The organism is Paracidovorax sp. (assembly GCF_057642795.1).
In genome coordinates, this window is the sequence record NZ_JBXYZY010000001.1 from 111,889 (window position 1) to 223,491 (window position 111,603).

A 111,603-nucleotide genomic window follows, 5' to 3' on the forward strand; every position below is an offset into this window, starting at 1 on the left:
GGCGGCCAGCCCGAGGCCGCTCTGCGTGCCGCCTGCGCCATCGAACTCATCCACGCCTATTCGCTGGTGCATGACGACATGCCCTGCATGGACAACGATGTGCTGCGCCGGGGCAAGCCCACCGTGCACGTGCAGTTCGGCGAAGCCCAGGCGCTGCTGGCCGGCGACGCGCTGCAGGCGCTGGCCTTCGAGCTGCTCACGCCCGAGGGTGATGAGGTGCCGCCCGCCGTGCAGGCGCAACTGTGCCGCCTGCTGGCCCGCGCTGCGGGCTACGAAGGCATGGCTGGCGGCCAGGCCATCGACCTGGCCAGCGTCGGCGTGGATCTGGACGAGTCCCGGCTGCGCCGCATGCACCGCCTGAAGACCGGCGCGCTGCTGCAGGCCAGCGTGGCCATGGGCGCCGCCTGCGCTAGCGCTCCTGCCCCCGTGCTGCAGGCGCTCATGCGCTACGGTGCGGCACTGGGGCTGGCCTTCCAGGTGGTGGACGACATCCTCGACGTGACGGCCGACTCCGCCACGCTGGGCAAGACGGCCGGTAAGGACGCGGCGAGCGACAAGCCCACTTACGTCTCGTTGATGGGCCTGGAGCGCGCCCGCGCCCACGCCGCCGAGCTGCTGGCCGAAGCGCGCAGCGCGCTGCAAGATAGCGGCCTGCCCGATACCCGTGCGCTGACGGCGCTCGCCGACATGGTGGTCCACCGCTCGCACTGACGGGCCGCGTGCGCTGCGGGTCTTGAACCCTCGGAGCCGGTCCTGCGAATTTGAATCGAATCGGCTGCCAGCGCAGGCAATTTCTGCACTGATAGCTATAGAAAAAGTAGCATATGTCCACGAATTCCTATCCCCTGCTGCAGACGGTGAACGACCCCGCGGACCTGCGCCGCCTGTCGCGTGCAGAGCTCAAGGACTTGGCGGCCGAGCTGCGCGAGTTCGTGCTGCACAGCGTTTCGCAGACCGGCGGGCACCTCAGCTCCAACCTGGGCACGGTGGAGCTCACCATCGCACTGCACGCGGTGTTCGACACGCCGCGCGACCGTCTGGTGTGGGACGTGGGCCATCAGACCTATCCGCACAAGATCCTCACCGGCCGACGCGACCGCATGGGCACGCTGCGCCAGATGGGCGGCCTCTCGGGCTTTCCCCAGCGCGCCGAAAGCGAATACGACACCTTCGGCACCGCGCATTCCAGCACCAGCATCTCGGCCGCGCTCGGTATGGCGCTGGCCGCCCGCCAGCGCGGCGAGGACCGCCGCGCGATCGCCATCATCGGCGACGGCGCCATGACGGCCGGCATGGCCTTCGAAGCGCTCAACAACGCGGGGGTGGCCGACGCCAACCTGCTGGTGGTGCTCAACGACAACGACATGAGCATCAGCCCGCCGGTGGGCGCGCTCAACCGCTATCTGGCCCAGCTCATGAGCGGGCAGTTCTACGCCAAGGCCCGCGACGTGGGCAAGACCGTGCTGAAGAACGCGCCGCCGTTGCTGGAGCTGGCCAAGCGCCTGGAGCAGCAGGCCAAGGGCATGGTCGTGCCGGCCACGCTGTTCGAGAAGTTCGGCTTCAACTACATCGGCCCCATCGACGGACACGACCTCGACTCGCTCATCCCCACGCTGGAGAACATCAAGGGCCTGAAGGGCCCGCAGTTCCTGCACGTGGTCACCAAGAAGGGCCAGGGCTACAAGCTGGCCGAGGCCGACCCCGTGGCCTACCACGGCCCCGGCAAGTTCGACCCGAGCGTGGGCATCGTCAAGCCCGCCACGCCGCCCAAGCAGACTTTCACGCACGTGTTCGGCCAGTGGCTGTGCGACATGGCCGAGCGCGACGAGCGCCTGGTGGGCATCACGCCCGCGATGCGCGAAGGCTCCGGCATGGTGGAGTTCGAGCGGCGCTTTCCCGGCCGCTACTACGACGTGGGCATCGCCGAGCAGCATGCCGTCACCTTCGCCGCCGGCATGGCCTGCGAGGGCGTCAAGCCCGTGGTCGCCATCTATTCCACCTTCCTGCAGCGCGGCTACGACCAGCTCATCCACGATGTGGCGCTGCAGAACCTGCCGGTGGTCTTCGCGCTCGACCGCGCGGGCCTGGTCGGCGCCGACGGCGCCACGCATGCGGGCGCCTATGACATTCCCTTCGTGCGCTGCATCCCCAACATGAGCATGGCCTGCCCGGCCGATGAGCGCGAATGCCGCCAGCTGCTCACCACCGCCTTCGAGCAGGACCACCCCGTCGCCGTGCGCTACCCGCGCGGCAGCGGCGCAGGCGTGGCGCCGCTCGCCAGCCTGGAGGGCCTGCCCTTCGGCAAGGGCGAGGTGCGCCGCACGGCCGGCGGCAGCGCGCCGCGCCGCATCGCCATCCTGGCCTTCGGCACGCTGCTCTATACCGCGCTGCAGGCAGGCGATGCGCTGGACGCCACGGTGGCCAACATGCGCTGGGCCAAGCCGCTGGACACGGCCTTGCTGCAGGCACTGGCCGCCAGCCACGATGCGCTGGTGACGGTGGAAGAGGGCGCCGTCATGGGCGGTGCCGGCAGCGCCGTGGGCGAGGCGCTGGCCGCTGCCGGCATTGCGCTGCCGCTGCTGCACCTGGGGCTGCCCGACGTGTTCATCGAGCATGGCGACCCGGCCCGCCTGCTGGCCCTGCAGGGGCTGGACGCGGCGGGCATCGAAGCCTCCATTCGCGCGCGCTTCCTGGCCGGCTGACCGCACGGCCGGCGCGGCCACTACCAGCGCCGGCTTTGGCTTGTTCGCTTGCGGCGCCGCTGCGCCGCACGGCATCGTTCCTGCCCGCATCCCGCGTGCGTCTTGGCGCGCTCCGGCTTCGACGGTGGACGTGTGCATGTGTGCATGGGCGCGTGCAGGTCTGCATTCCCAAGGCTTGCAAAAGCCTGAACCCCAGCGCCTCGTGGGCCGCCGTCGCGGGAAAACCCCCAACGGGCCGTGCAAGGGCGCTTCCTACAATCGTTTCCGGCTGATACGGCCAACGGGTTCGCAGCGCACACCATGCGCTCGCCGCGCCCGGGTTTCGCACAATCACATCGGAGATCATCCATGGACCGTCGTTCCATCCTCAAGCACGCTGGCGTTGCCGGCGTGCTCGCCGCCGGGGCCGCCCCCGCCGTGCATGCGCAGGCCACCATCCGCTGGCGCCTGGCATCGAGCTTTCCCAAGTCGCTGGACACCATCTACGGCACGGCCGAAGTGTTCTCCAAGAAGGTGAGCGAAGCCACGGGTGGCAAGTTCCAGATCTCCGTGCATGCGGGCGGCGAACTGATGCCCGCCTTCGGCGTGGTGGACGGCGTGCAAAGCGCCTCGGTGGAGATGGCACACACGGCGCCCTATTACTTCTACGGCAAGGACCCGACCTTCTGCCTGGGCTGCGCCGTGCCCTTCGGTCTCAATGCCCGGCAGATGAACGCATGGATGTACGAAGGCAACGGCCTGAAGCTCATGCGCGAGTTCTACGCCAAGTACAACATCATCAACTTCCCCGGCGGCAACACGGGCGCGCAGATGGGCGGCTGGTTCCGCAAGGAGATCAAGTCCGTCGCCGACCTGAAGGGCCTGAAGTTCCGCACCAACCCCTTTGCGGGCAAGGTGCTGGAACCCTTCGGCGTGATCCCGCAGTCCATCCCCGGTGCCGACCTGTACCCCGCGCTGGAAAAGGGCACCATCGACGCGCTGGAGTGGGTCGGTCCCTACGATGACCAGAAGCTGGGCTTCAACAAGGTCGCGCCGTTCTACTACTACCCCGGCTGGTGGGAAGGCGGCCCGCAGCTGGACTTCTACATCAACACCAAGGCCTGGGAAGGCCTGCCGGCCGAATACAAGGCCGTGGTGGAAGCCGCAGCCTCGCACGCCCACGTCACGATGCTCGCCAAGTACGACGCGCGCAATCCCGTGGCCATCAAGCAGCTCGTGGGTTCCGGCACCAAGCTGCGGCCCTTCACGCAGGACGTGATGAACGCCGCGTTCAAGTCGGCCCAGCAGATCTATGCCGACCTGAACAACAGCAACCCGGAGTGGAAGAAGATCTACACCGACTACGCGAAATTCCTGGCCGACGAGAATGCCTGGTTCCGCTTCACCGAAGGCACCTTCGACCGCTTCATGCAGGCGCAGAAGCTGTAAGAACCGGGCCAGGGGCTGAAGGCGCCTTTACGGCGCCCCTCGGCTTCCATCGGCCGCAACAGAAAACCCCGCCAAGGCGGGGTTTTTTCATGGGCGGCGCCGTTTCGCTTCAGCCCTCAGCGGGCGGCGGGACAGGCTGGGCCATGCCCTGGCGGATCACGGCCTGGCCGAAGGCCACCAGCAGCGCCGGGTCGGCTGCATGCACCCAGGTGATGCCCCCCCCGCGCCGACGCACCAGCATGCGCGGCGCCACGATGGCCTGCAGCCAGGGCCAGTGCACGATCTTGAAGGTGGCCACGTCCTCGACACGCACACGCTTGTCCCAGAGCCAGGTCTGCACCACCGCATCGCCGCAAAAGCGGGTGCGGCTGAACACCATCCACCAGCCCACCCAGCCGATGAGCACGGCCGCGAGCGCGAAGGTGGACAGGGCGGTGAAATTCCATTCGGCCGCGCGCAGCGCCGGCAGCGACCAGAGCGCGAAGGCCGCGAGGCCGGCGACGATCAGCACCGCGAGGGCGCGCACCAGCGGCGGAAAGGCGGCGCTTTCGATGTCGGCGGCGGCTCTCCCGACGTCATCGCTGCGCCCATCCCCCGGGCTGCCCGAGCCATCCGCGCTCGCGGACGTGGCGGCCGGGACGGTCATTGCGCGCTGCTGGCTGCCGCGCCCTGGGGCTCGGGCGCTACGGCCGGGGCCTCGGCATCAGGGGCAGGCGCGTTGCCGAAGGGGTTTTCCATGTCCACCGGGTTGTCCTGGGGCTGCTGCATGTCGGCCGGCATTTCCAGCTTCACCTTGTCCAGGTCCACCACTACTTCCTTGTCGAGGAAGACGGTCACGGTCTGCGGGAAGAAGATCACGATGGCCACCAGGATCACCTGCATCACCACCCAGGGGATGGAGCCCATGTAGATGTCGCTGGACTTGACGGGCCGGTCGATGCGCTTTTCCTTGAACAGGGTGTCCGAGATGCCGCGCAGGTAGAAGAGCGCAAAGCCGAAGGGCGGGTGCATGAAGCTGGTCTGCATGTTCACGCACAGCAGCACGCCGAACCACACCAGGTCGATACCCAGCTTGTGCGCCACGGGGCCCAGCAGGGGCAGGATGATGAAGGCGATCTCGAAGAAGTCGAGGAAGAACGCCAGGAAGAAGATAAACACGTTCACCACGATCAGGAAGCCGATCTGGCCGCCCGGCAAGTCGCTGAGCATGTGCTCGATCCAGATGGCGCCATCGACGCCCTGGAACACCAGCGAGAAGACGCGCGAGCCGATCAGGATGAAGACCACCATGGCAGTCAGGCGCATGGTGCCGTCCATGGCTTCCTTGATCAGCTGCCAGGTCAGCCGCTTGTGGATGGCTGCGAGGATCAGCGAGCCCACGGCGCCCATGGCGCCGGCTTCGGTGGGTGTGGCGATGGCGTGGTCCATGAAGGGCAGGCCGCCCATGGAGCCCAGCACCGCGAAGATCAGGATGGCCGAGGGAATGATGCCGCGCAGGCACTTGCCCCACAGCGCCCAGCCGTGCAGCGTGCGCGCGGTGCGCGGCAGGCCGGGCACGTATTCGGGTCGGAAGCGGCCCAGGATGAACGTATAGATCGCGAAGATCAGCACCTGCAGGATGGCCGGCCCCCAGGCGCCCTTGTACATGTCGCCGACGGAGCGGCCGAGCTGGTCGGCCATGACGATCAGCACCAGCGAGGGCGGCACCAGCTGCGTGATGGTGCCCGAGGCGGCCAGCACGCCCGTGGCGTAGCGCATGTTGTAGCCGTAGCGCATCATCACCGGCAGCGAGATCATGGCCATGGCGATCACCTGGCCGGCCACGGTGCCGGTGATGGCACCGAGAATGAAGCCCACGATGATGACCGAGTAGCCGAGGCCACCGCGCACCGGGCCGAAAAGCTGGCCCATGGAGTCGAGCATGTCCTCGGCCAGGCCGCACTTTTCCAGCACCGCGCCCATCAGCGTGAAGAACGGAATGGCCAGCAGCAGGTCGTTCGACAGGATGCCGAACATGTTGATGGGCAGGTTGGCCATGAAGTTGGCCGGAAACCAGCCCATCTCGATGGCGAAGAAGCCGCTGAACAGGCCCAGCGCCGCGAGCGAGAACGCCACGGGGAAGCCGATCAGCATGATCGCGATAAGGCCCGCGAACATGATCGGGGCGAAGTTTTCCATGTGCATGCTAGGTGTTCCTTGCGCTGAGGAATCGGGTGGGCGTCGTCGTGCGGGCCGCGTTCACTGCAGCGGCTTTTCGTAGTGGGTGTTCATCGTCAGGTGCCCCGTCAGCACCGCCACGCGCTTGATGATTTCCGCCACGCCCTGCAGGAACATGGCGCCGAAGCCCAGCGGCAGCAGCAGCCCGGCGGGCCAGCGGATCAGGCCGCCGATGTTGCCGGACATCTCCTGCGTGACGTACATGTTCCAGAAGAAGGGCACGGTCAGCCAGGTCAGCAGGCCCATCACCGGCAGCAGGAAAAAGAGCAGGCCGAACAGGTCGATGAGCACCTGGCCGCGCGCCTTGAGCCGGCCGTAGATGATGTCCACGCGCACGTGCTCGTTGAGCTTGAGCACTAACGGCGCGCCCAGCATCACGGTGGTGCCGAAGAGATACCACTGGATCTCCAGCCACGCGTTGGAGCTCATGTCGAGGCCGTAGCGCACCAGCGCATTGCCTGCGGAAATAAGGGCGGCGGCCAGCACCGCCCAACCGGCGACCTTGCTGAGCTTGGTGGAAATCCAGTCCATGCCCATGGCCAGCCTGAGGAGTCCTGACATGGCTTGTCTCCTGTCTCGTAATCAGAGTGAACGCAGAGTGATCGGGCCCGCTTGAGGGCCCGTGAATCGGGGTCGGGCGATTACAGCGCATCCTAGGCCCGGCCGCTGAGAAAAGGCTGACGCGCAGGGTTGGGGTTTTCCTTGAAGCGCGGGCCCGTTCAGGGGCTGTGGCAGGACCCGATCACTCGCCCGTGGCCGTCGGGCTCCGGCGCCGGCGTGCTGCCGGAAAGCTCCACCAGGGCAGCACGCGGCTCATGGCCAGTACCTCGCCGCAGCGCATGGGTGCGTAGCCGGGCATGGCTGCCATGCGTTGCTGCCAGGCGGCGGTCTGCAGCAGCTCGCGCAGCGCGCGCGTCGCGGGCTGTTCCAGAGAGGACTTGAGGCAGGCCAGGTGGTAGCGTTCGTGCGCCAGCGGCACGAAGTCCAGCCCACGCGCTCGGGCGGCCAGCTCGATGCCCATGCCCACGTCGGCTGCGCCCGAGGCAATCGCCTGCGCCAGCGCGCCGTGCGAGGGTTCGACATGCAACTCGCCGTCCGGGCCGCCGGCGCCAATGTCGCCCGGCTGCAGGCCGGCCTGGGCCAGCAGGTCACCCAGCAGCACACGGGTGCCCGAGCCCAGTGGCCGGTGGATGAAGCGCGCGCCGGTGCGCGCCACGTCGGCCAGCGACTGCAGTCCCAGCGGATTGCCCTGCGCCACGATCAGGCCCTGCGTGCGCCGCGCGAAGCCGATGATCTTGTGCAGGCCCGGCTGCAGCAGCGGCTGATAGGTCTGCGCGGCGAGCGAATCCGGCGCCGGCTGCTCCAGCGTGTGAAAGCCGGCGATGGTGCAGCGGCCTTCGTTCAGCGCGCGGATCGCGTCCACGCTGCCGGTGAAGCGGATGTCCAGGTGCAGCGCCCCGGCGGCCGCGCCGGCCGCGTTCGATGCTGCATGGGCGCGCAGTACCGACAGCGCATCGTCGTGGCTGGCGTAAAGCGTCAGCACGTGGCTGTGATCGTCGAAGGCGACGGCGAAGGCGCGCTCCAGGTCGGCGCGCAGCGCCTCGATCTGCGGCGCCAGGCGCGCCTGGGCCTGGCGCTCGGCCCACAGCAGCTTGGTGCCGAAGTCGCTGAGCTGCGCCGATTGCCCCTTGCCCCACACGATGAGCTCGCCGCCCAGCTCATCTTCCCAGCGCTTGAGAGCGCCCCAGACATGCCGGTAAGAAAGGTCCAGCGAGCGTGCTGCTGCCGAGATGGAGCCTTGCTGCGCGACGGCCTGCAGGGTGTCGAGCAGGGGGTTGCGGATGAGTGCGTCGCCCGCGTCGCGGCTGAGCGTGTAGTGGAGCTGGACCCTATGCACGGAATTTCATATCGCTGGACATTGCAGAGCTTCATACGATAGCCCACAACCCATGTCCACCATCACCCAAAGCGCGACCACTGCGCTCGACCTCCTCACGTCCCTCGATCCCGCGCTGTGGACAATTGTCGGCCGCTCCTTGTCCGTCAGCGCCACCGCCTGCGTGCTGGCCTGCGGCATCGGTTTGGTGCTGGGCGCATGGCTGGGCGTGGCGCGCTTTGCAGGGCGCGGCGCGGTGCTCGCGGTGCTCAACACGCTGCTGGCCGTGCCGTCGGTGGTGGTGGGCCTGGGCGTCTATCTGCTGCTCTCGCGCAGCGGACCGCTGGGCGCATGGGGCTGGCTTTTTTCCTTCAAGGCCATGGTGCTGGCGCAGGCCCTGCTGGTGCTGCCCGTGGTCACCGCGCTCACCCGCCAGGTGGTCGATGATGCAGACCGCGCCCACGGCGAGCAGCTGCAGTCGCTGGGCGCCGGGCCGCTGCTGCGCAGCCTGCTGCTGGCCTGGGACGAGCGCTATGCGCTGCTCACCGTGCTGCTCGCTGCGTTCGGTCGCGCCATTTCCGAAGTGGGTGCGGTGATGATCGTGGGCGGCAATATCGACGGCTTCACCCGGGTGATGACGACGGCGATCGCGTTGGAGACCAGCAAGGGCGACCTGCCCCTGGCCCTGGCGCTGGGCCTGGTGCTGCTGGCCGTGGTGCTGGCGCTGAACGTGGGCATCGCCGGGCTGCGCCGCTGGCGCGAGCGCACCGATGGCGCCGCCGTCGCCGGTGCGGCGGCCGTGGCTGCATGAGCGCCGTGCCGGGCGCAGCGGCGGTGCCGCTCTATGACCTGAAGGGCGTGGGGCTGCGCCACGGCAGGGTGCAGGCGCTGGCCGGCATCGACCTGCGTGTGTGGCCGGGTGAGCGGCTGGCCCTGGTCGGTGCCAACGGCAGCGGCAAGAGCAGCTTGCTGCGTGTGCTGCACGGCCTGGTGCGCCCCACTTCAGGGCAGTTGCTTTGCGATGCCGGCTGCCGCCAGGCCATGCTGTTCCAGCGCCCCTTCATGCTGCGCGCCAGCGCGCTGCACAACGTGGCGCTGGGGCTGTGGCTTGGTGGCAACCCCTGGGCCGAGGCGCGCGACCTGGCGCTGCAGGCCCTCGGCCGCGTGGGCCTGGCCGATGCCGCCGCGCAGAGCGCGCGTACGCTCTCGGGCGGCCAGCAGCAACGCCTCGCGCTGGCGCGCGCCTGGGCCCGCCGGCCCGACCTGCTGTTGCTGGACGAGCCCACGGCCAGCCTGGACCCGCACGCCAAGCGCGAGGTGGAGGCGCTGATGGCCGAGTTCGCCTCAGGCAGCGCCTGTGCTGGTGCGGCGCAGCCGGTCACCATGGTGTTCAGCAGCCACAACCTGGGGCAGGTCAAGCGCCTGGCCAGCCGCGTGGTGTACCTGGAACACGGCCGCATCATGGCGGACCTGCCGGTGCACGCGTTCTTCCACGGGCCGCTGCCGGAAGCGGCCCGTCTGTTCGTCAAAGGAGAGATGGTATGAAGCGTCGGAACGATTTCAAGGGCTTTGGGCCACTGGCCCGCTGGGGTAAAGCGCTGGCTGCTATGTTTTTGGTAGCGTCCGTGGGTGTGGCGTCGGCGCAGTCGATCACCATGGCCTCCACCACGTCCACCGAGCAGTCGGGGCTTTTCAGCCATCTGCTGCCGGCCTTCAAGCAGGCCAGCGGCCTGGACGTGAAAGTGGTCGCCGTGGGCACGGGGCAGGCGCTGGACATGGCGCGCCGGGGCGACGCCGACGTGCTCTTCGTCCACGACCCGGCGGCGGAGGAGAAGTTCGTCGCCGACGGCTGGGCGGTCAAGCGTTACCCAGTCATGTACAACGACTTCGTGCTGATCGGCCCGCTCGCGGACCCCGCCGGCACGCGCGGCCAGGATATCGTCGCCGCGCTGGGCAAGATCGCTGCGGCCAACGCCGAGTTCATCTCGCGCGGCGATAAGAGCGGCACGCATGCGGCCGAGCTGCGCTACTGGAAGCTCGCGATGGGCGAGGGCAGCAAGGGCCGCGGCTACAAGGAATGCGGCTGCGGCATGGGGCCGGCGCTGAACATCGCCGCCTCCAGTGGCGCCTATGTGCTGGCCGACCGCGGCACCTGGCTGAACTTCAAGAACCGCGCGGGGCTCGCGGTGCTGGTCCAGGGCGATCGCCGGCTTTTCAACCAGTACGGCGTGATGGTAGTGAACCCGGCGCGGTATCCGCATGTGAAGGCGGCCGATGCGCAGAAGTTCGTGGATTGGGTGGTTTCACCTGCCGGGCAGGCTTCGATTGCCGCTTACAAGGTGGGAAACGAGCAGCTGTTCTTCCCGAACGCCCAGCCTTGAGCACGATGCGGCGCATGCCACCGCCGCCATGACCTGCCAGGCCCGGCTCCCAGTGTGCCGCCTCGGTGGCGGCGGGGGCCGTCTTGTGCGGCCCATGGACGATGTCCGCCGCGCGCTAGTGGGAAAGCGCCACGCACACCCGGCCCTGCTGCACACGCACCGCATGGGCCTGCACGGAGTTTTGCGGCGCCTCCAGGCATTCGCCCGTGCGCAGGTCGAAGTGGTTCTTGTAGAGCGGCGAGGCCACCACGACGCGATCGCCCAGGCTGCCGATGAGCCCGCGCGAGAGCACGCTGGCGCCGGATTGCGGATCGACGTTGTCGATGGCGTGGAACTGGTCGGGGCCGACGCGGAAGATGGCGACGTGGCGGCCTTGCACCAGCGCGCAGACGCCGGTGCCGGGCACGATGTCGTCTGCGGCGCAGACGTCGGTGAGTTGCAGGGTCTCGGTGTTCATGGGGCGGTTTCTGATGTCGGGGTCCAAGGGCGGGCGGCGCGCCGTCAGGCCGGGGCGCCTTCGGCGGCCGTTGCAGGCGCGCGTTCCTCGCTGCGGGCCGGTCGGATCTGGCCTCGCTCGTTCACGAAGACGATGCGTTCGTCGGGCTGGTCGCTGTTGACGAAGGTGCGGAAGCGCTGGCGCACGGCCGGGTCGGTCACGGCGGTCTTCCATTCGCATTGGTAGGTGTCCACCACGTGCTGCATCTGCGCTTCCAGCTCGGCGTTCAGGCCCAGCGTGTCGTTCAGCAGCACGCCCTTGAGGTAGTCCAGCCCGCCTTCGAGGTTGTCGCGCCAGGTGCTGGTGCGCTGCAGGCGGTCGGCCGTGCGCACGTAGAACATCAGGAAGCGATCCACCAGCCGCACCAGCTCTTCCTTCGACAGATCCGAAGCCAGCAGCTCCGCGTGCCGCGGCTTCATGCCGCCGTTGCCGCAGACGTAGAGGTTCCAGCCCTTCTCGGTGGCGATGATGCCCACGTCCTTGCCCTGCGCTTCGGCGCATTCGCGGGTGCAGCCCGAGACGCCGAACTTGATCTTGTGCGGCGCACGCAGCCCCTTGTAGCGGTTCTCCAGTTCCACGGCCAGGCCCACGCTGTCGCCCACGCCGTAGCGGCACCAGGTCGATCCCACGCAGCTCTTCACCGTGCGCAGCGACTTGCCGTAGGCGTGGCCCGATTCGAAGCCGGCGGCGATCAGCTCTTCCCAGATCAGTGGGAGCTGTTCCACGCGGGCGCCGAACAGGTCGATGCGCTGGCCGCCCGTGACCTTGGTGTAGAGGCCGTATTTCTTGGCCACCTGTCCCACGGCGATCAGCCCGTCGGGCGTGACCTCGCCACCGGCCATGCGCGGCACGACCGAATAGGTGCCGTCCTTCTGGATGTTGCCGAGGAAATAGTCGTTGCTGTCCTGCAGGCTCGCCAACTGGGGCTTGAGCACGAATTCGTTCCAGCACGAGGCGAAGATGCTCGCCGCCACCGGCTTGCACACGTCGCAGCCCAGGCCCTTGCCGTGCCGGGCGAGCAGGTCTTCGAAGGTCTTGATCTCGCCCACCCGGATCAGGTGGAAGAGTTCCTGGCGCGAATACGGGAAGTGCTCGCAGAGGTGGTTGTTCACCGCCATGCCACGCTTGGCCATCTCGGCCTTCATCACCTGGGTGACCAGCGGCACGCAGCCGCCGCAGGTGGCGCCCGCCTTGGTGCACGACTTCATCTCCGCGATGGTGCAGGCGCCTTCGCCCACGGCGGCGCAGATCTGCCCCTTGCTGACGTTGTTGCACGAGCAGATCTGAGCGCTGTCGGGCAGAGCCTCCACGCCCAGGCCGGGCTTGGCCTTGCCGTCGCTCGAGGGCAGGATCAGGAATTCCGGCTCTTCAGGCAGGTCGATGCCGTTGAGCGCCATCTGGAGCAGCGTTCCGTATTCGTCGGCATTGCCCACCAGCACGGCGCCCAGCAGCTTTTTGCCGTCGTCGCTCACCACGATCTTCTTGTAGATCTGCTTGCGCTCGTCGATGAACTGGTAGCTGCGGCAGTGGGGCGTCTTGCCCTGCGCGTCGCCGATGCTGGCCACGTCCACGCCCATCAGCTTGAGCTTGGTGCTCATGTCGGCACCCGCGAACGCCGCGCCGGCCTGGCCGGCGATGTGGCGCGCCGCTACGCGGGCCATGTCGTAGCCGGGGGCGACCAGGCCGAAGAGCTGCTCGTTCCACGAGGCGCATTCGCCGATGGCATAGACGCTGCGGTCGCTCGCGCGGCAGTGCTCGTCCACCGCCACGCCGCCGCGCGGCCCCAGGGCCAGAGCGCACTGGCGCGCCAGCTCGTCGCGCGGGCGGATGCCGGCGGAGAACACGATCATGTCGGTCTCCAGATGCGTGCCGTCGGCGAAGACCATGCGGTGCCGTGCCGTGGCCCCGTCGGTGATCTCCACCGTGTTGCGGCTGGTGTGGACCTGAACGCCCAGCGCCTCGATCTTGCTGCGCAGCACGCGGCCACCGCCTTCGTCCACCTGCACCGCCATGAGGCGCGGCGCGAACTCGACCACGTGCGTCTCCAGGCCCAGGTCGCGCAGCGCCTTGGCGCATTCCAGGCCCAGCAGGCCGCCGCCCACCACTACGCCGGTCTTTGAATGCGCGCCGCTGGCCTTCATGCCCTCCAGATCCTCGATGGTGCGGTAGACGAAGCAGTGCGGCCGGTCGCGGCCGGGCACCTGCGGCACGAAGGGCACCGAGCCCGTCGCCAGCACCAGCTTGTCGTAGTGCAGCACTTCGCCGTCCATCGTGGTCACGGTGTTGTTGCGGCGTTCGATGGAGGCCGCCCGCGCCGCCAGCCGCAGCGTGAAGCCGCTGCGCTCGAAGAAGCCGGGTTCCACCACCGACAGCTCCTCGGCCGTCTTGCCCGCGAAGAATTCCGAGAGGTGGACCCGGTCGTAGGCCGGGCGCGGTTCCTCGCACAGCACGGTCACCTCGGCGGCGACCTGCAGTTGCTCCAGCTCTTCCAGAAACTTGTGGCCGACCATGCCGTGGCCTACAACGATGATTTTCATGGGGTCTTTCCTGCATTTCCGGTGCGGGCCGGGGCTCTGGCAGGCGGCGGGCACTCTTGGCTGAAACAAGGCGCGTCGCACGACAGGAGCCCCCGCGCGAACGCGGATGAAGTCGGTTGGGAACGGCCGATGCAGGCCGCCGCCCCTCACAGAAGGGGCCGCTCTGGCATGCATCGGGTTCCGCCGTCGTTGGCGGAGGCTGTGAAAAACCGCAGCGGCACTGCCACGGGCTTCAGGCTGGGTCGCAGCAGGATTCGTGCCCGGCCTCAATTCGCCTGGGGGCCGCCGCTATCGGGGCGGGGCGGAGCGTTTTGCACCAGTCTGGGGTGCCGCGCCGGCCCGATTCGGGGCGGGGGCACCGCCGTGCTGCGTTGACTCAGTCCAGCACGGCCACGCCCTTGACCTGTGCCAGCAGCGCCTGCCCCACCGCCAGCCCCAGGTGGTGGGCCGAGCGCTGTGTGATGCGCGCCAGCAGCGGCGTGCCGGCGGCCTCCAGGGCCACCATGACCTGGCCCGGGCCGTCGGGCTGCAGGGCGGTGATGCGCACGGCCACCGCGTTCAGGATGCTGCTGCCCTGTGGCGCCGAAAGAGCCAGGCTCACGTCCCGGGCCTGCACGCGCAGACGGATCGGCTGGCCCGGCGCCCGGGCGCGGGCCGAGGCGAAGTGCAGGCGCCCTCCCGCGAAAGCCATGGTGGTGAGATGGTCGTGCCCATCGTGCGATTCCACGGTGCCGGCCACCACCGTGGCGGCGCCGTCGCCGTGGGCGAGCGGCAGATCCAGCCGCGCCAGCAACTCGGCGGTGGGGCCGGCGGCCTCGACCCGGCCTTCACGCAGCAGCACCAGGTGCGCAGCCAGCCGGGCCACCTCGTCCTGCGCATGGCTCACATAGATGACGGGAATGTCCAGCCCGCGCTGCAGGCCTTCCAGATAGGGCATGACCTCGGCCTTGCGCGCGGCATCCAGCGCGGCGAGCGGCTCGTCCATGAACAGCACGGCGGGGCTGGCCGCCAGGGCGCGGGCGATGGCCACGCGCTGGCGCTCGCCGCCCGAGAGCGTGGCGGGGTCGCGCGCCATCAGGCCGGCCAGGCCCAGCAGTTCCACCGCCTGCTCCAGCGCCACGCGCCGCCGCGCGGCGGGCAGGCGGCGCAGGCCGTATTCGATGTTGCCGCGCACGCTCAGGTGCGCGAACAGGCTGGATTCCTGGAACACATAGCCCAGGCCGCGCCGGTGTGTAGGCAGCCACAGGCGGCGGGCATCGTCCTGCCAGGGCTGGCCGTTCACCACGACACGGCCCCGGGCCCGCTCCAGCCCGGCCATGGCGCGCAGGCAGCTGGTCTTGCCGCAACCTGAGGGGCCGAAGAGCGCCGTGATGCCGCGCCCGGGCAGCGCCAGGTCCACATCCAGCGTGAAGGCGGCGCGCTCCAGCCGCAGCTGCGCCTCGATGGCGTCGGCCGGTCGCTGCTGCGGCGGCTCGTGCGTCATGGCGCGCGGCGCTCCGGCTGCCACCACTGCAACGCCAGCAGCACGATGAACGAGAACGCCACCATGCCGCCCGCGAGCCAGTGGGCCTGCGTGTACTGCAGCGCTTCGACGTGGTCGTAGATCTGCACCGACACCACCCGCGTCACGCCCGGAATGTTGCCGCCCAGCATCAGCACCACGCCGAACTCGCCCACGGTGTGGGCGAAGCTCAGGATACCGGCGGTGATGAAGCCCGGCCGCGCGAGCGGCAGCACCACGCTGAAGAAACGGTCGATGGGCCCCGCGCCCAGCGTGGCGGCCACCTCCAGCGGGCGCGCGCCCAGTGATTCGAAGGCGCGCTGCAGCGGCTGCACCGCGAAGGGCAGCGAATAGGCCACCGAACCCACCAGCAGGCCCCAGAAGGTGAAGGGCAGGGTGCCCAGGCCCAGCCACTGGGTGAAGGCGCCCACCGCACCCTGCGGGCCCATCAGCATCAGCAGGTAAAAGCCCAGTACGGTGGGTGGCAGCACCAGCGGCAGTGCCACCACGGCAGCCACGGGGCCGCGCCAGCGCGAGCGTGTGTGCGCCAGCCACCAGGCCAGTGGCGTGCAGAGCACCAGCAGGATGGCCGTGGCCAGTCCCGCCAGCCGCAGCGTGAGGCCGATGGCCGCGAAGTCGTCCGCCGACAGGGGCATGCTGTCAGAACTCGTAGCCGTAGCCGCGGATCACGGCGCGGGCCGCATCGCTGCGCAGGTACTGCAGTAGCGCCCGGGCGGCGGCGCTGTCCTTGCCGGCGGCCAGCAGCACCGCGTCCTGGCGGATGGGCTCGTGGAACTGAGGTGGCACCCGCCAGGCGGAGCCACGCGCGACGCGTCCGTCTTCCATGACCTGCGAGAGCGCCACGAAGCCCAGCTGCGCGTTGCCGCTGGCCACGAACTGGTAGGTCTGCGCGATGTTCTCGCCCATCACCAGCCGGGGCTGCACGCGCGCCGCCACGCCCAGCTTGTCCAGCGTCTGCTGCGCGGCCAGGCCATAGGGCGCCAGCCTGGGGTTGGCCATGGCCAGATAGGCGAAGTCGCCCGTGCGCAGCACCTGGCCTTGGGTGTCCACATAGCCGGGCCGGGCGCTCCAGAGCACCAGCTGGCCCACCGCGTAGGTGAAGCGAGATCCCGGCACGATCCGGCCTTCGCTTTCCAGCCGTGCGGGCGTGGCGTCGTCTGCAGCCAGCAGCAGCTGGAAGGGCGCGCCGTGGATGATCTGCGCGTAGAACTTGCCGGTAGCGCCTGACGACAGCACCGCCTTGTGGCCCGTGGCCTGCTCAAAGGCGGTGGCGATCTTCTGCATGGGTGCGATGAAGTTGGACGCCACGGCAACGGAGACCTCGTCGGCATGCGCCGCTGCGATGCCGCCCAGGGCCAGGACGATGCTGGCCAGCAGGCGGCGCAGGCCGCGTGATGGCGGGACGGTTGGCGTGCGCAGGGGCGTGCGGCAGCTGTGCATGGCGGGCGGCTCTCGCTATTCCATGGGTGAATAGCGAAAGTATAGCCAGCAGGCCTTTTCGTCCCGGCGGGGCGGCATGATGGCGCCCATGCAAGAACCCGCACCACCGCTGGCCTATTCCGAGGCGCTGGGCCATGGCCTGGCCGACCGGCGCATCGCCATCCTGCGCCACATCGGAGAAGGCGGCTCCATCTCCCAGGCTGCGCGCGCCGTGGGCATCAGCTACAAGGCCGCGTGGCAGGCGCTGGACACGCTCACCAACCTGGCCGGCGTACCCCTGGTGCAGCGCCTGGTGGGTGGAGCGGGCGGCGGCGGCGCGCGCCTGACCGAGGCGGGCCGCCATCTGCTCGCCGCGGCGCGCACGCTGGAGGCGGCCCGCAGCGCGGCCCTGGCCCGCATCGACCCGGCGGCCGGCGCGCAGGCGCTGGGCGGCCTGGCGGTACGCACCAGCATGCGCAACCAGTGGCCCTGCATCGTGCAGGCGCTGCAGGCGCATGGCCCGCTGGTGCTGGTGCAACTGCAGGGCGATGCGGCGGCGGCGCAGGCCTTGTCCGTGCGCGCACGCATCACTCGCGAAAGCGCCGAACTGCTGGGCCTGGCGCCGGGCCTGCCGGTGCAGGCGCTGTGCAAGGCCACGGCGGTGCGTGCTGTGGCGCTGAGGCGTGGGCAAGTGCCGCCGCCCGCCAATGCCTGGGCCGGGCGCGTCACCCGCGTGTCGCGCGGGGCGGCGGGCGACGAGATCTCGGCGCAGCTCGATGCCGGCGTGCAGATGGTGGGGTTCGCTGCGGCGGCGAGCGGCCTGCGCAGCCGGGCACGGGTGCTGCTTTCGGTGGACGAGTCGGCCGTGGTGCTGGCCGTGGCGCCCGGCGGCAGGGTTGGCGAGCATAGCGTTTCTACATAGGCATTAGCACATAGGCATTAGCCCCAGGTGCCCGGCCTGCGGGCGCGACTTAGGATGCGCTGCAACATTCCTGCAGTGCCTCCTGCCCGCCCTGGGCTGCACGGCTTGCAGCCCACCACGGAGCGGTCATCAGCGCAATGAGCGACGTCATCCTCGAAACCCACAGCCTGACCAAGCAGTTCAAGGGCTTCACTGCGGTCAGCGATGTCAACCTCGCCGTGCGGCGCGGGTCCATCCACGCGCTCATCGGCCCCAATGGTGCCGGCAAGACCACCTGCTTCAACCTGCTGACCAAGTTCCTGGAGCCCAGCTCGGGCACCATCCGGTTCAACGGGCACGACATCACCCGGGAGGCGCCGGCGCAGATCGCGCGGCGCGGGGTCATCCGCTCGTTCCAGATTTCGGCCGTGTTCCCGCACCTCACGCTGCTGGAGAACGTGCGCCTGGGCCTGCAGCGCCGGCTGGGCACCTCGTTCCACTTCTGGCGCAGCGCGGCCAGCCTGCGCCAGCTCGACGGCCGCGCGATGGAGCTGCTGGCCGAAGTCGGCCTGGAAGACCTGGCCCACGAGATGACCGTGAACCTGCCCTACGGCCGCAAGCGCGCGCTGGAGATCGCCACCACGCTGGCCATGGAGCCCGAACTGATGCTGCTGGACGAACCCACCCAGGGCATGGGCCATGAAGACGTGGACCGCGTCACCCAGCTCATCAAGAAGGTCTCGGCCGGCCGCACCATCCTCATGGTGGAGCACAACATGAAGGTGATCTCCACCATTGCCGACCGCATCACCGTGCTGCAGCGCGGCGCCGTCTTGGCCGAAGGCCCCTACGAGGAGGTCTCGAACAACCCGCAGGTGATGGAGGCCTACATGGGCACCACCGACGGCCAACTGCAGGGAGCGCATTGATGGCTGGCGTTCCCGCACTCGAAATCAGCGGTCTGCAGGCCTGGTACGGCGAATCGCATGTGCTGCATGGCGTGGACATGGTCGTGCAGCCGGGCGAGGTGGTCACTCTGCTGGGCCGCAATGGCGCGGGCCGCACCTCCACCATGCGCGCCGTGATGGGCCTGACGGGCGCGCGCAAGGGCTCGGTGAAGATCAACGGCACCGAGACCATCGCCATGGCCACGCACCGCATCGCCCACCTGGGCGTGGGCTATTGCCCGGAAGAGCGGGGCATCTTCTCCAGCCTCTCGTGCGAAGAGAACCTGCTGCTGCCCCCGGTGCTCAAGACCGGCACGCCCGGCATGCCCATCGACGAGATCTACGCCATGTTCCCCAACCTGGCCGAGCGCCGCCACAGCCAGGGCACGCGGCTGTCGGGCGGCGAGCAGCAGATGCTGGCCGTGGCGCGCATCCTGCGCACGGGCGCCAAGCTGCTGCTGCTCGACGAAATCTCCGAAGGCCTCGCGCCCGTGATCGTGCAGGCCCTGGCCCGCATGATCGTCATGCTGCGCCAGAAGGGCTACACGGTGGTGATGGTGGAGCAGAACTTCCGCTTCGCCGCGCCCCTGGCCGACCGCTTCTACGTCATGGAGCACGGGCGCATCGCGCTGCAGTTCGGCGCCGCCGAGCTGCAGGAGCGCATGCCGGTGCTGGGCGAGCTGCTCGGCGTCTGAGGTCACAGCCGTCCATCGCTCCGCCCCCGGACACAACGCATTTCCATCACATCAAGGAGACGACCCCATGCAAAAGAACCGACTCACCCGGCTGGCGACGGTGCTGGGCGCCCTGGGCCTGGCCGCAGCGGCCACCGCGCCGGCGCACGCGCAGGACAACAAGGTCAAGATCGGCTTCATCACCGACATGTCCAGCCTCTACGCGGACGTGGAGGGCAAGAACGGCGCGACCGCCATCCAGATGGCGATCGACGACTTCGGCGGCAAGGTGCTGGGCATGCCCATCGAGCTGCTGACGGCCGACCACCAGAACAAGGCCGACATCGCCGCCAGCAAGGCGCGCGAATGGATCGACACGCAGAGCCTGACCATGCTCTTCGGCGGCACCAATTCGGGCACAGCCCTGGCCATGGCCAAGGTGGCGCAGGAGAAGAAGCGCGTCTTCATGGTCAACGGCGCGGGCACCTCGGCGCTGACCAACGAGCAATGCACCCCCTACACCGTGCACTACGCCTACGACACCGTGGCGCTGGCCAAGGGCACGGGTGGCGCGGTGGTGCAGCAGGGCGGCAAGGACTGGTTCTTCCTCACGGCCGACTACGCCTTCGGCGCGGCGCTGGAAGCCGACACGGCCAAGGTGGTCAAGGAAAAGGGCGGCCGCGTGCTGGGCAACGTAAAGCACCCGATCAACGCATCCGACTTTTCCTCGTTCCTGCTGCAGGCGCAGAACTCCAAGGCGCAGATCCTGGGCCTGGCGAATGCGGGTGGCGACACCATCAACGCGATCAAGGCCGCCAAGGAATTCGGCATCAACAAGAGCATGAAGATCGCCGGCCTGCTGGTGTTCCTTACCGACATCCACAGCCTGGGCCTGAAGAACACCGAAGGCCTGCTGCTGACCACCAGCTGGGACTGGAACCTGGACGACAAGACGCGCGACTTCGGCCGCAAGTTCTTCGCCAAGACCAAGCGCATGCCCACCGACATCCAGGCCGCCGACTACTCGGCCACCATGAACTACCTGAAAGCCGTGCAGGCGGCCAACAGCACCGATGCCGACAAGGTGATGGAAAAGCTCAAGTCCACACCCATCGACGACTTCTACGCCAAGGGCGTGATCCGCCCCGACGGCCGTTTCGCCCACGACATGTATCTGATGCAGGTGAAGTCGCAGGCCGAATCCAAGGCGCCGTGGGACTACTACAAGGTCATGGCCAAGCTGCCCGCCGACCAGGTCTGGACGACCAAGGCCGACAGCAAGTGCCCGCTCTGGAAGTGATGCCACCCCATCGCTGACCGATCGACGCAGGGGCGGGGGAGAGCCGGGCGCGCAAGACCCGGCCGGCCCCCGCAGATGCGAAAAACCAACCTACAGGAGACGACGGACATGAAGCACGACACGATCGACACCACCCGCCCCGCGGCGGCCTTCCCCCGCGCCCGGCTCGCCCTGGCGCTGGCCCTGGGCCTGGCCGCATCCGCCGGCGCGCAGGCGCAGGCGCCGGACAAGGTCAAGATCGGCTTCATCACCGACATGTCCAGCCTCTACGCCGACGTGGAAGGCAAGAACGGCGCGGTCGCCATCCAGATGGCCATCGACGACTTCGGTGGCAAGGTGCTGGGCATGCCCATCGAACTGATGACGGCCGACCACCAGAACAAGGCCGACATCGCCGCCAGCAAGGCGCGCGAGTGGATCGACACGCAGGGCCTGAGCATGGTCTTCGGCGGCACCAACTCGGGCACCGCGCTCGCCATGGCCAAGGTGGCGCAGGAGAAGAAGCGCGTCTTCATCAACAACGGCGCCGCCACCTCGGCCCTGACCAACGAGCAGTGCAGCCCCTACACCGTGCATTACGCCTACGACACCATGGCGCTGGCCAAGGGCACGGGCGCGGCGGTGGTGGATGCGGGCGGCAAGAGCTGGTTCTTCCTCACGGCCGACTACGCCTTCGGCCACGCGCTGGAGTCCGACACCTCCCGGGTCGTCAAGGAAAAGGGCGGCACGGTGCTGGGCTCGGTGCGCCATCCGCTCAACGCGTCGGACTTCTCCTCCTTCCTCTTGCAGGCGCAGAACTCCAAGGCCCAGGTGCTGGGCCTGGCGAACGCCGGCGGCGACACCATCAACTCCATCAAGGCGGCCAAGGAATTCGGCATCGGCAAGACGATGAAGCTCGCCGGCCTGCTGATCTTCTTCAGCGACATCCACAGCCTGGGCCTGAAGACCACCGAGGGCCTGCAGTTCACCACCAGCTGGTACTGGGACCTGAACGACGAGACGCGCAAGTTCGCCGACCGGTTCATGGAAAAGACCAAGCGCCGCCCCACCGAGATCCAGGCGGCCGACTATTCCGCCACCATGAACTACCTCAAGGCCGTCGAAGCCGCCAAGACGCTCGATGCCGACAAGGTCATGGAAACCTGGCGCGGCATGAAGATGAACGACTTCTTCGGCTCCGGCACGCTGCGCGCCGACGGCCGCTACGTGCACGACATGTACCTCATGCAGGTCAAGTCGCCCGCCGAATCCAAGGGCACCTGGGACTACTACAAGCTCGTGAAGAAACTGCCCGGCGATCAGGTGTTCGCGACCAAGGCCGAGAGCAAGTGCGCGCTGTGGCAGTGATGCACGCGCCCCGGCACCGCAGCCGCTGACCCGGTCGAACGTCCCACGCCACCAACACCACCCCTCATCCACCCTTCGCGCCCCCATCCATGGAACTCTTCGGTGTCTCACTGCCGGCCCTGCTGAGCCAGCTCCTGCTGGGGCTGGTCAACGGCTCGTTCTACGCCATCCTCAGCCTGGGGCTGGCGGTGATCTTCGGCCTGCTCAACGTGATCAACTTCGCGCACGGCGCGCTGTTCATGCTGGGCGCGCTGCTCACCTGGATGGGGCTGACCTACCTGGGCCTGAACTACTGGGTGATGCTGGTGGTGGCGCCCCTGGTGGTGGGGCTGGTGGGGGTGGTGATCGAGCGGCTGCTGCTGCGCTGGATCTACAAGCTCGACCACCTCTACGGCCTGCTGCTCACGCTCGGGCTCACGCTGCTGATCGAGGGGGTGTTCCGCTCCATCTACGGCGTCTCCGGGCTGGGCTACGACACGCCCGAGCTGCTGGAAGGCGCCACCAACCTCGGCTTCATGATCCTGCCCAACTACCGCGCCTGGGTGGTGGTGGCCTCGGTCGTCGTGTGCCTGGGCACCTGGTTCGTCATCGAGAAGACCAAGCTCGGCGCCTACCTGCGCGCCGGCACCGAGAACCCGCGCCTGGTCGAAGCCTTCGGCATCAACGTGCCGGTGATGATCACGCTCACCTACGCCTTCGGCGCGGCGCTCGCCGCCTTCGCGGGCGTGCTGGCCGCGCCGGTCTACCAGGTCACGCCGCTCATGGGGCAGAACCTCATCATCGTGGTGTTCGCGGTGGTGGTGATCGGCGGCATGGGCTCCATCATGGGCTCCATCCTCACCGGCCTGGGCCTGGGCGTGATCGAGGGCTTCACCAAGGTGTTCTACCCCGAGGCTTCTTCCACCGTGGTCTTCGTCATCATGGTCATCGTGCTGCTCATCCGACCCGCGGGCCTCTTCGGCAAAGAGAAATGAACGACGACAACAAGAACAAAGCAGGGCAGACGACGAAGACACCCGAGGCCACCGCATGAACCAAAAGAACCTCACCGCCATCGGCTACGGCCTGCTGCTTGCAGGGCTCGTCGCCGCGCCGTTCCTGGGCGCCTATCCGGTCTTCGTGATGAAGCTGATGTGCTTCGCGCTCTTCGCCTCGGCCTTCAACCTGCTGCTGGGCTACACGGGCATGCTCTCGTTCGGGCACGCGGCCTTCCTGGGCGGCGCAGCCTACGTCACCGGCCATGTGGTCAAGGCCTGGGGCGCTACGCCTGAGCTGGGCCTGCTGGCCGGCACGCTGGCCGGCGCGCTGCTGGGGCTGGTCATGGGCTTCTTCGCCATCCGCCGCCAGGGCATCTACTCCACCATGATCACGCTGGCCCTGGCGCAGATGCTGTTCTTCGCCTGCCTGCAGGCACCGTTCACGGGCGGCGAAGACGGCCTGCAGGGCGTGCCGCGCGGCAAGCTCTTCGGCGTGATCGACCTCTCCAGCGACCTGGCCATGTACTACGTGGCGCTGGTGGTGGTCGTGGCGGCCTTCCTGGTCATCGTGCGCACCATCCATTCGCCCTTCGGCCAGGTGCTCAAGGGCATCAAGGAAAACGAGCCGCGCGCCATCTCGCTGGGCTACGACACCAACCGCTTCAAGCTGCTGGCCTTCGTCATCTCGGCCGCCATCGCCGGGCTGGCCGGCGCGCTCAAGACGCTGGTGCTGGGCTTCGCCACGCTGTCCGACGTGCACTGGTCATCGTCGGGCCACGTCGTGCTGATGACGCTGGTGGGGGGCCTGGGCACGCTCAGCGGCCCGCTGGTGGGCTCGGCCGTGGTCGTGCTGCTGGAAAACAAGATCGGCGAGCTGGGCGGCCTGCTGGCTTCCATCACCGGCGTGGACTGGTTCAACACCCTGGGCGAGTCGGTCACCATCGTCACCGGCCTGATCTTCGTGGTCTGCGTGCTGGCCTTCCGGCGCGGCATCATGGGCGAGATCCTGGCCTGGCTGGAGCGGCGCCGGGCGGGCCGCGAGGGTGCGGCCGGGCCGCATTGAAGCCGCGGGAGGGGCTGGCCTGCGGCACTTTCAGGTCAAATCACCCCGCAGCCCTTGCCCAGTAAGCGCATTAAGCTATCAAAAGAATAGCGGTCGGCTGGGCGGCGGATCGCGTCGCCGATGGAGCGAGAGGGCAGGGCCGGCCATGGCCGCCCTCCATCACCCCAGCCGCAGCCGCTGCGCGTAGCCCGTCATCTCCAGATAGCCCCGGCCCACCGCGTTGCCGGCCGCATCGCGCAGCTCGCTCAGGCCTTCCCAATAGACGGCGCCCGTGGAACTGCTGCTGTCCAGCTCCTGGTCGTCCAGCAGCGCCCGCACCGTGAAGCGGCCGGCGGGCGTTTCCACTTGCCATTCGACCGGGTAGCGCGCCCCGGTGGCGCCGCTCTGCCAGACCCGCTGCGGGGTGAAGCGCACCTCATCGGCGCCGAAGATGCGCGGCGCCGCATCCGCCCCTGCACGCCAGGAGCCACCCGCCCACAGCGCGCTGCCATCGGCGCGCCGCAGCCGGAAGGCCGTGAGCGCCGCGCCGCTGTCCAGGTTCATGCCGATCCAGTCCCAGCCCACGGCCTCGGGGTGCATCAGCGCCTCGCTCCACTCATGGTCCAGCCAGGCGCGGCGGCTCTGCGGCGGGCCGTCGGTGGCGACGGGCAGGCGCTGGCCCTCCAGCGTGATGTGCCCGCTCACCGCCAGCTGCGGCTGGCTGTAGTAGTAGCTCGCCTGCGCCGCATCGGGCCCCTTGCGCGAGAGGCCCGCGCTGCCCTGCAGCAGCACGGGCTGCGTGGTGTCGAAACGCAGGTCCAGCGCGAAGCGGGCGGCCTGCACGCGGGCCGTGTAGCGGCTGCTGCCGGGCGTGGGGCCGTCCTCGCGCAACAGCTGCCAGTCGCGCAGGCGCACGTCGGTGTCGGCCTCGGCCGCCTCGGCGATGCCGAAGCCCGCACGGGCGATGCGCTGGTCGTGGTGCAGCCTGCGGCCCTGCAGATCGGTCAGCGCCGCATGGGCGAAGACCAGCTGCCGCGCCGCGAAGGCCGACTGCAGCCGCTGCGTGGCCTCCACCCGCGAGCGGAAGAACGTCACCTGGAAGCCGAAGGCCCGCCCGCCCGCCAGCGCGTGGCCGGTGATGTACCACCACTCGGTGCGCAGATCGGGGTGGCTGCCGTGGTCGCGCGGAAAGCGCAGCGCGCGCGGCGCCAGCGCCTGAGCCGCGCCGGCCGGCCACAGCGCCAGCAGCAGGGCCGATCCCAGCGTGGCGCCCGCGCCCTGCAGCAGCCACTGGCGGCGGCTGGCAAGGGGCGGCGCGTCGCCGCCAGAGGGCGGGGGCGGGGTGTCGTGGCGCATCGCGGCCTTATTGGCGTGCCCGGCCGTCAGGCCCGGCAGGACTGCAGCAGCGCGTCGATGCGCGCCCGTGCCGGGCCGCAGTCGCCCATGCGCGTCTGCACCCAGTCCGCGTCGTAGTAGGTGGGCAGGTAGCGCTCGCCCGCATCGCACAGCAGCGAGAGGATCGCGCCCTGTTCGCCCGCCGCGCGCATCTCTGCCGCCAGCCGCAGCATGGCCACGAAGTTGGTGCCCGTCGAAGGCCCCACGCGCCGCCCCAGCAACTGTGACAGCGCCTGCATGGCGGCGATGGATTCATCGTCGGCCACCTCTTCCATGCGGTCCACCAGCGTGCGGATGAAGCTCGGCTCCACGCGCGGCCGGCCAATGCCCTCGATGCGCGAGCCCGGCGCCGTCAGCGTCGCCACGCCCGTGCGGTGGTAGAGGCTGAACACCGAACCCGCCGGATCGGCCACGCACACCTGCGTGGCGTGCCGCTGGTAACGCACATAGCGCCCGATGGTCGCGCTGGTGCCGCCCGTGCCCGCGCCCACCACGATCCAGCGCGGGACAGGGTGCCGCTCGCGCGCCATCTGCGTGAACATGCTCTCGGCGATGTTGTTGTTGCCCCGCCAGTCGGTGGCGCGCTCGGCGTACGTGAACTGGTCCATGTAATGCCCGCCCGTCTCCGCCGCGATGGAGCGCGCCGCGTCATACACCTCGCCCGCGCTTTCCACGAAATGGCAGCGCCCGCCGTAGAACTCGATCAGCGCGATCTTCTCGGCCGAGGTGCTGCGCGGCATCACCGCCACGAACGGCAAGCCCAGCAGGCGGGCGAAATACGCCTCGCTCACCGCCGTGGAGCCGCTGGACGATTCCACGATGGTCGAACCCTCATGCACCCAGCCGTTGCAAAGCGCATAGAGAAACAGCGACCGCGCCAGCCGGTGCTTGAGGCTGCCGGTGGGGTGGGTGGATTCGTCTTTCAGATACAGGTCGATGCCGGCGGCAGCCAGGCCGGGCAGTTGCAGGGCGATCAGGTGGGTGTCGGCGCTGCGGTGGTAGTCGGCTTCGATGCGGGAGATGGCGGAGGGGAGCCACTCATCAATATTAGTCATGAAAAATTTTCAAATTCTCGGGTCTTTGTCAGGGATCGCCTGCATGCCAAAGGTACGTTTTTAGCTAACGGAATTTAGCTTCGGCAATTTCCAGCTCCCGATCCGCGCCATGCGGAGCGCTAAATTTCTCTTTAGCTTTTCTAAGAATGGCTTTGCTCTTAGCTCATTTCGCGTTGAGGAGTCAGCCTCGTCTGTGGTAACTATGTTGACGGCGATCTCAGAGTAAAGCTCCATGGCCTTTTTAGCGTACTTTTTTAGCGCAGCATTGAAGTCTGGTGAAGTCATCCGTCTTAAGGTTAGCTTGCTCATGTCGGACCCGGACCGCTCTATCAGGGTGTTTGCAACGTATATGCCCCAGGGTGTTCCGTGAATTCCAAGAATGGCTTTCATAACTGGGTCGGGATCGCCATCTTGTGCGTCAAGTAGCTGTGCTCGCTCATTTTCTATTTCTTGGGCTAGGATCCATGCAAGCATTACACGCTCAGGTTTTAATCCGCGGGGGAATATATTCTTATATGATCGATCAAAAAGCTCGGCCTTCTTTGCTACGGACTCTAAAACCGTGTCTTCCGACATGGCTGCTAAATATTGTGTGATACGGTCCAGCTCTATGCGTTTTGTGCTTTTTGCGGTTTTTGCCCCTTCTTGTTTTGGGGCGTAAATGTAATCAATGGTGGAAAATGCGCTTCGTAAACTCTCTTGTATTGGATCTAGCAAGCGAACTGCTGCTTATTTGACCGGATTCTGCGTGTTGTTATAGCGGACGATGTCGGTCAGTAGAGCTTTTTTGGCGCCGACTACTCTGGCGAGAACTTGCGCTTTGCCCGCATCTGGAGATTTTTCAATTGCCCGCGTTAAGCTGACCGTAGTTTGGCATCCGTTGACAACAGAAAAACGCCGGATTAGGTATTTGTTGTCACGAAGGTTTTCAAAGCTATCCGCGACTATGGTAATTCCGTTATTTAGGGCCCAGAAATCACCCGGTCGGTTATTCGCTGTTTCGACAATCTTCTCATTAATTCCACCCTTTCTTTCTCCAATGAAGAGGCGGACATTTCCTTCGAATAACTGATTGTTATATTTTTCGTGCAATCTGGCTAGCTCGGATGCAGCTACGGAGCCTACTATGGCTTGCCCGAAGTCGCCCTTAACGTCAGCAACTGGCCCGGAAAATGTAATTACGTCTTCTGTTACATTGCGGTCTGCGGCGCGAGCTATCACAAACTTGTCATAGATCGATTCTTGATGCTCGTAAAAAAATGTCGCCTCGGTGCCATAGGTTTTTGAACGTACTGTCGCCTCGCGCTGCCTGGCAATTTGATCGGATTTTGCTGCTAAAGTTACCAGGCCGAAAACTCGAGAATAGTGGGAGATATCTACCTCTGTTAGAAGTTCAAATATGTCTCGCCGCCCGCCATGTTGGAAAGAGATGGGATCGTTGATGTTGGTGACCGCCGCCACTAGGGCATTCCACTTCTTGATCCCCGCGCTCCGGTCGGCTCGGTCGGAAACATAGCCTTGGAGAATGTATACGACTTCTTGGTCGTTATCGATGTAAATAAAGTCGCAGCCATTGTCCTCGGATCCGTCAACAGATGCTGCATCAATTGCCTCGTCCTCGTCAATGCCCAGCAATGTGGATGCGTACCACGCGGTTATTGCTTTGTCTCTAGAGATGCCACCACGCTTTGCCAAGGAATCAATGGCCATTAACATTTCCTTTCGGGGGTCCGCGTTGGTCGCCTTGGATGCTGTCGGGCTTTGATTGATGCTTGCCAAGATTTTCTCCTGCAGTAGTTATTTGTCTAGTTTATAGAAATTCTGCTCAAAGCTAAAGCTTGAATATCGACGGCTTGACTTGAGTTAAGAAGATAAGGGGCAATATCGAATGAGTATGGTTCAGGGGGCTAGGCCGAAAGGGCGTGCTACCAATCCTCTTTGACCGCCATCACCGCATCCCTCCCCGCAGCAGCCCGTCCCGCCACCCACGCAGTGACGGTCCCCGCAGCCACCACCGCCCCCGCCAGCGCTACCAGCCGCTCCACCGGCACCCGCATCTCCATCGTCCAGTGAAAGCTCTGCGGGTTCACCACATGCACCAGCACGGCGGCGACGGCCAGGCCCAGCAGGGTGCCGGCCAGGGCGCCGATGGCCGTCCAGGCGGCGCCTTCGCCGGCGACCACGGCCAGCACCTGCCGGCGGGTGAGGCCCAGGTGGGCCAGCAGGCCGAATTCCTTGCGGCGCGCCAGCACCTGGGCGCTGAAGCTGGCGGCCACGCCGAAGAGGCCGATGGCGATGGCCACGGCCTGCAGCCAGTAGGTGACGGCGAAGCTGCGGTCGAAGATGCCGAGCGAGCGTTCGCGGATGGCGACGGAGGCGGCGAATTCCAGTGCGCTGCTCGCGTCCTTGCCCGCACCGTCGGCGGTCTGGCCTGGGGCCTCGGGAGTGCCCTCCGCCGCGCCGGATGGGCCGGCCGTGCGCTGCGCGGCCAGCGCGATTGCCAGCGCGGTGATCTCCTGGCGCAGCGCGGCTTCGTCCGTGCCGGGGCGGGGCCAGAGGGCCAGGTCGCTCACGCGGGCGTCGCCTGTCAGGCGCACGAAGTCGGCGCTGTCGATGGCGATGGCGCCGAACTGGCGCACATAGTCGCGCCACACGCCTGCTACGAAAAACGTAGCTGGCTGCGCTGGTGTAGCCTGGGCCAGCGGCTGGAATGACGTGGAAAGCAGGGGCCAGTCGGCGCCCACGCGCACGCCGTAGAGCTGCACCACGGCCTCGCTCACATACACGCCCACGCGGCCGGCGGGCACGGGCAGGGCGGGGCCGACCAGGGGCAGGGTCTGGGCAGCGCCGCCAGCATTGCTGTTCGCCACCAGCGGCCGGGCGATGAGGGCCACGGCGGGGCGGGCCGGGTCCAGCAGCAGGCTGGTGGTGCGCAGGGCCTGCACGCGCTCGATCTGGGGCAGCCGGGCCACGGCCTGGGGCAGGCCGGCGGGCAGGGTGGCGGCGTCGTCGCCGGTGCTGCCGCCGCCGCTGCTGCCGGTCACGCGCACATAGAGCGGCGCAGGCAGCACGGCGTCCAGCCAGGCGATGACGGAGCCGCGGAAGCTCGACACCATCACCGTGAGCGCCACGGCCAGGCTCAGCGACGCGACCACGCCGCCCACGGCCACGGCGGCGGTGCCGCGCATGCGGCGGGCGCGCTCCAGCGCCAGGAGGGGCAAGAGGCGCCGCGCCGCCAGCGGCTGCAGCGCGCGCAGCAGCCCTTGCACGGCCCAGGGCAGCAGGGCGATGCCGCCCACCAGCAGCAGGCCCACGGCCAGATAGGCGGCCAGCGGCATGCCGAAGACGGGCGGCGCGAAGGCCAGCGCCGCGCCGGCGCCCATCAGCGCCAGACCCGGCAGGCTGCGGTGGGCCCCGCCGCCTGCGGCGCCCAGGCCTTTGAGGGTCTGCGCGGGCGGCAGGCGCTGGGCCTGGCGGGCCGGCCACCAGCCGCCCGCCAGCGCGGCGGCCACGCCCAGCGCGCCGTAAAGGCCTGCGGCCGGTGCGCTCCACTGCAGCGCGGGCTGCACGCCCGAGAAATAGCCGCCGCCCAGGTCGCCGCCCAGCACGCGCAGCGCCAGCGCCGCCAGTCCGGTGCCCAGGGCGATGCCGGCCGCACTGCCCAGCAGGCCCAGCAGGGCCGATTCGCCCAGCACCAGGGCCAGCCGCTGGCGCGGCGTGGCGCCCAGCACGGCCAGCAGCGCGAACTGCGGTGCCCGCTGCGCCACGCTGAGCGCCAGCACCGAAAAGACCAGAAACGCGCCCGTGAAGAGCGCCACCAGCGCCAGCACCGTCAGGTTGACGCGGTAGGCGCGCGAGAGGTTGCTCACGCGCTGGGCGGCATCGCCGGGCTCGGCCACGCGCACGCCGCGCGCGGCGCCGGGCAGGGCCAGCAGGGCGCGTTCGGCCGCGGCACGGTCGGCGCCGGGGCGCAGCTGCAGGTCGATGCGGCTGAGCTGGCCGCCGCGCCCGAAGAGGTCTTGCGCGGCGGCGATGTCCATCACCGCCAGCGGCGGCCCGCCCGCTGCCACCCGGCCGGCCACGCGCACGGTGCGGCTCTGCAGGCCGGTGCGCAGGGTGAGCGTGGCGCCCTCCGCACCCGGCTGCGCGCCCGCCAGCCGCAGCGCATCGGCCGCCGCGGCATTGAGGAACACGGTGGCGGGCGAGAACAGCGCCAGCCGGTCGCCGTTTCCACTGTCGCTGTCGCTGCCCGCGAAGGCCTGGGGCATGAGGGCCGGGGCCATGGTGGGCAGCAGCAGCGCATCGACGCCGACCACGCGCAGGGCGATGGGCGGGGCGGCGGGTGTGGCGCCTGCGGCATCGCCGGGTGCGGGTGGGCTCTGGTTCGGGGGCTGCGTCTGTGTCTGTGCCTGCGCCGACAGCTCCAGCCAGGGGCTGGCCAGCGCCACCTGCGGCAGCGCGGCGACCTGGCCGTAGAGCGCCTCGGGCAGCGCGCCCTGGGCTGGGCGCAGTTCCAGATCGGGCTGGCCGTTGACCGAGCGCACGGCCTGCGAGAACTCGTCCAGCGCCGAGGCATTGATCACATGCACCGCAAAGCCCAGCGCCACGCCCAGCATGACGGCCACGACGGCGGCGGCGCTGCGCCAGGGGTGGTGGCGCAACTCGCGCCCCGACACGGCGGCCAGCAGGCGGAGGAAGGCGAGCAGGGCGGAGGTGGGCAGGGGCATGCGGTCAGTGTTGGGCTGGAGGGCGGGCACGGCGCCATCGCATCGGCGCCCGCCCTGGCCCATCAGTCTGCCTGACGCAAGGCCTCGATCAGCTGCGCGACGTTGGACACGGCCAGCTTTTCATAGGCGGCCTGCAGCTGGTTGCGCACGGTGGCCGGCGAGCGCTGCAGCAGCGCGGCCACCTGCTTGTGGCTGTAGCCCTTGGCGGTGAGCTGGGCCACGCGGAGTTCGCCGGGCGTGAGCTCGTCGGCCGGGCAGCGACGTCGCCCTTTGAGGAACAGCAGCCGGTGCTGGGCATGGTGGCGCAGCACCAGCGAGCGGCCCCGGTGGCAGGGCTGGCCACCGAGGAAATCGTTCAGCGGCTCGGCAGGCAGCGCGTGGCCGGCCCAGCCCGGCCATTCGGCGCGCAGCATGTCCCTGAAGGCCGGATCGGCGTGATAGATGACGCCGCGCAGGTCGGCAATGGCGGTGCCGCACGTGGGCGGGGCGGCCGGGTGGATCTGCTGCAGGTGGATGCGGCGGTTGATGGCCAGCGCCTGCATGAAGTGCGGCGCGAGCTGGTCGATGCACTGCGCTTCGTGCGCCTGGCCCTGTGCGTCGGGGTCGGCGCGGAACAGGGAGATCCAGTGAACGAACCGCCGCTCCAAGTCATTGTCGGCGGTGATGAAGTTGTTGGTCTGCCCCCAGCGCTGAAGGAAGTCGCGCATCTCGCGCTCTTCTCGCCGGTGGTGCCAGGTCGCTGCGTGGAAGTTGACCGTGCCGCGCCTGCGGTTCATCAGGCTGGCGGCGGCCGAGTCCTGGTGCTTGACGGCCTCGTACTCGGCCATCATCTCCGGCGACTTGCGGAAGAGGTGCAGGGTGTGGACGTCGATGCCGGCCGGGTGGGTGCCCGCCGTGCCCCACATGGCAGCGTCGAAGGGCACGGCCGACTGCAGCAGCTGGAGCGCGGCATCCTGAAACGCGTCGATGGAATGCTCGTGGGCGAAGCGATAGAGATGCAGCAGCAACTCGCCCGGGTCTTGCGGTGCGGTCATGGCGTGGGGCTCCAGGCTCGGTGAAAGCAGGCCTGCCCAGTATAGAAAAGCCCCGTGCATGCCGGGGCGCCGCTTTTCAGCCGATGGCCGTGATGCCTTCGCTGCTGAGCCGCAGCACCCGGTCCGCCCGCGCCGCCGCCGCTTCCGAATGCGTGACCAGCACCAGCGCCGCGCCGTGTTCGCGGGTCTGGGCGATGAGCAGGTCCATCACCCGGGCGGCGGTGCCGGGGTCGAGGTTGCCGGTGGGCTCGTCGGCCAGCAGCAGGGCAGGGCGGTGGACCAGGGCGCGGGCGATGGCCACGCGCTGCAGCTGCCCGCCGCTCAGCTGCTGCGGCAGGCGCGCGCCCAGGCCGTGCAGGCCCACGGCGTCCAGCATGTGCTCGACCCGTGCGGGGTCGTTTTCGCCCAGCAGCATGAGCGGCAGGGCCACGTTCTGGGCCACGTCCAGGTGCGGCAGCACGTGGAAGGCCTGGAAGACGAAGCCCACGTGGCGGCGGCGCCAGAGGGCGCGCTGGGTGTCGTCCAGCGTGCCCAGGTCGGTGGTGCCGGGCAGGGTGGTGATGCGGCCCGTGTCCCAGCTGTCCAGCCCGGCCAGGCAGTTGAGCAGGGTGGATTTGCCCACGCCCGAATCGCCCACGATGGCGACGAATTCGCCGCGCTGCACCTGCAGATCGACGTGGCTGAAGATGGTCGCGTCGCCATAGCGTTTGCCCAGGCCGGTGGCGGTGAGCACCGGGGGGGCGCCTGGGGTGGCCGGGGGCGTGGTCATGCGGCGGCGGCGTGCAGCAGCGCCTGCACGCGGCCCACGAGGGTGGCGGTGGCGCCCGGCGCATCGCAGGCGATGGCCTGGCGCTGGGGCATGCTGCGCAGCCAGGTGATCTGCCGCTTGGCGAGCTGCCGGGTGGCGGCGATGCCGCGTTCGCGCAGGTCGGCGGCGGGCAGGCGGCCGGTGGCGGCTTCGATGTCCAGCGCCTCCCAGGCCTGGCGGTAGCCCACGCAGCGCATGGAGGGCAGGTCGATGTGCAGGTCGCCCCGGGCGCGCAGGGCGCGCACTTCGTCGAGGAAGCCGTCCTGCAGCATGGCGTCGAAGCGCTGGGCGATGCGCTGGTGCAGCCAGGCGCGGTCGGTGGGTTCTAGGGAAAAAAGCGCTCCTGCGCCCATCCTGTCTGCGCTGTCAGCTATCTTTTTGATAGTGTGGAAGTGCGACAGGGGCTGGCCGGAGACATGCCACACCTCCAGCGCGCGCTGGATGCGCTGGCTGTCGGCGGGCGCCAGCCGGGTGGCGGTGGCGGGGTCGATGCGGGCCAGTTCGGCATGCATGGCGGGCCAGCCGATGGCGGCGGCCTGCGCTTCGAGCCGGGCGCGCACGGCGGGGTCGGCGGGCGGCATGTCGTCGATGCCGTCGATCAGCGCCTTGAAGTACAGCATGGTGCCGCCCACCAGCAGCGGCAGCGCGCCGCGTGCGCGGATCTCGCCGATGAGGCGCTGCGCGTCGGCCACGAATTCGGCGGCGCTGTAGGCCTGCAGCGGGTCGCGGATGTCGATCAGGTGGTGCGGCGCGCTGGCCTGCTCGGCGGCGCTGGGCTTGGCGGTGCCGATGTCCATGCCGCGATAGACCAGGGCCGAATCGACGCTGATGATTTCTACCGGCAATGTGGGCGCGAGCGCCTGGGCGATGGCCAGCGCGCCGGCCGTCTTGCCCGACGCGGTAGGCCCCGCCAGGGCAACGTAGGTGGGCAGGGTGTCAGCGCGGGGCATGCAGTGCTCCTGCGAAGCGCGGCACCAGCACCCACGCGATGGCGGCCAGCACTGCCGACCAGAAGGCGATGCCCTGCACCAGCGGCAGCACGGTGCCCCCCGGCTGCCTGCCCAGCCAGGCGCCGACGCCGAAAGCCGCCAGCATCATCATGAAACCGTTCAGCGCCGAGGCCACGCCGGCAGACTGCGGGAAGGGCCCGACCGCACCGCTTTGCCCGCAGGGCTGGTGGATGCCATGGCCCAGCATGAACAGGTAGAACGGCAGCAGCAGTGCCCAGGGCGATTGCCAGCCGGCCACCGCGTGCAGCAGCGCCAGGCCGCAGCCGCCGGCGGCACTGAGGCCGCCCGCCAGCACCACGGTGCGCACCAGGCCCAGGCGCGCCAGCAATCGGCGGCACAGCAGCGTGCCCAGCAGATAGGCCAGCGCGGTGGACAGCAGCACCAGCCCGTAAGCCGTGCGTGACAGGCCCAGCACGTCGATGAAGGCGAAGGACGAGCTCGCCAGGAAGGTGAAGAGTCCGGCGTAGCTGGCGGTGGTCAGCAGCGAGAACGCCCAGAACGTCGGCGTGCCCAGCACGTGGCCCCAGGTGCGTGCCAGCGTGGCCGGATGCAGGGCGCGCGGATTGCGTTGCGCCAGCGTTTCCGGCATGCGCCACGCCACCAGGGCGAGCGTGCCGGCGGCATAGGCCGTCAGCACCAGCAACGCGGCGCGCCAGCCCAGCCGTTCGGCCAGCAGTCCGCCCAGCGGCGCGCAGGCGCAGGCGACCAGGCCCAGGCCGGTCAGCGCCTTCGACATGGCGCGCGCACCGGCCAGGGGCGCATACAGGTCGCGCACGATGGCGCGGGCGCACATCACCACGGCGCCCATGGCGGCCCCCTGCGCCGTGCGCCAGAGCACCAGCTGTTCCATGGACGGTGCCATCGCGCTGCACACTGAGGCCGCGGTATAGGCGGCCAGCCCGGTCAGCAGGATGGGCCGGCGTCCGAAACGGTCGGACAGCGGCCCCCACACGAGTTGCGACAGGCCGAAGGCCAGCAGCAGGGCGCTCAGGGTCAGGTGGGCGGAGGCGACGTTGGCGCCCAGCGCGCGGGTGAGCGCGGGCAGGGCGGGCAGGTAGAGATCGGTGGTGACGGGCTGGATGCTCAGCAGCAGGGCCAGTACGACGACGGCAAGGCCGGGTGGCAGGGCCGTTGTGTTCGGCAGCGGCTCCAGCCCGGCGGCGGCGGAAGGGGCAGGCATAGTGCGGGCGAGGGTACCAGACGGGTCGGCCCGCCCTGGCGACCTGGCCCGGCGCCGTCAGCTGCGGGTGGGCGCGGGCGTGGCGGCCACCGCCGCCGGTGGCGCCGGGGCCAGGTGCGGCGTGCTGCCGGGCAGGGGCAGCTTGAAGAAGTCGGCCAGCGCCTCGCGGTACTGCTCCTGCCCCAGATCGTTGGTGTTGTGGTGGGTGCCGCCTTCGACCATCACGAAGCGCTTGGGCTCCTGCGCGGCCTCGTAGAGCTTGCGGCCCAGCGAGGGCAGGATGAGCCGGTCGTCGCTGCCATGCACCACGAGCAGCGGCGAGCCGATGTGCGCCACCTTGCGGATCGACTCGAAGCGCTGCGTGATCAGCCCGGAGATGGGCAGCCAGCCCCACTTGAAGGTGCTGACCACTTCAGCGATGTTGGTGAAGGTGCCTTCGACGATGGTGCCTTTCTCGTCGGGCACCTGCGAAGCGAGGTCGATGGCGATGGCCCCGCCCAGGGAATGGCCGAAGATGTAGCGGTCGCTCTGCGGCGCTTTCTTTGCCAGCCAGCGCCATGCGGCATGGGCGTCTTCGAGCGCGGTGGATTCCGACGGCAGCCCGGCACTGCTGCGCCCGAATCCCCGGTAATCGACGGCCAGCACCGAAAAGCCCATGTCGTGCATGCGGCGGATGCGCGGGGCCGAGCCGGTGACGTTCCAGCGCGCGCCGTGCAGATAGAGCATCACCGGCGCGCCGGGCTGGGCGGCAGGCATCCAGAGGCCGTGCAGCTTTTCAGTCTGGGCGGTGACGGTGGAATCGAAATCGATCCACACGTCCTGCATGCCCTCGGACAGATGCGCGCCGTTCCAGGCCCGGTCGCTGGGCTGGAAGATCCACTCGCGCTGCTTGGCGTCGAGCGCGGCGCAGCCGGCGGTGATGGCCAAGGCTGCAGCGATGGAAGAGATGAGGGGCCAGCGCTTCATGTGTAGGGCAGAGTGGCGGTGTGGCGGAAAGTTCTGGGTTAACGATTTGTTGCCGCGCGACGATGACACGGCACAGGGTGGTGCAGGCTCAGGGCAATCCCCAGCCCGCAGGCGCAAGGCCATGCAAGTTCCATGCGTGGTTACCATCGGGCTTTCTCCGGCAGCGGCCGGGCCTGCGCGTTCTCTGCGCCGCGGGTTCGGCCCCCGTTCCTCACCATCCAATGGCTCTGCAGTCCAGGCTGGATAAGCGCTGCGTGCTATGAATACTGAAGCGTCCGCGCTTTTGGAGTGCCCCGTGACCATCACCCCCAAGATTCCCCTGCTGTCGCTGCACACGCTCACGCCCGGGCACCAGGCGCAGATCGCCGAGCGGTATGAACTGCACTACGCCCCCACGCCGGCCGAGCGCACGGCCGCCATCGCCACCCAGGGCCATCGCTTCCGCGTCGTGCTGACGGTGGGCGCCACGGGCCTGTCGGCGCAGGAGATCGAGGCCATGCCCGCACTGGAGCTGATCTGCGCCCTGGGCGCAGGCTACGAGAACATCGCGGTGGACGCGGCCCGCGAGCGCGGCATCGCCCTGGGCACGGGCGCCGGCACCAACGACGACTGTGTGGCCGACCATGCCTTCGGCCTGCTGATCGGCATCGTGCGCGGCCTGCGGCCCATGGACCGCCTGTGCCGCGAAGGCGTCTGGCGCGACGCCATCGGCCTGCCGCCCAACGTGTCGGGCAAGCGCCTGGGCATCTTCGGCCTGGGCGCTATCGGCCAGAAGATCGCCCGCCGCGCCGCCGCCTTCGACATGCCCATCGGCTACCACAACCGCCAGCCGCGCGCCGGCGTGGAACACCGCTATTTCGACAGCCTGCAGGCGCTCGCCGAATGGTGCGACGTGCTGGTGTGCGCCACGCCGGGCGGCCCGGCCACGCGCCACAAGGTGGATGCCGCCGTGCTCGACGCGCTGGGCCCGCAGGGCTATCTGGTGAACATCTCGCGCGGCAGCGTGGTGGACACGGCCGCGTTGGCCCAGGCCCTGCGCGAACAGCGCATCGCGGGTGCCGGGCTGGACGTGTATGAAAGCGAACCTGCGCCGCCCGAGGCGCTGATCGCCCTGGACAACGTGCTGCTCACCCCGCACCTGGGCGGCTGGTCGCCCGAGGCCGTGCAGCGCAGCGTGGACCAGTTCCTGGCCAATGCCGAAGGGCACTTCGCCGGGCGCGGCGTGGTGTCGCCCATCTGATCGGATGCCGCAGGCCCGGCGGGCCTGATCGGTGGCCTGCGCCCGTCAGGGCTTGGCGTAGCCCAGACAGGCGCCCGCGTTGGGCAGGCCCTTGCATTCGCGCTTCAGGCGCCGGTCACGCTGCGCGGGCGTCTCCTGCGAACCGCCGGTGGCCGAGGGCTTGATGCGCAGGCGCTCCTGGTTGACGGCCCTTCTCTGCTTCTTGTCGTGGTTGGGCCGCACCGACTCGCCCGTGGCTTCGTCCTGCGATGCCGACGAACTCCGGGCATGGGCTTGCGGCATCGCTGCTAGCCAGAGCGCCAGGGCCGCGGCCGCCAGGGGCAGGGCGGCCCACAGCCGGATTCGGGAGGCTTTCAGGCCGGCGGGCATGGACTGGGCTGCCGGGTACGCTGCGTGCTTCGGGTGTCGGGTCGTTGGCATGGGGGTGTCCCTCCTGTGCCGCAATATAGTGCGGGCGCTGCCTTCTGTTCCATCGCGCCCGTCTTTTCTTTCTCCCCTTCCTCCCATCACCTCCATCCATGCGCCACACGCTCGCCACCCTGCAGGAATCCCGTATCCGTGAAGTCGCCAACGCCGGCATGGGCCGCAGCGACGTGCTGCCGTTCTGGTTCGGAGAGAGCGACGAGGTCACGCCGCAGGTGATCCGCGACGCGGCCATCGCATCGCTTGAGCGCGGCGAGACCTTCTATTCGCACAACCTGGGCCTGCTGGAGCTGCGCGAGCAGATCGCTGCCTATGCCAGCCGGCTGCACGGCCCGGTGGGCGTGGAGCGCATCGCCGTCACCTCCGGCGGCGTGAACGCGCTGATGCTGGCCATGCAGGCGCTCTTGGATGCGGGCGACGAGGCCGTGGCCGTGACCCCGGTCTGGCCCAACCTCACGGCCCAGCCGCTGGTGATGGGCGCGCGCCTGCGCTGCGTGCCGCTGCGCCCGCAGGCGGACGGCCTCTGGGCGCTCGACCTGCCCGCGCTGCTGGCGGCCATCACGCCGGCCACGCGCCTGCTGATCCTCAACGCGCCCAACAATCCCACGGGCTGGACGTTGTCGGCCGAGGAGCAGCGCGCCATCCTGGCCCACTGCCGCAGCACCGGCACCTGGGTGCTGGCCGACGAGGTCTATGAACGCCTCTACTACGAGCCCACGGCCAACGGCTGCGCGCCGAGCTTTCTCGACATCGCCGAGCCCGAGGACCGGCTGGTGGTGGTGCAGAGCTTTTCCAAGGGCTTTCTGATGACCGGCTGGCGCCTGGGCTGGCTGGTGATGCCGCCCTCGCTCACGCACCACATGGGCAAGCTGGTGGAGTTCAACACCTCCTGCATCAGCGTCTTCACCCAGCGCGCCGGCCTGGCCGCGCTGGCGCACGAGGCCGACATCACGCCCCGCGTGGTCGCCCACCTGCGCACCTGCCGCGACACCCTGGTACCCCTGCTGCAGGCGCTGCCCGGCGTGACCGTCGCGCCGGCCCGCGGCGGCATGTATGCCTTCTTCCGCATCGAGGGGCACAGCGACTCGCTGGCGCTCGCCAAGCGCCTGGTGGCCGAGGCCGGACTGGGTCTCGCGCCCGGCGTGGCCTTCGGCGACGAGGCCGAGGGCTGGCTGCGCTGGTGCTTCGCCTCGCAGGACGCCAGCCGGCTGGTGCAGGGGGTGGAGCGGCTCAAAAAGTGGCTCGGGGTATAATCGACCGGTTTTGCATGGTGCAAGACGCACGCCGGTGGCCGTTCCAGCTGCCAGCGCAAGTAAACCGGGAGCGCCACGGCGCTGTCTGCGGCTCTTAGTCAATCAAGAGTTCCAGCCGCACCGCCGCTTCCATACAAAGGAAATCCAATGATCGCATCCTCCATCAAGGCCGAAGTCGTCAAGGCCAACGCCCGCGCCGCCAATGACACCGGTAGCCCCGAAGTCCAAGTGGCCCTGCTGACGGCCCGTATCAACGAGCTGACCCCCCACTTCAAGCAACACGCCAAGGACCACCACGGTCGCCGCGGCCTGCTGCGCATGGTGAGCCGCCGCCGCAAGCTGCTGGACTACCTGAAGGCCAAGGACGCAGACCGCTACACGGCGCTGATCGCCAAGCTGGGTCTGCGCAAGTAAGCGCATTCGCATGACGAAACGCCTGGGTTAGCACGCTAGCTCAGGCGTTTTTTACTTCGGAGACGCAAAAGCAGAGCGAAGCTGTGTCATTCCAATGGCCCTGGGGCACCGGCCCGGGCCGCAGGTCCACTGGAATGGCATCGTGTTCTGATTTGCCTCCGGCCCTTGCTGGCTGCGCGCAGCCAGCTATCAAAAAAGAAGCATAGGAAACCGCATGACCATCTTCAATAAAGTCACCAAGTCCTTCCAGTGGGGCGACAAGACCGTCGTCATGGAAACCGGCGAAATCGCTCGCCAGGCCAACGGCGCCGTGCTGGTCGAGATCGACGGCACCGTCATCCTCGCCACCGTGGCGGCCTCCAAGTCGGCCAAGCCCGGCCAGGACTTCTTCCCGCTGACCGTCGATTACATCGAGAAGACCTACGCCGCCGGCAAGATCCCCGGCAGCTTCTTCAAGCGCGAAGCCAAGCCCAGCGAACACGAAACGCTGACCAGCCGCCTGATCGACCGCCCGATCCGTCCGCTGTTCCCCGAAGGCTTCCTGAACGAAGTCCACGTGGTCGTCCACACCGTCTCGCTCAACCCCGAAGTCGATGCCGACATCGCCGCCATGATCGGCGTGAGCGCTGCGCTGGCCATCTCCGGCATCCCGTTCAGCGGCCCCATCGGCGCTGCACGCGTGGGCTACATCAACGGCCAATACGTGCTGAACCCCGGCCAGACGGCCCGCAAGAACTCGCAGATGGACCTGGTCGTCGCCGGCACCGAAGCCGCCGTGCTGATGGTCGAATCCGAAGCCCAGCAACTCAGCGAAGAAATCATGCTGGGCGGCGTGGTGTTCGGCCACGAACAGGCCAATGTCGCCATCAACGCCATCCATGAACTGGTGCGCGAAGCCGGCAAGCCCGTGTGGGACTGGCAGCCGCCCGCCGAAGACGAAGCCTTCGTCGCCAAGGTCAAGGAACTGGCCGAAGACAAGCTGCGCGCCGTCTATCAGATCCGCAGCAAGCAAGCCCGCACGCAAGCCCTGCGCGAAGCCAACGCCAGCGTGATGGAAGCCCTCAAGGCCAGCGGCGAGCCCTTCGACGCCGGCAAGGTCGGCGACCTGCTGTTCGCCATCGAATCGAAGATCGTGCGCAGCCAGATCCTGGCCGGCGAGCCCCGCATCGACGGTCGCGACACCCGCACCGTGCGCCCCATCGAGATCCGCAACTCCGTGCTGCCCCGCACGCACGGCTCGGCCCTGTTCACTCGCGGCGAAACGCAGGCGCTGGTGATCTCCACGCTGGGCACCGAACGCGACGCGCAGCGTATCGACGCGCTGGCCGGCGAGTTCGAAGACCGCTTCATGTTCCACTACAACATGCCTCCCTTCGCCACCGGCGAAGTGGGCCGCATGGGCTCCACCAAGCGCCGCGAGATCGGCCACGGCCGTCTGGCCAAGCGCGCCCTGGTCGCCGTGCTGCCGACCAAGGAAGAATTCCCCTACACCATCCGCGTGGTGTCGGAGATCACCGAATCGAACGGTTCCTCGTCGATGGCTTCCGTCTGCGGCGGCTGCCTATCGATGATGGACGCCGGCGTGCCGATGAAGGCCCACGTGGCCGGCATCGCCATGGGCCTGATCAAGGAAGACAACCGCTTCGCCGTGCTGACCGACATCCTGGGCGATGAAGATCACCTGGGCGACATGGACTTCAAGGTGGCCGGCACGACCGATGGCATCACCGCCCTGCAGATGGACATCAAGATCCAGGGCATCACCAAGGAAATCATGCAGGTCGCCCTGGCCCAGGCCAAGGAAGCGCGCATGCACATCCTGGGCAAGATGCAGGAAGCCATGGGCGAGGCCAAGGCCGAAGTCTCGAACTTCGCGCCCAAGCTCTACACGATGAAGATCAACCCCGAGAAGATCCGCGACGTGATCGGCAAGGGCGGTGCCGTGATTCGTGCGCTGACCGAAGAGACCGGCTGCCAGATCAACATCGAGGAAGACGGCACCATCACCATCGCCGCCACCGACAACGCCAAGGCTGACGAGGCCAAGAAGCGCATCGAGCAGATCACGGCCGAAGTCGAGATCGGCAAGATCTACGAAGGCCCGATCGTCAAGATCCTGGACTTCGGCGCGCTGATCAACCTGCTGCCCGGCAAGGACGGCCTGCTGCACATCAGCCAGATCGCCCACGAGCGCGTGGAAAAGGTCACCGACTACCTGACCGAAGGCCAGATCGTCAAGGTCAAGGTGCTCGAGACGGACGAAAAGGGCCGCGTCAAGCTGTCCATGAAGGCGCTGACCGAGCGTCCGGCTGGCGATTTCGGCGGCCGTCCTGAGCGCGCCGAACGCGGCGAGCGCAGCGACCGTGGTGATCGCGGCGACCGTGGCGACCGTGCTGAGCGCGGCGAACGCCGTGACGGCGGCCGCGCCGAGCAGGCTGCCCCCGCAGCGGGCTCCGACGCCGGTTCGCACAACGCCTGATTGCTACAGGAATGAGAGCTTCCAGCGCCCGCTAGACGGGCGCCGGAGGCCTTTTTCGTTTTCATCAAGGTCATCGTCATGAACCGTGTCATGCGTGTTGTCGAAATCGCGGCTTTCGGTCCTCCCGAAGGCCTGCGGCTGGGCGAGCGCCCTGTGCCCACGCCGGGCGCCGGCGAGCTGCTGATCCGCGTGGCGGCCAGCGGCATCAACCGCCCCGACGTGCTGCAGCGCAAGGGCCATTACGCACCGCCGCCTGGCGCCTCCGATCTGCCGGGTCTGGAAGTGGCCGGCGTCATCGAGTCCGGGGATGCCGAGGCCATGGCCCACGCAGGCCTGGCCGCGGGCGACCGCGTCTGCGCGCTGCTGGCCGGTGGCGGCTATGCCGAATGGTGCGTGGCGCCGGTGGCTCAATGCCTGCCCGTGCCGCAAGGCCTGGGCGATGTCGAGGCCGCTTCGCTGCCCGAGACGTTCTTCACGGTGTGGAGCAACGTGTTCGACCGCGGCCGCCTGCAGTCCGGCGAGGTGCTGCTGGTGCAGGGCGGCAGCAGCGGCATCGGCGTCACGGCGATCCAGCTGGCTCGCGCACGCGGCGCCACGGTGATCGTGACGGCTGGCAGCGACGAGAAGTGCGCGGCTTGCCTGTCGCTGGGCGCGCATCACGCCATCAACTACAAGACGCACGATTTCGTCGCCGAGGTCCGGCGCATCACCGAAGGCCGTGGGGCCGACGTGATTCTGGACATGGTGGCGGGCTCGTACGTCGCGCGCGAGGTGGAGTGCCTGGCGGAGGATGGCCGTCTGGTCATCATCGCCGTGCAGGGTGGAGTGAAGGCCGAGTTCGACGCCAGTCTGGTGCTGCGCCGGCGACTCGTCATCACCGGCTCCACGCTGCGCCCGCGTCCGGTGGCATTCAAGGGTGCCATCGCCCGCGCCCTGCGCGAAGAAGTCTGGCCGCTGGTGGCGTCGGGGGCGGTGCGCCCGGTGATCCACAGCACGCTCGACGCCTCTCAGGCCGCAGAGGCGCACACCTTGATGGAATCCAATCAACATATTGGCAAGATCGTCTTGAAGTGGACCGCATGAAAAAGAAACTGATTGCCGGCAACTGGAAGATGAATGGCGGCCTGGCCGCCAATCAGGCGCTGCTGACGGCGCTTCTGGATGGCCTGAAGACGCAGCCGCCGGTCTGCGACGTGGCCGTCGCCGTACCTGCCGCCTATCTGGCACAGGTGCAATCGCTGGTGGCGGGTTCCGCCGTCGCGCTCGCGGCGCAGGATGTCTCCAGCCAGGAATCCGGCGCCTTCACCGGAGAGATCTCGGCGGGCATGCTGCGCGACTTCGGCACGCGCTATGCGCTGGTCGGCCATTCGGAGCGCCGCCAATACCACGGCGAAACCGACGAGCTCGTCGCGGCCAAGGCCCAGCGCGCGCTGGCGGCGGGCATCACGCCCATCGTCTGCGTGGGCGAGACGCTGGCCGAACGCGAAGCGGGGCAGACCGAAGCGGTGGTCAAGCGCCAGCTAGCGGCGGTGATCCACCTCAATGGCCACTGCATCAGCGAGATCGTGGTGGCTTACGAGCCCGTCTGGGCTATTGGCACCGGCCGCACGGCCACGCCGGCGCAGGCGCAGGAGGTCCATGCAGTGCTGCGTGCCCAGCTGGCTGCGGCCACGGAGCACGCGCAGCGCATTCCGCTGCTCTACGGCGGCAGCATGAACGCGGCCAACGCTGCGCAGCTGCTGGCGGAAAACGATATCGATGGCGGTCTGGTGGGCGGCGCTTCGCTCAAGGCGGCTGACTTTTTGCAAATCATCGCGGCGGCGGGCTGACGGCCCGGCATCCGCAGACATTCATCCATTGGGGAGTATTGAAGAATGAACATCTTGGTGAACGTGATCCTTGCCGTGCAGATGCTGACGGCCCTGGGCATGATCGGTCTGATCCTCATCCAGCACGGCAAGGGCGCCGACATGGGTGCGGCCTTCGGTAGCGGCGGCTCGGGGAGCCTGTTCGGTGCGAGCGGCAGCGCCAACTTCCTGTCGCGCACGACCGCGGTGCTCGCTGGCGTCTTCTTCGTGGCGACGCTGGCGCTGGCGTATTTCGGCAACGCCCGCCCCACCAGCACTGGCAGCGTGCTGGAAGGCGCTCCCGCCGCGGCAGTGCCTGCTGCGGCCAGCTCGGCTGCATCGGTTCCTGCGTCCGTTCCTGCGGTACCGGCTTCCGGCGCAGGCCAGATTCCGACTAAATAAACGCATCAACCGCCCCAAATTGCCTGGGGCGGTCGCAATTCCGGAGTAGAATTGCGGACTGTCTGGACAAGCCAAACCGCAAGGTTCCTCATGCCATCCAGATGCATAAATCAGCCGTCGTGGTGAAATTGGTAGACACGCTATCTTGAGGGGGTAGTGGCGAAAGCTGTGCGAGTTCGAGTCTCGCCGACGGCACCAATACAAAAAAGGCCGCCCTCACACGCTCTGCAATGGAGTGTGTGCAGGCCGGCCTCAGCGGTGAGCAAATCCTCCAGATGAACCTCGATCAGTACCTCCCCGTTCTTCTGTTCATTTTGGTCGGCATGGGTGTCGGCGTGGTTCCCCTGGTGTTGGGCTACGTGCTCGGTCCCAATCGCCCTGATGCGGCGAAAAACTCCCCCTACGAGTGCGGCTTCGAAGCCTTTGAAGACGCCCGCATGAAGTTCGACGTGCGGTACTACCTCGTCGCCATTCTCTTCATTCTTTTCGACCTGGAAATCGCCTTTCTCTTCCCCTGGGCCATCGCCCTGCAGGATGTGGGTCTGGCGGGATTCATTGCCGTGGTGATCTTTCTGGCCATCCTCGTCGTCGGCTTTGCTTACGAGTGGAAAAAAGGTGCGCTGGATTGGGAATGAACGGCCAGAAAAGAGGAAGACACGATGATTGAAGGCGTGATGAAGGAAGGCTTCATCACCACGAGTTACGACTCCGTGGTGAATTGGGCCAAGACTGGCTCGCTCTGGCCCATGACCTTCGGTCTGGCCTGCTGCGCGGTCGAGATGATGCATGCGGCTGCCGCACGCTACGACATCGGCCGCTTCGGCGCCGAAGTGTTCCGCGCCAGTCCGCGTCAATCCGACCTGATGATCGTGGCCGGCACGCTGTGCAACAAGATGGCCCCCGCGCTGCGCAAGGTCTATGACCAGATGTCCGAGCCCCGCTGGGTGCTGTCCATGGGCTCTTGCGCCAACGGCGGTGGTTATTACCACTACAGCTATTCGGTCGTGCGGGGTTGCGATCGTATCGTGCCCGTCGATGTCTATGTGCCGGGCTGCCCTCCGACGGCCGAAGCCCTGATCTACGGCATCATCCAGCTGCAGCAGAAGATCCGCCGCACCAATACCATCGCTCGCGTCTGAAGGGTTGATGATGACTGCTATTGCCATTCGCCCCGAGGCGCTTCGGGATGTGATCGCTGCTGCCCTGGGCGACAAGGTCCGTTCGCTGACCATTGCGCTGGAAGAAGTGACCGTGCTGGTTTCGGCGTCCGATTACCTCGCCGCCATGCAGATCCTGCGTGATGCCCCCGGTTGCCGCTTCGAGCAGCTGGTCGATCTCTGCGGTGTGGACTACTCGGCTTACCGTGAGGTCGGCGTCGAGGGCTCGCGCTACTGCGTGGTTTCGCACCTGTTGTCCGTGAGCCTGAACCAGCGCGTGCGCGTCAAGGTGTTCTGCCCGGATGACGACCTGCCGGTCGTGCCTTCGGTAGCCGAACTCTGGAACTCCGCCAACTGGTATGAACGCGAGGCGTTCGACCTGTACGGCATCGTGTTCGACGGCCATAACGACCTGCGTCGCATCCTGACCGATTACGGCTTTATCGGCCATCCGTTCCGCAAGGACTTTCCGCTGTCGGGCCATGTCGAGATGCGCTACGACGCCGAGCAGCGGCGCGTGGTGTACGAGCCTGTGACGATCGAGCCGCGCGAGGTGACCCCGCGCATCATCCGCGAAGACAATTACGGAGGCCTGCATTGAGGCGCTGCGGCGCCCGGTGATCCATCATGGCTGAAATCAAGAACTATTCCCTGAACTTCGGGCCCCAGCATCCGGCCGCCCACGGTGTGCTGCGTCTGGTGCTGGAGCTCGACGGCGAAGTCGTCCAACGCGCCGACCCCCACATCGGCCTGCTGCACCGCGCAACGGAAAAGCTCGCCGAGCACAAGACCTTCATCCAGTCGCTGCCCTACATGGACCGGCTGGACTACGTCTCAATGATGTGCAACGAGCACGCCTACTGCCTGGCCATCGAGAAGCTGCTGGGCATCGACGTGCCCCTGCGTGCGCAGTACATCCGTGTGATGTTCTCCGAGATCACGCGCCTGCTGAACCACCTGATGTGGCTGGGTTCGCACGGCAACGACTGTGGCAGCTCCACCATCCTGATCTACACCTTCCGCGAGCGCGAAGACCTGTTCGACATGTACGAGGCGGTGTCGGGTGCGCGCATGCATGCGGCCTACTTCCGTCCGGGCGGCGTGTACCGCGACCTGCCGGACAGCATGCCGCAGTACAAGGTCAACAAGATCCGCAACGCCAAGGCCATCGAGGCGCTGAACCAGAACCGCAGCGGGTCCCTGCTGGACTTCATCGACGACTTCACGCAGCGCTTCCCCAAGTGCGTGGACGAGTACGAAACCCTGCTGACCGACAACCGCATCTGGAAGCAGCGTACGGTCGGCATCGGCGTGGTGACCCCCGAGCGTGCCCTGAACCTGGGCATGACGGGCCCGATGATCCGCGGCTCCGGCATCGCCTGGGATCTGCGCAAGAAGCAGCCCTACGACGCCTACGACCGTGTCGATTTCGACATCCCCGTCGGCAAGACCGGCGACTGCTACGACCGCTATCTGGTGCGCGTGCAGGAAATGCGCGAGTCCAACCGCATCATCAAGCAGTGCGTGGACTGGCTCAAGGCCAACCCGGGTCCGGTCATCACCGACAACCACAAGGTGGCGCCGCCCTCGCGCGAATCCATGAAGTCCAACATGGAAGAGCTGATCCACCACTTCAAGCTCTTCACCGAAGGCTTCCGCGTGCCCGAAGGCGAGGCCTATGCCGCCGTCGAGCACCCCAAGGGCGAGTTCGGCATCTATCTAGTGAGCGATGGCGCCAACAAGCCCTACCGCCTGAAGATCCGCGCTCCGGGCTTCGCCCATCTGGCGACGCTTGACGAGATGGCCCGCGGGCACATGATTGCCGACGCGGTGGCCATCATCGGCACCATGGATATCGTGTTCGGAGAGATTGACCGATGATTACCGATGCGACCAAGGCGCGCTTTGCGCGCGAAGTGGCGAAGTACCCCGCCGAGCAGAAGCAGTCCGCCGTGATGGCCTGCCTGTCCATCGTCCAGCAGGAGCAGGGCTGGGTCAGTGCCGACAGCGAAGCCGTCATCGCCGAATACCTCGGCATGCCGCAGATCGCCGTGCACGAAGTCACGACGTTCTACAACATGTACAACCAGCAGCCGACGGGCAAGTACAAGCTGAACGTCTGCACGAATCTGCCTTGCCAGCTGCGCGACGGCCAGAAGGCCCTGCACCACCTGGAAAAGAAGCTCGGCATCTCCATGGGCGAGACCACGGCCGACGGCCTGTTCACGCTGCAGCAGTGCGAATGCCTGGGTGCCTGCGCCGATGCGCCGGTGATGCTGGTCAACGACCGCACGATGTGCAGCTTCATGGACAACGAAAAGCTCGACCAGCTCGTGGACGGCCTGCGCCAGGCCGAAGGCCCCGCTCCGGGCCGTGTGGGGGAAAGCGCATGACGACGCCAGCACAGATCCTCTCGCAGTTCCAGGCCACGGGCGTCCAGACCTGCTTCCATGACCGTCACATCGAGCCGCAGATCTATGCGGGCCTCGACGGCACGAACTGGAGCATCAAGGACTACGAAGCGCGCGGCGGCTACCAGGCCCTGCGCAAGCTGCTGGGCACCGACGGCGGCGAGCCGATGACGCAGGACCAGGTCATCGCCACCGTCAAGGAATCCGGCCTGCGCGGCCGCGGCGGTGCGGGCTTCCCGACCGGCCTGAAGTGGAGCTTCATGCCCCGCTCGTTCCCGGGCCAGAAGTACCTCGTCTGCAATTCCGACGAAGGCGAGCCGGGCACCTGCAAGGACCGCGACATCCTGCAGTTCAACCCGCACATCGTCATCGAAGGCATGATCATCGCGGCCTACGCGATGGGCATCACGGTGGGCTACAACTACATCCACGGCGAGATCTTCCAGACCTACGAACGCTTCGAGGAGGCGCTGGAAGAGGCACGCGCCGCCGGCTACCTGGGCGACAACATCCTGGGCAGCAGCTTCAGCTTCCAGCTGCATGCGGCCCACGGCTTCGGCGCCTACATCTGCGGCGAAGAGACCGCGCTGCTGGAATCGCTCGAAGGCAAGAAGGGCCAGCCGCGCTTCAAGCCGCCGTTCCCGGCCAGCTTCGGCCTCTACGGCAAGCCCACCACGATCAACAACACCGAAACCTTCGCTGCGGTGCCCTGGATCATCCGCAACGGCGGCGCGGCCTATCTGGCCTGCGGCAAGCCCAACAACGGCGGCACCAAGATCTTCTCGGTATCCGGCGACGTGGAAAAGCCCGGCAACTACGAAGTGCCCATGGGCACGCCCTTCGCCAAGCTCCTGGAGCTGGCCGGCGGCGTGCGCAAGGGCCGCCAGCTCAAGGCCGTCATCCCCGGCGGTTCGTCCGCTCCGGTGCTGCCCGCTTCCATCATCATGGAATGCACGATGGACTACGACTCCATCGCCAAGGCCGGTTCCATGCTGGGTTCCGGCGCAGTGATCGTCATGGACGATTCCCGCAGCATGGTCGAGAGCCTGCTGCGCCTGTCGTACTTCTACTCGCACGAGTCGTGCGGGCAGTGCACGCCTTGCCGCGAAGGCACGGGCTGGATGTGGCGGGTGATCGACCGTATCCAGCACAACGCCGGCCGCGAAGGCGATCTGGATCTGCTGAACTCGGTGGCCGACAACATCCAGGGCCGCACGATCTGCGCCCTGGGCGACGCAGCGGCCATGCCGGTGCGCGCCATGATCAAGCACTTCCGACCTGAATTCGAAGCGCTGATCCGCCAACAGACCCCCCAGGCGCCTGCCTCTGCCTGACCTCGAGAACGCATATGGTTGAAATCGAACTGGACGGGCGGAAGGTTGAAGTCGCCGAAGGCAGCATGGTCATGCATGCAGCCGAGAAGGCGGGCACCTATATTCCCCATTTTTGCTACCACAAGAAGCTTTCCATCGCTGCCAACTGCCGCATGTGCCTGGTGGACGTGGAAAAGGCACCCAAGCCCATGCCCGCCTGCGCCACGCCGGTCACGCAGGGCATGATCGTGCGCACCAAGAGCGACAAGGCCATCAAGGCCCAGCAGTCGGTCATGGAATTCCTGCTCATCAACCACCCGCTTGATTGCCCCATCTGCGACCAGGGCGGCGAGTGCCAGCTGCAGGATCTGGCCGTGGGCTACGGCGGTTCCTCCTCGCGCTATGCCGAGGAAAAGCGCGTCGTGTTCCACAAGGACGTCGGCCCGCTGATCTCCATGGAAGAGATGAGCCGCTGCATCCACTGCACCCGCTGCGTGCGCTTCGGCCAGGAAGTGGCCGGCGTGATGGAGCTGGGCATGATCCATCGCGGCGAGCATTCCGAGATCACCACCGTGGTGGGCGATACCGTGGACTCCGAGCTGTCGGGCAACATGATCGACATCTGCCCGGTGGGCGCTCTGACCAGCAAGCCCTTCCGCTACAGCGCCCGGACCTGGGAGCTGTCGCGCCGCAAGACGGTGAGCCCGCACGATTCGACGGGTGCGAACCTGATCGTGCAGGTCAAGAACCACCGCGTGATGCGCGTGGTGCCGCTCGAGAACGAAGACGTCAACGAGTGCTGGATCGCCGACCGCGACCGCTTTTCCTACGAAGCCCTCAACGGCGGCGACCGCCTGACCCGCCCCATGCTCAAGCAGGGCGGCCAGTGGCGCGAGGTCGATTGGCAGACGGCCCTCGAATACGTCGCCAACGGCCTGCAGGGCGTGAAGAACCAGCACGGCGCCAACGCCATCGGCGCTCTGGTCAGCCCGCACAGCACGCTGGAAGAGCTGTATCTGGCCGGCGCCCTGGTGCGCGGCCTGGGCAGCGACAACATCGACTACCGCCTGCGCAACGCAGAGTTCCCCGCTGCCGAAGGCGTCCGCTGGCTGGGCACTTCGATCGCATCGCTGTCTGCGCTGCAGTCCGTGCTGGTCGTGGGCTCCAACCTCCGCAAGGACCACCCGCTGTTCGCGCAGCGCATCCGCCAGGCCGCGCGCCGCGGCTGCACGGTGACCGCGATCAACGCACGTGAATACGACTGGGCTATGCCTGTGGCGCAGACGCTGCTGGCTCCGGCCTCCGGCTGGCTGGCAGCACTGGCCGAAGTTGCCGCGGCGCTGGCCCAGGAAAAGGGCGTAGCCGCTCCCCAAGCCGTGGCGCAAGTGGGCGATGCCGCCCAGGCCGTGGCCCGTGCGCTGCTGTCCGGCGAACAGAAGGCCGTGCTGCTGGGCAACGGTGCTGCTCACCACGCCCAGGCCTCCAGCCTGCTGGCGCTGGCTCAATGGATCGGCGAGCAGACCGGCGCGACCGTCGGCTACCTGACCGAAGCGGCCAACACCGTGGGCGCGCAGTTCGTCGGCGCACAGCCGCAGTCGAACGGCCTGAACGCGGCGCAGATGCTGTCCGGCGGCGTCAAGGCGGCCTTGCTGCTCAACACCGAGCCGGAGCACGACTCCGCCCTGGGTGCCGATGCCGCCAAGGCGCTGGCCGGCATGGACATGGTGGTGACGCTGAGCCCCTTCAAGACCAACCTGGAATTCAGCGACGTGCTGCTGCCGATCGCTCCGTTCTCGGAAACCTCGGGCACCTTCGCCAATGCCGAAGGCCGGCTGCAGAGCTTCCATGCCGTGGTCAAGCCCCTGGGCGAGGCCCGTCCTGCCTGGAAGGTGCTGCGCGTGCTGGGCAACCTGCTCAGCGTGCCGGGCATCGGTTTCGAGACCTCGCAGGAAGTGCTGGCCCACGCCACGGGCGTGGCGCAGAGCGCTGCCGCGCTGGAGCAGATCTCTGCCGAGCGCTTGAGCAACCGCACGGCCGCTTCGGCCGCTGCACCAGCGGGTGCCGCCGTGGGCGAGCCCGTGGTGGCGAGCATCTACCAACTGGACGGCCTGGTTCGCCGTGCCACGTCGCTGCAATTGACGGCCGACGCACGTCTGGCCGCTGAAGGAGCCGCAGCATGATCGACGCGATGTACAACGGCGGGCTGAACCTGTTCGCCGCCTCCTGGTGGACCGCCGCCGTGTGGCCCGTGCTCTGGAACCTCATCAAGATCGTCGCCATCGTGGCGCCGCTGATGGGTGCCGTCGCCTACCTCACGCTGTGGGAGCGCAAGCTGCTGGGCTTCATGCAGGTCCGTCACGGCCCCAACCGCGTGGGCCCCTTCGGCCTGCTGCAGCCGCTGGCCGACGGCCTGAAGTTGCTGACCAAGGAAATCATCCAGCCTGCAGCCGCGAGCAAGGGTCTCTTCGTGCTGGGCCCTGTGATGGCGATCATGCCGGCGCTGGCCGCGTGGGTTGCGATTCCCTTCGGCCCCGAGACGGTGCTGGCCAACGTCAACGCCGGCCTGCTGCTGATCATGGCGATCACCTCGATCGAGGTGTACGGCGTGATCATCGCCGGCTGGGCATCGAACTCGAAGTACGCCTTCCTGGGCGCGCTGCGCGCCTCGGCCCAGATGGTGAGCTACGAAATCGCGATGGGCTTCTGCTTCCTGGTCGTCATCATGGTGTCCGGCAGCATGAACCTGACCGACGTCGTGACCAGCCAGGGGCAGGGCACGATGGCCGGCATGGGCCTGAGCTTCCTGTCCTGGAACTGGCTGCCGCTGCTGCCGATCTTCGTCGTGTACCTGATCTCGGGTGTGGCCGAAACCAACCGCCACCCCTTCGACGTGGTTGAAGGCGAAGCGGAAATCGTGGCCGGCCACATGGTCGAGTACTCGGGCATGGGCTTCGCGATCTTCTTCCTTGCTGAATACGCCAGCATGTGGCTGGTCTCCATCCTGGCCGTGCTGATGTTCCTGGGCGGCTGGCTGCCCCCCGTGGACGCGCTGGGCTTCATTCCGGGCTGGATCTGGCTGGGCATCAAGACGTTCCTGGTGGTCTCCATGTTCATCTGGATTCGCGCGACCTTCCCCCGCTTCCGCTATGACCAGATCATGCGTCTGGGCTGGAAGATCTTCATTCCGGTCACCCTGGTGTGGCTGCTCATCGTGGGCGCATGGCTGCATTCGCCCTGGAACATCTGGAAATAAGCGGGGACAACCATGACTGCTGTTGCTGCTGCATCACCGTTTTCGGTGAAGGATTTTTTCAAGAGCTTCATGCTGGTGGAGCTCCTCAAGGGGATGGCTCTCACGGGCCGCTACGCCTTCCGCCGCAAGGTGACGGTGCAGTTCCCGGAAGAGAAGACGCCGCTGTCGCCGCGCTTTCGCGGCCTGCATGCGCTGCGCCGCTATGAGAACGGCGAAGAGCGCTGCATTGCCTGCAAGCTCTGCGAGGCCGTGTGCCCGGCGCTGGCGATCACCATCGAGTCCGACGTGCGTGCCGACGGCTCCCGCCGCACCACCCGCTACGACATCGACCTGACCAAGTGCATCTTCTGCGGCTTCTGCGAGGAAAGCTGCCCGGTCGATTCCATCGTGGAAACCCAGATCCTGGAATACCACGGCGAGAAGCGCGGCGACCTGTATTTCACCAAGGAAATGCTGCTTGCCGTGGGCGACCGCTACGAACCAGAGATTGCCGCAGCGAAGGCCGCGGACGCCAAGTACCGCTGACCCGCGGTACCGCCCCTGCCGACACTTACCAAAGATCTGATTCATGGACGCCAAGACTGGTTTCTTCTATCTGTTCTCGGTTGTGCTGCTCTATGCAGCCTTCCGAGTCATCACGGCCCGCAATCCGGTGCATGCCGTGTTGCACCTGATCCTCGCCTTCTCCCAAGCTGCGGCCATCTGGCTGTTGCTCAAGGCCGAATTTCTCGCCATCGCGCTGGTGCTCGTCTATCTCGGTGCGGTGATGGTGCTGTTCCTCTTCGTGGTGATGATGCTGGACATCCACATCGACACGGTGCGAAAGGGCTTCTGGCGCAACTTCCCGTTGGCAGCCTTCGTGGGTGCAGTGATCGCCCTCGAAATGGCGGCGGTGCTGATGGGCGGCTTCCGGGGTGTGGATGAGCCAAAGGCAGTCGCCGCCGTGGTCGACGCCGCGGGCCAGGTGGTGCCTTACTCCAACACGAAGGCCCTGGGCAAGCTGCTCTACACCGAGTACCTCTATCCGGTGGAGATCGCCGCCGTGATCCTGCTGGTGGCCATGATCGCTGCCATCGCACTCACGCTGCGCCAGCGCAAGGACAACAAGACCATCAACCCGTCGGAGCAGATCCGCGTGCGTGCCAGCGACCGCGTCGCCATGGTGAAGGTGCCCGCCACCCAGAAGGCTGCAGAGCCGGCGCCCGCCGCGCCCGCTGCCGAGGAGAAGAAAGCATGACGTTGACCCTGGGCCATTTCCTCTCGCTCGGCGCGATGCTGTTCGCGCTCTCCGTGATCGGCATCTTCCTGAACCGCAAGAACCTCATCGTTCTGCTCATGGCCATCGAGCTGATGCTGCTGGCTGTGAACATGAACTTCGTGGCTTTCTCCCACTACCTGGGCGACATGCATGGACAGGTGTTCGTGTTCTTCATCCTGACCGTGGCGGCGGCCGAATCCGCCATCGGCCTGGCCATCCTGGTTCTGCTGTTCCGCAACAAGTCCAGCATCAACGCGGAAGACCTCAACACCCTCCAGGGTTGATGGGCGCCGGACACAAGCAAGGTTCTCAAGAATGAGTCAAACCCTCTCTGCATCCATGCTCCTGGCGGTGCCTTTGGCGCCGCTGGCGGGTTCCGCGCTCGCGGGTATCTGGGGCACGGCCTTCGGTGGTAACAAGATCGGCCGCGGTGGCAGCCATTCGCTGACCATCCTGGGCGTGCTGTTGGCCTTCGTCCTGTCGGCCTTTACGCTCAACAGCGTGATCTCCGACGGTGCCCGCTTCGACCAGACCATCTACACCTGGATGGTGGTCGGTGGCCTGAAGATGGAAATCGGCTTCCTGATCGACAGCATCACCGCGATGATGATGTGTGTGGTGACCTTCGTGTCGCTGATGGTCCACATCTACACCATGGGCTACATGGAAGAGGACGACGGGTACAACCGTTTCTTCTCCTACATCTCGCTGTTCACGTTCTCCATGCTGATGCTCGTGATGAGCAACAACCTGCTGCAGCTGTTCTTCGGCTGGGAAGCGGTGGGCCTGGTGTCGTACCTGCTGATCGGCTTCTACTTCAAGAAGCCCACGGCCATCTTCGCCAACATGAAGGCCTTCCTGGTCAACCGCGTGGGCGACTTCGGCTTCATCCTGGGCATCGGCCTGATCGCTGCCTACACCGGCACGCTGAACTACGGCGAGATCTTCGCCAAGCTGCCCGAGATCCAGGGCACGCTGCTGCCCGGCACGGGCTGGATGCTGGTCACCGTGATCGCCATCTGCCTGTTCATCGGCGCCATGGGCAAGTCGGCCCAGTTCCCGCTGCACGCCTGGCTGCCCGATTCGATGGAAGGCCCGACCCCCATCTCCGCGCTGATCCACGCGGCCACCATGGTGACTGCCGGCATCTTCATGGTGTCGCGCATGTCCCCGCTGTATGAGCTGTCCGATACCGCGCTCAACTTCATCCTGGTGATCGGCTCCATCACGGCGCTGTTCATGGGCGTGCTGGGCATCATCCAGAACGACATCAAGCGCGTGATCGCGTATTCCACGCTGTCGCAGCTGGGCTACATGACCGTGGCGCTCGGCGCTTCGGCCTACTCGGTGGCCGTGTTCCACCTGATGACCCACGCCTTCTTCAAGGCCCTGCTGTTCCTCGGCGCGGGTTCCGTGATCATGGGCATGCACCACAACCAGGACATCCGCTGGATGGGCGGCGTGCGCAAGTACATGCCCATCACCTGGATCACCTTCCTGCTGGGCAACCTGGCGCTGATCGGCACGCCGTTCTTCTCGGGCTTCTATTCCAAGGACGCCATCATCGAAGCGGTGCATGCCACGAACCTGCCGGGCTCGGCCTTTGCCAACTTCTCGGTGCTGGCCGGCGTGTTCATCACCGCGTTCTATTCCTTCCGCCTGTACTTCATCGTCTTCCACGGCAAGGAGCGCTACGACCAGAACCCGGACGCGCACCACGACGACCACCATGCGCACGACGACCACCACGGCCATGGCCACGACGCCAAGCCGCACGAGTCTCCGCTGGTTGTGACCGGCCCCCTGGTGCTGCTGGCCATTCCGTCTGTCGTCATCGGTGCCATCGCGCTGATGCCGCTGCTGTTCGGCGACTTCTTCAAGGGCGTGATCCACGTCGATGCCGCCAAGCACGGCGCCATGGCCGAGCTGGCCGAATCCATCCATGGCTGGGTGCCGATGGCGCTGCACGGCTTCACGGGCATGCCTTTCTGGCTGGCGCTGGCCGGCGTGGTGTCGTCCTATGTGTTCTATCTGGTCAAGCCCGAATGGCCCGCCGCCATCAAGGCCGCGATGCAGAAGATCGGCGTCTATCAGCTGCTGGAAGCCAAGTACGGCGTGGACTGGGTCTATGAGAACGTGTTCGCGCGCGGCTCGCGCCTGCTCGGCACCGGTCTCTGGAAGGCTGGCGACCAGGCCGTGATCGACGGTCTGGTGGTCAATGGCTCGTGGAAGCTGGTCGGCCGCATCGCCTCGGTGGTGCGCTGGTTCCAGTCGGGCTACATCTACCACTATGCGCTGGTCATGATCCTGGGCGTGTTCGCGCTCATGACGTACTTCGTGTGGCTCAACAAGTAGGGGAAGAACAAAAATGGGTTGGTTGAGTCTTGCGATCTGGACACCGATCGCCTTCGGTGTCCTGCTGCTCGCCTTCGGGCGTGAAGAACATGCACGCGCCGTGCGCTGGCTGGCCCTGATCGGCTCGCTGGTCGCGCTGGCCGTGACGGTGCCTCTGTATGTCGGTTTCGACAACACCACCGCCGCTGCGCAGTTCGTCGAGAAGGCCATGTGGATCGAGCGCTTCAATGTGCACTACCACCTGGGCGTCGATGGCATCTCCTTCTGGTTCGTGCCGCTGACGGCCTTCATCACGTTGATCGTGGTGATCGCCTCGTGGGAGTCCATCACCGAGCGCGTGAACCAGTACATGGGCGCGTTCCTGATCCTCTCGGGCCTGATGATCGGCGTGTTCAGCGCGCTGGACGGCATGCTGTTCTACGTCTTCTTCGAAGCCACGCTGATCCCGATGTATCTCATCATCGGCATCTGGGGCGGCCCGAACAAGATCTACGCGGCGTTCAAGTTCTTCCTTTACACGCTGCTGGGCTCGCTGCTCATGCTGATCGCGCTGATCTACCTGTACAACCAGTCGGGTGGCAGCTTCGACATCGCCACCTGGCACCAGCTGCCGCTCACGGGCACCGCCCAGACGCTGCTGTTCTTCGCCTTCTTCGCGGCCTTCGCCGTGAAGGTGCCGATGTGGCCCGTGCACACCTGGCTGCCCGACGTCCACGTCGAGGCGCCTACCGGTGGCTCCGCCGTGCTGGCCGCGATCATGCTGAAGCTGGGTGCCTACGGTTTCCTGCGCTTCTCGCTGCCCATCGCTCCTGATGCCGCCCGCCAGTGGGCCTGGCTGATGATCGCCCTGTCGCTCATCGCCGTGATCTACGTGGGCCTGGTGGCCATGGTGCAGAAGGACATGAAGAAGCTGGTGGCCTATTCGTCCGTCGCCCACATGGGCTTCGTCACGCTGGGCTTCTTCATCTTCAACCCGCTGGGCGTGTCCGGCGGCCTGGTGCAGATGATCGCCCACGGCTTCGTGTCGGGCGCCATGTTCCTGTCCATCGGCGTGCTGTACGACCGCGTGCATTCGCGGGAGATCGCTGCCTACGGCGGCGTGGTCAACACCATGCCCAAGTTCGCCGCCTTCGCGCTGCTGTTCGCCATGGCCAACTGCGGCCTGCCGGGCACCGCCGGCTTCGTCGGCGAGTGGATGGTGATCCTGGGTGCCGTCAAGCACAACTTCTGGATCGGCCTGGGTGCCGCCACCGCGCTGATCTTCGGCGCGGCCTACACCCTCTGGATGTACAAGCGCGTGTATCTGGGCCCCGTGGCCAACGACCACGTGCGTGACCTGAAGGACATCGGCAGCCGCGAATTCCTGGTGATGGCCGTGCTGGCGATCGCCGTGCTGTACATGGGCATCTACCCCCGTCCGTTCACCGACGTGATGGATGTGTCGGTGGCCCAGCTGCTCCAGCACGTGGCGCTGTCCAAGCTCCACTGATTGATCCACCAGACTGAACCGAGAGAGACGAGATGATTGACAACATCAGCTGGCTGGCGATCTACCCCGAGATCGTGCTTCTGGTCATGGCCTGCGTGATCGCGCTGGTGGACCTGGGTGTTTCCAGCGCCCGCCGTACGGGCACCTACATGCTCACCATGCTCACGCTCACCGTGGTGGCCGTGCTGCAAGGCATCTACGCCAGCGGCGGCAACACCTTCTACGGCTGGGGCAACATGGTCGTGAGCGATGCCATGGGCAACTGGCTCAAGTGCTTCGCCACCGTGGCCATGATGGTCACCCTGGTCTATGGCCGGCCCTACGCCGCTGACCGCGGCATGCTGCGCGGCGGCGAGCTGTTCACGCTGTCGATGTTCGCGCTGCTGGGCATCTTCATCATGATCTCGGGCAACAACTTCCTGGTGATCTACCTGGGCCTGGAACTGCTCACGCTCTCCAGCTACGCGCTGGTGGCCCTGCGCCGCGACCACACCACAGCCACCGAAGCCGCGATGAAGTACTTCGTGCTCGGCGCCATGGCCAGCGGCTTCCTGCTGTACGGCCTGTCGATGCTCTACGGCGCGACCGGCTCGCTGGACATCGGCCAGGTCTTCAAGGCCGTGAACTCCGGCCAGATTCGCCATCAGGTGCTGGTGTTCGGCCTCGTGTTCGTGGTGGCCGGCCTGGCCTTCAAGCTGGGTGTCGTGCCTTTCCACATGTGGATTCCCGACGTCTATCAAGGCGCGCCCACGGCCGTCACGCTGGTCATCGGCGGCGCGCCCAAGCTGGCGGCCTTCGCCATCACCATCCGCCTGCTGGTGGACGGCCTGCTGCCGCTGGCCATCGACTGGCAGCAGATGCTGGCCGTGCTGGCGATCGGCTCGCTGCTGGTCGGCAACCTGGCGGCCATCATGCAGACCAACCTCAAGCGCATGCTGGCCTATTCCACGATCTCGCAGATGGGCTTCGTGCTGCTGGGCCTGATGTCCGGCGTGATCCAGGGCAACGTGGACGCGACCGCGGTCGAGAACGCCTACAGCTCCGCCATGTTCTACGTGGTGACCTATGTACTGACCACGCTGGCGGCTTTCGGCGTCATCATGCTGCTGGCCCGCGAAGGCTTCGAGAGCGAGGAAGTGGCCGACCTGTCCGGCCTGAACCAGCGCAGCCCGCTCTATGCAGCCGTGATGTCGATCTGCCTCTTCTCTTTCGCCGGTCTGCCTCCGCTGGTGGGCTTCTACGCCAAGCTGTCCGTGCTGCAGGCCCTGGTGGCTTCCGGCCAGACCGCGCATCTGGTGCTGGCCGTGTTCGCGGTGATGATGTCGCTGGTCGGCGCCTTCTACTACCTGCGGGTGGTCAAGGTGATGTACTTCGACGCGCCGCTGACCGCTGCCCGCGTCTCCGCCCCGATCGACGTGCGCGTGGTGCTCACGGTGAATGGAGCCCTTGTGCTGGTGCTGGGCTTGCTGCCTGGCGGCCTGATGGCACTGTGCGCTGACGCCGTGGTGCGCGCGCTGGCTACCTGAGCGGGCGTCATCGCCGCTCAGGCATCTGCTTTGCAGATGCCCTGGATCACATGAACGGGAGTGCGGTACCTTGGGGCCGGCTCCCGTTGTCGCTCGTGGGGGTATGCTGCCGTCGCGGGCGGCCGAGCTTTGGATGTTTCGTCTCGCGTAGCGGCAGTCCGCAGCCCCTAGTGCGTCGTGATGCGCACGAGCTGCTTGCGGTTTCGCAGTGTTTTCTCTTGTCCCACTTCCCTGCCTGAACGGCGGCATCGCTACCGCTGCGTCGTACGGGCCTTACGGATCAAACCATGTCCCAAACAGGAGCCATCTGGCTGGTGATCTTGGCGGCCTTGCTCGCCGCCAATCTGCCCTTCACGAACGATCGCTGGTTCGCCGTCGGCCCTGCCGCGTCGGCCGGTGGCAAGCCGTTGATTGGTCGGGTGGTGGAGATGGTGGTGCTGTATTTCCTGGTGGGCGGCTTGGCGCTCATGCTGGAAAAGCGCGCCGGGCAGATCGCCCCTCAGGGCTGGGAGTTCTACGCAGTCACCGCCACCTTGTTCCTGACGCTGGCGTTTCCCGGTTTCGTCTATCGCTACCTGCTGAAGCGGCGTGGTTGAAGCGGCCTGCCGTTCGGCATCGCAGCTCTATAGACATGCTGGGGCCGACAAGCACCGCACTTCCATAGCAACTTGCCATCCACCGGCCTGAACGGCTTTGGCATTCCATGAAGGTTCTCGATCTTTTCTGTCCGAACGACCACGCTTTCGAAGGCTGGTTCGCCTCCGAAGACGACTATCAGTCGCAGCTGCAGCGTGGCCTGCTGCAATGCCCGCTCTGCGGCAGCGGCGACATCCGCAAAGGGCTGAGCGCGCCCCGGCTCAACCTTGGTGCCCGGGCGCCGGCCGTCGAGCAGGCCGCTGTGCAGGCTGCGTTGCCAGGGTCCAGCCAGGGTTCCAAAGGCCCCCTGGGTGCGCAGGCTCCGGCCCTGACGCCCGACCAGATGCACCACGCGCAGGCCGTGCAGCAGCAACTGCAGGCGGCATGGCTGCGCGTCTCGCGTGAGATCGTGGCCCGTACGGAAGACGTGGGGCCGCGCTTCGCCCAGGAGGCGCTGGACATGCATCGCGGCGAGATCGAGGAACGCCCCATCCGGGGCCAGGCCACGCGCGAAGAAGCGGCGCAACTGCTGGAAGAGGGCGTGGCCCTGCTGCCGCTGGCCTTGCCCGCAGCGGCCAAGGAAACTCTGCAGTAAGAGCGGCTGACAAATCCCTCCCGGTGTCGTTGCCGCATCTTGTCGCACTACTTACTCGTACTGCCTGCGGTGCAGCGCCTCGCCAGAACCCCTTCGCTGGGTTTTGTCCGCCGCTTTGAGCCGTCAGTCGCTCGGGGCTTTCGTGCTGGCGCCTGAACTCTTGGTCGCGTGCGGGCCTTGGCCGGTGAACTGCAGCGCCGCCAGCCGGGCATAGACGCCTTGTCGGCGCATAAGATCTTCGTGCCGGCCTTCCTCGACGATACGCCCCTGGTCCATCACGACGATGCGGTCCGCGTTCTGCACCGTGGCCAGCCGGTGGGCGATGACCAGGGTGGTGCGGCTGCCGCCCGGGCGGTGCATGGCGGCCTCCAGCGCCGCCTGCACCATGCGCTCGCTCTCGGCATCCAGCGCGCTGGTGGCCTCGTCCAGCAGCAGCACGGGCGCGTCCTTCAAGAGCGCTCGCGCGATGGCCATGCGCTGGCGCTGCCCGCCCGAGAGGCGCACGCCGCGCTCGCCCAGGAAGGTGTCGTAGCCCTGAGGCAGCGCTTCGATGAAGCCGTGGGCGAAGGCGGCACGGGCGGCGGCGGTTACTTCGGCATCGGTGGCGGCGGGGCGCCCGTAGCGGATGTTCTCGCGTGCCGAGGTCGAAAAGATCACCGCATCCTGCGGCACGATGGCGATGCCCTGGCGCAGCCGCTCCAGCGACAGGGTGCGGATGTCCTGACCGGTCAGCGTGATGCGGCCGGCATCGGCCGGGCTGCGGCCCAGGTCGTAAAAGCGCTGCAGCAGCTGGAACACCGTGCTCTTGCCGGCGCCGCTGGCGCCGACCAGGGCCACCGTCTCGCCGGGGTGCAGTGCCAGGTCGAAGGACTGCAGCGCAGGTACTTCCGGCCGGGAGGGGTAGGAGAAGTGCACGTGCTCGAAGGCCAGCGCCGCCGTTCCCTGGCCCGGCGTGGCCGGCAGGGTCGATGCGTGGGCGGCTCCGGGCACCGATACGGCGGGCACCGTGCTGTCCAGCAGCTCCATCAGCCGCTCGGTGGCGCCGGCGGCGCGCAGCAGGTCGCCATAGACCTCGCCCAGCACGGCCACCGCGCCGGCCAGAAACATCACGTAGATCACGGTCTGGCCGAGCTGCCCGGCCGACAGCGTGCCCGCGATGACGGCCTGCGTGCCCTGGTAGAGGCCCCAGAGCAGCGGCGCGGCGTTGGCGATGATGATGAAGGCCACCAGCACGGCGCGCGCGCGGCTGCGGCGCGTGGCGGTGTTGAAGGCGGCCTCGGTGGCGGCGGCGAAGCGATCGGCCTCGCGCTCTTCGGCCGTGAAGCTCTGCACCACCGCGATGCCGTTGAGCACCTCGGCCGCGATGGCGCTGGCGTCGGCCACCCGGTCCTGGCTGTCGCGCGAGAGGCGGCGCACCCGCCGCCCGAACCAGAGCGTGGGTAGCACCACCACACCCACGGCTATGAAGACCAGCACCATGACGTAGGGGTGGGTCCACACCAGCATGGCCAGCGCGCCCAGGGCCAGCACGGCATTGCGCAGGCCCATGGAGAGCGACGAGCCGACGACGGTCTGCACCAGCGTGGTGTCCACCGTCAGGCGCGAGAGCACCTCGCCGGTCTGCGTGGTCTCGAAGAATTCGGGGTTCTGCCGCAGCACATGGGCATAGACGGCGTTGCGCAGATCGGCCGTCACGCGCTCGCCCAGCCAGCTCACCATGTAAAAGCGCGCCGACGAGAACACGCCCAGCGCCATCGCCACGCCGAACAGCGCCGCGAAGTGCTCGCGCAGCGCCAGCACTTGCCCGCCCCGGTCGGGCGTGAGCAGGCCCTGGTCGATCAGTTGCCGCAGCGCCAGCGGAAACGCCAGCGTGGCTAGCGCCGCCAGCAGCAGGAACACCAGTGCCAGTGCGATGCGGCCCGCGTAGGGGCGCAGAAAGGGCAGCAGGCCTGCCAGGGCGCGGGGTGGGGCGGACGGCAGCGGGGTGGTGGCGGATGGCATGCGGCCAGTGTAGGCGGGTGGGCGGACGGGGGCGCCGTTCCGCCGGCGGATGTCACCCCGCAATGGCTTTGAGCGCTGGCTGATAGAGCGCCTTGTGCTATTGAATGTATAGCATCATCGCGGCCGTTCGGGACCGCTGCGGCCGCCGTCGCCCGCAGCCTGCAGCGGGTGCCATGCCCGCAGCGCGGCACATGTCAATCCGGGCTGAATCGCTGCCGGAAAGCCTCGGCGAAGGACTGTGTGCCGCTCAGGGAGAAGGTGAGCGAGTGCCGCTTCCCGGGCGAGCCGCCCACAACCGGCAGCAGCCGGCGCGATGCGGCGTCGTAGCGCAGCGGCTGCAGCGCGCTGCCGTCGCCGGGCTCGTGCTGCAGGTCGAAGTCCCAGGTGCCCCCGTCTTCCCAGGCCCCTTGCTGACCCGGAAACTCGGCGTGGGCCCAGGCCAGCACCGCAACCACCTCCGACTCCCATGCGGGCACCTGGGCACTCGGCACATGGGCGATGGCATCCCAGTTGGCGATGCCGTCATCGTCTTCGCTGTAGTCGAATTCCAGGTAGTGCAGGGTCATGGGGTCGAGGTGCGGAAAAGGAGCCCCTGGATTGTGCGTCGGGATTTGCGGGGGCTCATGCACCATGTTGAAACCCTGCTGGCGATGTGATGTGCAATATTGGTGCGATCGGATGCACCGGATTGGTGTGCGCCTGTCTTGCGTCCGTCATCGAATCCCCGCAGAGTGCGAGGGAGTCCGTGATGGTGAACGCGCCTGCGGCGTCCCTCGGACAGCATCAAGAAAGGCGATCTCCATGCAATTGACCGCGAAGTTGAGTTCTTCCGCCGCCCTGGCGGCCCTGGCTGCTGCCGCGGCGCTCGCCGGATGCGGCGGCAACGATGGGGCACCCACCCTCGAAGGCCGCAAGGCCCTGGTGATCGGCCACCGCGGCGCGGCGGGCTACCTGCCCGATCACACGCTGGAGGGCTACCGCCGCGGCATCGAGATGGGCGCCGACTTCATCGAGCCCGATCTGGTCTCCACCCGGGACGGCGTGCTCATCGCCCGCCACGAGCCCAACATCACCGGCACGACCGACGTGTCCACCCGCCCGGAATTTGCCAGCCGTAAGACCAAGCAGGTGGTCGATGGCGTGACGGAGGAGGGCTGGTTCGCCTCTGACTTCACGCTGGCCGAGATCAAAACCCTGCGCGCCGTGCAGCCCCTGGCCGAGCGCGACCAGTCGTTCAACGGCCGCTTCCAGATCCCCACGCTCAACGAAGTGCTGGATCTGGCCCGCAGCGAAGGCCAGCGCCGGGGCCGCACGGTGGGCGTCTATGCCGAGACCAAGCACCCCACCTACCACGCCCGCCTGGGCCTGCCGCTCGAAGACCGCCTGTTGGCCACGCTCGCGCAATACGGCTACACGGCCAAGGATTCGCCCGTGATCCTGCAGTCGTTCGAGGTCTCCAACCTCAAGTACCTGCGCGGCAAGACGCAGGTGCGGCTGGTGCAGCTGGTGGATGCCAACGACGTCAACTCCGACGGCAGCATCGACCTGACTGCGCCCTACGACAAGCCCTACGACTTTGCCGTGGCGGGCGACAGCCGCACCTTCGCCAGCCTGCTCACGCCCGCGGGCCTGAAGGAAGTGAAGACCTATGCGGACGGCATCGGGCCGTGGAAGCCCTACCTGATCCCGACGCGCCTGCTGGACGACAACCGCGACGGCAAGCCCGACGACCGCAACGGCGACGGCCGCATCGACGAAAGCGACCGCGTGCTGATGGCGCCCACGCAGGTGGTGGCGAACGCGCACGATGCGGGCCTCTTCGTGCATCCCTACACCTTCCGCAGCGAAGGCAAGCGGCTGGCCTCGGACTACCGTGGCGATCCCAAAGCCGAATACCGCCGCTTCTTTGCGCTGGGCGTGGACGGCGTGTTTTCGGATTTTCCCGATCAGGCCAAGGCGGCCCGCGACGACTGAGGAGCGCCGGGCCCGGCATGGCACGCCTGCTGAGCCGGGCCTGCCTACCCGCCGCTCACCGGCCGCGCAGGAAGAGCGCGTCCAGCTCCTTCATGCTGAGCTGCCGCCAGGTGGGCCGGCCGTGGTTGCACTGGTCGGAGCGGTCGGTGGTTTCCATCTGCCGCAGCAGCGCGTTCATCTCGTCGATGGTGAGCCGCCGGTTGGCGCGCACCGCGCCGTGGCAGGCCATGGTGCCCAGGATCTCATTGCGCGCGCGCTGCACCACGGTGCTGGCGTCGTGCGCGGCCAGTTCGGCCAGCACGCTGCGCGCCAGCTCCACAGGGTTGCCCTGCGCCAGCGTGGTGGGCACGGCGCGCACGGCCAGGGTGCGTGGCGAGAAGGGCGAAATCTCCAGGCCCAGCATTTCCAGCGTTTCGGCCTGGGCTTCTGCGGTGGCGACTTCTTCGGGCGTGGCGGCGAAGGTGGCCGGGATCAGCAGCGGCTGGCTGGCGATGCGCGCAGCGCTGTCCACCTGGGCCTTGAGGCGTTCATAGACGATGCGTTCGTGCGCGGCGTGCATGTCCACCACGATCAGTCCCTGGGCGTTCTCGGCCAGGATATAGACGCCGTGGATTTGTGCGACGGCGCGGCCCAGTGGCCAGGTGGGGGCCTCGGCGGCGGGTGTCTGTTCCCGCTCGGCAGGGGCCGGTGCGGCGGCCGTGCCCCAGGCCAGCGCGGGCGGCGTGGCGGGCGGCTCGGCGCCGGATGGGGCCGCGGGGTCGGTCAGGGTCGCGGCGGCTGCTGGCATGAAGCTCGGTTGCGGCGCGAGGCCGGTACCGAAGGCTGCGGGCGCTGGCGAGGGCGTGCCCCAGAGTGCCTGCAGGTCGGACACCTTGTGACCCGGTCGTTCATCGAATTGGATAGCGCTCTGCGCTTGCGGATAGGGCGCTGCGGGGCGATTCGGCACTGAAAACGTCGGCACGCCGACGCCCAGGCCAGCGGCCGGCGCTGCGTCGCCGGCAGAGGCGCCGGCCGCTGCGGCTGCCTGTGCCAGCGCCTGGGCGCGCGGTGCGGCCAGGGCGTTCTCGACCGCGTGGCGCACGGCCTGATGCACTTCGCGGCTGTCGCGGAAGCGGACCTCGATCTTGGTCGGGTGGACGTTCACATCGACGCGCAGCGGGTCGATTTCGACGTACAGCGCATACACCGGCTGCTTCTGGCCGTGCAGCACGTCTTCGTAGGCGCTGCGGGCCGCGTGCGTGAGCACCTTGTCACGCACGAAGCGGCCGTTGACGTAGCAGAACTGCTGGTCGGCCCGAGAGCGCGCCGCATCCGGCAGGCCCGCACGGCCGGTGACGGTGACCGCGCCCACGCGGTGGCGCACCGGCACCGATTCGGTGAGGAACTCTTCGCCCAGCACGTCGGCCAGGCGGCGGGCCAGGGCCTGCTGCAGCGCGTCGGCGTCATCCGCATCGGCCGTGGCGGCCAGCGTGGCGCGCCACTGCTCCACCAGCTTGCCTTCGTGCCAGATGGCGAAGCCCACGTCGGGCCGCGCCAGCGCATGGCGGCGCACGGCTTCGACGCAGTGGGCCAGCTCGGTGGCGTCGGTCTTGAGGAACTTGCGCCGCGCGGGTGTGGAGAAGAAGAGTTCCTTGACCTCGACCGTGGTTCCCACGCTGCGCGCGGCCGGCCGCAGCTCGCCGCTGCGCGCATCGAGCAGGAAGGCGCTGGCCTGCTGCGCTGTGCGCGAGAGCAGGGCCATTTCCGACACCGAGGCGATGGCGGCCAGCGCCTCGCCCCGGAAGCCCATGGTGGCGACCGATTCCAGGTCGTGCAGGTTGGTGATCTTGCTGGTGGCGTGGCGGCGCAGGGCGACGGGCAATTCTTCCTGCGGAATGCCGCCGCCGTCGTCCTCCACCGCGATCAGGCGCACGCCGCCGGCCAGCAGGCGCACGGTGATCTGGCGGGCGCCGGCATCGAGCGCGTTGTCCACCAGCTCGCGCACGGCTGAAGCGGGGCGCTCGACCACTTCACCCGCGGCGATCTGGCTGATCAGCTCGTCGGGCAGGTCACGGATGGGGCGGCGGGGCAGGGGCAATGGGGCGTTCACTGGCCGATTTTAGGTGGCTCCCGCCGCAGACTCCTTCGCGTGTCCCTCCGAACGTCTTCACGGTCTTTTCGGGATCGCGATGGCACTGCAACGCGATCCCCGCAGCGGCCTTGCGCACGTTCTCAGGCTGCCAAGCCCTGGGTGGTGCCGTGGGGCAGGGCGGCGAGAGCCGGTGCAGCGGGGGGCGGTGCCTCGGTCCAGAGTTGGCGGCCGGCCTGCATGGCAGAGGCCGGCAGGCACACGATGCCGCTGGCCGAGAGCTTGGCTTCGTGCTTGGCCAGTGCCGCGAGGTTGGCGACCTCCTCGGCATGCTGCACATGGCCCGGCGCGATACGCACCGCGCCGATGGACAGCGTGGTGCAGTGGAAAAAGCGTTTGACGCCATGGCGGTCTTCTGCCCAGATGCCGCCCGCGTTGCGTGCTTCGGCGTCGAAGAGTTCGCGCGACTGGCGGTTGAAGTCAGCCAGCAGGTCGCGGCAGCGCTGCAGCCAGTTGACGCTCTGGAAGAGCAGCATGAAATCGTCGCCGCCCACATGGCCGACGAAGTCGCGCTGCGCGTCGCAGTGCGACATGGCCAGACGTGCCAGCAGGCGGATCATCTGGTCGCCGCGCCAGTACCCGTAGTGGTCGTTGAACGGCTTGAAGTGGTTCAGGTCGGCATAGCAGGCGACGAATTCGGCACCGCCGTCCAGCAGCCGCTGCATGTGCAGGCTGGTGGGGATGTTGCCGGGCAGGAAAGTGAGCGGGTTGGCGTGGCGTGCGGCCTCGATGCGCGCCTCTGTCACGCTGCGCACCAGTTGGTCGCCCGTGCCCAGGCCCACGTAGCGCCCGTTGTCGGTCACGACGAAGCCGTCGTTCAGGTAGCGCTGGTCCTGCGACGTGAGGATGCCCACCAGCTGGTCCACGTCGCAGTCCAGCTCGACAACGCGGGGCGCATGGTTGGCGATGGTCCCGCAGGGCTTGCGGCCATGCACTTCGCGGAAGTAGAGCGTGGCGTAGTGATTCATGAACTGCTGGCGGTTGATGAGCGCCACGGGGCGGGTGCCCTCCAGCACCGCCAGCGCGTGCAGTTCGGTATGGTTGCTGAAGAGGCGGGCCACCTCGTCGTTGTGCGTGTCGGGCGTGACGGTGGGCGCATGCACCACCAGCAGGTTGCGCAGGATGCCCGGCCGCGCAGCGTGCGTCTGGTGCGGCAGCACGGCCACACGGCGGTCGTGCAGCGTCCGGTGCGCAGCCTCTTCGATGAGCGCCCGCGGTGCCTGGGCCGGGCGGCCCAGCAGGTAGCCCTGGCCGTAGGGGATGTCCAGGTCGCGCAGCGCGCGCAGGTCTTCGTCGGTTTCGATGCCCTCTGCCACGAGCGTGGTGCCGAACACCTCGGCAATGCCCTTGATGGCCTGCAGCATCTGCAGCTTCTCGGGATGGACTGCGATATCGCGCACGAAGTACTTGTCGATCTTCACGAAGTCAGGCTTCACCTCGGCCCAGAGGCGCAGGCTCGAATGGCCGTCCCCGAAGTCGTCCAGCGCCAGCCGGGCCCCGCAGGCGTGCACGGCACGCAGCGCGTGCAGCAGTCCGGGCATGTCGGAGACGCGTTCGTGCTCGGTGATCTCGATCACCAGCATGCGCGCCGCCACGCCGAGGCTGCGCACCTTGCTGCCCAGCAGGCCTTCGCCGCAAAGGGTCACGGCACGCACCAGGGTATCGGCGCTGATGTTCAGGAAGAGCCGGCCCGCGCTGCCCTGGCGGCCCCACTGCTGCAGCGCGACGACCACGCAGAGCATTTCGAAATCCTGCAGCAGTCCTTCTTCGCGGGCGCACTGCAGCAGCGCGTCGGGGCGATGCAGTGCGCTGCCCTCGGGGCCGCGTATCAGGGCCTCGTGTGCATAGATGGTTCCTTCTCGCAGATCGGCCAGCGGCTGGAAGACGCAATGCAGCAGGCCGCGGCGCATCAGCTGTGCGAGGGGGCCGCAGCCTTGCCGCGCTGCGGGGGATAGAAAATCCAGGGCGGCGCCGTGCCGCTCCAGCGCGAAGAGGTCCATGGTGCTGCCGCCGCAAAGGGAAGTGCCAACCATAAGTCTTTGCGATGACGAACGCGTGACATCGCTTGCTCGCCCGGAGGGCGTCCGGCCACATTCCACAGCGCGGCACTGCACAATCGCGCCATGCCTGACATGCTCCCTGCCGACGCCCGCCCGCCACTTGCCGCGGCTCTCGCCACCGATGCCACCAGCGCCCTCGCGGCGCCGCAACGCGATCTGCTGCGCTCGCTCTATGAGGCCGCCGTGCGCAGCGCACAGCCGCTGCACACGCTCGGCGCGCATCTGCCCGCGCCGCCGCCCGGCGGGCGCACGGTGGTGATCGGTGCAGGCAAGGCCGGCGGCGCCATGGCGCAGGCCGTGGAAGCGCTCTGGCCGGCGGATGCGCCCCTTTCGGGATTGGTGGTGACGCGCTACGGCCATGTGCCGCCGCGCCCGGCCGGACTGCCGGAGCGCATCGAGCTGGTGGAGGCGGCCCACCCGGTGCCTGACGCGGCCGGACTGCAGGCGGCGGAGCGCATGCTCACGCTGGTGCAGGGCCTGACGCCGCAGGATCTGGTGCTCTGCCTGATCTCGGGCGGAGGCTCTTCGCTGCTGACGCTGCCGGCCGAAGGCCTGAGCCTTGCGGACAAGCAGCGCATCCACCAGGCGCTGCTCGACAGCGGCGCCGGCATCGCCGAAATGAACTGCGTGCGCAAGCATCTCTCGCGCATCAAGGGCGGGCGGCTGGCGGCAGCGTGCGCGCCAGCGCGGGTCGTGACCCTGGCCATCAGCGACGTCCCAGGCGACGACGTTTCGGTGATCGCCAGCGGCCCCACGGTGGCCGATGCCGGCACCTGCGCTGATGCGCTGGATATCCTGCGCCGCTACCGCATCGACGTGCCAGAGGCCGTGCGAGAGCGGCTGGAAAGCGGCGCACTCGAAACGCCGAAGCCCGGCGATGCGCTTTTCGCCGGCCATAGCGTGCAGCTGATCGCCACGCCCCGGCAGTCGCTGCAGGCAGCGGCCCGGGCGGCGCGCGAGGCCGGCTGGACGGCGCACATCCTGAGCGACGAAATGGAAGGCGAATCGCGCGACGTGGGCCGTGTGCATGCCGCGCTGGCGCGCGCCGTGGCGCTGCATGGCGAGCCCTTCGCGCGGCCCTGCATCATCCTGAGCGGTGGGGAGACCACCGTCACCGTGCGCCCGCGCCGCGAGGGCGCCGAACGCGGCCGGGGCGGGCGTGCCGGGGAGTTCTGCCTGGGCCTGGCGCAGGCGCTGCAGGGCCAGCCGGGCGTGTGGGCGCTGGCGGCCGACACCGACGGCATCGACGGCGTGGAGGACAACGCCGGCGCCTTCGTCACGCCCGACACGCTGGCGCGCGCCGCCGCGGCCGAGCGCCGCGTGGCCGACCACCTGGACCGCAACGACGCCTACGGCTACTTCGCCGCGCTGGGGGATCTGCTGGTCACCGGGCCCACCCATACCAACGTGAACGACTTCCGCGCGCTATTGATTGAATAGCGCATGGCGCAGTCTGCGTGCGCGCTGCGCCGCAGAAATTCATGAAAAAAGGCACGCCGGAGCGATCCGGCGTGCCTTTTTGCAGAGAGGGGCAGCCAAGGGGCTGCCCGCGCCATCAGAAGCGGTGGCGGATGCCCAGGCCCAGGCTGGTGCCGCTGGTCTGGTTGGTGATCTTGTCGTTCATGACCACGGCGTAGAGGTCGGTGCGCTTGGACAGGAAGTGGTCGTAGCCGATGGTGAAGGTCTTGCGGTTCACGTCGGGCGTGGACCACTCGGTCTTGACCCATTCGGCCAGCAGCTTGCCGGTGCTGCCGACAGGCGCGGAGGCGCCCACCTGCAGCGTCTTGCCCTTGGTGCTCGCGGCGTCGGCGATCTTCTTCTCGCCGTAGCTCAGGTAGGGCTTGACCATGCCGAAATCGTAGGCGCCCAGCAGCATCCAGTACTTCTGGTTGTTGGGCAGCAGCGTGGTGGCGGCGGGGTTGGTCACGTCGGCGTTCTCGTAGAAGCCGGTCAGGGTCAGCGGGCCGCCGAAGTAGAAGAAGTTGGCGCCGTAGTTGTTCTTGCCGCCCTGGCCGGGCTGCTCGCCGAACTGGTACTGGACGTTGGCGGACAGGCCGTTGAACGTCGGCGTGGTGTAGGCGATCTGGTTGGACCAGCCGGTGTCAGCGGGCGTCATGGCGCGCCAGCCGGAGCCGTTGAACAGCGGCACGTCCTTGTGCAGGATCAGGGGCGAGAAGGTGAACGAATCGCCGAAGGGGTTGCCGATCACGGAGGGTAGGAAGTTGGGTGCCATCCAACGGCCCAGCAGCACCGAGCCGAAGCCGCCCGACAGGCTGACGTTGGCGTCGCGCGAGAAGAAGGTGTCGTTCTGGAAGCGGCCCTGCGTGCCCGTGTCCATCTTGATGAACGAGGTCAGCTGGAAGTTGGCCTTCAGGCCGCCGCCCAGGTCTTCCGTGCCCTTGAAGCCGAACCACGAAGTCGTCATGCCGCCGCTGTCCACCACGGAGCGTCGGCCGGCATCGCCAGCCATCTTCATCGAGCCGACGTAGATGTCGCTCAGGCCGGTCAGCGTGACAGTGCTTTGCGCATGGGCGGCTGCGCCGCACACGAGAGCAGCGCCGACGGCGATCAGGGTTTTTTTCATGGGTTCTTCCTGCAGGTGGTGAAGGGGCCGAAGCGGTCGGCCCGGAGGTCGTGGATTTCGCGCCGCTCGGCCAAGGGCTGGCGGCGGCTCCCGGATTGGATGCGAAGACGTATCCAATTGCAATGCTCGAAAGCAAACTCCGTGCCGTGTGTGTCTGTTTTACGACTCCCGAAGGCGGCACCCGCCGGGACGCGTGGAGAGCCGGTTCGGGTGCGACGCCTTCGAGGCACCGGCTGCAGCGGCTTTGACCTCGCTCAACACGGGCTGCGAGGCGCGCCTGCACAGTCGGCACCATGTCTCCCGATCATTTCTTTGGACCCTTCGATGGCGTGGAGGTGGCGGCCGCCGGCGAACTGCTGCGCCAGCGCCACCAGCGGCCTGCGTCCGTGCTGCATCTGGACAGCGGCCGCGTGCTGCTGGGCCTGCGCGAGGACGGCCTGCTGCGCCACCAGCTCGGCGTGGTGGAGGGGCCGGCCTGGCTGGATGCGGCCTGCGCGCTGGTGGGCCAGCCCTGCGTGGTGGACATGGTCGCGGACACGCGCGTGCAGCTGCGCAGCGTGCCGATCGAGGCGTTCCAACGCAGCGTGAGGGCCTTGTCCTCGGACGCTCAGAACCTGGTTCGCAGCTTGGCCGAGGGCTACTTCCGGCAGACCGAGTTGGCCGTGAGCCGGCTGGCGCAGGACGCAGAGGCTCGCTGCGCGCAGTGGCTGCTGCAGCACGCGCAGCCTTGCGACGACGGCGCCCTGCGCGTCACTTTGCATCTGCGCAAGCGCCTCATCGCCGCGCAGTTGGGCATCGCGCCGGAAACCCTTTCGCGGGTGTTGCGCCATCTGCGCGAGCACGGCCTCATCGCAGGCACCGGCAACGTGCTGAACCTGCCCCAGCCCGGTGCCTTGCAGCAGGTAGCCGGCTGCTGATGCCAGGCTGACCGCGCGGTCGGCGCCATGGGCTGGCGGGTCAGGGTTTTCCTGGCGGATTCTTGAGGGTTGCCCCGCACCCGGGCGCCGGGGTGCGCTGCGTATATTGCAATGAAGCCGGCGGAACTCCCTCCGCCGCGCATCAGCCCATTCTCGCCCCCCATGTCCTGCGCCCCACCGTTCGCGCCCGTCGATGCCGGCCCCTCCGGGGGCCAGGCATGACACCGCCAGCGGCCGCGGCGGCGCCAGCCACCCGCCCGGCCGGCATGGCCGGGTTCTTCCATGAAGACTCGTTCGACATGGCGCCGGACGATAGCCCCAGCGGGCTGCTGCCCGGTGCGCTGATCGCCAAGCTGGTCGCGCTGGCGGTGCTGGCCGTCCTGGTGGCGGGCGGCGTCGCGGCCTGGGTCGTATCGCAGTCCGCCAGCCAGGCGGCGCTGCAGCGCCTGGTGCACCAGCAGAACGACGAGGTCGAGACCGTGGCGCGCCTGCTGGCCAGCAAGATCGAGCAGAGCCAGCGCGTGCTGGGCACGGTGGCCGAAGGCATCGCGCCGGGCCTGCTCGATGCGCCTGCAACGCTGGAAGGGCTGGTGCGCCAGGGTCTGCCGGCGGCGCGCTTCTTCGATGCGATGCAGATCGCGCGCAAGGACGGCCAGCTCAGCGTGAACCTGCAGTCCGGCCGGCTCCAGGAGGCCTCGGCGCTGGACCCGGCCGAGCGCGATTACCTGGTACGCACCCTGGTGGACGGCCGGCCACTGGTGTCTGACCTGATCGGCAGCACACCGGGCGATGCGCGCGTGATGTTCACCATGCCGCTGCGCCGGGGCGAAGGTGCCGTCACCGGCGCGCTGGCCGGCGTGCTGCGGCTGCAGTCCCAGGGCCTGCTGCCGCAGTCCATGGCCATGCCGGCCCGCGATGATTCGCGGCTCATTGTCTTCACGCGCGACGGCGTGATCCTGTCGCACCCGCAGCGCGAACGCGTGCTGGGCCATGTGCGCGACGAGCCCGGCCTGGCGCAGGCCTATGCGCGTTGGCAGCGCCTGGAGCAACCCCTGACGGGGCGGGCCTTCACCGACCGCGAGTCGGGCCACGTCGTCAGTCTGGCGGGCGTGCCGCTGCCCCAGTGGATGGTGGCCCGGGTGAGCGACGCGGGCATGCTGGCCGCGCCCGACGAGGGCGTGCTGCGAGGCGCGTGGTGGAAGGCGGGCGGCGGCGTGCTGGCGATCGCCTTCTTGTCGGGCTTGGCCATGCTGTGGATGGCGCGGCCCCTGTCGCAGCTGAGCCACTGCGCGCAGCGCATGCTGAACGCGCATGTGGCAAACCAGGACGGGGCCGGTGGTGGCGGACGGGGCGCGGCCGCCCGGGTCTGGCCGCGCTCGCGCGGGGAGGTCGATGCCCTGGTGCGCGTCTGCACCCAGATGGAGTCCCAGCGCTGGCAGGACCGCCGCGACGCGGCCGTGACCGCTGCGCGCCTGGAGGCGGTGCTGGCACATGCGCCGGTGGGCATCGTCATCGCGCACGGTGACGTGCTGGACGTGGCCGGCGTGCATGCCGCCCGCATGCTGGGCTACGCGCCCGCCGAGCTGCGCGGCCTGCCGGCCGTGGCCCTGCATGCCGGCCCCGCCGATTACGCCCAGTGGCTGCAGCGGGTGCGCGAGGCCTTCGCTGCGCACGGGTGCTTTGACGGCGACGTGCGTTTTCTGCGCAAGGACGGCAGCCCCGTCTGGGCGCGGGTGCTGGCACACCGTCCGGCGGGAACGGCGGCGCAGGCGCAGGCCGTCGGCACCGTCTGGATGCTGGAAGACATCACGGCCGAGCGCGGCTCGCGTCAGCTGCGCGGCTGGGTGGCGGGGCATGATCCGCTCACGGGATTGCTCAACCGCGAGGCTTTCCTCGAACGGCTGGGCGAGTTGATGGGCGCTCAGTTGCCGCCGCAGGCCGGCGTGGAGACGCCGGTGGCCGCGGCCCGCCAGGAAGGCGCCGACCTGGATCCATTGGTCGTGCTGTTCCTGGACCTGGACCATTTCACGGTGGTCAACGACCAGGCCGGGCATGACGCGGGCGACGCAGTGCTGCGGCACGTGGCGCGGCTTATCGAAGAACAGGCGCGCCACGTGGGCTGGGCGGCGCGGCTGGGTGGCGACGAGTTCGCCGTGGTGCTGCCCGCCTGCTCCCGGGCGCGGGGGCATGAGATCGCGGAGCTGATTCGCACGGCCATCGCGGTCTGGGAGCCATGGTATGCGGGGCGCAGCTTCTTCGTCAGCGCCAGCGTGGGCCTGGTGGCTCGGGAGGCCGGCACGGCCGGCGATGACCAGGTGACCCAGCTGCTGCGCGCGGCCGACATGGCCTGCTACGAGGCCAAGCGGCGCGGGCGCAACCAGGTCTGGGGCCAGCCGGCGCGGGGCTGAGCCGCCGGGCTAGCCCAGCCTGCCCAGCGACCGCAGCACCTGCTCGGCCGTGGCCGGCGCTTGCAGGCGCACGGGGGTGGCCTCTTCGCCGGTGGGCCGCGCGGCCGCCACGGCGTTGCGCAGCGCCTCGTAGACGCTGATGGCCAGCATGAAGGGCGGTTCGCCCACGGCCTTGCTGCCGCCCACGTTGTCTTCGCGGTTGGCTTCGTGCCAAAGCTGGACCTTGAAGTGCGCCGGCACGTCGCCTGTGGCCGGAATCTTGTAGGTGCTGGGCGCGTGGGTGGCGAGCTTGCCTTCGGCGTTCCAGACCAGCTCTTCGGTGGTGAGCCAGCCCATGCCCTGCACGAAGCCGCCCTCGATCTGGCCGATGTCGATGGCCGGGTTGATGCTGCGGCCCACGTCATGGAGGATGTCCACCGCCAGCACACGCGACTCGCCCGTGAGCGTGTCGATGGCGACTTCGGTGCAGGCCGCGCCGTAGGCGAAGTAGTAGAAGGGACGGCCGGTCAGTGTGGTCTTGTCGTAGTGGATCTTGGGCGTGCGGTAGAACCCGTCGCTCCAGAGCTGGATGCGGTTGGCGTAGGCGGCCTGCACCACGTCTTTCCAGGCCCGCTCGTTGGTGGGGGAGATCACGCGCCCGCCCTCGAAGCGGATCGAGCCCGCACCGCAGCCGTCGAGCCCGCAGACGAAGGCCGCCAGGTTGTCGCGCACGTGGCGCGCGGCGAACTGCGCGGCGCGTCCGTTCAGGTCGGTGCCGCTGGAGGCGGCCGTGGCGCTGGCGTTGGGCACCTTGGCCGTGTCGCTGGCGGTGACCAGCACGCGCTCCAGGGGCACGCCCAGCTCGTCGGCCACGATCTGCGCCACCTTGGTGTGCAGGCCCTGGCCCATTTCCGTGCCGCCGTGGTTCACCTGCACGCTGCCGTCGGTATAGACGTGGACCAGCGCACCGGCCTGGTTGAACAGCGTCGCGGTGAAGCTGATGCCGAACTTGACCGGAGTGATGGCCAGGCCGCGCTTGAGCACCGGGCTGCCCGCGTTCCAGGCCGAAATTGCCGCCTGCCTTTGCCGGTATTGGGCTGATTGCTCCAATTTTGGTAGCAGCTCGGGCAGGATGTTGTCTTCCACCGGCATCTGGTAGTGGGTGACGTTGCGATCGGTGGTGCCGTAGAGGTTGGCCAGGCGCACATCCAGCGCGTCGCGGCCCAGGGCGCGGGCGATGTCGCCCAGGATGGCTTCGATGGCGATCACGCCCTGTGGCCCGCCGAAGCCGCGGAAGGCCGTGTGGCTCTGCGTGTTCGTCTTGCAGCGGTAGGACGCGATCTCCACGTCTTCGAGGAAGTAGGCGTTGTCGCTGTGGAATACCGCGCGGTCCGCGACGGGGCCGGAGAGGTCGGCCGAGAAGCCGCAATTGGCGGCCATCTGCAGCTTCAGGCCCTGGATGCGGCCGTCGTCGCCATAGCCCACCTCGTACTCATAGGCGAAGGGGTGGCGCTTGCCGGTGACCATGAAGTCGTCGTCGCGGTCCAGCCGCAGCTTGACCGGGCGGCCCAGTTTGTGCGCGGCCACGGCGGCCCACACGGCCAGGTGGCCGGCCTGGGTTTCCTTGCCGCCGAAGCCGCCGCCCAAGCGCCGGCATTCCACGCGCACGGCGTGGTTGTCCAGGCCCAGCGCGTGGGCCACCCAGTGCTGCACCTCGCCGGGGTGCTGGGTGCTGGAGTAGATGGCCCACTGCCGCTGCTCCAGCGGCACGGCGTAGGCGATCTGGCCTTCCAGGTAGAAGTGTTCCTGCCCTCCGACTTCGAACGCGCCCCGCAGGCGGTGGGGGGCGCGGGCCAGTGCGGCCCCGGCATCGCCGCGGCGCACGAAGACGGGCGGCAGCACGTAGCTCTGCGCGGCCATGGCGGCCTGCACGGTGAGCACGGCGGGCACGGGCGTGATGTCCAGCGTCACCAGCCGCGCCGCGCGGCGCGCCAGCATCACCGATTCGGCCACCACCAGGCCCACCACCTGGCCCACGTGTTGCACCGTGTCGAAAGCGAAGACGGGCTCGTCGTGCGCGAAGGCGGCCAGCAGCTTGTCGCCCGGCACGTCGGCGGCCAGTACCACGCCGCGCACGCCGGGCAGAGACAGCGCCGCTTCGGGGTACACCGCGTTCAGCCGCCCGTGCGCCACGGGCGAGAGGATGGGGGCAGCGTAGAGCGTGCCCTTGAGTTCGGGCAGGTCGTCGATGTAGTGCGCCAGGCCCGCGACCTGGGCGCGGGCGCTTTCGTGCGGGTGCGAGCGGCCCATGGCGTGCTCGTGAGCCGGCGCGCTGCGGGCCGGGGTGTCGGCGCCGGCAGCTCCGTGCGCGTCGGCGCAGGCGGCTTCGGGCGCACCGTCTGCGTCGCGGCTGATGGGGGTGGCGTGGGTGTTCATGCCGTCACCTCCGCCTGCGTGGAGGCCGGGCCGCAGAGCGGGCCCCGCAACTGGTCCAGCGAGATGGGCTGCGCATCGCCACCTCCGCCTTCCGCCCGGGCTTCGGGGCTTTCCAGCCAGCAGCGTTCCAGCAGCGCGCCCAGCACGGCGCGGCGGTAGGCGCCGCTGGCGCGCATGTCGGAGATGGGCGAGAACTCTGCCTGCAGCACGCCGGCGGCCTGCCGTAGCGTGGCGGCCGACCAGGGCTGGCCGGCGAGGGCGGCCTCGGTCTTGCGCGCCCGGGCCGGCGTGGCCGCCACGCCGCCTGCGCCGATGCGGGCCGATTGAATCTGCCCGCTCTCGATGTGCAGATGCAGGGCCAGGCACACGGCGGAGATGTCGTCGTCGAAGCGCTTGGAGACCTTGTAGGCCGCGAGCCGGCCGGTGGGCTCGGGCAGGGGCACGTCGATGCGTACCAGCAGCTCGTCGGCCGCCATCACGTTCTGGCGGTAGCCGGTGTAGAGGTCTTCGAGCGGCAGCGTGCGCTCGCCGCCCACGCGGGCCAGCACCACCTGGGCGCCCAGCGCGATCAAGAGCGGCATGGAGTCGCCGATGGGCGAGCCGTTGGCGACGTTGCCGCCCAGGGTGCCCGAATTGCGCACCGGCAGCCCGGCGAAGCGCGCGGCAAAGCGGTGCAGCTGCGGCCAGCGGGCGCGCAGCGCGGCGAAGGCGTCGGTGAGGGACGCCGCGGCGCCGATGCGCAGCATGCCGCCGGCCTCGTCGATGCGGCGCAGCGGCGCGGCGCGGGTCACGTCCAGGAACTGGGCGAAGCGGCGGTGCTGCTTGGTGATCCAGAGGCCTACGTCGGTCGCGCCGGCCACCACCTGGGCGCCGGGGTGGGCGGCGCGGGCGGCGAGCAGGTGTTCGAGCGTGATCGGGGCGATGTAGGCCGCATCGGCCTGCATCCCTTTGCCCTCGAAGGCGATGTGCTCCAGTTCCTGTAGCAGCACGGTTTCGTCCACCCGCATGGGCGGCAACTGCTGCATGCGCTCGGCGGCGTCGAGGATGGGGCGGTAGCCGGTGCAGCGGCAGAGGTTGCCCGAAAGCGCCTCGGCCGCCAGCGCGCGGTCGATGCCGCTGCCGTGGCAGACGTGGTTCTGGTACATGCCGAAGAGGCTCATCACGAAGCCTGGCGTGCAGAAGCCGCATTGCGAGCCGTGGCACTCCACCATGGCCTCCTGCGCGGGGTGCAGCATGGGTTGGTCGTCCGGCTGCGCGTTGCCGGATTCGGTGGCGGCCGGCTGGATCAGCGGGTCTTGCGCCAGATCCTCGACCGTCCAGAGCGCCATGCCGTCGATGGAATGCGCCAGGCGGATGCAGCTGTTGACGGCCTGGTAATGCACCTGGCCGCCGCGCGCTTCGCCCAGCACCACGGTGCAGGCGCCGCAGTCGCCTTCGCCGCAGCCTTCCTTGGTGCCGGTGGCGCACAGGTCTTCGCGCAGCACTTCCAGCAGGGTGCGGTCGGGCGGCACGCCGTGCAGCACCTGGGGCTGGCCGCGGCGGATGAAGCGAAGAGGGCGGGTGGGTGTCTTGGTCATGCGTGGTGAGGAGGCCGCAGGCGCGCCGGTGTGGCACGGGCTGGATTCTTCTTCGGTCGTGAGGTCTGGCATCAAAGCATAGGGCGTGCCGCGCGGCGGCGCCACCGTGGAAAGCGCAATCGGGAGCGGCAGCCTGCGGTGTACAGTTGCCGTCACCCCCGAAAAAGCCATCTCGGCGGCAGCCTGCCGCCCGGCGCGCCTGACTACGCCATGCTGCTGCAGTTGTTGCGCAGCGGCATACGCGCCCCCGTATGACAGGAATGCAGCACCCGGTATGCGAGACCAAGCCCTCTTCGACAAGATCGACCTCCATCTCATCAGGGTGTTGCATACCGTGCTAACCGAACGCAGCGTTTCCAAGGCCGCCGTCAGGCTGGGCATGCACCAGCCGGCGGTGTCGGCTGCGCTGCGCCGGCTGCGCGGGCTGGCGGGCGATCCGCTGCTGGTGCGCTCGGGCGCCGGCATGCAGCCCACCGACGCGGCGCTGCGCATGGTGGGGCCGGCCGGCGTCATCCTGCGCTCGGCCGAGGCGCTCTTTTCCGACGCCCGCGGCTTCGATCCGCGCACTGACACGCGCACGTTCCGCATCGCCGCCAGCGACTATCTCGACCCGCTCTTCCTGCCGCGCCTGATGGCCCGCATCAAGGCCGATGCCCCCCTCTGTTCGGTAGAGGTGCTGCCCCTGTCGGGCGACGCGCACTACCATGCGCACCTGGAGCAGGGCGAGGTGGACGTGGTCATTGGCAACTGGCCCCAGCCGCCCGAAGATCTGCACATGGCCCGGCTCTTCGGCGACGAGGTGGTCTGCCTGGTGGCGGCCGGCCATCCTGCGGCGCGGCGCGGCTGGACGGCCGAGGAATGGCTGGCCGCCGAGCACATCGCACCCACGCCCACCCACCCGGGCGCGCGCGGGGTGATCGACGCGCACCTCGACTCGCTGGGCCTGGCCCGCCGCATCGCGGCCCGCTGCGCGCATTTCAGCCTGATTCCGGACATGGTGGCATCCAGCTTGCTTGTGCTGACCACCGGCCGGCAGTTCTGCGAGCGCTTCACAGAGCGGCTGCCGCTGGCCGTGCTGCCATGCCCGGTGCCCTTTCCCCGTCTCATGTACTACCAGCTCTGGCATGCCCGGTCGCACCATTCGGCCGCGGCGCTGTGGTTGCGCGAGAGCGTCAAGACGGTAGCTGCCTCGCTACGAAATAAATAGCTGGCTGCGCCCACTCCGCCAGCGTGGAGTGCGGGTTTCGGCTGCCTGGATTCACGCAGAACTTAATAGACAATCGCCCCCATGAATCCTTCTGTTTCCCCTGCCGCCGCAGACCCCGGCGGCGCAGGCTCCACGCCGCCGCGCCTGCAGCTGTCGGGCATCACCAAGCGCTATCCGGCCGTGGTGGCCAACGACGGCGTCTCGCTCAGCGTGCGGCCGGGCGAGGTGCACGCGGTGCTGGGCGAGAACGGCGCCGGCAAGTCCACGCTGATGAAGATCATCTACGGCGCCGTCAAGCCCGACGAGGGCGCCATCCACTTCAACGGCCAGCCGGTCCACATCCGCAACCCGCAGGAGGCGCGGGCGCTGGGCATCGCCATGGTGTTCCAGCATTTCAGCCTGTTCGACACCCTGACCGTGGCCGAGAACGTCTGGCTGGGGCTGGACAAGCGCCTCACGCTGGCCGAGGTCACCGCGCGCATCACCGCCACGGCGGCCGAATACGGCCTGGACATCGACCCGCAGCGGCCCGTACACACGCTGAGCGTGGGTGAGATGCAGCGCGTGGAGATCATCCGTGCGCTGCTCACCCAGCCGCAACTGCTCATCCTCGACGAGCCCACCTCGGTGCTCACGCCCCAGGCGGTCGACAAGCTCTTCGTGGTGCTGCGCAAGCTGGCCAGCGAAGGCTGCAGCATCCTCTACATCAGCCACAAGCTGCACGAGATCCGCGCGCTCTGCACCGCCTGCACGGTGCTGCGCGGCGGCAAGGTGACGGGCGTGTGCAACCCGGCCGAGGAATCCAACGCCTCGCTCTCGCGCCTGATGATCGGCGCCGAGCCGCCGGCCCTGTCGCACCGGCCCGCACGCCTGGGCGACACGGTGCTGCGCGTGCAGGCCTTGAGCCTGCCGCGCACCGACCCGTTCGGCGTGGACCTGGTCGATCTGGACTTCGAGGTGCGCGCCGGCGAGGTGCTGGGCATTGCCGGCGTGTCCGGCAATGGCCAGAAGGAGCTGCTCTACGCGCTCTCCGGCGAAGACCAGCGGGCCCACCAGGCCATGGTGCAGGTGGGCGGCCAGCCGGCCGGCCGGCTGAACCCGCGCCAGCGCCGCGCCCTGGGCCTGCATTTCGTGCCCGAAGAGCGGCTGGGCCGCGGCGCTGTGCCCACCATGGGCCTGGCGCACAACCTGCTGCTCACACGCAGCAACTGCGTGGGCGCGGGCGGCTGGATCCATACCGGCGCGTTGGCCGACCACGCCCGCTCCATCATCGAGCGCTTCCGCGTCAAGGCCGGCGGCCCGCACGCGGCGGCGCGATCGCTCTCGGGCGGCAACCTGCAGAAGTTCATCGTGGGGCGCGAGATCGACGCCAACCCCAAGCTGCTGATCGTGTCCCAGCCCACCTGGGGCGTGGACGTGGGCGCTGCCGCCCAGATCCGCGGCGAGATATTGGCGCTGCGCGACGCGGGCTGCGCGGTGCTGGTGCTCAGCGAAGAGCTCGACGAGCTGTTCGAGATCAGCGACCGCCTGCACGTGGTGGCCAAGGGCCATCTCTCGCCCTCCATCGACCGGCAGGACGCCACGGTGGAGCGCATCGGCGAATGGATGAGCGGCCTTTGGAACGCCGACGTGCAGGCGCACCTGGGCCAAATCCAGAGCCAAGCCCAGGCAGGGGAGGCAGCCCATGCTTAAGCTCGAACTGCGTCCCCAGGCCTCTCGCTGGTGGACCTACGGCTCGCCGCTGCTGGCGCTGGCCATCACGGTGCTGATCGGCGTGGCGCTCTTCGCCGCGCTGGGCAAGGACCCGGTGCGCGGCCTGCAGCTCTTCTTCTGGGAGCCGGTCAAGTCGGTCTATGCCTTCGGCGAGCTCATGGTCAAGGCCACGCCGCTGCTGCTCATCGCGCTGGGGCTGGCCGTGTGCTTCCGCTCCAACGTCTGGAACATCGGTGCCGAAGGGCAGTTCGTCATCGGTGCGGTGGCTGCGGGCGGCATCGCCCTGCTGGCCGACAAGACCACGGGCCCCTGGATCGTGCCGGCCATTTTGATGGCCGGCGTGCTGGGTGGCATGTTCTGGGCGGGCATCACCGCGCTGCTGCGCGACCGTTTCAACGCCAACGAGATCCTGGTCAGCCTGATGCTGGTCTATGTGGCCACGCTGCTGCTGGGCTATCTGGTGTATGGGCCCTGGAAGGACCCCATGGGCTACAACTTCCCGCAGACCAAGACGTTCGAGCGCGTGACGCAGATCCCGCGCCTGATGCAGGGCTCGCGCCTGACCATCGGCCTGCCCATCGCGCTGGCCGCCGCGGGTGCGCTCTGGGTGTTCCTGTTCCGCACCCGTGCCGGCTTCGCCCAGCAGGTGGGCGGGCTGGCGCCTGCGGCGGCGCGCTACGCAGGCTTTTCCTCGCGCCGCGCGCTCTGGACGGCGCTGCTGATTTCCGGCGGCGCAGCGGGCCTGGCCGGCGCGCTGGAAGTGGCCGGTCCCATCGGCCAGCTCACGCCGTTCGTGCCGGCCGGCTACGGCTTCGCGGCCATCATCGTCGCGTTCGTGGGGCGGCTGCATCCGGTGGGCATGGTGTTCTCGGCCATCCTGATGAGCATGTTCTACATCGGGGGCGAGCTCGCGCAGTCCCGCCTGGGCCTGCCCAAGTCCCTCACCGGCGTGTTCCAGGGGCTGCTGCTGTTCACGCTGCTGGCCTGCGACACGCTGATCGCCTATCGCGTGCGCTGGGTCGGCGCGCGCGCTTCCGCCTCTTCTTCCGCAGGAGCCCGCTGATGGAGTCCTACGCATTGCTGCTGGGCGCCACGCTCAGCGCCGGCACCGTGCTGGCCATCGCCGCGCTCGGCCTGCTCATCAACGAGAAGGCCGGCATCGTCAACCTGGGGGCCGAGGGCATGATGCTCTGCGCCGCCATCGCCGGCTTTGCCACCGTGGTCCACACCGGCAACACCTGGCTGGGCTTCGCCGCCGGCATGGCGGTGGGGGCCCTGATGGCCGGCGTCTTCGGCGTGCTCGTGATCTGGCTGAACACCAACCAATACGCCACCGGGCTGGCGCTCAGCCTCTTTGGCGTGGGCTTCTCGGCCTTCGCGGGCATCAGCTACGTGCAGGCCAAACTGCCCGAACTGCCGCAGTACGCCATTCCCGTGCTGGGCGACCTGCCGCTGGTGGGCCCGGCCTTCTTCCGGCAACACCCGCTGGTCTATCTGACGATGGTGTTCACGGGCGTGCTGATCTGGTTCCTCTACCGTTCGCGCGCCGGCCTGGTGCTGCGCTCGGTGGGCGAATCCCCCGAGTCGGCCCATGCGCTGGGCTACCCGGTGCGGCGCATCCGCCTGATGGCGGTGATGGCCGGCGGCGCGCTCTGCGGGCTGGCGGGTGCCTATATCTCTACCGTCTATACGCCGCTCTGGGTCGAGGGCATGGTGGCGGGCCGCGGCTGGATCGCGCTGGCGCTCACCACCTTCGCCACCTGGAGGCCGGCACGGGTATTGCTGGGTGCTTACCTGTTCGGCGGCGTGACCATGCTGCAGTTCCACTTGCAGGCCTCGGGCGTGCAGGTGGCCAGCCAGCTGCTCAGCATGCTGCCCTACGTGGCGACCATCGTGGTGCTGGCGCTGATCTCGCGCAACCCGGCATGGATCCGCGCCAACATGCCGGCTTCGCTGGGCAAGCCTTTCCATGCCGGCTCATAATCCGCCGCCCGATTTCGCGTGCTCCTTCGTTTTTCCTTCCGACCTTCCTAGAAAAGAGAAGCCATGACCCAACTGACCAAACGATCCTTCCTCCAGGCGGCCACCTTGTCCGCCGTGGCCGCCGCCGCCCTGGTGGGCTGCGGCAAGAAGGAAGAGCCGGCTGCAGCGCCCGCTGCCGCCCCGGCGCCGGCCGCCTCCGCAGCCGCTGCCAATGCGCCGCTGAAGATCGCGTTCGCCTACGTCGGCCCGGTGGGTGATGGCGGCTGGTCGTTCGCGCACGACAACGGCCGCAAGGCGGTCGAGAAGGAGTTCGGCGACAAGGTCGTCACCAGCTTCGTCGAAAGCGTGCCCGAATCGGCCGACGCCGAACGCGTGCTGCGTGACATGGCCAGCCAGGGCAACAAGCTGATCTTCGGCACCACCTTCGGCTACATGGAGTCGATCCAGAAGATCGCCCCCGACTTCCCCGACGTGAAGTTCGAGCACGCCACCGGCTACAAGACGGCGCCCAACGTGCGCACCTACGACAGCCGCACCTACGAAGGCGCCTACATGGCCGGCATGATCGCCGGTGCCATGACCAAGACCAACACGCTGGGCGTGGTGGGCTCGGTGCCGATCCCCGAAGTGATCCGCAACATCGACAGCTTCACGCTGGGCGCGCAGTCGGTGAACCCGAACATCAAGACCAAGGTGGTGTGGGTCAACGAATGGTTCAGCCCGCCGAAGGAAACCGAAGCCGCCACCTCGCTGATCAACGGCGGCGCTGACGTGCTCTTCCAGAACACCGATTCGCCCGCCGTGCTCAAGACGGCACAGGAAAAGGGCAAGCGCGCTTTCGGCTGGGACAGCGATATGACCGCCTACGGTCCCAAGGCCCACCTGGCTTCGGCCATCATCAACTGGGGCCCGTACTACATCAAGGCCGTGCGCGACACGCTGGACGGCAAGTGGACCACCGGCCAGAGCTGGTGGGGCGTGAAGGAAGGCGCGATCGACCTCGTGTCCATCGCCGACGACGTGCCTGCCGACATCAAGGCCAAGGTCGAGACCGTCAAGAAGGGCCTGAAGGACGGCACGTTCGTGATCTGGAAGGGGCCGATCGTGGGGCAGGACGGCAAGGAGATCCTCGCCAAGGACGCCGTGGCCGACGACAAGTTCCTCGGCGGCGTGAACTTCTACGTGAAGGGCGTGGAAGGCAACGTGCCCGGCGGCGACAAGAAGTGACGCAAAGGGCGGCCCGCTGACCTGCGGGTCGCACCGCACGAAGGCTGCCCCGTCCGGGCAGCCTTTTTTTCTTGGCAGATTCCCTTCGAGCTCCCTTCGCGAGGCTTCCCACGATGATCGAACAACAACATTGGCACCCCGTGGCGGGCGTGGACGACGTGCCCGCCGCCGCACCGCTGGCAGCGCAGGTGCTGGAGCAGCCCGTGGTGCTCTGGCGCGATGCGGACGGTGCCATCCACGCGTTCGCCGACCGCTGCCCGCACCGCGGCGCGCGCCTCTCGCTGGGCCGCGTCGAAGGCGGCCGGCTCGAGTGTCCCTATCACGGCTGGCAGTTCGAGGGCGGCGGCCGCTGCATGCACGTGCCCGCGCTGCCGCAGTTCCAGCCGCCGGCCGGCCACCGGGCGGGCGCGTTCGAGGTGCGGCAGGCCCACGGCCTGGTCTGGGTGCGGCTGGCAGCGCCTGCGGCCGACGCAGCGGAGCTGCCATTGCCCGCCTTCGCCGCCGAGGACGACGCGCGCCTGCGCAAGCTCAACTGCGGCCCCTACGACGTGGCCGCCAGCGCGCCGCGCATCATCGAGAACTTTCTCGACATGTCGCACTTCGGCTTCGTGCACGAAGGCTGGCTGGGCGCGCGCAGCGCCGCGGCCATCGACGCCTACGAGGTCGAGCCCACGCCCACCGGCCTGCGCGCCACGGGCTGCAAGGCCTGGCAGCCGCAGTCCAACCTGCATTCCACCGCCCCCGCCCAGGTCGAATACACCTACGAGGTGACCGGCCCCTATACCGCCGTGCTGACCAAGCTGCCCGAGGCCGGCACCACCGCGGTGGAAGGCTGGCGCGAGTCCATCGCGCTCTACATCTGCCCGCTCACGCCCGAGTCCAGCCGCGTGTGGTTCCGCCTCGCGGTGGCGGATTTCGACTCGCCCGACGAGAAGCTGCGCGCCTTCCAGCACGCCATCTTCACGCAGGACCAGCCGGTACTGGAGTCGCAGATGCCGAAGTGCCTGCCGCTGGATCTGCGCGCCGAATTGCATACCGCTGCCGACAAGGCATCATCCGTCTATCGCCGCTATCTCAAGACCTGCGGCATCACCTTTGGAGTCTGCTGATGAAGGTCCCCGTCATTCCCACGAAGCGCCTGCCCGAGCTGCTGCGCGCCATGCCCAAGGCCGAGCTGCACATCCACATCGAAGGCTCGCTGGAGCCGGAGCTGATCTTCGCGCTGGCCGAGCGCAATGGCGTCCAGCTGCCCTACGCGAACGTCGAGGCGCTGCGCAGCGCCTACGCCTTCACCGATCTGCAGAGCTTTCTGGACATCTACTACGCCGGCGCCAGCGTGCTGCTGAAGGAACAGGACTTCTACGACATGGCCCGCGCCTATTTGAAGCGCGCCGCGGCCGACAACGTGCTGCATGCCGAGATCTTCTTCGACCCGCAGACCCACACCGCGCGCGGCGTACCGATCGAGGTGGTGGTGGCCGGGCTGCACCGTGCCTGCGTGGATGCCGAGGCCGAGCTGGGCATTTCCAGTGCGCTGATCCTGTGCTTCCTGCGCCACCTGAGCGAGGACGACGCGCTGCAGACGCTGGAGGCCGCGCTGCCGCTGCGCGATAAGTTCATCGGCGTGGGCCTGGACAGCAGCGAAGTGGGCCACCCGCCCGAGAAGTTCGCCCGCGTGTTCGCCCGCTGCCGCGAGCTGGGCCTGCACCTGGTGGCCCATGCGGGCGAGGAGGGCCCGCCGGCCTACATCTGGAGCGCGCTCGACGTGCTGAAGGTCGAGCGCATCGACCACGGCGTGCAGGCCGCGCAGGATGCGGCGCTGATGCAGCGGCTGGCCGACGAGTGCATCGCGCTCACCGTGTGCCCGCTCTCCAACCAGAAGCTGCGCGTGTTCCCGGACCTGGCCGACCACAACCTCAAGCAGCTGCTGGACGCGGGCCTCGCGGTGACGGTGAATTCGGACGACCCGGCCTACTTCGGCGGCTACATCAACGACAACTTCGTGCAGCTCTTCGAGGCCGTGCCCGCGCTCACGGCCAAGGACGCCTACCACCTGGCCTTCAACAGCTTCGAGGCCAGCTTCGCGCCCCAGCCCGCCAAGCATGCGTGGGAGCATGCGCTCAAGGCCTGCTTCGAGCGCTTCGCCGATCACCAGGGCTGACGCCTTGAGGTGAAAACAGGCAGCAGCGCTTGGCCATCAAGCGCTGTTTGCTATGAAAATAGAAGCGGCTGGCCGACGCGGCTTCAGTCCTGCACGAACCGCAGCCGGTTGCCGAACGGGTCGGTCACCGTCATCAGGTCGCCGCCGCCGGGCGCCTGCTCCACGCCCGGCCGCATCACGGCGTGGCCGCGTGCGATGAGTTCCGCGTGGAAGGCGACCAGCCCGTCGCAGCAGAGGAACACCGTCGCGCCGCCGGCGGTGTCTGCATCGGCGGGCTCCCAGAGCTGCAGCACGCAGCCGGCGCGCGAGACCCGGGCATGGCGGGGACCATCGTCCCGCGCATCGGGCCCGGCCGGGCGAGGCGCGCCATCGACCACGAAGCCCAGCACCTCGCCGTAGAAACGCAAGGCCTTGTCCAGGTCGTGGACCGGCAGCACCGGCACCGTCCGGTGCACCTGCAGCGCGCTTGCCTGGGGCGTCACGGCGGCCGGCGGCGACGGGGGCAGCGGCTCGGCCGTGGGCGCAGGCCGGGGTTCGCGTGGCTTGCGGGCCGTGGCCTCCCGCGCGGGACGTGGGGCCCGAGCCGCGGGCGGCTCGACCGCTTCCTTCAGAGGCTGCGAGGGCTCCGCAGCCTGCAGCGCCAGATACACCCGCAGCGCGCCGTAGGCATCGTTGGCGGCATAGCGTTGCTGCGATTCCGAGAGGCGTGGCTGCGCCCAGTTGGAGGTGCCGATCTTCTTGGACTTGGCGAAGCGCTGGCCGAAGAGCAGGGCGATGGCCGTCTTCACGCCCACCGACTTGGGATAGCCCTGGCGCCGCAGCACGCCGTCCACATCGAGCAGCGAATGGACCGGCCCGCCCAGCGAGCGCGCCAGCTGGCTGCGGTCGTTGTCCAGCCCGAAGCCGGCCTTGACCAGGCTGCGGGATGCCAGCAGGGCCTGCACGGCGCGGCGGCAGCCGGGGGTGTTGAGCTGGAACAGCCAGCCGCCTTCCAGCGTGGCGAACTGCACCAGGTGCGGGCCGTCCGGAATGTCGCCGCGCGCGAAGGTCGGCTTGGATTCGGTGTCGAAGCCGACCACGGGCAGGTCGATCAAGGCGCGCAGGGCGGCCTCGGCATCGGCGTCGTTGTCGATCAGCCGGATGCGGCCGAGGTCCAGGCCCTCGAAGGGCGGCAGCAGCGCGATCTGGTCTTTGGTGGGAAGGGGGGCGCGCGGGGAGTGGGAAGGCATGGCGACGAAGAATACCTGCGCTGCGGGTGCCCCCATGGCGCAGCGCGCCTGGAGACTGTCCGGGAGCGGCCTCAGAACGTGTTTACGATCTCGCAGGGGATCGCGTTGGAGCGCAATCGGGATGAGTGGATGTCTCGGATGCGCCGCATGGGCTGGTGCCCATGCAAGCAGCCGGGGCGTTCAATCGCCCGATTTCGCTCCAACCCGAAGGGCAGCTACGTCGGCGGGCGGTCTGCGGCGTTGCGGCGCTTGTGGATAGCCGTGCTATCCACTGCGCACCGCGCCTTGCATCCCATCCCGCCGACATAGCTGCGCGACCCCTGGGAGATCGTAAACACGTTCTCAGAGCGAGGTGCGCAGCCGCCAGATCTCGGGGAACAGCACCACGTCCAGCATCTTGCGCAGATAGCTCACGCCGCCCGTGCCGCCCGTGCCGCGCTTGAAGCCGATCACGCGCTCCACCGTGGTCACGTGGCGGAAGCGCCAGAGGCGGAAGGCGTCTTCCAGGTCGGTGAGCTTTTCGCCGAGCTGGTAGAGGTCCCAGTGCTCGCGCGGGCTGCGATAGACGGTGAGCCAGGCGGCTTCCACTGCATCGCTTTCGGCATAGGGCTGGCGCCAGTCGCGCTGGATATGGCTCTCGGGCACGGGGATGCCGCGCCGCGCCAGCAGCCGCAGCGCCTCGTCGTAGAGCGAGGGCGCCTCGTAGGCGGCCTGCACCAGGGCCAGCAGGTCGGCGCGGTGCTCGTGCGGCTTGAGCATGGCGCGGTTCTTGTTGCCGAGCGCGAATTCGATGCAGCGGTACTGGTAGCTCTGGAAGCCGCTGGACTGGCCCAGATAGGGCCGCATGGCGCTGTATTCGGGTGGCGTCATGGTGGCCAGCACATCCCAGGCGTGCACCAGCTGCTCCATGATCTTGGAGGCCCGCGCCAGCATCTTGAAGGCGGGCGGCAGGTCGTCGCGGGCGATGTGGGCGGTGGCGGCCTGCAGCTCGTGCAGCATGAGCTTCATCCAGAGTTCGCTGGTCTGGTGCTGGACGATGAAGAGCAACTCGTCATGCGCGGGCGACAGGGGCTTCTGCGCGGTGAGCACCGCGTCGAGCTGCAGGTAGTCGCCATAGCTCATGCTGCGGCTGAAGTCGAGCTGGGCGCGCTCTTCCTGCACGATGGCTTCGGGCAGGGCCGTGCTGGGCGCGGCCCCGGCGGCTGGCTGGCCCGGTGCGGGCGGGTTGGTGTGGAAGGGACACATGCTCAGGTCACCGCGTGCTGCTGGTTGAACTCGGGGCGCTGCCATTCGGCCGTGTCCAGCACCTGCCGCAGGTGCTCCACCGCGTTCCAGACATCGGCAAAGCCGACGTAGAGCGGCGTGAAGCCGAAGCGCAGGATGTCCTTGTGCCGGCCGGCGCCGCCGTCGCCCTTGCGGAAGTCGCCGATCACGTTGCGCGCGATCAGCGCCTGCACGATGGCGTAGGCGCCGGTGTCGCGGGTCAGGCAGACCTGCGAGCCGCGCCGGGCGTGCTCGCGCGGCGTGGCCAGGCCCAGGCCGTGGCCGGCGCAGCGCGCCTCCACCAGCTCGATGAAGAGATCGGTCAGCGCCAGCGACTTCTGCCGCAGCGCCTGCATGCCGCCCAGTGCCTCGGCGGCGGTGAACACGTCGAGCCCGCACTGCAGGGCCGACAGGCTGATGATGGGCTGCGTGCCGCACAGGTAGCGCGTGATGCCGGGGGCCGGCTGGTAGTCGGGCGTGAACTGGAACGGCGCCGCATGGCCCCACCAGCCCGAGAGCGGTTGCCAGAAGCGGTCGGCATGGCGCGGATGCACCCACACGAAGGCCGGCGCGCCCGGGCCGCCGTTGAGGTACTTGTAGCCGCAGCCGATGGAGAAATCGGCGCCTGCGCCGCGCAGATCGACCGGCACCGCGCCCGCGCTGTGCGCCAGGTCCCACACGGTGAGGATGCCCGCCGCATGCGCCGCGGCCGTGACGGCGGCCATGTCGTGCATGGCGCCGGTGCGGTAGTTGACGTGGGTGAGCATGAGCACGGCCACGTCGGCGGTCAGCGCGGCGGGGATCTCTTCGGGCTCGATCAGCACCAGCTCCAGCCCGCGTTCGCGGCACAGGCCTTCGGCGATGTAGAGGTCGGTGGGGAAGTTGCTGCGCTCGCTCACGATGCGGCGGCGGGCGGGGCTGTCTTCGCGGGCGATGTTGAGCGCGGCGCTCAGCACCTTGTAGAGGTTGATCGAGGTGCTGTCGGTGCACACCACCTCGCCCGGGCCCGCGCCGATCAGCGGCGCGAGCTGGTCGCCCAGGCGCTGGGGCAGATCGAACCAGCTCGCGGTGTTCCACGAACGGATCAGGTCGTTGCCCCATTCCTGCTTCACCACCTGGGCCACGCGCTCGGCCGCGGCCCGGGGCGCCACGCCCAGCGAATTGCCGTCGAGGTAGATGGTGTCCGCGGGCAGCGCGAAATGCGCGCGCAGCGGCGCCAGCGGGTCGCGGGCGTCGCGCGCCTGGCAGTCCTGCAGGGTGATGGAGGTCGTCATGGCTGTTCTCTGTTTACTATGGTTTTGATAGCTGTATGCGAAGGAATCAAGAGCGCTGCAGGCGGTTTTGATTCAGGTCGATGCCGTGCTCAGCGCAGGGCGCGCAGCACGGCGCGCACGGGCGAGGCGTCGGCCGTGGTGAGCTTCAGGGGCAGGGCGATGAGCTCGTAGTCGCCCTCGGGCACATCGTCCAGCACCAGGTTCTCCAGCACGCGCAGGCCGCGTCGGCGGATGACCTGGTGGCTGTCGAGCGTCTTGCTCTCGGCCGGGTCGATGCTGGCGGTGTCGATGCCCACCAGCACCACGCCCCGGTCGGCCAGGCGCTCGATGGTCTCGGGCGCGAAGGCGGCGAGCTGGCCGTCCCAGCGGTCCACCGGCATGTGTTCGTAGGTGCGCACCAGCACGCGGGCGGGCAGGTCGGCAGTGAGGGCATGGGCGATGTCATCCCAGCCGACCAGCGGGCCACGGCCGATGGCGTGGATCACGCGGCAGGGGCCGATGAAGGCGTCGAGCGCGACCTCGCCGATGCTGGCGCCGGCCGGGTCGTAATGCAGCGGCGCGTCGGCATGCGTGCCCACGTGGGGCGAAAGGGTGATGGCGCTCACATTCACCGGGCAGCCCGGGGCGATGGTGGCGCACCACTGCTGCGCATAGGCCGTATCACCCGGAAAGACGGGGCTGGCGGCATGCACGGGCGCGGAGATGTCCCAGAGGCGGGTGGAGGTGGACGTCATGGGACAGGGCTGCTGGAATGGGTCATCGCGAGTGCGGCGGGGTCGGAAATGCGAATGCTATTCCTGTAGATGCCTTGAAGTCATCAGCTTATGTGCTGTTTCTAATAAAATTGAATAGATCAACCCATATGGATCTTTTGGGGGAATTTTTATGCAGAACGCCAGCGACCGCATCGACCGTACCGACCGCCAATTGCTCCAGGCGCTGCAGGACAACGCCCGTCTCACCTCGGGCGAGCTCGCGCAGATGGCGCATCTGTCGCAGTCACCCTGCTGGCGGCGCGTGAAGAAGCTGGAGGACGACGGCGTCATCTCCGGCTACCACGCGGCGCTGAACCGCCGCGCGCTCGGCTACGGTGTGATCGCCTTCGTGATGGTCGGCATCGACCACCAGAACGAGATCGCCTCGAAGGCGTTCGAAGATGCGGTGTGCGCCATTCCCGAGGTGGTCATGTTCCACGGAATCTCGGGGCCGGAAGACTTTCTCTTGGTCGTGATGGCGCGCGATCTGGACGCCTATTCGGACCTGCTGCAGCGCAAGCTGCACCGCCTGCCCGGCGTGCGCCATGCCCACACTTATTTCTCGCTGCAGGAATTCAAGGGCCAGGTGGGTGGGCTACCGGTGCCTCCGGTGGCGGACTAGATCAACGCCGCGGCATCCAGCGGCGGCAGCTGAAAGCGCCTGCGTGCCCGCTCGCAGGCATCGCTGCCGGCCTCGAACTCCCGGCAGGGCGAAGGCCGCCATTCATAGATGCCGCAGGCCGCCCGCGCGCCCACCTTGCCGGTCAGCGCCGCACAGCGCGGCTGCGCGTGGTCAGTGCCGCGCATGCGCGCCGTGTGGCCGGTGACTTCCACCGCCAGCCCGTCGGGCACGTCGCCGCCGCCAGCCTGCGTCTCGCAGGCGGAGAAATCGACGCGGAAGCTGGCGCAGCAGGCACCGCAGGTCAGACAAGGATGTTCAGGCATGGCACGGGGGCAGGAGAGCGGGGGTCGCAGGCGCGCGGGATGGGTGCCGGATTGTCCGCCATGGCGGGGTGGGCAGACTGTCTTCGCGCGGCGGGCGTAAAATGAGAATTACTAGCATTTCAATATTGCTTTCGACATGAAAATTTTCCAGGATGGCGCTACCGCCTCCCTGGCGCCAGCCGCTGCCAGCGCGCCGGGCGCCCGGCTCGACACATTGGCTCGCGACGTTCCCGCCACCGTCATGGCCCTGTTGCCGGCACGCAGCGCGGCCGAGCGGGATCTGGTGCTGCGTCTGATGGAAATCGGTTTCCTGCCGGGCGAACCGGTGCGCGTAGTGGCCCGCAGCCTGCCGGGCGGCGACCCGATCGCCGTGCGCGTGGGGCAGGCCACTTTCGCGCTGCGACGGCACGAGGCCGCGCTGGTGCAAGTTCAACCGGAGCACGCCGCCGCATGAATACCGCGACCGCATCCTCCAGCGCCCTGCAGCCCGCGAGCCAGCCGCTGCGCATCGCGCTGCTGGGCAACCCCAACTGCGGCAAGACCGCTCTCTTCAATCTGCTGACCGGCGCCCGCCAGAAGGTGGCCAACTACGCCGGCGTGACCGTCGAGCGCAAGGAAGGCTCGCTCACCACCGCCAGCGGCCGCCGCGTGCGCGTGCTGGACCTGCCGGGTGCCTACAGCCTGCATGCCCAGAGCGCGGACGAGGCCGTCACGCGTGACATCGTCACGGGCCGCCGGGCGGGCGAGCCCACTCCCGAGCTGCTGGTCTGCGTGACCGACGCCACCCATCTGCGGCTCAACCTGCGGTTGGTGCTGGAGGCTCGTGCGCTGGGCCTGCCCATGGTGCTGGTGCTCAACATGAGCGACATGGCCGAGCGCCAGGGCATCGTGATTGACCGCGAGGCGCTCTCGCGCGAGCTGGGCATGCCGGTGATCGCCACCGTGGGCGTGAAGAGCGGCGGCGCGCAGGAGCTGGTGCGCTGGCTCGACGCGGTGCAGCCCGCAGCGCTCGCCGCCAGCGTTCCCGCCGCATCCGCTGCGGTGCCGGCGGGCTCCACCGATCCGCAGCAGCAGGTGATGCAGCTGCACCAGGAGGTGCGCCGCGTGATGGACCTCGCCGTGCGTGGCCCGCAGGTGAGCCTGCACCGCGATGACCGCATCGACGCTGTGGTGCTGCACCCCGTCTGGGGCCTGATGCTGCTGGCTGTCACGCTGTTCCTGATGTTTCAGGCCGTATTCAGCTGGGCCGAGACGCCCATGGGCTGGATCGAAGGCCTTACCGCATCGGCGGGCGATTGGGTCGGCGCCCATATGGCCGAAGGCGTACTGCGCAGCCTGCTGATCGACGGCATGATCGCCGGTGCAGGCGGCGTGGTGGTCTTCCTGCCGCAGATCCTGATCCTGTTCTTTTTCATTCTGGTGCTGGAAGATTCCGGCTACCTGCCTCGCGCGGCATTCCTGCTGGACCGCGTCATGGGCACCGTGGGGCTGTCGGGGCGCTCGTTCATCCCGCTGCTGTCGAGCTTCGCCTGCGCCATCCCCGGCATCATGGCGACGCGCTCCATTCCGCACTGGCGCGATCGGCTGGTGACCATCATGATCGCGCCGCTCATGACCTGCTCGGCGCGCCTGCCGGTGTATGCGTTGCTGATCGCGGCCTTCATCCCGGCACGCACCGTGGGCGGTCTCTTCAACCTGCAGGGGCTGGTGCTGTTCGCGCTCTACCTGGGCGGCATCCTGAGCGCCATGGCGGTGGCCGGTGTGGCCAAGCTGCTGCGCGGCCGCGCCGCCGCAGCGCCCCTGCTGATGGAACTGCCTGCCTACCGCTGGCCCAGTCTGCGCGGCTTGGGCCTGGGCCTCTGGGAGCGCGCGCTGATCTTCCTGCGCCGCGTGGGCGGCATCATCCTGGCCGTCACCGTGCTGCTGTGGTTCCTTTCGTCGTTCCCCGCACCGCCCGAAGGCGCCACTGGCCCGGCCATCGAATACAGCTTCGCCGGCCGCATCGGCAGCCTGCTCGGCGTGGTCTTCGCGCCCATCGGCTTCAACTGGCAGATCTCCATCGCCCTCGTGCCCGGCATGGCCGCGCGCGAGGTGGCCGTGGGCGCGCTGGGCACGGTGTACGCGTTGTCCGCCACGGGCGACGAAACCGCTGCGCAGTTGGGCCCGCTGATCGCCCAGAGCTGGTCGCTGGCCACTGCGCTGTCGCTGCTGGTGTGGTTCATCTTTGCGCCGCAGTGCATCTCCACCATCGCGGCCGTGCGCCGCGAGACCAACAGCTGGCGATGGCCGCTGGCGATGGCGTCCTATCTCTTCGGCCTGGCCTACATCGCCAGCTTCATCACCTACCACGTCGCGCTGGCGATGGGCGGAGGCTAGTCGCCATGGTGCAGAACCTCCTCGTTGCGTTGATCGTTGCCTGCGCGGCGCTCTATGTCGTGTGGCGCTATATGCCCCAGCGCTGGCGCAGCCGCCTGGGGCGGGTGCATGGCCGCCTGGCCCAGGCCCCTGGCTGCGGCGGGGGCAGCGATGGAGCCTGTGGCAGCTGCGGCTCCTGCGCCTCGTCTTCCGGCGTACCGCAGGGCGAGGCTGCCGAGAAGCCGGTGGCCATGCCCGCTTCGCGGCGCTGAGCCTTCCGCGACCTTGGAGGTAGCTCTCTTTTCCGTAGCGTACTGTCGAGGTTTTACGAGCGCTACAGGCTTGCCGGCATGTGAGGCTGGCAACCGCTCCTAGGCCCTCGCGGCTGCGGTGGCCGCTGCTTCCAGGCGCCGCAGGATGCGCCGCCGTATCAGCCCGCTGACCGGGCGAATCAGTAGCCAATAAGGCGTGAAGCGCCGCTGCGTGGCCGCATCAGGGCAATGCACCCGGGTTTCGGTGGACAGCAGGGTGCTGCCGTCCTGCAGTGGTCGTGCCGTGAAGTTCAACACCAGCCGCGCGGCGCCATCGAACTGGGGTGAGCTGGCTTGCTCAAAAGTCTGCGGGTCATCGAAGCGCACGAGCCCGTAGTCGGCCTGCCAGAACCGGCCTGCTAGGCCGAAGGCGATCTCGCCTTCGCTGCGGCCCAGGCCAGTGAAGTCCACCAAGCCGAACGGGCGCTGAGGCAGCCGCGCCTGCATGCCGCAACGTGCCATAAGGCGGGCGGGTGCTTCGCGCAGCGCGATGCAGCGGGCGATGAACGGGTCTTCATGTACCGCCGGGTCCGCAGCCCGGTCCAGCAGCGCGGCAGGCGTGGCCTGCACGCGCAGTGCGTGGCGTTCCACGAACTGGTAGTGCGGCAGATACCGGTCGATGAGTGACATGGCTGGGCCTTTCACGCTCGCACCGCCGCCGGTCTGGGGCTGAAGGCGGGGGCTTCTTGCTTCAGTCCACCCGGCCCAGCAGCAGGTACTCCATGAGTGCCTTCTGCACGTGCATGCGGTTCTCGGCTTCGTCCCAGACGACCGACTGCGGGCCGTCGATCACTTCGGCCTCGACCTCTTCACCGCGATGGGCGGGCAGGCAGTGCATGAAGAGGGCGTCGGGCTGGGCCACGGCCATCATGTCACTGTCCACGCACCAGTCGGCGAAGGCCTTCTTGCGGGCCTCGTTCTCGGCCTCGTAGCCCATGCTGGTCCAGACGTCGGTGGTCACCAGGTCGGCGCCCGCGCAGGCCTGCATCGGGTCCTTGAACACCTTGCAGCTGCTGCTGCCGTGCTGCACGCCGGCCACGGCATGGTCGATCTCGTAGCCGCTGGGCGTGGAGACGTGCACCGTGAAGTCCAGCAGCTCGGCCGCCTGCAGCCAGGTGTTGGCCATGTTGTTGCCGTCGCCCACCCAGGCCACCACCTTGCCGCGGATGGAGCCGCGGTGTTCGATGTAGGTGAAGAGGTCCGCCAGGATCTGGCAGGGGTGGAATTCGTTCGTGAGGCCGTTGATGACCGGCACGCGGGAATGGGCGGCGAAGCGCTCGATCTTGGACTGCTCGTAGGTGCGGATCATCACCAGGTCGGTCATGCGGCTGATGACGCGGGCGCTGTCCTCGATGGGCTCGGCGCGGCCCAGCTGGCTGTCGCCCGTGGTCAGGTGGACCACGCTGCCGCCCAGCTGGTACATGCCGGCCTCGAAACTCACGCGCGTGCGGGTGCTGGCCTTCTCGAAGATCATGGCCAGCGTGCGGTCCGCGAGCGGGTGGTATTTCTCGTAGCTCTTGAACTTGCCCTTGATGAGGGCGGCACGGCTGAACAGGTAGTTGTATTCGTCGGCCGAGAGATCGTTGAATTGCAGGTAATGCTTCATGGAGGGCACGTTCATTCGGCGAGCAGCGCTTTGACCAGGGGAGACAGCAGGGCGACGATCTCGTCGGCTTCTGCCCGGGTGAGGGTGAGCGAGGGCACCATGCGGATGACGCTGTCGGCCGTCACCGACAGCAGCAGGCCGGCTTCAGCCGCCCGGCCCACGAGCGCGCCGCAGGGTCGGTCCAGCTCGACGCCGATCATCAAGCCCTGGCCGCGGATTTCCTTCACGCCCGGCAGCCCGCCCAGCTCGCGCTCCAGGGCGGCCTTCAGGTGCGTGCCCACGTCGGCCGCGTTCTGCAGCAGTCCTTCTTCTTCCATGATGCGGATGGTTTCCACGCCGGCCCGCATGGCCAGCGGGTTGCCGCCGAAGGTGGTGCCGTGGTTGCCGACGCCGAAGATGCCGGCCGCCTTGGGGCCTGCCACCACCGCGCCGATCGGCACGCCCGAGCCCAGGCCCTTGGCCAGCGGCATCACGTCGGGCTTGATGCCCGCCCACTGGTGCGCAAACCACTTGCCGGTGCGGCCCATGCCGCACTGCACCTCGTCGATCATCATCAGCCAGTCGCGTTCGTTGCACAGCTCGCGCAGCTGCTGCAGGTATTCGATGCGCATGGGGTTCACGCCGCCTTCGCCCTGGATGGTCTCGAAGAACACGGCCACCACGTTCGGATTGCCCTCGGTGGCCTTCTTGATGGCATCGATGTCGTTCATCGGAACGCGGATGAAGCCCTCGACCAGCGGGCCGAAGCCGGCCTGCACCTTCGGGTTGCCGGTGGCCGACAGCGTGGCGATCGAACGGCCGTGGAAGGCCTTCTCATAGACCACCACCACGGGCTTGTCGATGCCCTTGTCGTGGCCGTATTTGCGGGCCAGCTTCAGGGCAGCCTCGTTGGCCTCCAGGCCCGAATTGCAGAAGAACACGTTGGTCAGGCCCGAGCGCTCGACCAGCATCTTCGCGAGCTCTTCCTGCAGCGGCACGTGGTAGTAGTTGGAACTGTGGATCAGCTTGGCGACCTGGTCCTGCAGCGCCGGCACCAGCTTGGGATGGTTGTGGCCGACGGTGTTGACCGCGATGCCGCCCAGCGCGTCGAGGTACTGCTTGCCGTTCACGTCCCACACGCGCACCCCTTCGCCGCGTTCGAGGGCGATGGGCAGGCGCCCGTAGGTGGTCATCACGTGGGGCGAGGCGGCGGCCGGGGCGGAAGCGGTCATTGCGGGGATCTCCAGACGTTGCACAAGAATGGCGTGCCGGTGCGTGACCGGCGAAATCGAGGCACGATTCTAGGCGCTGCCCCATGGCAGCATGTTGACGATTGCGCATCACAGCCATGCGTGCGCGCCTGGGCACGCCACCGCAAGAGCCCGGGGCTTTGGGGGAACTTACAGGGTTAGCTCTTATATAAGAGTTAGAATCGCCGCCTGCCGGCAGACCCCGCCGCCCAGCCCCAACGAATCCCCACCGATGGTTCCTCCCTCCTCCAAAGAAGTCTTCATCCAAGGCGTCACCCACGATGGGAAAACCTTCCGCCCCAGCGACTGGGCGGAGCGGCTGGCCGGGGTCATGAGCCAGTTCCGCCCCGGTGGCGCGCGCCCTGGCAGCCATCTGAGCTATTCGCCCTGGTGCGTGCCCACCACCATCGACGGGGTCAAGTGCGTGGTCGTCCACCGTGACCTGCAGGGCCATGAACCCATGGCCTGGGATTTCGTCATCAACTTCGCCCGCGATAACAACCTGCAGGTCGCCGAGGCCTGCCTGTTGCCTGAAGAAAAGGCCGACGCAGTCAGCGCGTCGGCTGTCCGCAAAGGCTGAGGGCTTTCCGTGGCGGCTGGCGCTGCTGCTGTTGCTGCTGCCGCTTCGCCTTCGGTTGAAAACACCTATCCTGGCCCCAGATATCCAGCCTGATCCGTGCTTGGCCAGGTGCCTGTCGCCTGCGGCAACGCCGCGATCCACCCTGCAACACAACAACGCCCAGAACGCAGGGGCCCGATGATGACCCTGGCCGCCGGCCGCGTCGTCCTCCGTCCATCCGTCTCTTTTTTCCTTTTGCCATCCACGAGGAAAGCGTTGCCATGAACCTGCAGCCCCAACACACCCGCGCCGTGATGGCCATCGGCCTCCTGGCTGCCTTCGCCGACGAACACAAGGACGAACGCGAGCGCGACCACCTGCGTGAACTCGCCCAGTCGCTGAGCGCTGGCAGCGGCGTCGATCTGATGAAGCTCTACCAGGACGTGCTGCTGCAGCGGGTGCGCCTGGAAGACGCCGCCGCCGATCTGGACACGCCCGCGCTGCGCCAGCTGGCCTACGAGATGGCCGTGGGCGTGTGCGACGCCGACGGCGAATGCAACGCCCAGGAAAAGGCTTTCCTGCAGCGCCTGTCAGCGGCCCTGCAACTGGCGCCGGCGCAGGCCCGTGACCTCGTCGCCCAGGCCGATGCCCTGGCCGCCGCGCCGCTGGTGGCCGCCCCCATCGCCGCGGAGCTGTGGGGCCGTGGTGCGCAGGCCGGCGCAGACTATGCCGTTGCCGCCCCGGTCACCGCGGCTGCACCGGCCGCCGGCGCGCCCCAGCCATCGGTCCAGCAGGCCGAGGTCGATTCGATGATCCTCAATGCCGCCATCCTCAATGGCGCGCTGGAACTGCTGCCCCAGTCGCTCGCCTCGATGGCCATCATCCCGCTGCAGACCCGGCTGGTCTATCGCATCGGCAAGCTGCACGGCTACGAGCTGGACAAGGGCCACATCGCCGATTTCCTGGCCACCGTGGGCGTCGGGCTCACATCGCAATACGTCGAGCAGTTCGGCCGCAAGCTGGTGGGCGGCCTCCTGGGCAAGGTCATGGGCGGCCTCGGCCGCGCCGCGGGCAGTGCCGCCACCGGGTCGGCGTTCTCCTTCGCCACCACCTACGCGCTGGGCAAGGTCGCCCACCGCTACTACGCCGGTGGCCGCACGCTGGATACCGACACCCTCAAGGCCGCGTTCTCGCGCACGGTGGAAGAGGCGCGGGGCCTGCAGCAGCGCTACGCTCCGCAGATCCAGGAAAAGGCGCGGGGGCTGGATGTGAATCAGTTGCTCAAGCAGCTGAGGGCGTGACGGCGAACCTCGTGGTGGCCAACCTCGTGGCGGAGTAGCGGGCGGGCTCAGGGCGCCGGCGTCTTGGGCCGGTAGTCGCACCATTGCGACACCACGCATTCCCAGCAGCGGGGCTTGCGGGCCTGGCACACATAGCGGCCCAGCAGGATGAGCCAGTGGTGCGAATCCACCGCGTATTCGGCCGGCACGCGCTTCATCAGTTGCAGTTCGACGGCCAGAGGGTTCTTTCCGGGAGCGAGGCCGGTGCGGTTGCTCACGCGGAAGATGTGCGTGTCCACGGCCATGGTGGGTTGGCCGAAGGCGACGTTGAGCACCACGTTGGCGGTCTTGCGGCCCACCCCGGGCAGGGCTTCGAGTTCCTCCCGCGTGCGGGGCACCTGGCCGCCGTGGCGTTCCACCAGGATGCGGCAGGTCTCCATCAGGTGGCGGGCCTTGCTGCGGTAAAGGCCGATGGTCTTGATGTAGCTCTCCAGTCCTTCCAGGCCCAGGTCGAGGATGGCCTGCGGCGTGCCGGCCACGGGGAACAGCCGGCGCGTGGCCTTGTTCACGCCCACGTCGGTGGCCTGGGCCGAGAGCAGCACGGCGGCCAGCAGCTCGAAAACGGTGGTGTATTCCAGCTCGGTATTGGGCAGTGGGTTGGCGGCCTTGAGGGCGGCAAAGAAAGGTGGGATGTGTGCGGTTTTCATGGCATCGGGGGCGGTCTGCTGCGTGGGCTGCCTTCTCTGCCGGGGGCGCATGGCGGGGCCAGGCGGAAGCGATGGGGAAGGGCGGATATTGCCGCCGAATATATGCCGGCGGCCTGCATCTTTACGCCATCTTGATACCGGCTTTCCTAGACTGCCTCGCATGTTTTACCGCCGGGCGCCATGGCTTTGTCGGCCACTGCGGCACCCCTGACGAACATGATCGATCTTTCCACCGCTGCCGTGATGCATCGCATGCCGCAGACGGCACTTTGGTCCCTGCATCGCACCGATGCCGGCCGCGAGCTGATGGTGCTGCCTTTGCGTCTGCCGATGGCCGACCCGCTGGCCTACCGGCGCGCGCTGCAGGCGATTCTCGGCAACCGTCTGTCGGGCTACTGCATCGCCATCGACGCGGCGCGCCGCTGGGTGCGGGTGGACCTGAACCTGCGCCGCGGCGATCTGGGGCCGTGCATGCGGCTGCTGGCGGCGGGTCTGCGCAGCGCAGAATTCGGCCAGGTGGTGCGGCATGCGTCGCCTGTGCGGCGCGCCGACGGGTCTGAGTCCGGCACCGCGCCGTGAACGCGATGGAGACGGCAGCGCCGCTGATGGTGGCCTTGTCGGTGGTGTTCGTGCCGCTGCTGCTGGCCTGGTGGCTCGTGGCGCGCAGCCTGTGTCGTGGGCCCGCAGAAGGTGGCGATGCGCCCCTTCGCTTGTGTGCCTCTTCTGCCGACCCGTGCTGCAGCGGCGCCTGCCCGACGCCCTTCTGCACGGCGGCGCCCGCTGCGGCGCTGCATTGCCGGCGCTGCCCGCTGTCGGCACCGCATGCGCGGGTTCTGGGCTCGCCCGATCCGGCGTCCACCGGAACCTGATGCAGCGCGGAGGGTGTCGGCGGCTGCGGCTTTGCGCCACAATCCCGCGCTCAAAGGAGCCATCTCGTCATGCAATTCGCCGACCGTCTGAACAACGTTGAAACCTCTGCCATCCGCGAACTCTTCAAGCTGCTGGGCAAGCCCGGCATCATCAGCTTTGCCGGAGGTTTCCCCGACAGCGCGATGTTCGACGTGGAAGGCCTGCGCGCCGCCAGTGCCCGTGCGCTGGAAGAAGACCCCGGCGCGGCCCTGCAGTACGGTGCGACCGAGGGCTATGGCCCGCTGCGCGAGCAACTGGCCCAGCTGATGACCGCCAAGGGTGCCGCAGGCGTGGCGCCGGACAATCTCATCGTCACCACCGGCAGCCAGCAGGCGCTCGATCTGCTGGGCAAAACGCTCATCAGCCCCGGCGACAAGGTGATCGTCGAAGGTCCGACCTTCCTGGCCACCATCCAGTGCTTTCGCCTCTACGGCGCCGAACTCATCAGCGCGCCCATCGACGGCGACGGCGTCCAGACCGATGCGCTGGAAAAGCTCATCGCGGAGCACCGCCCCAAGTTCGTGTATCTGATTCCCACCTTCGGCAACCCCAGCGGCGCCACGCTGAGCCTGGAACGCCGCAAGGCCGTGCTGGAGATGGCGGTGCGCCACCAGACGGTGATCGTGGAGGACGACCCGTACGGCGACCTGTACTTCGGCGAAGCGCCCCCGCCCAGCCTGCTGAACCTGTCGGCGGACGTGCCGGGCAGCCGCGAGCTGCTGGTGCACTGCGGCTCCCTCAGCAAGGTGCTGGCGCCCGGCCTGCGCGTGGGCTGGATGATCGCGCCGCCCGAGCTGCTGGCCAAGGCCACCATGTGCAAGCAGTTCAGCGACGCGCACACCAGCACCTTCGCCCAGGCCACGGCCGCCCAATACCTCCAGGCCGGCCGCATGCCCGCCACGCTGGACAAGGTGCGCACCGTCTATGCCCAGCGCGCCCAGGCCATGGGCGATGCGCTGCAGGCCGAGCTGGGCGATGCCGCCCAATTCGTGCGACCGCGCGGCGGCATGTTCTTCTGGGTGCGGCTGACCGGTGCGGGTGGCAAGGTGGCCGACGGCAACGAGCTGGCGCGCCGCGCCATCGACAAGGGCGTGGCCTTCGTGCCCGGCACGCCGTTCTTCTGCGCCCACCCCGACCACGCCACGCTGCGCCTGTCGTTCGCCACGGCCGACGTGGAGCGCATCCGCGAAGGCGTGGCCCGGCTGGGCCAGGCGCTGGCGGGCTGAGCGGCGCGCCAGCGCTTTTGTCTTTCTTGCAAGGGCGTCACGGTGGCGCCCTTTTTTTGCGGTCCAATACGCCGCATGTCCGCCGAACCCCACCCCAACGAGCAGCGCCTGACCGAGCTGGAAATCAAGGCCAGCTACACCGAAGACCTGCTCGACCAGCTCAACCTGGTCATCTACCGCCAGCAGCAGGAGATCGACGCGCTGGCCCGCACCGTCGCCCAGCTGCGGCAGCAAATGCCCGAGGCCGGTGGCGGCGCGGGCGCGCGCAATCTGCGCGACGAACTCCCGCCACATTACTGAGCGGATCGGCGTGAAAGGGTCGATTTGGGTAGCGAAAATGCCCTCTAGCCCTTTTGAAATAAGCGCTATGCGCTATTGAAATCATAGTAGAGCCACCGCAGCGGTTACGATGGGCGCATGCGAAAAACCTATGTGCTCCATATCGAAGGCAAGAACCGCGACCGGCTGCTGGACGCGGCCCGTCATGACATCCACCGTTACCTGCGTCGCGAACGCCGTCGCGCCCTGCCCGAAGGCGTGCGCTTCTGGGACTTCGACTGCCGCTTCGGCAGCACGCAGGACGATGCCCAGAGCGTGCAGGTGGAAGACATCACGCGCCTGATCGACGAGGTGGCGCAGTCGGGCGCCGCGCAGTTCTACGTGGAGATCGTCGCCAAGCCGGGCGAGGGCATGCCCCGCAAGCCGGCGGCGCGCAAGGACAGCGCGGCAGGCGACGGCCCGCACGACGAAGACGGTGAAGGCGCCGATGGCGCGGGAGATGGCGGCGACGGAGGTGGCGGGGACTGACCCGGCTCCCTCACAGCCCGAATGGCCGGCAGGCCCGCCGGCCTCAATCCGCTGCGGGCTTGCCGGTGCCGCCGGCCTGTGCGGCAGCGGCTGCAGCGCGCAGCTTGTCCTTCTTGCTCGGGCGCTTGCCCTTGATGCCGCCGGTGCCGGGCGGCAGCTTGCCGGGGCGCTGCGGCGCCTGTACTGCCTGGGGCGCATCGCCGGTATCAGCGCCGGTGCCCCCCGCAGCCGCGTCTGGCGCGGCGCCAGCAGCCGGCTCCAGCGCCACCTCGAATCCCGCGATCTGTTCCACCGGCAGCGCCAGCAGGCCGTGCCGCTTGGCGAGCAGCCGCCAGTGCGGCGCCGTTTCCGGCGTGACGAAGCTCACCGCCGTGCCGCTCGCGCCCGCCCGGCCCGTGCGGCCGATGCGGTGGACGTAGTCGGCCGCGGCGCGCGGCAGGTCGTAGTTCACGACGGCCGGCAGCCCGGCGATGTCGATGCCGCGCGCCGCCAGGTCCGTGGTCACCACCACCTGCCAGCGCTCGTCCTTGAATTCCTGCAGCACCTGACGGCGTGTGCCCTGGCTCAGCCCGCCGTGGAAGGGCGATGCATAGATGCCCGCCTTGTAGAGCTTTTCCGCCACGTGCTCGGCCGCGTATTGCGTGGCGACGAAGACCAGCACGCGGCTCCAGCCGGCTTCGTCCTTGAGCAGCTGCTTGAGCAGCTGCGTGCGGCGGGCGGCTTCCACCGCGATGGCGCGCTGGGCGATGTCGGGGGTGGTTTCGGGCGCCTGCGGCACGTCGATGCGCAACGGCTCGCGCAGCAGGCCCTCGGCCAGCGTGGCGACGCCGGCCGGGAAGGTGGCCGAGAACAGCAGGTTCTGGCGCCGTGCGGGCAGCAGGGCCAGCACGCGCTGCAGCTCGTCCGCAAAGCCCAGGTCCAGCAGGCGGTCAGCCTCGTCCAGCACCAGCGTGTCCACCTGCGCGAGTGAGAGGGCGTTGTGGTCCACCAGATCGAGCAGCCGGCCGGGCGTGGCCACCATCACGTCGGCGCCGCCGCGCAGCGCCATCATCTGCGGGTTGATCGACACGCCGCCGAAGGCGACGGCTACCTTGAGCGCCTGGCCGGGCAGGTGGCCCGCCAGCTCGCGCAGCACCTCTCCCACCTGGGCTGCCAGCTCCCGTGTCGGCACCAGTACCAGCGCGCGCAGGCGGCGCGGGCCGTGGCCGGATGCGGCCATTTGCGCCTGGGGCAGGAGTTGCTGCAGCAGCGGCAGGCCGAAGGCGGCGGTCTTGCCGGAGCCGGTCTGCGCGCAGCCCAGCAGGTCGCGGCCCTGGAGCACGGCGGGAATGGCCTCGGCCTGGATGGGCGTGGGCGCGGTGAAGCCCAGGGCACTGGCGGCGTGGACGAGGGCAGGGGAGAGGCCGAGGGCGGCAAAGGGCATGGGCAGGCAGACGAGAGCCGGGCGACCGCAGCGCGGCAGAAAAGGCCGTGTGTGCCGGGTGCGAAGGCATGTGGGAACGAAGCCGCGATTGTGGGGCATGGGCCGGGCGCCGGGATAATCGGGCCCTCGGGGTGTGCACACCCGCTTGCCCGCCTCGTCCGCCCCTTCTGTTTTTCTGGAGCCTTCTGCCATGCGCCTGAGCGATCTGGGCAGCCTCGTCTATTCCACCGAATCCGGCCGCATGTGCCCCGACTGCCGCCAGCCCGTGGCGCAATGTGCCTGCGCCGCGGCACGGGCCGCGGCGGTGCCGGCGGGCGACGGCATCGTGCGCGTTTCGCGCGAGACCAAGGGCCGGGGCGGCAAGGCGGTGACGCTGGTCAAGGGCGTGGCCCTGCCGGCGGCCGGGCTGGCGCAGCTGGGCAAGCAGCTCAAGGCCGCCTGTGGCACGGGCGGCACCGTCAAGGACGGCGTGATCGAGGTGCAGGGCGACCATGTGGAACGCGTGATGCAGGCGCTCAAGGCGCAAGGCCACACGGTCAAGCGGGCCGGAGGCTGAGCGTTTCCATGGACCCCGCACAGCTCGAACGACTTTTCACGGTGACCATGCCCTTCGGCAAGCACAAGGGCACGGCGATCGCGGACCTGCCGGGCAACTACCTGAACTGGTTCGCCCGCGAAGGCTTTCCGTCCGGCGACATCGGCCGCCTGCTGGCGCTGATGCACGAGATCGACCACAACGGCCTGGGCGACTTGCTCGCGCCACTGCGCGCAGGCCGGGGACGAGCGCGCGGCGGCTGAGCGCCCACGCGCCCGGTCAGCCGTGGCCGTGTTCGCGTTCGTGGTCCTGGGCGCTCTCCAGCGCGAAATCCGGCAGCCGCCCGATGAGCGAGCGGAACAGGTTGCGCGCCACGCCGTGCGCGGCCTGCTGCAGCGAAAGCGCCACCTCCGGCACGAAGAGGCGGCTGGTGTGCTCGCCCCAGAGCCGCACCCAGGCTGCGAAGTGCGCAGGCGTCACGCCCTGCAGTGGCCGGTGGCTGGCCAGCACGTTGCCGCGATAGCTGCGCGCGCCCAGCGCCACGGTGCTCCAGAAGTCCACCATGCGCTGCAGGTGCGGCTCCCAGCGGCCGTGCAGCGCGACCTCGAACACCGGGCCCAGCAGCGGATCGCGCCGCACCTCGGCGTAGAAGCCGTGGACCAGCCGGGTGATGCTCTCGGCATCGGGCGTGGCGATCAGGTCATGGGTTGCATCGGCAGTCATTCGGCGTCTCCCAGCCAGTCATGCGCGGCGGCCATCACGCAGTGCGTGAGGCGCTCCAGCCCCGCCTGTGCGTTGCGCGGGTGGGCCCAGTACATGGGCAAGTCCAGTGTCAGGCCGGGGGCGAAATCCACCAGCAAGCCCTGCGTCAGCTGCTCGGCGATCATCACCGTGGGATGCATGCCCCAGCCCATGCCTGACTCGCAGGCGCGCACGTAGGCGAAGTTGCTGGGCAGGAAGTGGCGCGGCGGGTGCCGTCGCGGCAGTGCCATGCCGTGCAATTGCATCCACTGGTCCTGCAGCCGGTCCTGGCGGCCGTAGGCCATCATGGGCGCAGCGGCCAATGCCTGCGGGCAGGGGCCTCGCGGGAAGTGCCGAGCCACGAAGGCGGGGCTGGCCGCCGCCACGTAGCGCATGGTGCCCAGCGGCCAGGTGTTGCAGCCGGCGATCGCCGTGCCGGTGGCGGTGACGGCGGCCAGCACCTCGCCTTCGCGCAGGCGCTGGGCGGTGTGCTCCTGGTCGTCGATGCGGATGTCCAGCAGTTCGTTGCCGCCGGCCGTGAAGGCGCGCATGGCATCCATGAACCAGGTGGAGAGCGAGTCGGAATTCACGGCCAGCTTCAGGGCCGGCGCGGGTGCATCGCGGTCTGGCATCAGGCTGGGGTTGCTGCGGCGCAGCTCGTTTTCCAGCAGTGCGACCTGCTCCACGTGCAGGCAGAGGCGTCGCCCTGCGTCGGTGCCGGTGCAGGGCGTGCCGCGTAGCACCAGCACCTGGCCCACGCGCTCTTCCAGCTGCTTGACCCGCTGCGAAATCGCGGAGGGCGTGACGTGCAGCTTGCGCGCGGCGCGCTCGAAGCTGCCTTCGCGCACCACGGCGGCGAGGGCCTCCAGTCCGGCGTAGTCGAGCATTTAGTTTTGCTTCACATTGGTTAGAGGATTTAAGTTTACTTAAATGCTGCGAGTTTTGACAATCGACGGCATGTGGACCCTTTCTTCTTCCTCGTCTCTTTCCGCCTCGTGGCTGGCCGGCTTCACGGTGTGCCTGTCGCTGATTGTGTCCATCGGCGCGCAGAACCTCTATGTGCTGCGGCAGGCCGTGCAGGGGCGGCATGTGCATGCCTGCGTCCTCTGGTGCGTGCTGAGCGACGCGGTGCTGATCGGCCTGGGCGTGGCGGGCATGGCGCAGCTGCTGGGCAATTCGCCCGTACTGGCCCATTACCTCACGCTGGGCGGCGCCGTGTTCCTTTTCGCCTATGGCGTTTTCGCCTGGCACCGCGCGCTGTTCGCGCCACAGGCGGGCCTGCAGGTGAGCGGGCGGGCCGAGCGCGGCGTGATGGGTGTGCTGGGGGCGCTGGCCGTCATCACGCTGCTGAACCCGCATGTCTATCTGGACACCGTGGTGCTCATTGGCTCCATAGGCGCGCGGCAGGACGGCGGGCTGAAGTGGGTCTTCGTTGCGGGGGCCGCCTGTGCCAGCCTGCTGTGGTTCGTGTTGCTGGCCGTGGCAGGCCGCCAACTGCAGGGCGTGTTCGCCAATCCGCGGGCCTGGCGATGGCTGGATGCGCTGACGGGCACCATGATGTTCGCGCTGGCCTGGTGGGTTGCGAGCGGGCTGACAGGGGCTGATTGAGGTCGTGGGATGCGCAGCCTGACGCGTCGGGAGTGCTCGCGTCAGGCTTATGCTGTAGTCCTCGACCCAGCCAGACAGGGAATCCGCCATGAAGGGCTATCAGATCACGTTCTTTGCGGAGCAGGAGCATCGGCATGGCCATCTCCCTCTGGGCGACTGGCTGCTGCAGTTCGCCAAGGAGCAGGGCGCCATGGGCGGCAGCCTGCTGGGCGCCGCCGAGGGCTTCGGTGCGGCCGGCCGCATGCATTCGACCCATCTTTTCGATCTGGCCGAGCAGCCCGTGATGGTCATCGTGTCGGCGACCGAGGAGGTGGCCGAACGGCTGCTCACCGCTCTGGCCCAGGAGCCGGTCACGGTCTTCTACGTCAAGCTGCCCATGGAATACGGGCGCATCGGCGCGGCCTCTGTGCCGGCGGGCGGCTGAACACCGGCGCGCCTCAGGGTGATCAGAACGCCGGGACGACGGCGCCCTTGTACTTCTCTTCGATGAACTTCTTCACCTCGGGCGTGTGCAGCGCCTTCACCAGCTTCTGGATGGCGGGGTCGTTGATGCGGTCGCGGCGGGCGGCGACGAAGTTGGCGTAGGGCGAATCGGCCGATTCGATGAACAGCGCATCCTTGGTCGGGTTGAGCTTGGCTTCGATGGCGTAGTTGGTGTTGATGAGAGCCAGGTCCACATCGTCCAGCGCGCGGGGCAGCAGGGCGGCTTCGAGCTCGCGGAACTTCAGCTTCTTGGTGTTCTTCACAATGTCGATGGGCGTGGACGTGATGACGCGCGGGTCCTTGAGCGTGATCAGGCCCTGCTTTTGCAGCAAAAGCAGTGCGCGGCCTGCGTTCGACGGGTCGTTGGGGATGGCGATGGTCGCGCCGTCCTTGAGTTCGCTGATCGACTTGATCTTCTTGGAGTACGCGCCGAAGGGCTCTACATGCACTTTGCCGCCTGGCACCGCGACGATGCTGCTCTTGCGGTCCTTGTTGTAGCTGTCCAGGTAGGGCTGGTGCTGGAAGAAGTTGGCGTCCAGCTGCTTGTCTTCCACCGCGGCGTTGGGCTGGATGTAGTCGCTGAATTCACGGACCTGCAGATCGACGCCCTGGGCCTTGAGCTGAGGTTTGACGAAGTTCAGGATCTCCGCATGCGGTACGGCGGAGGCGGCGACCTTGAGCACCACATCGGCGGCGTGAGCGCTGAGGGCGAGCGTGGCCAGCGCGAGGGTGGAGAGGGCTTTCTTCAGGAACATGACTTCTTCACTTTCAGGCTAGAGATGCAGCAAGTCTAAATCCCCAAAACGGTGCGGGCCACGTTTTAATTTTCATATTGATATAACGCGGCAAATCGTTATGCCGCCAAGGGGAGGAGCGACAGGCGGCGCTATCCATGACGGAAATCCCACCGCAGGGCCCGTAGTACCTGCGCTATCTGCTATCCAATCAATAGTTTTGGAGGGGGCCGCGCCTCAGCGCAGCACTTCCAGCAGCCGGTCCAGCCCGCCCTCGTTGATCGCCACCTTGGCCTGCGCGCGCACGGTCGGCTTGGCGTGGTAGGCGACGGAGAGGCCGGCCACGCCCATCATGGGCAGATCGTTGGCGCCATCGCCCACGGCGATCGTCTGCGAGGGCGAGATGCCCAGGAGCGAGGCCACTTCCAGCAGCGTACGGCGCTTTTCCGCGCCGTCGCAGATGTCGCCCCAGGGCTGGTCCACCAGGCGGCCGGTGAGCTGCCCCCCTTCCATTTCCAGCACGTTGGCGCGGGTCAGGTCGATGCCCAGGCCTGCCTTGACATGGTCGGAGAAAAACGTGAAGCCGCCCGAGACCAGCAGCGTGGTGAGGCCCGCGGCTTTGGCGGCGGCGATGAGCTCGCGTGCGCCGGGGTTGAAGCGCAGGCGGTCGCGCAGGACCTGCTGCATGTGCTCCACGCTGACGCCGCGCAGCAGGGCCACGCGCTGGCGCAGGCTTTCCTTGTAGTCGGTGATCAGCCCCTGCATGGCGGCCTCGGTGATGGCGGCGACTTCGGCCTTGCGGCCTGCGGCGTCGGCGATCTCATCCACGCATTCGATGTTGATCAGCGTCGAATCCATGTCGAACGCGATGAGCTTGTAGTCCGCCAGGCGCAGCGGTGGGGTGATGCCTTGCAGGACGAGGCCGGGGGCGAATTCGGTGACGTTGGACATGGTGCGAAAGAATGGCGAGTGGAAACGCGAGGGGGAACGCTAGCGCTTGCGGGGGGGAAGAAATAAGGAAGACGGAAGAAAGAGCCCTCAGGCCGCGGCCTGCGCGAGCGGCTGGCCCAGGCTGCGCAGGATGTCGCGCACCAGCTGGGCCCGGTCCTTGGGCTCGGCCAGTTCACGCTCGATGCGCAGCTTCTCGTTGCCCGCCAGCTTGATGTGCTTGTTCTTCTGGATCAGGTGGATGATGGCCATCGGGTCCACCGGGGGCTGGGGCTTGAAGGTGATGTGGATGACGCCCGGCGCCGCATCCACCTTGACCACGCCGTAAGGCTGGCTCAGCACGCGCAGGCGGTGCACGTCGATCAGCGTCTGCGCCTGCGGCGGCAGCTTGCCGAAGCGGTCCACGATCTCTTCGAGCAGGCCGTCGATCTGGTCGGCGTTCTTGGCCGTGGCGAGCTTCTTGTAGAACGACAGGCGCAGATGCACATCGCCGCAGTAGTCGTCGGGCAGCAGGGCCGGGGCGTGCAGGTTGATGTCGGTGGTGACCGAGAGCGGCGCGAGCAGGTCCGGCTCCTTGCCGGCCTTGAGCGACTTCACGGCCTCGCTCAGCATCTCGTTGTAGAGCTGGAACCCGACTTCGAGCATATTGCCGCTCTGGTTCTCGCCCAGCACCTCGCCCGCGCCCCGGATCTCCAGATCGTGCATGGCGAGGTAGAAGCCCGAGCCCAGTTCCTCCATCTGCTGGATGGCGTCCAGCCGTTGGGCCGCCTGCTTGGTCAGGCCCTCCACGTCGGGCACCATCAGGTACGCATACGCCTGGTGGTGGCTGCGGCCCACGCGGCCGCGCAGCTGGTGCAGCTGCGCCAGGCCGAACTTGTCGGCGCGGCTCATGATGATGGTGTTGGCCGTGGGCACGTCGATGCCGGTCTCGATGATGGTCGAGCACAGCAGGATGTTGTAGCGCTGCGCCACGAAGTCGCGCATCACCTTTTCCAGCTCGCGCTCGGGCATCTGGCCGTGGGCCACGGCAATGCGCGCCTCGGGCAGGATCTCTTCCAGCTTCTGGCGGCGGTTCTCGATCGTCTCGACCTCGTTGTGCAAAAAGTAGCACTGCCCGCCGCGCTTCAGTTCGCGCAGCACGGCCTCGCGGATCACGCCCGTGCCTTCGGTGCGCACGAAGGTCTTGATGGCCAGCCGCCGCTGCGGCGCCGTGGCGATGACGGACAGGTCGCGCAGGCCTTCCAGCGCCATGCCCAACGTGCGCGGGATCGGCGTGGCCGTGAGCGTGAGCACGTCCACCTCGGCGCGCAGGGCCTTCATCTGCTCCTTGTGGCGCACGCCGAAGCGGTGTTCCTCGTCGATGATGAGCAGGCCCAGGTTGTGGAACTTTGTGGACTCGGAAAGCAGCTTGTGCGTGCCGACCACGATATCCACCGTGCCGTCGCCGATGCCCTTGATCGCCGCCGTGATCTCCTTGCCGGAGCGGAAGCGAGAGACCTCGGCGATCTTCACCGGCCACTTGGAAAAGCGGTCCACCAGCGTCTGGTAATGCTGCTCGGCCAGCAGCGTGGTCGGCGCGAGGAAAGCCACCTGCTTGCCGCCCGTGACGGCGACGAAGGCCGCGCGCAGCGCGACCTCAGTCTTGCCGAAGCCCACGTCGCCGCAGACCAGCCGGTCCATGGGGCGGGGCGAGATCATGTCCTGGATCACCGCGTGGATGGCGGCGTTCTGGTCGGCCGTTTCCTCGAAGCCGAAATCGTTGGCGAACTGCTCGTAGTCCTGCGGGCTGTAGCGGAAGGCATGACCCTCGCGTGCCGCGCGGCGGGCGTAGATGTTGAGCAGCTCGGCGGCGGAATCGCGCACCTGCTCGGCGGCCTTGCGCTTGGCCTTTTCCCACTGGCCGCTGCCCAGCTTGTGCAGCGGCGCCTCGTCGGCCGAGACGCCCGTGTAGCGGCTGATGAGCTGCAGCTGGCTCACCGGCACGTAGAGCACGGCCTTGTCGGCGTATTCGAGGTGCAGGAACTCCTGCATCGCAGGCGTGCCGTCCGGGTTCTTCTGGCCCACGTCCATGTGGATCAGGCCGCGGTAGCGGCCGATGCCGTGCGCGCTGTGCACGACCGGATCGCCCAGGGTGAGTTCCGACAGGTCCTTGATGAGCGCCTCGACATCGCTCACCTGTTCCTGCTTCTTGCGCCGGCGCGTGGTGACGCCGGCGGCGAACAGCTCGGTCTCGGTGACGAAGTCGATGCCTTCCTGGGTCCACGCGAAGCCCACCGCGAGCGCGGCGGTGGCGATGCCGACCTGCTCGGCCGACTGGCCCTGGAATTCG

General features: G+C 68.1%; 104 protein-coding genes and 1 tRNA gene (2 of these 105 cut by a window edge). 63 read left to right on the forward strand and 42 right to left on the reverse strand.

Going from position 1 to position 111,603, the window contains the following annotated elements:
- From AC3A84_RS00515 to AC3A84_RS00525, 3 genes are all read left to right on the forward strand, one after another.
- Window positions 1-711: the 3' portion of a polyprenyl synthetase family protein gene (locus AC3A84_RS00515; RefSeq protein ID WP_487968214.1), read on the forward strand. Its footprint begins 222 nt before the window's first position; 711 of the gene's 933 nt are visible here — the last part of the coding sequence; the start codon falls outside the window, past its left edge; the stop codon is at window positions 709-711.
- Between the two features lie 113 nt (window positions 712-824).
- A complete protein-coding gene (dxs, locus tag AC3A84_RS00520; RefSeq protein WP_487967810.1) occupies window positions 825-2,702 on the forward strand; it encodes a 1-deoxy-D-xylulose-5-phosphate synthase in 1,878 nt (625 codons plus the stop codon).
- Between the two features lie 348 nt (window positions 2,703-3,050).
- A complete protein-coding gene (locus AC3A84_RS00525) occupies window positions 3,051-4,130 on the forward strand; it encodes a TRAP transporter substrate-binding protein (RefSeq protein ID WP_487967811.1) in 1,080 nt (359 codons plus the stop codon).
- Between the two features lie 109 nt (window positions 4,131-4,239).
- On the opposite strand, the gene AC3A84_RS00530 is transcribed toward AC3A84_RS00525, so the two are convergent.
- The 4 genes from AC3A84_RS00530 to AC3A84_RS00545 form a co-directional block, all read right to left on the reverse strand.
- Window positions 4,240-4,776, reverse strand: coding sequence for a hypothetical protein (locus AC3A84_RS00530; RefSeq protein ID WP_487967812.1), 537 nt, complete (start codon window positions 4,774-4,776; stop codon window positions 4,240-4,242).
- Window positions 4,773-6,314, reverse strand: a complete 1,542-nt coding sequence (locus tag AC3A84_RS00535) for a TRAP transporter large permease (RefSeq protein WP_487967813.1) — start codon at window positions 6,312-6,314, stop codon at window positions 4,773-4,775. Before AC3A84_RS00535 ends, AC3A84_RS00530 begins: the two co-directional genes overlap by 4 nt.
- Before the next feature lie 54 nt (window positions 6,315-6,368).
- Window positions 6,369-6,908: a TRAP transporter small permease subunit gene (locus AC3A84_RS00540; protein ID WP_487967814.1), complete on the reverse strand. Its 540-nt coding sequence runs from the start codon at window positions 6,906-6,908 to the stop codon at window positions 6,369-6,371.
- A gap of 181 nt (window positions 6,909-7,089) precedes the next feature.
- Window positions 7,090-8,244, reverse strand: coding sequence for a substrate-binding domain-containing protein (locus AC3A84_RS00545; protein WP_487967815.1), 1,155 nt, complete (start codon window positions 8,242-8,244; stop codon window positions 7,090-7,092).
- Between the two features lie 52 nt (window positions 8,245-8,296).
- Here AC3A84_RS00545 and AC3A84_RS00550 point away from each other — a divergent pair, with 52 nt between their 5' ends.
- From AC3A84_RS00550 to AC3A84_RS00560, 3 genes are read left to right on the forward strand one after another with little or no spacing between them, the layout of a single operon-like run.
- Window positions 8,297-9,034 carry an ABC transporter permease gene (locus tag AC3A84_RS00550; protein ID WP_487967816.1) on the forward strand — a complete coding sequence of 246 codons (738 nt, stop codon included), beginning with the start codon at window positions 8,297-8,299 and terminating at the stop codon, window positions 9,032-9,034.
- Window positions 9,031-9,768, forward strand: a complete 738-nt coding sequence (locus AC3A84_RS00555; RefSeq protein WP_487967817.1) for an ABC transporter ATP-binding protein — start codon at window positions 9,031-9,033, stop codon at window positions 9,766-9,768. Before AC3A84_RS00550 ends, AC3A84_RS00555 begins: the two co-directional genes overlap by 4 nt.
- Window positions 9,765-10,604, forward strand: coding sequence for an ABC transporter substrate-binding protein (locus AC3A84_RS00560; RefSeq protein WP_487967818.1), 840 nt, complete (start codon window positions 9,765-9,767; stop codon window positions 10,602-10,604). Before AC3A84_RS00555 ends, AC3A84_RS00560 begins: the two co-directional genes overlap by 4 nt.
- A 115-nt stretch (window positions 10,605-10,719) precedes the next feature.
- On the opposite strand, the gene nirD is transcribed toward AC3A84_RS00560, so the two are convergent.
- The 5 genes from nirD to modA form a co-directional block, all read right to left on the reverse strand.
- Entirely contained in the window at window positions 10,720-11,061 is a 342-nt protein-coding gene (gene nirD / locus AC3A84_RS00565; RefSeq protein WP_487967819.1) for a nitrite reductase small subunit NirD, read from the reverse strand.
- A 44-nt stretch (window positions 11,062-11,105) separates the two neighbouring features.
- Complete coding sequence (gene nirB / locus AC3A84_RS00570; RefSeq protein ID WP_487967820.1) at window positions 11,106-13,637, reverse strand: nitrite reductase large subunit NirB; 2,532 nt, start codon at window positions 13,635-13,637, stop codon at window positions 11,106-11,108.
- Window positions 13,638-14,013: 376 nt separating this feature from the next.
- The gene (gene modC, locus AC3A84_RS00575) at window positions 14,014-15,120 is read right to left on the reverse strand and encodes a molybdenum ABC transporter ATP-binding protein (protein ID WP_487967821.1); all 1,107 of its coding nucleotides are present in this window, start codon (window positions 15,118-15,120) and stop codon (window positions 14,014-14,016) included.
- Window positions 15,117-15,794: a molybdate ABC transporter permease subunit gene (gene modB, locus AC3A84_RS00580; RefSeq protein WP_487967822.1), complete on the reverse strand. Its 678-nt coding sequence runs from the start codon at window positions 15,792-15,794 to the stop codon at window positions 15,117-15,119. The genes modC and modB overlap by 4 nt, the downstream gene beginning before the upstream one ends.
- A gap of 4 nt (window positions 15,795-15,798) precedes the next feature.
- A complete protein-coding gene (modA, locus tag AC3A84_RS00585) occupies window positions 15,799-16,599 on the reverse strand; it encodes a molybdate ABC transporter substrate-binding protein (protein ID WP_487967823.1) in 801 nt (266 codons plus the stop codon).
- Window positions 16,600-16,687: 88 nt separating this feature from the next.
- Here modA and AC3A84_RS00590 point away from each other — a divergent pair, with 88 nt between their 5' ends.
- The 7 genes from AC3A84_RS00590 (at window position 16,688) to AC3A84_RS00620 (ending at window position 23,787) form a co-directional block, all read left to right on the forward strand.
- Complete coding sequence (locus tag AC3A84_RS00590; protein ID WP_487967824.1) at window positions 16,688-17,500, forward strand: TOBE domain-containing protein; 813 nt, start codon at window positions 16,688-16,690, stop codon at window positions 17,498-17,500.
- A 137-nt stretch (window positions 17,501-17,637) separates the two neighbouring features.
- Window positions 17,638-18,408: an ABC transporter ATP-binding protein gene (locus tag AC3A84_RS00595; RefSeq protein ID WP_092937204.1), complete on the forward strand. Its 771-nt coding sequence runs from the start codon at window positions 17,638-17,640 to the stop codon at window positions 18,406-18,408.
- Window positions 18,408-19,121: an ABC transporter ATP-binding protein gene (locus AC3A84_RS00600; protein ID WP_487967825.1), complete on the forward strand. Its 714-nt coding sequence runs from the start codon at window positions 18,408-18,410 to the stop codon at window positions 19,119-19,121. The genes AC3A84_RS00595 and AC3A84_RS00600 overlap by 1 nt, the downstream gene beginning before the upstream one ends.
- A gap of 67 nt (window positions 19,122-19,188) precedes the next feature.
- Window positions 19,189-20,400 carry an ABC transporter substrate-binding protein gene (locus tag AC3A84_RS00605; protein WP_487967826.1) on the forward strand — a complete coding sequence of 404 codons (1,212 nt, stop codon included), beginning with the start codon at window positions 19,189-19,191 and terminating at the stop codon, window positions 20,398-20,400.
- Window positions 20,401-20,508: 108 nt separating this feature from the next.
- Complete coding sequence (locus tag AC3A84_RS00610; RefSeq protein WP_487967827.1) at window positions 20,509-21,747, forward strand: ABC transporter substrate-binding protein; 1,239 nt, start codon at window positions 20,509-20,511, stop codon at window positions 21,745-21,747.
- Window positions 21,748-21,836: 89 nt separating this feature from the next.
- Window positions 21,837-22,721 carry a branched-chain amino acid ABC transporter permease gene (locus AC3A84_RS00615; protein ID WP_487967828.1) on the forward strand — a complete coding sequence of 295 codons (885 nt, stop codon included), beginning with the start codon at window positions 21,837-21,839 and terminating at the stop codon, window positions 22,719-22,721.
- A gap of 55 nt (window positions 22,722-22,776) precedes the next feature.
- Window positions 22,777-23,787, forward strand: coding sequence for a branched-chain amino acid ABC transporter permease (locus tag AC3A84_RS00620; RefSeq protein WP_487967829.1), 1,011 nt, complete (start codon window positions 22,777-22,779; stop codon window positions 23,785-23,787).
- A 159-nt stretch (window positions 23,788-23,946) separates the two neighbouring features.
- Here AC3A84_RS00620 and AC3A84_RS00625 read toward each other — a convergent pair whose 3' ends face one another.
- The 10 genes from AC3A84_RS00625 to AC3A84_RS00670 all read right to left on the reverse strand — a co-directional run bounded on the left by AC3A84_RS00625 (window position 23,947) and on the right by AC3A84_RS00670 (window position 35,941).
- Entirely contained in the window at window positions 23,947-25,122 is a 1,176-nt protein-coding gene (locus AC3A84_RS00625) for a lipocalin-like domain-containing protein (protein ID WP_487967830.1), read from the reverse strand.
- A 26-nt stretch (window positions 25,123-25,148) separates the two neighbouring features.
- Complete coding sequence (locus AC3A84_RS00630) at window positions 25,149-26,216, reverse strand: PLP-dependent cysteine synthase family protein (RefSeq protein WP_487967831.1); 1,068 nt, start codon at window positions 26,214-26,216, stop codon at window positions 25,149-25,151.
- 60 nt (window positions 26,217-26,276) lie between these two features.
- Window positions 26,277-26,933, reverse strand: a complete 657-nt coding sequence (locus tag AC3A84_RS00635) for a hypothetical protein (RefSeq protein ID WP_487967832.1) — start codon at window positions 26,931-26,933, stop codon at window positions 26,277-26,279.
- A gap of 12 nt (window positions 26,934-26,945) precedes the next feature.
- Window positions 26,946-27,995: an AIPR family protein gene (locus AC3A84_RS00640; RefSeq protein ID WP_487967833.1), complete on the reverse strand. Its 1,050-nt coding sequence runs from the start codon at window positions 27,993-27,995 to the stop codon at window positions 26,946-26,948.
- 146 nt (window positions 27,996-28,141) lie between these two features.
- On the reverse strand, window positions 28,142-30,943 hold the full coding sequence (locus AC3A84_RS00645) for an ABC transporter permease (RefSeq protein WP_487967834.1): 2,802 nt from the start codon (window positions 30,941-30,943) through the stop codon (window positions 28,142-28,144).
- Window positions 30,944-31,005: 62 nt separating this feature from the next.
- Window positions 31,006-31,977: a helix-turn-helix transcriptional regulator gene (locus AC3A84_RS00650; RefSeq protein WP_487967835.1), complete on the reverse strand. Its 972-nt coding sequence runs from the start codon at window positions 31,975-31,977 to the stop codon at window positions 31,006-31,008.
- Window positions 31,978-32,053: 76 nt separating this feature from the next.
- Window positions 32,054-32,746, reverse strand: a complete 693-nt coding sequence (locus AC3A84_RS00655; protein ID WP_487967836.1) for an ABC transporter ATP-binding protein — start codon at window positions 32,744-32,746, stop codon at window positions 32,054-32,056.
- Complete coding sequence (gene miaA / locus AC3A84_RS00660; RefSeq protein ID WP_487967837.1) at window positions 32,743-33,735, reverse strand: tRNA (adenosine(37)-N6)-dimethylallyltransferase MiaA; 993 nt, start codon at window positions 33,733-33,735, stop codon at window positions 32,743-32,745. The genes AC3A84_RS00655 and miaA overlap by 4 nt, the downstream gene beginning before the upstream one ends.
- A complete protein-coding gene (locus AC3A84_RS00665) occupies window positions 33,722-34,975 on the reverse strand; it encodes a multidrug effflux MFS transporter (protein WP_487967838.1) in 1,254 nt (417 codons plus the stop codon). The genes miaA and AC3A84_RS00665 overlap by 14 nt, the downstream gene beginning before the upstream one ends.
- 57 nt (window positions 34,976-35,032) lie before the next feature.
- Entirely contained in the window at window positions 35,033-35,941 is a 909-nt protein-coding gene (locus AC3A84_RS00670) for an alpha/beta hydrolase (RefSeq protein WP_487967839.1), read from the reverse strand.
- A 259-nt stretch (window positions 35,942-36,200) separates the two neighbouring features.
- Between AC3A84_RS00670 and AC3A84_RS00675 the strand changes: the two genes are divergently transcribed.
- Window positions 36,201-37,181, forward strand: a complete 981-nt coding sequence (locus tag AC3A84_RS00675) for a 2-hydroxyacid dehydrogenase (RefSeq protein WP_487967840.1) — start codon at window positions 36,201-36,203, stop codon at window positions 37,179-37,181.
- Window positions 37,182-37,226: 45 nt separating this feature from the next.
- On the opposite strand, the gene AC3A84_RS00680 is transcribed toward AC3A84_RS00675, so the two are convergent.
- Window positions 37,227-37,601 carry a hypothetical protein gene (locus AC3A84_RS00680; protein WP_487967841.1) on the reverse strand — a complete coding sequence of 125 codons (375 nt, stop codon included), beginning with the start codon at window positions 37,599-37,601 and terminating at the stop codon, window positions 37,227-37,229.
- 98 nt (window positions 37,602-37,699) lie between these two features.
- Here AC3A84_RS00680 and AC3A84_RS00685 point away from each other — a divergent pair, with 98 nt between their 5' ends.
- The 23 genes from AC3A84_RS00685 (at window position 37,700) to AC3A84_RS00795 (ending at window position 59,992) form a co-directional block, all read left to right on the forward strand.
- Complete coding sequence (locus AC3A84_RS00685) at window positions 37,700-38,857, forward strand: pyridoxal phosphate-dependent aminotransferase (RefSeq protein ID WP_487967842.1); 1,158 nt, start codon at window positions 37,700-37,702, stop codon at window positions 38,855-38,857.
- 147 nt (window positions 38,858-39,004) lie between these two features.
- The gene (gene rpsO, locus AC3A84_RS00690; RefSeq protein WP_092937170.1) at window positions 39,005-39,271 is read left to right on the forward strand and encodes a 30S ribosomal protein S15; all 267 of its coding nucleotides are present in this window, start codon (window positions 39,005-39,007) and stop codon (window positions 39,269-39,271) included.
- A gap of 214 nt (window positions 39,272-39,485) precedes the next feature.
- On the forward strand, window positions 39,486-41,750 hold the full coding sequence (pnp, locus tag AC3A84_RS00695) for a polyribonucleotide nucleotidyltransferase (RefSeq protein WP_487967843.1): 2,265 nt from the start codon (window positions 39,486-39,488) through the stop codon (window positions 41,748-41,750).
- A gap of 78 nt (window positions 41,751-41,828) precedes the next feature.
- The gene (locus AC3A84_RS00700) at window positions 41,829-42,833 is read left to right on the forward strand and encodes an NAD(P)H-quinone oxidoreductase (RefSeq protein ID WP_487967844.1); all 1,005 of its coding nucleotides are present in this window, start codon (window positions 41,829-41,831) and stop codon (window positions 42,831-42,833) included.
- On the forward strand, window positions 42,830-43,579 hold the full coding sequence (gene tpiA, locus AC3A84_RS00705) for a triose-phosphate isomerase (RefSeq protein ID WP_487967845.1): 750 nt from the start codon (window positions 42,830-42,832) through the stop codon (window positions 43,577-43,579). Before AC3A84_RS00700 ends, tpiA begins: the two co-directional genes overlap by 4 nt.
- A 45-nt stretch (window positions 43,580-43,624) precedes the next feature.
- Window positions 43,625-43,999 carry a preprotein translocase subunit SecG gene (gene secG, locus AC3A84_RS00710; protein WP_487967846.1) on the forward strand — a complete coding sequence of 125 codons (375 nt, stop codon included), beginning with the start codon at window positions 43,625-43,627 and terminating at the stop codon, window positions 43,997-43,999.
- A 113-nt stretch (window positions 44,000-44,112) separates the two neighbouring features.
- Window positions 44,113-44,197: transfer RNA gene (locus AC3A84_RS00715), tRNA-Leu, on the forward strand.
- A gap of 77 nt (window positions 44,198-44,274) precedes the next feature.
- Entirely contained in the window at window positions 44,275-44,634 is a 360-nt protein-coding gene (locus AC3A84_RS00720; RefSeq protein ID WP_092937317.1) for an NADH-quinone oxidoreductase subunit A, read from the forward strand.
- A gap of 24 nt (window positions 44,635-44,658) precedes the next feature.
- Window positions 44,659-45,138, forward strand: a complete 480-nt coding sequence (locus AC3A84_RS00725) for a NuoB/complex I 20 kDa subunit family protein (RefSeq protein WP_007849129.1) — start codon at window positions 44,659-44,661, stop codon at window positions 45,136-45,138.
- A 10-nt stretch (window positions 45,139-45,148) separates the two neighbouring features.
- Entirely contained in the window at window positions 45,149-45,757 is a 609-nt protein-coding gene (locus AC3A84_RS00730) for an NADH-quinone oxidoreductase subunit C (RefSeq protein ID WP_092937315.1), read from the forward strand.
- A 26-nt stretch (window positions 45,758-45,783) separates the two neighbouring features.
- Window positions 45,784-47,037 (forward strand): NADH-quinone oxidoreductase subunit D, encoded by a 1,254-nt coding sequence (locus AC3A84_RS00735; protein WP_092937162.1) that lies wholly within the window; start codon window positions 45,784-45,786, stop codon window positions 47,035-47,037.
- Complete coding sequence (nuoE, locus tag AC3A84_RS00740; RefSeq protein WP_092937160.1) at window positions 47,034-47,549, forward strand: NADH-quinone oxidoreductase subunit NuoE; 516 nt, start codon at window positions 47,034-47,036, stop codon at window positions 47,547-47,549. The genes AC3A84_RS00735 and nuoE overlap by 4 nt, the downstream gene beginning before the upstream one ends.
- Window positions 47,546-48,901, forward strand: coding sequence for an NADH-quinone oxidoreductase subunit NuoF (gene nuoF / locus AC3A84_RS00745; RefSeq protein WP_092937158.1), 1,356 nt, complete (start codon window positions 47,546-47,548; stop codon window positions 48,899-48,901). The genes nuoE and nuoF overlap by 4 nt, the downstream gene beginning before the upstream one ends.
- A gap of 14 nt (window positions 48,902-48,915) precedes the next feature.
- Window positions 48,916-51,060, forward strand: coding sequence for an NADH-quinone oxidoreductase subunit NuoG (gene nuoG, locus AC3A84_RS00750; protein ID WP_487967847.1), 2,145 nt, complete (start codon window positions 48,916-48,918; stop codon window positions 51,058-51,060).
- Window positions 51,057-52,133, forward strand: coding sequence for an NADH-quinone oxidoreductase subunit NuoH (gene nuoH / locus AC3A84_RS00755; protein ID WP_092937154.1), 1,077 nt, complete (start codon window positions 51,057-51,059; stop codon window positions 52,131-52,133). Before nuoG ends, nuoH begins: the two co-directional genes overlap by 4 nt.
- A gap of 12 nt (window positions 52,134-52,145) precedes the next feature.
- Entirely contained in the window at window positions 52,146-52,658 is a 513-nt protein-coding gene (gene nuoI, locus AC3A84_RS00760) for an NADH-quinone oxidoreductase subunit NuoI (protein ID WP_343591311.1), read from the forward strand.
- Window positions 52,659-52,701: 43 nt separating this feature from the next.
- Window positions 52,702-53,370 carry an NADH-quinone oxidoreductase subunit J gene (locus AC3A84_RS00765; protein ID WP_487967848.1) on the forward strand — a complete coding sequence of 223 codons (669 nt, stop codon included), beginning with the start codon at window positions 52,702-52,704 and terminating at the stop codon, window positions 53,368-53,370.
- The gene (gene nuoK, locus AC3A84_RS00770; protein ID WP_092937148.1) at window positions 53,367-53,675 is read left to right on the forward strand and encodes an NADH-quinone oxidoreductase subunit NuoK; all 309 of its coding nucleotides are present in this window, start codon (window positions 53,367-53,369) and stop codon (window positions 53,673-53,675) included. Before AC3A84_RS00765 ends, nuoK begins: the two co-directional genes overlap by 4 nt.
- 31 nt (window positions 53,676-53,706) lie before the next feature.
- Entirely contained in the window at window positions 53,707-55,746 is a 2,040-nt protein-coding gene (nuoL, locus tag AC3A84_RS00775) for an NADH-quinone oxidoreductase subunit L (RefSeq protein ID WP_487967849.1), read from the forward strand.
- 13 nt (window positions 55,747-55,759) lie between these two features.
- Complete coding sequence (locus tag AC3A84_RS00780) at window positions 55,760-57,235, forward strand: NADH-quinone oxidoreductase subunit M (protein ID WP_487967850.1); 1,476 nt, start codon at window positions 55,760-55,762, stop codon at window positions 57,233-57,235.
- Between the two features lie 32 nt (window positions 57,236-57,267).
- A complete protein-coding gene (nuoN, locus tag AC3A84_RS00785; RefSeq protein WP_487967851.1) occupies window positions 57,268-58,761 on the forward strand; it encodes an NADH-quinone oxidoreductase subunit NuoN in 1,494 nt (497 codons plus the stop codon).
- Between the two features lie 287 nt (window positions 58,762-59,048).
- Window positions 59,049-59,357, forward strand: a complete 309-nt coding sequence (locus AC3A84_RS00790) for a DUF2818 family protein (RefSeq protein WP_487967852.1) — start codon at window positions 59,049-59,051, stop codon at window positions 59,355-59,357.
- A gap of 107 nt (window positions 59,358-59,464) precedes the next feature.
- A complete protein-coding gene (locus tag AC3A84_RS00795) occupies window positions 59,465-59,992 on the forward strand; it encodes a DUF1178 family protein (protein WP_487967853.1) in 528 nt (175 codons plus the stop codon).
- Between the two features lie 123 nt (window positions 59,993-60,115).
- Here AC3A84_RS00795 and AC3A84_RS00800 read toward each other — a convergent pair whose 3' ends face one another.
- A complete protein-coding gene (locus AC3A84_RS00800; RefSeq protein ID WP_487967854.1) occupies window positions 60,116-61,993 on the reverse strand; it encodes an ABC transporter transmembrane domain-containing protein in 1,878 nt (625 codons plus the stop codon).
- A gap of 194 nt (window positions 61,994-62,187) precedes the next feature.
- Window positions 62,188-62,559: a hypothetical protein gene (locus AC3A84_RS00805; protein WP_487967855.1), complete on the reverse strand. Its 372-nt coding sequence runs from the start codon at window positions 62,557-62,559 to the stop codon at window positions 62,188-62,190.
- 235 nt (window positions 62,560-62,794) lie between these two features.
- Here AC3A84_RS00805 and AC3A84_RS00810 point away from each other — a divergent pair, with 235 nt between their 5' ends.
- On the forward strand, window positions 62,795-63,967 hold the full coding sequence (locus tag AC3A84_RS00810) for a glycerophosphodiester phosphodiesterase (RefSeq protein ID WP_487967856.1): 1,173 nt from the start codon (window positions 62,795-62,797) through the stop codon (window positions 63,965-63,967).
- A gap of 55 nt (window positions 63,968-64,022) precedes the next feature.
- Here the strand turns inward: AC3A84_RS00810 and mutL are convergent, their stop codons facing one another.
- On the reverse strand, window positions 64,023-66,056 hold the full coding sequence (gene mutL, locus AC3A84_RS00815) for a DNA mismatch repair endonuclease MutL (RefSeq protein ID WP_487967857.1): 2,034 nt from the start codon (window positions 66,054-66,056) through the stop codon (window positions 64,023-64,025).
- Window positions 66,057-66,178: 122 nt separating this feature from the next.
- On the reverse strand, window positions 66,179-68,095 hold the full coding sequence (locus AC3A84_RS00820) for an EAL domain-containing protein (protein WP_487968215.1): 1,917 nt from the start codon (window positions 68,093-68,095) through the stop codon (window positions 66,179-66,181).
- Window positions 68,096-68,227: 132 nt separating this feature from the next.
- On the opposite strand from AC3A84_RS00820, the gene AC3A84_RS00825 reads away from it, so the two are divergent.
- Window positions 68,228-69,595, forward strand: a complete 1,368-nt coding sequence (locus AC3A84_RS00825; RefSeq protein WP_487968216.1) for a glycerate kinase type-2 family protein — start codon at window positions 68,228-68,230, stop codon at window positions 69,593-69,595.
- A gap of 115 nt (window positions 69,596-69,710) precedes the next feature.
- On the opposite strand, the gene AC3A84_RS00830 is transcribed toward AC3A84_RS00825, so the two are convergent.
- A complete protein-coding gene (locus tag AC3A84_RS00830) occupies window positions 69,711-70,739 on the reverse strand; it encodes a porin (RefSeq protein WP_487967858.1) in 1,029 nt (342 codons plus the stop codon).
- 293 nt (window positions 70,740-71,032) lie between these two features.
- On the opposite strand from AC3A84_RS00830, the gene AC3A84_RS00835 reads away from it, so the two are divergent.
- Window positions 71,033-71,656, forward strand: a complete 624-nt coding sequence (locus AC3A84_RS00835; protein WP_487967859.1) for a Crp/Fnr family transcriptional regulator — start codon at window positions 71,033-71,035, stop codon at window positions 71,654-71,656.
- Between the two features lie 218 nt (window positions 71,657-71,874).
- A complete protein-coding gene (locus AC3A84_RS00840; RefSeq protein ID WP_487967860.1) occupies window positions 71,875-74,064 on the forward strand; it encodes a sensor domain-containing diguanylate cyclase in 2,190 nt (729 codons plus the stop codon).
- Between the two features lie 9 nt (window positions 74,065-74,073).
- Here the strand turns inward: AC3A84_RS00840 and xdhB are convergent, their stop codons facing one another.
- A complete protein-coding gene (xdhB, locus tag AC3A84_RS00845) occupies window positions 74,074-76,479 on the reverse strand; it encodes a xanthine dehydrogenase molybdopterin binding subunit (protein ID WP_487967861.1) in 2,406 nt (801 codons plus the stop codon).
- On the reverse strand, window positions 76,476-78,056 hold the full coding sequence (gene xdhA, locus AC3A84_RS00850; protein ID WP_487967862.1) for a xanthine dehydrogenase small subunit: 1,581 nt from the start codon (window positions 78,054-78,056) through the stop codon (window positions 76,476-76,478). Before xdhA ends, xdhB begins: the two co-directional genes overlap by 4 nt.
- Before the next feature lie 274 nt (window positions 78,057-78,330).
- Here xdhA and AC3A84_RS00855 point away from each other — a divergent pair, with 274 nt between their 5' ends.
- From AC3A84_RS00855 to AC3A84_RS00885, 7 genes are all read left to right on the forward strand, one after another.
- Window positions 78,331-79,263, forward strand: coding sequence for a LysR family transcriptional regulator (locus AC3A84_RS00855; protein ID WP_487967863.1), 933 nt, complete (start codon window positions 78,331-78,333; stop codon window positions 79,261-79,263).
- 81 nt (window positions 79,264-79,344) lie between these two features.
- Entirely contained in the window at window positions 79,345-80,955 is a 1,611-nt protein-coding gene (locus AC3A84_RS00860) for an ABC transporter ATP-binding protein (protein ID WP_487967864.1), read from the forward strand.
- Window positions 80,948-82,039, forward strand: a complete 1,092-nt coding sequence (locus AC3A84_RS00865; protein WP_487967865.1) for an ABC transporter permease — start codon at window positions 80,948-80,950, stop codon at window positions 82,037-82,039. Before AC3A84_RS00860 ends, AC3A84_RS00865 begins: the two co-directional genes overlap by 8 nt.
- Window positions 82,039-82,959, forward strand: coding sequence for an ABC transporter permease (locus AC3A84_RS00870; protein ID WP_487967866.1), 921 nt, complete (start codon window positions 82,039-82,041; stop codon window positions 82,957-82,959). Before AC3A84_RS00865 ends, AC3A84_RS00870 begins: the two co-directional genes overlap by 1 nt.
- Before the next feature lie 63 nt (window positions 82,960-83,022).
- Window positions 83,023-84,186: a BMP family ABC transporter substrate-binding protein gene (locus AC3A84_RS00875; protein ID WP_487967867.1), complete on the forward strand. Its 1,164-nt coding sequence runs from the start codon at window positions 83,023-83,025 to the stop codon at window positions 84,184-84,186.
- 113 nt (window positions 84,187-84,299) lie between these two features.
- Window positions 84,300-85,295, forward strand: coding sequence for an aromatic ring-hydroxylating dioxygenase subunit alpha (locus AC3A84_RS00880; RefSeq protein ID WP_487967868.1), 996 nt, complete (start codon window positions 84,300-84,302; stop codon window positions 85,293-85,295).
- On the forward strand, window positions 85,292-86,347 hold the full coding sequence (locus AC3A84_RS00885) for an adenosine deaminase (RefSeq protein ID WP_487968217.1): 1,056 nt from the start codon (window positions 85,292-85,294) through the stop codon (window positions 86,345-86,347). The genes AC3A84_RS00880 and AC3A84_RS00885 overlap by 4 nt, the downstream gene beginning before the upstream one ends.
- Before the next feature lie 83 nt (window positions 86,348-86,430).
- Here AC3A84_RS00885 and AC3A84_RS00890 read toward each other — a convergent pair whose 3' ends face one another.
- The 4 genes from AC3A84_RS00890 to kynB form a co-directional block, all read right to left on the reverse strand.
- Window positions 86,431-87,576 carry a glyoxalase superfamily protein gene (locus AC3A84_RS00890; protein WP_487967869.1) on the reverse strand — a complete coding sequence of 382 codons (1,146 nt, stop codon included), beginning with the start codon at window positions 87,574-87,576 and terminating at the stop codon, window positions 86,431-86,433.
- 342 nt (window positions 87,577-87,918) lie between these two features.
- Complete coding sequence (kynA, locus tag AC3A84_RS00895; protein WP_487967870.1) at window positions 87,919-88,821, reverse strand: tryptophan 2,3-dioxygenase; 903 nt, start codon at window positions 88,819-88,821, stop codon at window positions 87,919-87,921.
- Between the two features lie 2 nt (window positions 88,822-88,823).
- Complete coding sequence (kynU, locus tag AC3A84_RS00900; RefSeq protein WP_487967871.1) at window positions 88,824-90,113, reverse strand: kynureninase; 1,290 nt, start codon at window positions 90,111-90,113, stop codon at window positions 88,824-88,826.
- An 89-nt stretch (window positions 90,114-90,202) separates the two neighbouring features.
- Entirely contained in the window at window positions 90,203-90,847 is a 645-nt protein-coding gene (kynB, locus tag AC3A84_RS00905; protein WP_487967872.1) for an arylformamidase, read from the reverse strand.
- Between the two features lie 151 nt (window positions 90,848-90,998).
- On the opposite strand from kynB, the gene AC3A84_RS00910 reads away from it, so the two are divergent.
- Entirely contained in the window at window positions 90,999-91,490 is a 492-nt protein-coding gene (locus tag AC3A84_RS00910; RefSeq protein WP_487967873.1) for an Lrp/AsnC family transcriptional regulator, read from the forward strand.
- Here the strand turns inward: AC3A84_RS00910 and AC3A84_RS00915 are convergent.
- Window positions 91,487-91,813 (reverse strand): YkgJ family cysteine cluster protein, encoded by a 327-nt coding sequence (locus AC3A84_RS00915; RefSeq protein ID WP_487967874.1) that lies wholly within the window; start codon window positions 91,811-91,813, stop codon window positions 91,487-91,489. The two genes, AC3A84_RS00910 and AC3A84_RS00915, sit on opposite strands and share 4 nt — an antisense overlap.
- A 136-nt stretch (window positions 91,814-91,949) precedes the next feature.
- Between AC3A84_RS00915 and AC3A84_RS00920 the strand changes: the two genes are divergently transcribed.
- From AC3A84_RS00920 to AC3A84_RS00930, 3 genes are read left to right on the forward strand one after another with little or no spacing between them, the layout of a single operon-like run.
- Complete coding sequence (locus AC3A84_RS00920) at window positions 91,950-92,267, forward strand: FeoA family protein (protein ID WP_487967875.1); 318 nt, start codon at window positions 91,950-91,952, stop codon at window positions 92,265-92,267.
- Window positions 92,264-94,189, forward strand: a complete 1,926-nt coding sequence (gene feoB / locus AC3A84_RS00925; protein WP_487967876.1) for a ferrous iron transporter B — start codon at window positions 92,264-92,266, stop codon at window positions 94,187-94,189. Before AC3A84_RS00920 ends, feoB begins: the two co-directional genes overlap by 4 nt.
- A gap of 5 nt (window positions 94,190-94,194) precedes the next feature.
- Window positions 94,195-94,440, forward strand: coding sequence for a hypothetical protein (locus AC3A84_RS00930; protein WP_487967877.1), 246 nt, complete (start codon window positions 94,195-94,197; stop codon window positions 94,438-94,440).
- A gap of 99 nt (window positions 94,441-94,539) precedes the next feature.
- Here AC3A84_RS00930 and AC3A84_RS00935 read toward each other — a convergent pair whose 3' ends face one another.
- The 3 genes from AC3A84_RS00935 to AC3A84_RS00945 form a co-directional block, all read right to left on the reverse strand.
- Entirely contained in the window at window positions 94,540-95,109 is a 570-nt protein-coding gene (locus tag AC3A84_RS00935) for a hypothetical protein (RefSeq protein WP_487967878.1), read from the reverse strand.
- 61 nt (window positions 95,110-95,170) lie between these two features.
- On the reverse strand, window positions 95,171-96,085 hold the full coding sequence (gene argF, locus AC3A84_RS00940; protein ID WP_487968218.1) for an ornithine carbamoyltransferase: 915 nt from the start codon (window positions 96,083-96,085) through the stop codon (window positions 95,171-95,173).
- Window positions 96,086-96,096: 11 nt separating this feature from the next.
- Window positions 96,097-97,296 (reverse strand): acetylornithine/succinylornithine family transaminase, encoded by a 1,200-nt coding sequence (locus AC3A84_RS00945; RefSeq protein WP_487967879.1) that lies wholly within the window; start codon window positions 97,294-97,296, stop codon window positions 96,097-96,099.
- 250 nt (window positions 97,297-97,546) lie between these two features.
- On the opposite strand from AC3A84_RS00945, the gene AC3A84_RS00950 reads away from it, so the two are divergent.
- Together AC3A84_RS00950 and AC3A84_RS00955 are read left to right on the forward strand one after the other, a co-directional pair.
- Window positions 97,547-97,894 (forward strand): DUF3579 domain-containing protein, encoded by a 348-nt coding sequence (locus AC3A84_RS00950; RefSeq protein WP_487967880.1) that lies wholly within the window; start codon window positions 97,547-97,549, stop codon window positions 97,892-97,894.
- A 266-nt stretch (window positions 97,895-98,160) separates the two neighbouring features.
- Window positions 98,161-99,174 (forward strand): YcjF family protein, encoded by a 1,014-nt coding sequence (locus tag AC3A84_RS00955; RefSeq protein ID WP_487968219.1) that lies wholly within the window; start codon window positions 98,161-98,163, stop codon window positions 99,172-99,174.
- A 47-nt stretch (window positions 99,175-99,221) separates the two neighbouring features.
- Here AC3A84_RS00955 and nth read toward each other — a convergent pair whose 3' ends face one another.
- Window positions 99,222-99,860: an endonuclease III gene (nth, locus tag AC3A84_RS00960; protein WP_487967881.1), complete on the reverse strand. Its 639-nt coding sequence runs from the start codon at window positions 99,858-99,860 to the stop codon at window positions 99,222-99,224.
- Between the two features lie 216 nt (window positions 99,861-100,076).
- On the opposite strand from nth, the gene AC3A84_RS00965 reads away from it, so the two are divergent.
- The 5 genes from AC3A84_RS00965 (at window position 100,077) to AC3A84_RS00985 (ending at window position 102,802) form a co-directional block, all read left to right on the forward strand.
- Window positions 100,077-100,439 carry a hypothetical protein gene (locus tag AC3A84_RS00965; protein ID WP_487967882.1) on the forward strand — a complete coding sequence of 121 codons (363 nt, stop codon included), beginning with the start codon at window positions 100,077-100,079 and terminating at the stop codon, window positions 100,437-100,439.
- On the forward strand, window positions 100,436-100,729 hold the full coding sequence (locus AC3A84_RS00970) for a hypothetical protein (RefSeq protein WP_487967883.1): 294 nt from the start codon (window positions 100,436-100,438) through the stop codon (window positions 100,727-100,729). The genes AC3A84_RS00965 and AC3A84_RS00970 overlap by 4 nt, the downstream gene beginning before the upstream one ends.
- Before the next feature lie 69 nt (window positions 100,730-100,798).
- A complete protein-coding gene (locus AC3A84_RS00975) occupies window positions 100,799-101,995 on the forward strand; it encodes an aminotransferase-like domain-containing protein (protein ID WP_487967884.1) in 1,197 nt (398 codons plus the stop codon).
- A gap of 75 nt (window positions 101,996-102,070) precedes the next feature.
- Window positions 102,071-102,295 (forward strand): SlyX family protein, encoded by a 225-nt coding sequence (locus AC3A84_RS00980; protein WP_487967885.1) that lies wholly within the window; start codon window positions 102,071-102,073, stop codon window positions 102,293-102,295.
- Window positions 102,296-102,412: 117 nt separating this feature from the next.
- Window positions 102,413-102,802 (forward strand): DUF6172 family protein, encoded by a 390-nt coding sequence (locus AC3A84_RS00985; protein ID WP_487967886.1) that lies wholly within the window; start codon window positions 102,413-102,415, stop codon window positions 102,800-102,802.
- Window positions 102,803-102,845: 43 nt separating this feature from the next.
- On the opposite strand, the gene AC3A84_RS00990 is transcribed toward AC3A84_RS00985, so the two are convergent.
- Entirely contained in the window at window positions 102,846-104,225 is a 1,380-nt protein-coding gene (locus tag AC3A84_RS00990) for a DEAD/DEAH box helicase (protein ID WP_487967887.1), read from the reverse strand.
- Window positions 104,226-104,415: 190 nt separating this feature from the next.
- On the opposite strand from AC3A84_RS00990, the gene AC3A84_RS00995 reads away from it, so the two are divergent.
- Both AC3A84_RS00995 and AC3A84_RS01000 read left to right on the forward strand, forming a co-directional pair.
- Window positions 104,416-104,781, forward strand: a complete 366-nt coding sequence (locus AC3A84_RS00995; protein ID WP_487967888.1) for a translation initiation factor Sui1 — start codon at window positions 104,416-104,418, stop codon at window positions 104,779-104,781.
- An 8-nt stretch (window positions 104,782-104,789) separates the two neighbouring features.
- Window positions 104,790-105,023: a DUF3820 family protein gene (locus tag AC3A84_RS01000; RefSeq protein WP_487967889.1), complete on the forward strand. Its 234-nt coding sequence runs from the start codon at window positions 104,790-104,792 to the stop codon at window positions 105,021-105,023.
- 16 nt (window positions 105,024-105,039) lie between these two features.
- Here AC3A84_RS01000 and AC3A84_RS01005 read toward each other — a convergent pair whose 3' ends face one another.
- Both AC3A84_RS01005 and AC3A84_RS01010 read right to left on the reverse strand, forming a co-directional pair.
- Window positions 105,040-105,483 (reverse strand): group III truncated hemoglobin, encoded by a 444-nt coding sequence (locus AC3A84_RS01005; RefSeq protein ID WP_487967890.1) that lies wholly within the window; start codon window positions 105,481-105,483, stop codon window positions 105,040-105,042.
- On the reverse strand, window positions 105,480-106,388 hold the full coding sequence (locus AC3A84_RS01010; RefSeq protein WP_487967891.1) for an HTH-type transcriptional regulator ArgP: 909 nt from the start codon (window positions 106,386-106,388) through the stop codon (window positions 105,480-105,482). Before AC3A84_RS01010 ends, AC3A84_RS01005 begins: the two co-directional genes overlap by 4 nt.
- A gap of 70 nt (window positions 106,389-106,458) precedes the next feature.
- Here AC3A84_RS01010 and AC3A84_RS01015 point away from each other — a divergent pair, with 70 nt between their 5' ends.
- Both AC3A84_RS01015 and AC3A84_RS01020 read left to right on the forward strand, forming a co-directional pair.
- Entirely contained in the window at window positions 106,459-107,109 is a 651-nt protein-coding gene (locus AC3A84_RS01015; protein WP_487967892.1) for a LysE/ArgO family amino acid transporter, read from the forward strand.
- An 88-nt stretch (window positions 107,110-107,197) separates the two neighbouring features.
- Window positions 107,198-107,533, forward strand: coding sequence for a DUF190 domain-containing protein (locus AC3A84_RS01020; protein WP_487967893.1), 336 nt, complete (start codon window positions 107,198-107,200; stop codon window positions 107,531-107,533).
- Window positions 107,534-107,555: 22 nt separating this feature from the next.
- Here the strand turns inward: AC3A84_RS01020 and AC3A84_RS01025 are convergent, their stop codons facing one another.
- From AC3A84_RS01025 to mfd, 3 genes are all read right to left on the reverse strand, one after another.
- Window positions 107,556-108,347 carry a MetQ/NlpA family ABC transporter substrate-binding protein gene (locus tag AC3A84_RS01025; RefSeq protein ID WP_487967894.1) on the reverse strand — a complete coding sequence of 264 codons (792 nt, stop codon included), beginning with the start codon at window positions 108,345-108,347 and terminating at the stop codon, window positions 107,556-107,558.
- 216 nt (window positions 108,348-108,563) lie between these two features.
- A complete protein-coding gene (gene serB, locus AC3A84_RS01030) occupies window positions 108,564-109,277 on the reverse strand; it encodes a phosphoserine phosphatase SerB (protein ID WP_487967895.1) in 714 nt (237 codons plus the stop codon).
- An 87-nt stretch (window positions 109,278-109,364) separates the two neighbouring features.
- On the reverse strand, window positions 109,365-111,603 hold the 3' portion of the coding sequence (gene mfd, locus AC3A84_RS01035) for a transcription-repair coupling factor (RefSeq protein WP_487967896.1). The gene runs 1,244 nt beyond the window's last position; only the last 2,239 of its 3,483 coding nucleotides appear in the window; the start codon falls outside the window, past its right edge; it ends in the stop codon at window positions 109,365-109,367.

Excerpts from the sequence above, each read along its gene's own strand:
- dxs (WP_487967810.1), top strand. The coding sequence starts at position 825 with ATGTCCACGAATTCCTATCCCCTGCTGCAGACGGTGAACGACCCCGCG.
- AC3A84_RS00525 (WP_487967811.1), top strand. The coding sequence starts at position 3,051 with ATGGACCGTCGTTCCATCCTCAAGCACGCTGGCGTTGCCGGCGTGCTC.
- AC3A84_RS00530 (WP_487967812.1), bottom strand. The coding sequence starts at position 4,776 with ATGACCGTCCCGGCCGCCACGTCCGCGAGCGCGGATGGCTCGGGCAGC.
- AC3A84_RS00535 (WP_487967813.1), bottom strand. The coding sequence starts at position 6,314 with ATGCACATGGAAAACTTCGCCCCGATCATGTTCGCGGGCCTTATCGCG.
- AC3A84_RS00540 (WP_487967814.1), bottom strand. The coding sequence starts at position 6,908 with ATGTCAGGACTCCTCAGGCTGGCCATGGGCATGGACTGGATTTCCACC.
- AC3A84_RS00550 (WP_487967816.1), top strand. The coding sequence starts at position 8,297 with ATGTCCACCATCACCCAAAGCGCGACCACTGCGCTCGACCTCCTCACG.
- AC3A84_RS00555 (WP_487967817.1), top strand. The coding sequence starts at position 9,031 with ATGAGCGCCGTGCCGGGCGCAGCGGCGGTGCCGCTCTATGACCTGAAG.
- AC3A84_RS00560 (WP_487967818.1), top strand. The coding sequence starts at position 9,765 with ATGAAGCGTCGGAACGATTTCAAGGGCTTTGGGCCACTGGCCCGCTGG.
- nirD (WP_487967819.1), bottom strand. The coding sequence starts at position 11,061 with ATGAACACCGAGACCCTGCAACTCACCGACGTCTGCGCCGCAGACGAC.
- nirB (WP_487967820.1), bottom strand. The coding sequence starts at position 13,637 with ATGAAAATCATCGTTGTAGGCCACGGCATGGTCGGCCACAAGTTTCTG.
- modC (WP_487967821.1), bottom strand. The coding sequence starts at position 15,120 with ATGACGCACGAGCCGCCGCAGCAGCGACCGGCCGACGCCATCGAGGCG.
- modB (WP_487967822.1), bottom strand. The coding sequence starts at position 15,794 with ATGCCCCTGTCGGCGGACGACTTCGCGGCCATCGGCCTCACGCTGCGG.
- modA (WP_487967823.1), bottom strand. The coding sequence starts at position 16,599 with ATGCACAGCTGCCGCACGCCCCTGCGCACGCCAACCGTCCCGCCATCA.
- AC3A84_RS00590 (WP_487967824.1), top strand. The coding sequence starts at position 16,688 with ATGCAAGAACCCGCACCACCGCTGGCCTATTCCGAGGCGCTGGGCCAT.
- AC3A84_RS00595 (WP_092937204.1), top strand. The coding sequence starts at position 17,638 with ATGAGCGACGTCATCCTCGAAACCCACAGCCTGACCAAGCAGTTCAAG.
- AC3A84_RS00600 (WP_487967825.1), top strand. The coding sequence starts at position 18,408 with ATGGCTGGCGTTCCCGCACTCGAAATCAGCGGTCTGCAGGCCTGGTAC.
- AC3A84_RS00605 (WP_487967826.1), top strand. The coding sequence starts at position 19,189 with ATGCAAAAGAACCGACTCACCCGGCTGGCGACGGTGCTGGGCGCCCTG.
- AC3A84_RS00610 (WP_487967827.1), top strand. The coding sequence starts at position 20,509 with ATGAAGCACGACACGATCGACACCACCCGCCCCGCGGCGGCCTTCCCC.
- AC3A84_RS00615 (WP_487967828.1), top strand. The coding sequence starts at position 21,837 with ATGGAACTCTTCGGTGTCTCACTGCCGGCCCTGCTGAGCCAGCTCCTG.
- AC3A84_RS00620 (WP_487967829.1), top strand. The coding sequence starts at position 22,777 with ATGAACCAAAAGAACCTCACCGCCATCGGCTACGGCCTGCTGCTTGCA.
- AC3A84_RS00625 (WP_487967830.1), bottom strand. The coding sequence starts at position 25,122 with ATGCGCCACGACACCCCGCCCCCGCCCTCTGGCGGCGACGCGCCGCCC.
- AC3A84_RS00630 (WP_487967831.1), bottom strand. The coding sequence starts at position 26,216 with ATGACTAATATTGATGAGTGGCTCCCCTCCGCCATCTCCCGCATCGAA.
- AC3A84_RS00645 (WP_487967834.1), bottom strand. The coding sequence starts at position 30,943 with ATGCCCCTGCCCACCTCCGCCCTGCTCGCCTTCCTCCGCCTGCTGGCC.
- AC3A84_RS00650 (WP_487967835.1), bottom strand. The coding sequence starts at position 31,977 with ATGACCGCACCGCAAGACCCGGGCGAGTTGCTGCTGCATCTCTATCGC.
- AC3A84_RS00655 (WP_487967836.1), bottom strand. The coding sequence starts at position 32,746 with ATGACCACGCCCCCGGCCACCCCAGGCGCCCCCCCGGTGCTCACCGCC.
- miaA (WP_487967837.1), bottom strand. The coding sequence starts at position 33,735 with ATGCCCCGCGCTGACACCCTGCCCACCTACGTTGCCCTGGCGGGGCCT.
- AC3A84_RS00665 (WP_487967838.1), bottom strand. The coding sequence starts at position 34,975 with ATGCCTGCCCCTTCCGCCGCCGCCGGGCTGGAGCCGCTGCCGAACACA.
- AC3A84_RS00670 (WP_487967839.1), bottom strand. The coding sequence starts at position 35,941 with ATGAAGCGCTGGCCCCTCATCTCTTCCATCGCTGCAGCCTTGGCCATC.
- AC3A84_RS00675 (WP_487967840.1), top strand. The coding sequence starts at position 36,201 with ATGAATACTGAAGCGTCCGCGCTTTTGGAGTGCCCCGTGACCATCACC.
- AC3A84_RS00680 (WP_487967841.1), bottom strand. The coding sequence starts at position 37,601 with ATGCCAACGACCCGACACCCGAAGCACGCAGCGTACCCGGCAGCCCAG.
- AC3A84_RS00685 (WP_487967842.1), top strand. The coding sequence starts at position 37,700 with ATGCGCCACACGCTCGCCACCCTGCAGGAATCCCGTATCCGTGAAGTC.
- rpsO (WP_092937170.1), top strand. The coding sequence starts at position 39,005 with ATGATCGCATCCTCCATCAAGGCCGAAGTCGTCAAGGCCAACGCCCGC.
- pnp (WP_487967843.1), top strand. The coding sequence starts at position 39,486 with ATGACCATCTTCAATAAAGTCACCAAGTCCTTCCAGTGGGGCGACAAG.
- AC3A84_RS00700 (WP_487967844.1), top strand. The coding sequence starts at position 41,829 with ATGAACCGTGTCATGCGTGTTGTCGAAATCGCGGCTTTCGGTCCTCCC.
- tpiA (WP_487967845.1), top strand. The coding sequence starts at position 42,830 with ATGAAAAAGAAACTGATTGCCGGCAACTGGAAGATGAATGGCGGCCTG.
- secG (WP_487967846.1), top strand. The coding sequence starts at position 43,625 with ATGAACATCTTGGTGAACGTGATCCTTGCCGTGCAGATGCTGACGGCC.
- AC3A84_RS00720 (WP_092937317.1), top strand. The coding sequence starts at position 44,275 with ATGAACCTCGATCAGTACCTCCCCGTTCTTCTGTTCATTTTGGTCGGC.
- AC3A84_RS00725 (WP_007849129.1), top strand. The coding sequence starts at position 44,659 with ATGATTGAAGGCGTGATGAAGGAAGGCTTCATCACCACGAGTTACGAC.
- AC3A84_RS00730 (WP_092937315.1), top strand. The coding sequence starts at position 45,149 with ATGACTGCTATTGCCATTCGCCCCGAGGCGCTTCGGGATGTGATCGCT.
- AC3A84_RS00735 (WP_092937162.1), top strand. The coding sequence starts at position 45,784 with ATGGCTGAAATCAAGAACTATTCCCTGAACTTCGGGCCCCAGCATCCG.
- nuoE (WP_092937160.1), top strand. The coding sequence starts at position 47,034 with ATGATTACCGATGCGACCAAGGCGCGCTTTGCGCGCGAAGTGGCGAAG.
- nuoF (WP_092937158.1), top strand. The coding sequence starts at position 47,546 with ATGACGACGCCAGCACAGATCCTCTCGCAGTTCCAGGCCACGGGCGTC.
- nuoG (WP_487967847.1), top strand. The coding sequence starts at position 48,916 with ATGGTTGAAATCGAACTGGACGGGCGGAAGGTTGAAGTCGCCGAAGGC.
- nuoH (WP_092937154.1), top strand. The coding sequence starts at position 51,057 with ATGATCGACGCGATGTACAACGGCGGGCTGAACCTGTTCGCCGCCTCC.
- nuoI (WP_343591311.1), top strand. The coding sequence starts at position 52,146 with ATGACTGCTGTTGCTGCTGCATCACCGTTTTCGGTGAAGGATTTTTTC.
- AC3A84_RS00765 (WP_487967848.1), top strand. The coding sequence starts at position 52,702 with ATGGACGCCAAGACTGGTTTCTTCTATCTGTTCTCGGTTGTGCTGCTC.
- nuoK (WP_092937148.1), top strand. The coding sequence starts at position 53,367 with ATGACGTTGACCCTGGGCCATTTCCTCTCGCTCGGCGCGATGCTGTTC.
- nuoL (WP_487967849.1), top strand. The coding sequence starts at position 53,707 with ATGAGTCAAACCCTCTCTGCATCCATGCTCCTGGCGGTGCCTTTGGCG.
- AC3A84_RS00780 (WP_487967850.1), top strand. The coding sequence starts at position 55,760 with ATGGGTTGGTTGAGTCTTGCGATCTGGACACCGATCGCCTTCGGTGTC.
- nuoN (WP_487967851.1), top strand. The coding sequence starts at position 57,268 with ATGATTGACAACATCAGCTGGCTGGCGATCTACCCCGAGATCGTGCTT.
- AC3A84_RS00790 (WP_487967852.1), top strand. The coding sequence starts at position 59,049 with ATGTCCCAAACAGGAGCCATCTGGCTGGTGATCTTGGCGGCCTTGCTC.
- AC3A84_RS00795 (WP_487967853.1), top strand. The coding sequence starts at position 59,465 with ATGAAGGTTCTCGATCTTTTCTGTCCGAACGACCACGCTTTCGAAGGC.
- AC3A84_RS00800 (WP_487967854.1), bottom strand. The coding sequence starts at position 61,993 with ATGCCATCCGCCACCACCCCGCTGCCGTCCGCCCCACCCCGCGCCCTG.
- AC3A84_RS00805 (WP_487967855.1), bottom strand. The coding sequence starts at position 62,559 with ATGACCCTGCACTACCTGGAATTCGACTACAGCGAAGACGATGACGGC.
- AC3A84_RS00810 (WP_487967856.1), top strand. The coding sequence starts at position 62,795 with ATGCAATTGACCGCGAAGTTGAGTTCTTCCGCCGCCCTGGCGGCCCTG.
- AC3A84_RS00820 (WP_487968215.1), bottom strand. The coding sequence starts at position 68,095 with ATGGACCTCTTCGCGCTGGAGCGGCACGGCGCCGCCCTGGATTTTCTA.
- AC3A84_RS00825 (WP_487968216.1), top strand. The coding sequence starts at position 68,228 with ATGCTCCCTGCCGACGCCCGCCCGCCACTTGCCGCGGCTCTCGCCACC.
- AC3A84_RS00830 (WP_487967858.1), bottom strand. The coding sequence starts at position 70,739 with ATGAAAAAAACCCTGATCGCCGTCGGCGCTGCTCTCGTGTGCGGCGCA.
- AC3A84_RS00835 (WP_487967859.1), top strand. The coding sequence starts at position 71,033 with ATGTCTCCCGATCATTTCTTTGGACCCTTCGATGGCGTGGAGGTGGCG.
- AC3A84_RS00840 (WP_487967860.1), top strand. The coding sequence starts at position 71,875 with ATGACACCGCCAGCGGCCGCGGCGGCGCCAGCCACCCGCCCGGCCGGC.
- xdhB (WP_487967861.1), bottom strand. The coding sequence starts at position 76,479 with ATGAACACCCACGCCACCCCCATCAGCCGCGACGCAGACGGTGCGCCC.
- xdhA (WP_487967862.1), bottom strand. The coding sequence starts at position 78,056 with ATGACCAAGACACCCACCCGCCCTCTTCGCTTCATCCGCCGCGGCCAG.
- AC3A84_RS00855 (WP_487967863.1), top strand. The coding sequence starts at position 78,331 with ATGCGAGACCAAGCCCTCTTCGACAAGATCGACCTCCATCTCATCAGG.
- AC3A84_RS00860 (WP_487967864.1), top strand. The coding sequence starts at position 79,345 with ATGAATCCTTCTGTTTCCCCTGCCGCCGCAGACCCCGGCGGCGCAGGC.
- AC3A84_RS00865 (WP_487967865.1), top strand. The coding sequence starts at position 80,948 with ATGCTTAAGCTCGAACTGCGTCCCCAGGCCTCTCGCTGGTGGACCTAC.
- AC3A84_RS00870 (WP_487967866.1), top strand. The coding sequence starts at position 82,039 with ATGGAGTCCTACGCATTGCTGCTGGGCGCCACGCTCAGCGCCGGCACC.
- AC3A84_RS00875 (WP_487967867.1), top strand. The coding sequence starts at position 83,023 with ATGACCCAACTGACCAAACGATCCTTCCTCCAGGCGGCCACCTTGTCC.
- AC3A84_RS00880 (WP_487967868.1), top strand. The coding sequence starts at position 84,300 with ATGATCGAACAACAACATTGGCACCCCGTGGCGGGCGTGGACGACGTG.
- AC3A84_RS00890 (WP_487967869.1), bottom strand. The coding sequence starts at position 87,576 with ATGCCTTCCCACTCCCCGCGCGCCCCCCTTCCCACCAAAGACCAGATC.
- kynA (WP_487967870.1), bottom strand. The coding sequence starts at position 88,821 with ATGTGTCCCTTCCACACCAACCCGCCCGCACCGGGCCAGCCAGCCGCC.
- kynU (WP_487967871.1), bottom strand. The coding sequence starts at position 90,113 with ATGACGACCTCCATCACCCTGCAGGACTGCCAGGCGCGCGACGCCCGC.
- kynB (WP_487967872.1), bottom strand. The coding sequence starts at position 90,847 with ATGACGTCCACCTCCACCCGCCTCTGGGACATCTCCGCGCCCGTGCAT.
- AC3A84_RS00910 (WP_487967873.1), top strand. The coding sequence starts at position 90,999 with ATGCAGAACGCCAGCGACCGCATCGACCGTACCGACCGCCAATTGCTC.
- AC3A84_RS00915 (WP_487967874.1), bottom strand. The coding sequence starts at position 91,813 with ATGCCTGAACATCCTTGTCTGACCTGCGGTGCCTGCTGCGCCAGCTTC.
- AC3A84_RS00920 (WP_487967875.1), top strand. The coding sequence starts at position 91,950 with ATGAAAATTTTCCAGGATGGCGCTACCGCCTCCCTGGCGCCAGCCGCT.
- feoB (WP_487967876.1), top strand. The coding sequence starts at position 92,264 with ATGAATACCGCGACCGCATCCTCCAGCGCCCTGCAGCCCGCGAGCCAG.
- AC3A84_RS00930 (WP_487967877.1), top strand. The coding sequence starts at position 94,195 with ATGGTGCAGAACCTCCTCGTTGCGTTGATCGTTGCCTGCGCGGCGCTC.
- AC3A84_RS00935 (WP_487967878.1), bottom strand. The coding sequence starts at position 95,109 with ATGTCACTCATCGACCGGTATCTGCCGCACTACCAGTTCGTGGAACGC.
- argF (WP_487968218.1), bottom strand. The coding sequence starts at position 96,085 with ATGAAGCATTACCTGCAATTCAACGATCTCTCGGCCGACGAATACAAC.
- AC3A84_RS00945 (WP_487967879.1), bottom strand. The coding sequence starts at position 97,296 with ATGACCGCTTCCGCCCCGGCCGCCGCCTCGCCCCACGTGATGACCACC.
- AC3A84_RS00950 (WP_487967880.1), top strand. The coding sequence starts at position 97,547 with ATGGTTCCTCCCTCCTCCAAAGAAGTCTTCATCCAAGGCGTCACCCAC.
- nth (WP_487967881.1), bottom strand. The coding sequence starts at position 99,860 with ATGAAAACCGCACACATCCCACCTTTCTTTGCCGCCCTCAAGGCCGCC.
- AC3A84_RS00965 (WP_487967882.1), top strand. The coding sequence starts at position 100,077 with ATGATCGATCTTTCCACCGCTGCCGTGATGCATCGCATGCCGCAGACG.
- AC3A84_RS00975 (WP_487967884.1), top strand. The coding sequence starts at position 100,799 with ATGCAATTCGCCGACCGTCTGAACAACGTTGAAACCTCTGCCATCCGC.
- AC3A84_RS00980 (WP_487967885.1), top strand. The coding sequence starts at position 102,071 with ATGTCCGCCGAACCCCACCCCAACGAGCAGCGCCTGACCGAGCTGGAA.
- AC3A84_RS00985 (WP_487967886.1), top strand. The coding sequence starts at position 102,413 with ATGCGAAAAACCTATGTGCTCCATATCGAAGGCAAGAACCGCGACCGG.
- AC3A84_RS00990 (WP_487967887.1), bottom strand. The coding sequence starts at position 104,225 with ATGCCCTTTGCCGCCCTCGGCCTCTCCCCTGCCCTCGTCCACGCCGCC.
- AC3A84_RS00995 (WP_487967888.1), top strand. The coding sequence starts at position 104,416 with ATGCGCCTGAGCGATCTGGGCAGCCTCGTCTATTCCACCGAATCCGGC.
- AC3A84_RS01000 (WP_487967889.1), top strand. The coding sequence starts at position 104,790 with ATGGACCCCGCACAGCTCGAACGACTTTTCACGGTGACCATGCCCTTC.
- AC3A84_RS01005 (WP_487967890.1), bottom strand. The coding sequence starts at position 105,483 with ATGACTGCCGATGCAACCCATGACCTGATCGCCACGCCCGATGCCGAG.
- AC3A84_RS01010 (WP_487967891.1), bottom strand. The coding sequence starts at position 106,388 with ATGCTCGACTACGCCGGACTGGAGGCCCTCGCCGCCGTGGTGCGCGAA.
- AC3A84_RS01015 (WP_487967892.1), top strand. The coding sequence starts at position 106,459 with ATGTGGACCCTTTCTTCTTCCTCGTCTCTTTCCGCCTCGTGGCTGGCC.
- AC3A84_RS01020 (WP_487967893.1), top strand. The coding sequence starts at position 107,198 with ATGAAGGGCTATCAGATCACGTTCTTTGCGGAGCAGGAGCATCGGCAT.
- AC3A84_RS01025 (WP_487967894.1), bottom strand. The coding sequence starts at position 108,347 with ATGTTCCTGAAGAAAGCCCTCTCCACCCTCGCGCTGGCCACGCTCGCC.
- serB (WP_487967895.1), bottom strand. The coding sequence starts at position 109,277 with ATGTCCAACGTCACCGAATTCGCCCCCGGCCTCGTCCTGCAAGGCATC.